Consider the following 112783-nt stretch of genomic DNA (forward strand, 5'->3'; position numbering starts at 1 on the left):
CATCGTCCTTGCGCATGATGTGCTGGATGAATTTGATGGTGGCGTTGAGGTTCATGGGTTCCGTGCTGCAGCGGGAATTTGGCTTTGTGGCTTCAGCGCTGGGCCTCGAGTCGCACGACGGTGCGGTTGCCGGTGGCGCTCGCATAGCGTTCAAGGGTGCGCAGGCTCGGCAGCGTTCGCCCGCTTTCCAGCCGCGCGATGGTGGATTGGGATGTGCCCATCCGTTCTGCGACCTCTGCTTGGCTTAATCCAGCTCGGATTCGAGCGGCGATCAACTCGCGTGCAATGGCAAACTCGGTTTCAAGCGCGTCGTTCTCGTCGCGGGTCTGCGAATCGGCGAGCAGGCGTTTTTTGAGGGTGGTCCGTCTCCGGCATTTTGAGATCTTCGGGAACGGCGGAGTTGGCGGAATCACAGAGATTAGTCCCCGGCTCTTTGACGGTGGCAGTTTGTTGATTTGAGTCCGAGCAAGCGTCAGCAAACAGATCAGTTTGCTGCTGGCACCGGGCGTCGTTCAGTACCTGCCTCCAGTCCTTCTGTTGCATGCTGTAGCGGTCATCCTCAAAGTCCTCGGGACGGCCCTTATCCGTGAATTGGACAAGCTCATCGTTGTCAAAATAATAACGATACTCGCCGAAGTCGCTCTTGCGGAAATAGAACAGGGGTTTGCCACCCTTTTAGAACCGGCAGCGCGTTGCGGACTCATGATAGTCAATCGCAGAGCGGTCGCATCAGCTACACTCTTCATGGGGCTTATTGGATTCCTGGCCTCTTGTGTATCGGATTCTCCCGGCTTTCCCTCAGACAATCAGAGCTAGCAGAACAATGACTCACGCATCAGTTCGCCGTTTGCCCTTGCGTTACCGTTTGTTACTTTCCTTTCTGCTGGTGGGCATTCTGCCGGCGACGGTGGTCACTGTCATTACCACCTGGAACGCGGCGGGAGCGCTGGAGGCTGGCGCGTTCAGTCGTTTGGAGTCGATCCGGGGGATCAAGCAGGCCCAGATTGAACGCTATTTTGAGGAGCGCAAGGGCGATATGGGCGTGCTGGTCGACCTGATCGGCACGCTGCGCAGCGAAGCCTTTCACCGCTTGACCGCCGTGCGCGAGATCAAGCGCGCCGCCGTGGAGCGCTACCTGACGGATGTGCTGAACCAGTCCCGCACCTTTGCCTCCGACGGCATGATCGTGGAGGCAATGCAAGGTTTCACCGGGGCTTTTGCGGAGCAAGGCCCGGCGGTGGCGGCTGTTCCCGGCGAGGTCGAGCGCCTGCGTGCCGCCTTGGCCGACTACTACCAGGGCCCCTTTGCGGAACGCTATGCGGAGCTGAACGGAACGCCGCCAGATTGGCAGGCGCTGCTCGATCCGCTGCCGGGTGCCGCTCTGGCCCTGCAAAATCTCTACATCGGCGATAACCCCAACCCCTTGGGCGAGAAACACCGCCTTGATGCCGCAAGCGACGGCTCGGCCTATAGCGCACTGCATCGGCGCTTTCATCCGTGGATTCGCAGTTATCTGGAGGCCTTCGGCTACTACGACATCTTTTTGGTCAATAGCGGCAGTGGCGAGATCGTGTATTCGGTGTTCAAGGAGCTGGACTACGCCACCTCGCTGATGGATGGCCCATACGCCGAGACCAACTTTGCCGATGCCTTCCGCCGCGCCGATGCGGCACCGCCCGGGGAGGTGGTGTTGGTCGATTTCGCGCGCTACACGCCATCCTACGAGGCCCCCGCGGGCTTTGTCGCCACGCCCATCTTCAATGGCGATCAGCGCCTTGGAGTGGCTATCTTTCAGTTCCCCATCGACCGGCTCAACGCCATCATGGGTGAACGCGCGGGCCTCGGCAAAACCGGGGAAACCTATCTGGTCGGGGAAGATGGGCTGATGCGCTCCGATGCCTTTATCGATGCCGACGGTCGCAGCGTCGATGCCTCCTTCCGTCATCCCGAGCAGGGAGAAGTCGATACAGAAGCGACGCGCGAGGCTTTCGGCGGTCAGGCCGACACCCGCGTTATAAAGGGCTATGACGGCCACCCGGTGCTGTCCGCCTATGCCCCGCTGAATGTGGCCGGACTGCATTGGGCCATTCTCGCCGAGATTGACGTGGCCGAAGCCTTCAGCCCGCAATTGGCCGGCGAGGACTTTTACCGCAAATACATCGACCAGTACGGCTACTACGACCTGCTGTTGGTCAATCCCGATGGTTACGTCTTCTACACCGTGGCCAAAGAGCCGGATTACGAGACCAACCTGAGCGACGGGGTTTATGCCCGCAGCAACCTCGGCGAGTTGTTCGGCCAAGTCTTGCAAAGCGGGGAATACGGCTTTGCTGACTATGCCCCTTATGCGCCTAGCAACGACCAGCCCGCAGGCTTTATTGCACAGCCGATCGTATACGATGGCCAGACCGAGCTGGTGGTGGCCCTGCAACTGCCGCTGGAGCCGATCAACCGCATCATGGCCATTCGCGACGGCATGGGCGAGACCGGCGAGTCCTATCTGGTCGGCCCCGATCATCGCATGCGCTCGGACTCTTTCCTCGATCCCACCGGCCGCAGCGTCGCCGCCTCTTTCGCCGGAACGGTCGACAAAAACGGCGTGCTGACCCAAGCGACCAAGGAAGCGCTGGCGGGCAAGAGCGGGACGCAAGTGATCGCCGATTACAACGACAATCCGGTCCTCTCAGCCTATGCCCCGCTCGAGGTGGAAGGGACACGCTGGGCGCTGGTGGCGGAAATCGACGAGACCGAGGCCATGGCCGCAGTCAATCGCCAGATCAAGGTGGTCGCCCTGGTGCTCGGCGCCGCCCTGCTGGCGATTCTGGCAGTGGCCCTGAGCATCACCCGCAGCATCACCCGCCCGCTCGGCGGCGAGCCGGAGCAGATGCTCGAGCTCAGTGAAGGCATCGCCAATGGCGATCTGTCCATGACCCTGGATGACCCGGATCGGCACACCGGCGTCTATGCGGCGATGGGGCGCATGGCGCACCGCTTGCGCGACATGGTTGAGCACATCCGCCAAACCAGTCAGGAGCTCTCCTCAGCGGCGGAACAGACCTCCGCCATCACCGAGCAAACCAGCCGCAGCGTCGACACCCAACAGAATCGCATCGATGAGCTTGCCACGGCGGTGAATGAAATGGCCGCCACGGTGGAGGAAGTCGCCCGCAACGCCGCCGGTGCGGCCGAGGCCGCGCGCGAGGCGGATGACGCCAACCGCCAGGGTAGCGAGGTGGTGCAGCGCAGTATTTCCGCCATCGAAGAGCTGGCCGGTCATGTGCGCCAGGCCGCCACCGTGATGGCGGACGTAGAGTCGAGCAGCACTGAGATCGGATCCGTGCTGGAGGTGATTCGCTCCATCGCCGAGCAGACCAATCTACTCGCGTTGAATGCCGCAATTGAAGCCGCTCGCGCTGGCGAGCAGGGCCGCGGCTTCGCCGTCGTGGCCGATGAGGTGCGCACCCTGGCCGCCCGCACCAGCGACTCCACCACCAACATCGAGCAGATGATTCACCAACTGCAAGACTCGACCCGGCGGGTCGTCGCCACCATGCAGAGCGGCAACGAGGCTTCCACCAAAGCCGTGGCGCATGCCGGCGAAGCGGGCAACGCGCTGCACAACATCGGCACCGCCACCTCGCGCATCAGCGAGATGAACATGCAAACTGCCAGCGCCGCAGAAGAGCAATCTGCGGTTGCCGAGGAGATCAACCGCAACATCACCGGAATTAGCGACGAGACCCATCAAACCGCCAATGGCGCACGCCAGACGGCCGAGGCCAGTGGGCAACTCGCCGAGATGGCAGCGCGGCTGAGCGAGCTGGTGGCCTTTTTTAAGACCTGAGGCGGGCCTGTCGCTTTTATACCCCCGAACTCAACTCAACAACATTCATCATAACGAAGGTCTGCCCGCTGGAGAATGTCACACCCGGGCGATTCTTGGACGCGGTTTGACAGTCGTTTTTCTGAATTCTGACGCGCGACCGAACGGTGTACAACTTCTCGCAGTGCTTTGACCTCGACGGGCTTTGGCAGGTAGTCATCCATGCCGGCGGCGAGGAAGCGGTCGCGATCGCCTTTCATCGCGTGAGCGGTGAGGGCGATGATGGGAATGGACGGGTCCAGGTTGCCGGCGACGTTCTCCCGGATTTGCCGGGTCGCCTCGACCCCATCCATGTCCGGCATCGAGACGTCCATGAACACCAGGTCGAATGGCTGACTTGCGAGGGCTTCCAGCGCCTGGCGACCATTGGACGCGGAACTGCTTGCATGGCCCATTTTGCCGAGCACCATGGTCAGAACCTTCGCATTGGTTGGTTCGTCATCCACCACGAGGATGCGCAGCGCCTTGGGCGGTCCCGCCGCGACTGGCCGGTCCGCAGGGTCCGCCTCGCTGGTGACCGGGTCCTCGGCGGCGATTCCCAGCGCGATATCGAATTGCACCGTCGTGCCCTGGCCTGGGGCGCTTTCGATGTCGATTTGCCCATCCATGAGGTTTACCAGTCGCTTGACGATGGCCAAGCCCAGGCCTGTACCTTTGAAGCGGCGGGTGCTGGAGCTGTCGACCTGGGTGAAGGGCGAGAACAGCTCGCCGATCCGGTCTGCGGGGATGCCAATGCCGGTGTCAGTGATGGCGAATCCCAGGCGCAAGTGCCGGGCATCCATTTGTTCCAGAACACGGACGTCCAGGCGCACGGCGCCATGTTCGGTGAATTTGATGGCGTTGCCGACCAGATTGAACAGCACCTGACGCAGCCGAATCGCATCGCCAATCACGGCGGCAGGGACGCCGGGGGCAATGTCCAAGTCCAGGGTCAGGCCTTTGGATGCCGCTTGCTGGGTGAAGGTGGCCTTGATCGATCTTAGCAGTGCGTCCAGCTCGAAGCCGTCGCGATCAATCGTGATCTTGCCCGCCTCGACTTTCGAGAGGTCGAGGATGTCGTTGATCACGGTGAGCAGGTTCTGCGAGGACTCCATGGCGATGTCGACGTACTCGTCCAGCTCCGGCCCCGGCTCGGCGCCTTTCATGAGCTGCAGCATGCCTTGAACCCCGTTCAGGGGCGTGCGGATTTCGTGGCTCATGGTGGCGAGGAACTCCGACTTTGATCGGTTCGCCCGCTCCGCGGCCTCTTTGGCGTGGATGATGTCCTCTTCCGCCTTCTTGCTGCGGCTAATGTCGCGATTCGATCCGCGGCGTCCCACGAGCCGACCGGCGTCATCGAGAACGGGCCGGCACACATGGCCGATCCAGCGTTCGCTGCCGCCGGGAAGGAGAATCCGGAATTCCAGCTCGCCCTGGCGATTCGACTCATACAGGGTCTTTTTATGCGCGTCCCAGGCCGAGCGGTCATCCGGGTGGATGATCTCTTCGAGCAGGAGCGGGCGTCGGAAGAACTCGGCCGATTCGCGCCCGGTCACATCGGCACAGGAGGGTGAGGAATAAAGGAAGGCGCCGCTGCGGTCCGTCCAGTATTCCCAGTCATGGGTGTTGTCCGCGACGACGCGGTACTTGTAGGCGTTCTCGATCAGCGTCCGTTCGGCTTCGAGATAGGTCTTGATCACCAGCCAGAGGACGATCAGATAGGCGGTGAGCCGCAGGAAATGCCAGTACCACCAGTGGCTGTCCCACAGCATGGATTCGGAAAAGAAAAAGCTCCCGAGGCTGAACAGCAGGGCGGTGGCCAGATAAGCGAGCCTGTCGCGGTCGCCGGTGTGCGCGAAATCGAGCCCGAAACGCCCGGCAGCAACCAGATAAAACAACCCCGCGAGCGCATTCACACCGATCGCCAAGGGCGTGAAGTCGCCATTGTCCACCATCAGCGGCAGCTGGCTTGGAAAGGCCAGCGCCCAGGTGCCGAGAGCGGTCATCAGGCCGATCATCGCCAGCGTCGCGCGGACTTTGCAGCGAACGGACGAGCCGCAGAGCGCCACCCAACTCAAGGCGAAACCGACCGCGCCGGCCAGATTCGCGAAGCTCTTAAGAAACACAAACGCCTGCCCGGGCGGGGCCATCGCATGCAAGCCATCGCCAATGGCAAGCGCGGCCAGGCCGAGCGCGACGCCGGTGGTGTTCCATTGTTTTGCTTGGCGATTGGCTTGGCCGCTGGCTTGGATGGGGTGAAGCAGGAGGTAAGCGAGGAGCAGGGCGGCCACCGCACCCACCGTCTCAACCATCGCATGGACTTCGACATTGGCCCAGCGCCAATCGGGACTGAGAAGTTCCGACAGGCCGACGGCCAGGGTCACGAACATCCCCGACGCCAAGGTGGTGAGCAGGATCGACTTGCGCCTTGGCGCGTTTGGGTTGTCCATCGTTGACGCTAGCTGTTCAAAGTCAACCGGTCGAGAAGCTTGCGCACGGGCGGAGATCAACGACTGCCATTGGGCAGCGATCGACTTCCTGCATTGCAGCCATTTCAGCTGATTGAGCGCGCGAGCGGTGTTTGGCCGGTCGCGCGCTCGTGGAGAACCCTGATGCCGGGATCAGGGCCGGGATCAGATCCGGAAGAGAGAGAATTCAACCTCAGACCACGCGAACCGTGATCGAATCGCCGCCGTCTGGATCATGCAAATGCACGGCGCAAGCGATGCAGGGGTCGAAGGAGTGGATGGTGCGCAGGATCTCCAGTGGCTGCGCCGGGTCGTACAGCTCGGTGTTGTCCGCGAGTGCTGCCTCGTAGGCGCCGGGGACGCCTTCAACATCGCGCGGGCCGGCGTTCCAAGTGGAGGGGACCACGGCCTGGTAGTTGCTGATGCGCCCGTTTTTGATCTCGATCCAATGGCCGAGGGCACCGCGCGGTGCTTCCATGAAGCCGGCACCGCGTGCTTCGGCTGGCCAGCTTGAGGGGTCCCAGAGTGCCTCGTTGAAGGTCTTGGTGTCACCGGCGCGAATGTTGGCGACCAGGGCGTCGTACCAGCCTTGCATGGCATCGGCGACGATCTGCGACTCTAGCGTGCGCGCGGCGGTGCGCCCGAGGGTGGAATAGAGCGCGGTCACGGGCAAGTCGAGCTGGCTCAGGGTGGAGTCGACCAGCTCCTTGGCCTGCGCGTGTGCCTGGGCGCTGGTGTCGGCATAGAGCAGCAGCATGCGCGCGAGTGGTCCGACCTCGACGGCATGGCCCTTCCAGCGCGGGGATTTGAGCCAGGAGTAGCCTTCCTCGACATTGAGTTGCTTGTAGGGGGGTTCGGGGCCGCCGCGCTTGTCGTATTCAAGGTTGGTCTCGCCCTGATAGGGGTGCAGACCCTGGTCGTTGCCGGCCTTGTAGTCGTACCAGGAGTGGGCGACGAATTCTTGAATCTCGCCTTCGGCGTCGAGATCGACCGGATGAATGGTGCTGAGATCGCGCCCGAGAATGGCCCCGCGCGGGAACAGAAAACCACTGGGGTCGTTGAGGTCGGTGGTCGGCAGATCGCCATAACAGAGGAAGTTGCCGAGCCCCTCGCCGCGCTCGCCCCAGTCCTTGTAGAAGCTGGCAATGGCCAGGGTGTCGGGCAGATACACCTGCGAGACGAAGGTGCGCATGTTGGTGATGATCTCGGCGACCTGGGAGAGTTTCTTGGAATTGATGGCCGAGTCCGAGTTGAGATCAATCGGTGAGGGCAGGCCGCCGACGACGAAGTTCGGATGCGGATTCTTGCCGCCGAAGATGGTATGCAGCTTGGCGACCTCGCGCTGCCAGGCCAGGGCCTCCAGGTAATGCGCCACGGCCATCAGATTGGCCTCGGGCGGCAGCTTGTAGCCCGGATGTCCCCAGTAGCCGTTGGCAAAGATACCCAGTTGGCCGGATTCGACAAAGGTCTTTACCCGCTGCTGCACCTCGGCAAAATAGCCGGGCGAGGACATGGGCCATGAGCTCAAGCTCTGCGCCAAGTCGGCCGTGGCCTTGGGGTCCGCACTGAGCGCGGAGACTACATCCACCCAGTCGAGCGCGTGCAGGTGATAGAAGTGCATCACATGGTCGTGGATGTACTGGGCGCCGATCATCAGGTTGCGCACCAGTTGCGCATTGGGCGGGATGGGGTAGTTGAGCGCATCCTCAACGGAGCGCACCGCCGCCAGACCATGCACCAGGGTGCAGACACCGCAGATGCGCTGCACATAGGCCCAGGCGTCGCGCGGATCGCGCCCGCGCAGAATGTTCTCAATGCCGCGCACCATGGTGCCGGAGGAATAGGCCGAGGCGATGCGCCCGCCGTCCAGTTCGGCCTCAATGCGCAGATGCCCCTCAATGCGGGTGATGGGATCGACAACAATGCGCTCGGTCATGAGGGGGCTCCTTCCTTAACAGGGGCGGCGGCGGTGGGTGGCGCATCTTCAACCAGATGCTCGGCGATCATTTCGGTCAGCCCGACCACCGGGATGTCCATGGTGTATTCCTCCAGGCCCTCTTCGAGCTGAGTGCGGCAGGTGGCGCACATGGTCACCAGCCGGTCGGGGCGGATCTCTTCGATCTGTGCCTTCTTGCGCCGGAAGGCGGCCATTTTCAGCTCCTCGGCACGCTCGTTGGAACTTACGCCGCCGCCGGCACCGCAGCACCACTGGTACTTGCCGTGCTCTTTCATGTCGACGAAGTCCTCGGCGACCAGATTCATCAGGCGGCGCTGTTCATCGATCACGCCGCTCTTGCGGGCGAGATTGCAGGGATCGTGCATCGACAGGCGGTCGGTCTCCATGCCCTCGGTGCGCAGCCGGCCGTCGGCGCGCAGTTGGTCGAGCACCTCAATGATATGGAACACCTTGAACGGATAGCGCTGACCGATCACATTCGGCCCCTCCCAGCGGATGCCGGTGTAGGCATGGCCGCACTCGGGGCTGATGACGTTTTTCACGCCGAGCTTGACCGCGGCATCCACCACCCGGCGCACGAGCACCGCGGCGATGTCCTTGGAGCCGATCTGCACCCCGGCATTGGTGGCCTCGAAGCAGTCCTTGCTCAGCGTCCAGGACACCCCGGCATGGGCGAAAATCTTGGCGATGGCCTCGAGGTACTCGGGGAAGTTGATGATCTCCATCGATGAGAGCAGCACCAGATAATCGGCGCCAGCCTGGTCGATCGGTACGGTGAGTCCACTGGCGGACTCGACATGCCCGATTTGCACGTCGAGCGTTTTCCACTGCAAGCCCATCGGGCTGCCGGTATTAACCGCGCGCACCGAGGCGGCGATCAGCCCCTCGGGCGAATGGCCGCTGGCCACCATGCCCTCACGGGTCTTGCGGACCATCGCCTGGATGTCATTGCCGACCGGGCACACCAAGGAGCAGCGCCCGCACATGGAGCAGGAGTCGTACAGCAGTGGCTCCCATTCCTCGAGCAGCGCATCGTCAATCGGCTGGCTGAAGCCAAGGCGCACCTTGAGCTTGCCCCACAGGGTAAATTCCTGCTCCCACAGCCGGCGCAGCGGCTCGAGCTTATGTATAGGGGTGTATTTCGGGTCGCCGGTTTCGACGAAAAACGGGCAGGACTGGGCGCAGAGCCCGCAATGCACGCAGCTTGAGAAAAAGGCCGCGGTGGGTGCGTCCATCTCCTCGCGTAATGCCTGCAAGCCGCGCTCAAGCGAGAAGGGCCCGAGAGCAGATTCGCCTTCTGAGGCGGCTGCGGTGTTGGCAGTGGCTGTGTTGTCTGTGCTCACGATTGCACCCCCTTGCGCCCGAAGGTCGCACCGTTGTACCAGCGCGCCACAAAGGCCGTGACCATGTGGGTGAGCTTGGTGAAAGGCGCGACGATCAAAAAGATTTCCACCGACAGGATATGCAGCCCGAGGATCAGCGGATAGGGGTTGATCATCCGGTGATAGGCCAGGTAGCCGGTCAGCAGCGGCAGAAATGTCAGGGCCCAGACCAGATAGTCCTGCGGCGTGGACAGGAAGCGCTTCACGGGATCGCGCAGCCGCTGCACCAGGGCGGCAAACAGCGCCAGCAGGGTGATCACGGCAATGGCGTCGATCATGGGGTTGGGGAGTGCTGGCCAGGCGATGCCGAAGGTTTTGCGGATCAGCTCCACATGCGGGATGAACAAAAACAGCGCCACGATGAAACCGACATGCCAGAGGATGCCGATAACGACATCGAAGGGCGCGCGCTCGAAGGTGCCGGGGTCGGGGGAGAAGCGGCGATAGACAGTTCTGAAACCGCCCAGCATGGCCGAGCCGCGCGGCTCGGCGAAATTTCGCGCCCGTCCCAGCATCAGGATTTCGACCAGGCGAATGCCAAAGCCGAGCATGAAGATGGCCACCGCGACCACGAACAGCGGGCCGCGCACCAGTAGCAGGAAGTCCATTGGTGTCATCATAGTTTCTGCTCCAGTTCGTCAGCGGTCACCTTGCGATGCGCGGTGCGCGCGTCCTTTTTCGCCCGTCCGCTGAGGTAGCCGCCGACGGCACCAGCCGCCACGCCGGCCAGACCTGCCACTGCGGCGGTGCCGCCAATGTTGCCGGTTGGCACCGACAGCGCCTTGTAGAAACCGCCGGCATCCCAGAAATCCGGCTCCGAGCAGCCCAGGCACGGATGCCCGGACTCGATCGGCCAGCTGGTGCCGCCGTTCCACTTCATGGTGGCGCAGGCGTTGTAGGCCATGGGCCCCTTGCAACCGAGACGGTACAGGCACCAGCCCTTCTTCGCGCCCTCGTCATCGAAGGTTTCGGCAAAGCGCCCTTTGTCGTAGAAGGGACGGCGATAACAGCGGTCGTGAATCGACTGACCGAAAAAGGCCAGCGGCCGACCGTATTCGTCCAACTCCGGCAGCTTGCCGAAGGTGAGATAGTGCGCCAGCACCCCGGTGATGACCATCGGCAGCGGCGGGCAGCCGGAGACATTGATCACCGGCTTGTCGCGCACCACCTTGGACACCGGCACCGCGCCGGTCGGGTTGGGGTCGGCCACCGGCAATCCGCCAAAAGCCGCGCAGGTGCCGACTGCGACCACAGCGGCAGCACCGGCGACGGTTTCCTCCAGCATCTGAAGATTGCTGATACCGGCGATGGTCGAGTAGCCAGGATTGGATCCCGGACCCGGCAGGGAGCCGTCAATCACCACCAGATATTCCCCCTGGTTGGCGTGCATGGCTTGCTCGCGGGCCAGTTCGGCGGCCTCGCCAGCGGCGGCCTGCAGGGTGTGGTGATAGTCGAGCGAAATGGTCTCCAGGATCAGATTCTCGAGTGTGGGCGCGAAGCTGCGGGTCAGCGACTCGGTGCAGCCAGTGCACTCCTGAAATGACAGCCAGATGACCGACGGGCGGCGCGCGCTCGCTAAGGCCTCGGCAATCGCTGTCGCGGCCGTCGGCGGCAAGGCCATCAATGAGGCGGTCGTCACGCAGAATTTCAAAAAGCCACGACGGGAGATGCCGTTACGTTCGAGCGTCTCGCCAAGGGTCATGCTGTGGTGCCCCCCCGGAGAATCAAGCGTTTTTTGCAGGTTAGGGGTTGGGCGGTCAGCCATGATGTTTACTCCCTGCTACGGACGGGTTGGAAAATGGGTTGCCCTCGGGATGGGACACTGCCGGGGATGCCGGATTGGCCGAAGGCATGGTCGCGAGCCTTGCCGCCAGCGCATCAAGGGAAGCCGGCAGCCCCTCGGGCGGGGCTTGCAACAGACGCGGCACCGTCGCGATCTCGATCTGCAGGCCGATGCGCTCGCCCTCGGTGTTGTAGTAATCGACCAGCCAGACGCCGCTATAGCGGGTCTCCTGAATCCGCGTCTCGCCGAGCGCGTCGATGCTCGCGCGGACCTCGCCGGAACCTAGCGCATCGAGCAGCTGCTCCTGGTCGCTGGGGCCGAAGGGCAGCGCGGCGAGGTCGATGCAGGTCGGCTCGCCGGTCTCGATCAAGCGCGCGAGCGCATGGCGGATTTCATGCAGTACGGCAGGTGCTGAGCCGAAGCGCTCCGGCTGAACTGCGCAAGCCGGCGCGGATGGCTGGGCGGACGCTGTTGGTCCGGAGGATGGACCCGGTGCCAAAGGGATCGGCGACTGACCAGGTGTCGAGTCAGCTATGCGATCAGTTGCCTGATCGGAGGCGCTGTCGGCTTCAGTATCGGAAAGAAAATTTACAACATCCATATAACGCCAATGGTAGCCCTTTCAGAGCGCAGCGCAGCCATATTGGAGGAAAATCGAGCGAATCTTTGACGAATGTCAATTAGCGGCGGCCGTCAGCCTGGAATTTGCGGCACCTTGCGATAGGCGAAGATTTGCCAAGCCTGAACATCAGGACGCCGGCCAGATCTTCCGCCTGGCCTGCGCCGGCCTGCGCCGACCTTCGCCGGCCAGTGCAGGCCGGTTCAGGCCGGTGTAGGGCGATTAGCGCCCCGCCGCAAATTTCGAGGCGATCTGGTACTGACGCTCGATCTCTCCTTCCGCACTTGAGTCTTCGGCCTCGACGAGCTCGCAATTATTGGCCATGCGCGCCTGCATCGCGGCCTTCCATGCGCGGTTGACCTTTTCCGTTATCAGCTCATCCGGTGTGAGCGCCGCGGCCGTGGCTGCGGCGACAAAATGATCCGCCTGCGCGAGCCAATCGGTCTCCTTGCCGCAGTCGGTATAGGTCTTGGTGGCCCAGGCCTTGGCGGCGCGATAAGCGTCCTCCAGCGCATCCGGGCTGGCGTCATCGCGCAAGCCGGTGGCGATCGCGCGCTTCACCCGATCATCCTGGCACAGATGAATCACGCTCTCGACAAACCCAAGTCCGAGGCGGCGTTGATCGTCGCCAGACAGAGATTCAAGCAGGGCACGCAGTTGTTGATCGTTCGCGATGGTGGTCATCGAATGGCTCCTGATCTGGTGATAAGGTCTGGTGATAAGGTCTGGTGATAAGGTCTGGTGATAAGGTCTGTTGACGGGCGCTGGTGACAAGCCAGCCTACAGCAATAACCAGCGCAATGTCCGATGCATTTTTACCCTTAGTTGATGGTCATACTGCTCAATGGGGTGTTTTTACTCTCCCCATGAAGGCATCCGCATCCCAGGCTTGTGTCCAGGAAATATAGTCGCTGACAGGCATTGGCCGCGCGAGTCCATAGCCTTGCCCATACTCGCAGCCGAGTCCGGCGAGGGTTTGTGCGATGGCATCGGTTTCCACGCCTTCTGCGACCACTTGACGGTTATTGGCATGCGCGAGCGCCAAGATGCTTCTGACCAGTGCCAGGCTGTCGGCGTCCGAGTTGAGGTGCTTGATAAAGCTCTGATCGATTTTCAATTTCCCGATAGGTAGAAAGTGAAAATGCGTCAATGAGGAATAACCGGTGCCAAAGTCATCAAGGGAGAAGCTGATGCCGAAAGCCTTGCATCGGCAGAGAATCTCATTCGTCCGCTCGAAATTCGTAATCGATGAAATTTCCAGAATTTCGATTTCCAAGTCCTGACCTCGAACACCGGAACTTTTTAATAGCGACTCAAGGAGCTCTGGAAAATCACGATCTTCAATGGTGCTCGGGTTGATGTTTAGGCTGAACGGCCCATCGATCCCATGCGCGCGGAAGGTCTCGTGATGCTTCAGTAGCGTTTCAGTGACCCACCTATCCAGTTGCCATTCCAGTGGGGTTCCGCTGATCGCTGCGATTACATCCAAGGGAGATACCGGGCCCGTCGGCGTGAACCAGCGCAGCAAGGCCTCAGCCCCCGCAAGCGTGCCATCGATCAAGCTGACTCTGGGCTGAAAATACAACGCGAACTGGTCGTCCGTGAGCGCGATCTCGATATCGCGTTGCAACTGATGCCGCGACCAGTTTGAGCGGTAGCGATCGGTGTCGAAGTACCGAACGCGCGACTTCCCGCGTTCTTTTGCTTCATACATCGCCTGATCGGCATGGCGTAGCAGGATGTCGGGTTCCGCGCTATCGCGTGGATACATTGTGACGCCAATGCTTGCGGTGACATCAAAGCTGCGCGTTCGCGTCTGGTAGGTTCCGTCGATGGTTTGTTTAACCTTTTCGATTGCCACGTCAACCTCGGCGTCGCCGACGCCGATGAGAACACCCGCAAATTCGTCACCACCAATTCGCGCGAAGGTGTCACCGGTTCGGCTGCAGGAGCGCAGTTGATGGGCGACGCCGACAAGCACCTCGTCACCGACATCGTGTCCATAGCGGTCATTGATGAGCTTGAAGTTGTCCAGATCAATGAACAACACAGCAAGGTTAGTCGCGTCTTGCTCGGCCAATCGGACCGCGGTATTCATGCGGTCTGAAAACAGCTTGCGATTGGGTAAATCCGTTAGCGCGTCATGATAGGCCAGGTGCTCGACTTGCTGCTGTGCCGTGATGATTTCCGTGATGTCCTGCGCGGTGCCGATGGACCGATCAGGCACGCCCTGGTCATCGTAATGCGTGACCCCTCTGGCTTCTATCCATTTGACTGAGCTCCCCGCTTTAATCCGGTAGCGAATGTTATATTCCTCTCCGGACTCGACAGATGATCGGTAGGTTGTATCGACAAGCTCGCGATCCTCATCATGAATGAGGCGCAAGAAGAGATCATAGTTGGGCTCTGAGGCGTTTCCGCTCAGTTCATAGATGGCGTAGATTTCTTCCGACCAATAAAGCAACCCTGCCTGGTGGTCAAGCTCCCAGAATCCGACGCCGGAGAGACGCTGGGTCTCCTGGCGCCGACGTTCGGCAATCATCAGCGCGTGTGAAAGATCAATAACGTGTTTTTCGGTCACGGGAGCTAGTAAAAGTGTTTAATGTGCTTGAGAAAAGAATCTTCGCCCAAGGCAAGTATAAGTCAACGGAAGAATATGGCCCGCCGCGATTGTTTGCAGGCGCTGGGCCGGCGGGGGTGCAAAATGCCCGAGCCGTTGGCCGCCTTTTGGCATAATCTTGAGCTGCAATATGATTGCACAGCCGGCTGCAAGGTGCGCTCCCTGCGGATTTTGTCGGTCGAAATCATCGGTCATAACACGAGGCAATCACGCAATGAACGACCAAGAACGCGAGATGATTGAGGGACTGTTCGCCCGTCTGCGCCAGGCCGAAACCCAAAGTGGCCCGCGCGATCCGCAGGCCGAAGCTCTGGTCAACCAACAGATGGCCGAGCAGCCTGCCGCGCCCTACCTGCTCGCGCAAGTCGTACTGGTGCAGGAAGAAGGCCTACGCCAACTCCAACAGCGCGTCGAGCAACTGGAAAAAGACCTGGCCGCGCAGCCCTCAGCCGCCCAAGCGGGTGGCTTTCTCGGTGGACTCTTTGGCGGCAGCGCACCCGCGGCCTCCGCACCACCGCCGCCGCCCAAGCCGTCGAGCCCGCCCAAATCCTCCGGCTGGAGCAATCCAGGAACAGCCTCGGCTCGACCCGGCGCCGCTTTTGCCAACGCCCCCGGCGGCGGCTTTCTCGCCGGTGCGATGCAGACGGCTATGGGCGTCGGCGCCGGCGTGCTGCTCGGCAATGCCCTCGGCGGGCTGTTCGCCAGCGATCATGCCGAAGCTGCAACCCCCGAGCCCGCTCCCGATCCACTCGCCGCAGATCCAGTTGCCAGTGACAGGGCACCAGCTGATTTTGCCGAAGCCCCGGCGGAGGCCGAACCGCCCGAAACCGATGGCGGCGGTCTTTTCGATGGGTTCTTCGATGGCGGCTTCGATGGTGGGGATGATTTCTGATTGATCCGACAACCGCAGGAGCGTGTTAGAGCTACCTGCCTGTATCCTTGTCAGTATCGCTTAGAAATAAAATCCCGATGATGTCCAGGGTTGAGACCGTGACTTGGCGGGATTTTGTTTTCAAAGCCGGTTTGGTCCGAGTCAGAAGGGGATGTCGTCGTCGAATGGTTCGTTGATTGGTGGGGCGCTAGGAGGGTTGCTGTTGGACGGAGCAGCATTTTCCGGACTTGAGTTTTGCGGTGCGGGCTGGGGATTGGCTGCTTGGTTTGGGTATGGGTTGTTCGACTGATAAGTCGGGCCGCCAGCTGCGGCCATACCTGCTCCAGCCGCGGCCATACCTGCTCCCCCGCCGGCGGCTTGGCTACTGTTGCTCCAGCTGTCGCCGTAAGACCCGCCGCCTTCGCCGCCGCTGCGGGTGTCGAGCATCTGCATGCTTCCGCCAAGGTCGACGATAACCTCTGTTGTATAGCGATCCTGCCCGTCCTGGCCCTGCCATTTGCGGGTGCGCAGTTTTCCCTCGATGTAGACCTTGGAGCCTTTGCGCAAGTATTGCTTGGCGACCTCAGCGGTGCGGCCGAAAATTGCGATGCGATGCCATTCGGTTCTTTCCTGGCGCTCGCCGGTGTTCTTGTCTTTCCAGCTCTCGCTGGTGGCGAGAGAAAAATTGGTGACCGGATCGCCGCTTGGCATGTAGCGGGTGTCAGGATCGTTACCAAGATTGCCAATAAGAATTACTTTGTTGACGCCACGTGAAGCCATTCCTCTCTCCGCGACAGTGGGTTTGCGTTGGTGTCATCTTGCCGAATTGGCGGGAGCTTTGTCCAGCCCTGCGCATGCAGGTGGACCTGAGGCGTTCGAGAATTTTCTCAACCGGGGCGCCTGGCTGGGCACGAAATGCACCGAGCCTTAGTCGACGTAGACTTGGGCTGTTGCTTTGGCACCGGCGGCATCGATGAGCAGAATGCGGGCGTAGCCGCGCCCGTCGGGTTGCCAGCGGCTGGAGCGGGCGAAGGCCTCGGCGGCGATGGGCTGGTCGTTGACGACCCAGCGAAAGGGTGGTTGACCGCCGCGGGCCTTGAGAACCAACGCGGGTGTTGCGCTGGGGCCATCGCCGGAGTGGAGATCAATGCGGGCTCCATCCGGGGGATAGGCAATTTGTACCGGGTGCGCAGCGGACTGGCCGCTGCCGCGGCTACCGACGCGCTTCAAGGGCGGGGGTAGGCGGTCGCTGCCGGAGGTGAGAACACCCTCAGGCGCGGCGGGCAGCGGAACCGGTGGGCCAATGCGGGCAAAGGTATCGACTAGAATGGGCACGCCAGTTCCCGCGCCTGTCAGTCCGCTGACTGGCACCCCGTCGGGGCGTCCGACCCAGACGCCGACAACATGGCGCCCGTCGAAACCAATGGCCCAGGCATCGCGATAGCCGAATGAGGTGCCGGTCTTGATCGCAATGGAGTCGGCGCCTGTGTGCATGGCATCGGCACCGGAGAGAATGGAGGTCAGATACCAGGCGGCGCGTGCATCGAGAACTGGCGGTTTGGGGCTGCTCGGCGAGTCGGGTGAGGCCTCGCCGGGCGCCAGCAACTCGCGCGGCGACACCGGCTGTCCGCCGCGGGCGATGGCGGCATAGAGCGCAACCAGATCGCGCAGGCGCAGGCCAATGCCGCCAAGCGCGATGGCGAGTCCGGCAGGGCGGTTGCCTGGGAGTTGGGGCGCGGCGCCGGCGCGCCTGAGCCGGGCGAGCATAGGTGCCGGGCCGACTTGCTGGAGCATGGTGACGGCGGGGACGTTGAGCGAGCGCTGCAGCGCCTCGCGCACCGTGACGGTGCCGGCAAAATCGCCGGAGAAATTGGCCGGCGCGTAATAATCAAAGCCGGTCGGGCGGTCCTCGATCAGGCTTTCCGGGTGGGCGATGCCAAGCTCAAATCCCAGGCCATAAATCAACGGTTTCAGCGTTGATCCAGGAGAACGCACGGCGTCTGTCATGTCGATAAAGCCGTCGCGCGCGACATCGGTATAGGCGGCCGAGCCGACCGATGCCAGCACCTCGCCGCTGCGGTGATCGAGGACCAGTATGGCGAGCGAGACCCGCCTGTCCATGGTGTCTGCGCGCTCTCGGGCGAGGGTTTCGAGTGCGCGCTGCAGGGGTGCCGACAGGGTCAGCTGCAGCACCTGGGCGTCGGGCAGGCGCTGTAGCCAGTGCTCGCTGCGGTGGGCGGCCAGGCGCGGCAGCGGGCGGCGCTGGCGCGGGATAGGGGTCGCCATGGCCTGCTTGGCAATCGCACTGTCGATGACTCCGCGCTCGGCAGCGCGGGCTAGGACACGATTGCGCGCCTCCTTGGTCGCAGTCGGGAAGCGATCAGGACGGCGCCGCTCAGGTGACTGTGGCAGGGCAACCAATAGGGCCGCCTCGGCCGCGTTAAGACGTCGCGGCTCCTTGCCAAACCAGGCCAGACTGGCGGAGCGCACGCCTTCCAGATTGCCGCCATAGCCGGCATGCTGCAGATACGCCTGCAGAATTTCTTCTTTGCTCGCCTGGCGCTCCAGTGCCAGGGCGCCCAGGACCTGGCGCCATTTGCCGGCGAGAGATCGCGTCGGTGTGCGCTCAAGCAGTCGCACCAACTGCATGCTGAGGGTGGAGCCACCGGAGACGATGCGGCCTTGGCTCAGCATCTGCGTCAGCGCGCGCGTCATCGCTGCCCAATCGATACCATGGTGGAGATAGAAGCGCCGGTCTTCCCACAGCAGCAGCATGTCGATCAGCAGAGGGTCGAGCTCGCTCAGGCGCAGCGGCAGTCGCCAGCGTCCATCGGCAACAGGAGCGGCGCGCAGCAACTGGCCGTCGCGATCAAGCACCAGCCGCGAGACGGGGGTGTTCAGCTCCGGCGGGGGTGTCAGGCGACTGCCAATGCCGAGCACGGCGAGAAAGCCGAGCGGCAGGACAATGGCCGCGGCGAGACCCCAGCGAAGGACGGTGCGATCGATCATTCGGGTGAAAAAACCGCGACTCAGCGGTGTCTGCTAAGGAAAGCGATAGTGGGGCCTTATCCGCTCCAGCGCGTGTCGCCCGCTTCTGGACAGGCGGACATCCCATGTTTTTGGGTTTTCAAAGACTGCAGAATACGCGAATATCCACAATCGTCCATCATCCATCCTTTATCTTCCACGAAAGGCAGCACTTATGGCCGAGTTCCTCGGGCTGGGCTGGCAGGGAATCTTCACCTTGGGGCTGGTTCTGGTCTGCTTCGGGCTGCTGGCGGGAACCCGCATCGCCCCGGATATCGTCACATCCGGCGTTCTGACACTGCTATTGGTGATGGGAATTCTGACCCCGACGGAGGCGCTGGCTGGTTTTTCCAATGCTGGCATGCTGACGGTGGCGGTACTCTATGTGGTGGTGACCGGACTGACCGAAACCGGTGCAGTGGGGTGGATCAGCCAGTCGCTGCTGGGCCGGCCGCGCAGCGACATGGGCGCGCAGCTGCGGCTGATGCTGCCGGTGGCGGGCCTGAGCGCCTTTCTGAATAATACCCCGGTGGTGGCCATTTTTATCCCAGCGGTGACCGACTGGGCCAAACGCAACCGTCTGCAATTATCCAAACTGCTGATTCCGCTCAGTTACGCCAGCATCGCCGGAGGTGCCTGCACGCTCATTGGCACTAGCACCAATCTGGTCGTCAATGGGCTTTATGTGGAGCGTACCGGCGGCCCCGGCTTTGGCCTGTTCGACCTGGTATGGATTGGACTGCCGCTGGTGGTGACGGTGTTGTCTTTTCTGGTGCTTACCGGGCGCTGGCTGCTGCCGACACGGGCGTCCGCGGCGGCGGTGTTCGCGGATGTCCGGCGCTATACGGTCGAGATGCTGGTTGAGCCGAACAGTGCACTGGTTGGCAAGAGTATCGAGCAGGCCGGATTGCGGCAGCTGCCTGGGCTGTTTCTGGTGGAGATTGAGCGTCAGGAGCGCATTATCCCGGCCGTCTCGTCCCAGGAACCCCTGTACGCGAGCGATCGGCTGGTGTTCGCCGGGGTGATCGATTCAGTGATGGATTTGCAGCGTATCCGTGGTTTGGTGCCAGCGACAGATCAGGTGTTTAAGCTCGACGGCGCCCGGCGCGACCGTTGTTTCGTCGAGGTGGTGTTGTCGAACAAATGCCCACTGATCGGACGGACGGTGCGCGAGGGACGCTTTCGTGCCCGCTACAATGCCGTCATCATCGCCTTGTCGCGCAATGGCGAAAGGGTGCGGGGAAAGATCGGCGATATTGCACTGCAGCCGGGCGATACGCTGCTACTGGAATCGCGCCCGGATTTTGTGTTTCAACAGCGCGATTCGCGCGATTTTCTGGTTGTCAGTCAGCTTGGCGACCAACATCCGCTCAGCCACGAGCGCGCGCCCGTGGCCATCGCCATTGTGGTGGCCATGGTGGCGGCGGCCGGTTTTGGCGTGCTGACGATGCTTGAGGCTGCCTTGCTGGCGGCCGGCGCCATGATTGTCAGCCGTTGCACACCGGGGCGGGTGGCGCGTCGCGCGCCAGATCTCCAAGTATTGACGGTGATCGCGACATCGTTCGGTATCGGGGCGGCGCTCGAGAAAACCGGCGGCGCGACGGTGCTGGCCAGCTCGTTGATTGGCCTGGCGCAAGGCAGCCCCTGGTTGTCCTTGGCGCTGCTGTTTCTCGCCACTGCGGTGCTGACGGCGATCGCGACCAATAATGTCGCGGCGGTCCTAGCCTTTCCGATCGCGCTCGACACCGCGGCCCAGATGGGCGTTGATCCGGCGGGCTTCATGGTGGTGGTGATGATCGCCGCGTCCGCCAGCTTCGCCACGCCGATCGGATATCAGACCAATCTCATGGTGTTTAGTGTCGGCGGCTACAAATTCTCGGACTTCGTACGCGTCGGCGTGCCCTTGACCGCGCTGGTCGGCGCGGTGACCGTGCTGCTGGTCCCCTTGATCTGGCGGTTTTGATCGAGCCGACTTTGATCAACCCAGTTTTGATCGACTCAGTCTTGATCGACCCGGTTGTGATCAACGGCAACCCGTTCGACGCGGGCTTGCTCAGCGCGAAATTGGTCGCTGACGGGGCGGCGTGGTGCTGGCCGGCCCGACGCGGCCTATCTATAAGGTCGAAATATCGGCCTCGCACTCCCACGATCCAACTATTTCCGCACTTAACCTGCGCCAGGTCAGTTTTTTTCTTAACACCCAAATTGCAAAAGGTTAATATTAGGGGGGTGAGCCGCAGAGCTCCAAGTCCGTCGCTCGATCGATCTGCCGTTCGGCTGACGATCTACTTACCATCGATCTATCATGGGAGGAAATTCCATGTCCCAGTCGCCAAGCACTGTCGCCCAAGGGGCCTCAACCGGATCTTCGTCCGGCAAGTCTAAGGGTGGCAGCTCCATGCTGCTCGGCCTGACACCGTTGCTCGTTCTTTTCGGTGCCGTTGTCCTGCTTTACAGTCTGACCAAAGGAGGCTTCTCTGAGGCCTTCCGCTATTGGGAATACTTTATTCCCATTATCGCTCTGTTCTCGCTCGGGTCCGGGTGGAGTCAGGCGTATCTGAACAATAACTCCAGCATGTGGTACCTGATCAGACAGATCATCCACTGGGGTGCACTGATTGGTTTGGTCTATGTTCTCAACACTCAGGGTATCCGTGAGCTGATGAATGATCAGCAGTACACTATCCTTTTGGTGTATCTGGTCGCGTTCGCAACCTTGATCGCAGCGATTCAGATGGATATCAAACTGGTATTCTTCGCGGTATTTCTGGTTTACTGTGCTTTCCTGATCGCTGTTCCTGAAAACAATCCCGCACTCATCAAACTGGGCGAGACCTTCGGCGTGGCCGATGCGCAAACCAAGCCCTTTATCATGACCGTCTGGGTCGCTGTCGCCGGTTTTGTCGGCACGCTGTTTTTCAGAGCATCAATGCGCGGTGCCATCTCAGCAAAGCGCGTTGCCAGCCGGGGCTAGCTAATCAGCCCAAATAACCGCGTCGCGACTGCTCGCGCGGCGCGGTTATTTTTTGGCTATTCGGAAAAGAATGCGGGGAAACCGTTCAGGGGTAGTCCGGTCGGAGGTGGAACGCTCAGTCGAACTCGCCTGCCCCGAGCTTGCGCAACAATCTTGGAAATTTGCGCGTCGTTCTGCGCACCCTGAACTCACTGGATAAGCTCGTACTCGAGAGACTGATTCCCCCGCCTGTCCGTAGCGAGCCCAACACTCACCTGCTCTCGGACAACTTGCCGCCATATCGACGGTTCACCCGCTGCACCTGCCACCCAGGCCAGGGGAAGTTCCTAACGCGACTGCCCGGGTTGGACCGGCATCGGGGCTAGACCGAACGCTGGCGACATCAGCCGGCATTTGCACCTTTCCCTTGTCCGCTTCCGACCCACAGCAGACATTGCACTTGGATTGGGTAGAAGCGCACGAGGCTAAGTGCGCGCTGCCCCCGGATTATTTACATGCCTGGTAAGAACCGTCCTGATGAAAGATAAAACTACAACGTTTTGGTCAACGGGCAATTTTCAGTGTTTTCATCTTCCAGCCGCTGGGCGGTCTGGCGAATCCAGGTGCGAATCCCTTTAATGGTCTTGTGCGAGGACAGTTGGCGATCAAGGAGCTTGCCGCGTAACCAGGTCGCCCCCAGCATGGTTGGAACGGCGGTTAGCGCGAATACTGCGTAATTCCATTCGAACTGTTTGTCAGAGACGAAGCTTTGAAACAGTGAAACACAGCCAAAAGCAAGGCTGATCAGGGTGAACAACCAGCCCAGATAAAACAGTGCTTCGAGCAGCACCAGCGGCAGGACCAAGGCGAGGATCATGAGTTCAACCACCGAGAGTTGAAGCATGGAAGCCAGCCAGAGTCACGCCCAAATGCGAGGTGTTAGGAGACGTCGATGACGCGCCGCGTCATAGAAGACGAACAATCCTGGGAGCGCAAAAAAAAAGAACGATGTCCCGATGACCGACTCGATGAGGGCACCCTCTGACACCATCACCGCCGAGGCCATTATCGCGATGAACAGCGCGGATTCGAAGAGGTTGAGGAAAAGATTTTGCCTGTGCCGCCCGGCTCGGGTTGCTGCCTTCGACATCCGCCGGTCTGATGAACCTCTGTTCACTGGCGTGCTTCGATCTCGGCGATAGCGGCCTTGGCCGCGGCTTCATGTTCGCCAAACACTGAATTCAGCACAGTGAGTTCACCCGGGCCGCCGACCTTGGCGAGTGCCTCGATGGACTCCGCGATTCGTTCCCGGGTCATGATTGCCATGCTAAGACGACTGCGGACGTCCTGACGGTCGTCACCGGCCGCAGCCAGCATCAGCGCGGCCTCGAGGGAGCGAGGTGTGTAGTATTCATCCAGTGCCTCGAGCGCATTTTCAGGCGTGACGGGCTCGGGCGCGGCGGAAACGTTTGCCATTAATGCATCCGCGTTGATTGCCCTCGTGTTCATCGCCTCGGCGGCTGCGGCGCGAACCCCCGGCAAAGGGTCCTTCTCAGCGCGTTCGCGGAGCGCAGCGGATTGATCATTGGACAACCGCAGGGCTTGAGCCGCGGCCATTCCGGCATCGAGTAAGGCACCGATCTTCTCCGCATTCGTCACACGACCGGATTTCCGGTTGCTCCAAGTAAAATCCTCGAGCTCCCAGCCGGCTTTAGTCGCGGTAATGACCGCGGAACGGGCCTCGGCATCGAGATGCGCGAGCAAGGTGGCCTGGTCGCCCTCGAGAAAAACGGCCTCGTCAAAGGCCGGATCACCGATGATGAGCGATTCTGCTCCTGTCATGCCAGCAATGACGTTCTGCCGGATGCCTGCACCGACAATTCGGCCAGCTGGCTGGTCGGGCGCGCGAATTTCAAAATCCGTGAAGTACCTGATATCGCCAGCGACTCTTTCGCTTGTCGTTTCCACGGCGATGTCAATGTCGTCGATACGACCGCGTAACTGGTGTTGACGCCCCTTTTGATGCACCTGGAGTCCCAGCTCCGAGGCCACCTCGGCCATCGCATCGCCGCTGGCATCGATTCTCCAATGCGTCACCCAAGAACCCAGCCCAATGGCGACGATTCCGGCGATGCTAAGCAGGACGATGCGTCGCTTGCTTGGCAAGTTCTTCTCGCCCGATTTCTGCTCACCCATGCTAACCTCCAATGGTCTTGGCGCCAGTGGTCAGGTCAATTGCGATGGAGATTCGGCGATTGCAATGCACCCGCTGGCTCGTAATGCCGTGAAGAGGCGACCTTAGCGCGCGATGGGTTCGAGGTCAAAGGCGACACTGGTGGTGTTGGATGTGCGTTTCCAGGCTGAAAGCGCGGACTCGCATGGGTAGGCGAATGTTTCCGAGTAACAGGTTATGGCAATTGCTCAAGTTGCTTGTCAGCGCGGTCGCTGGATCCGTCGCCCTGATGATGGTTGCTGCGCTCGGTCTGCTGGCACTTCTCGCCGGGGTGAAAGGTGTGACCCAGCCCACAACCGGCTATCTGCCGGTCGCCGGCACAGTCATCGACTATCGCGCGCACCTGTACCGAGGTAACCCAAACAGTTCGAGTCGCAACCAATGGAATCTGGAAATCACCGTGGCCTATACCTATACCATCGACGGCACCAGTTACCCGGGGCGCGACACCCTCTTTCCGGCGACCCTTGGGAGCAAATCCGAGGCCGAGCAACTCGCCGCGGACCTCGCCCGCCGTTTTGCGCAGGGCGCCCCCATCGAGTTGTTCTACAACCCGAGCAAACCGTCCGAGAGCGCCCTCGAGCATCGCTCCTGGCTTCTCGGCACTCCAGCTTTGGTGTTCGGAGCGCTTTTTCTTGGCGGCGCCCTGGGCTTGGGTGTGATCGGCGTTATCGAATTGCTTCGCAGGCTGCTCAAGGGCCCGCAAAGCGAACCCTGGAAAGCAGAGTTGGCGCTTTGGCAATGGCTCAAGAAAGCCGCCATCGGGCTCACCGCACTGATCTTCCTGGCTGGACTGGCTGCCGGCTGGTCTCTCTACCCGACTCAAGTCGCTTTTGTGGTGACCGTCTGCACTGGATTCGCGGTGATCCTGGGATTAGGTATCTGGCGCAATAAGGCAAGGCGCTCCAACCCGTTCGGTCCGTAAAACCGGTTTGCCATGCAGAGCAAGCAACACATTTTCCGGAATGCCAAGAGGAGGGGCGGCCACCGTGGAAGATCATCAGCTATCACCGCAAGCACGGCAGGCGCGCGATGAAATTCTTGACCTGTTGCTGCAGGGACAAAAAATTCACGCCATTCAGCGATATGTCCAGGCTTCCGGAAAAGGCCTGGCGGAGGCCAAGACCGTCATCGACCGGCTGAGCCAAGTGCTCGAAAAGCCCGGGCTTGATGAGGCTGAACAGGCGTTCTTGGCGGGATTTCGCGCCAGCCTGCATGGCGGTGAGCCCGTTTCGCGGGAACAGCCGGCGCCAAAAAGATCGCGGACACCCTCAGCGCGGGATTCTGATGCGGACACCCTTTTGCCGGCTCCGGCGCCGAAGGGACAGTCAACGCCGAGAAGCGTGAAGATAAGTAATCGGTTGTATGGCTTGGCGGGCTTGTTGTTGGCCCTGACAGGTCTTTTCTTCGTCGGAAAGAACTTTTTTCTTGCTTCAGGCCAGGACCAGTGGGTGCCAGTCCCAGCTGTCGTGATGCAGTCCTACACTTCGAAAAGCAGCTCCAAGGGGTCAGTGGATAAGACCTTCGTCAACTTCCACTTCAAGTACAGATACCAGGTTGACGGAACAATATACACTGGAAGTCGTTACTCTTTCTCGACGCTTGCAGGGGAGCAGAAAGCGGGCGTGGACCGCTTCAGACCTGGTGACAAGCTGACGGCTTACCATCACCCGACATGGCACCACTATGCCGTGGTTGAGCGCAAGTCGCCTTCCTTCTTCACCTGGGCGTCCGTGCCATTGTTGTTATTGATCGCCATCCCATCAGGCTGGATGCTGTGGACGGGAAAATCCAATGGCTAGCAGGCCATCACTGGAAAAATCCCGGCGCATAGGCGGGCGTTCCAAGGGAATGCGCCATAAGCACCGCGCCGTGACAATAGCGCAACGAGACAGCCTGCCCGAGTCCTTCGAGTCGTGGCTCGATCCAGACCGTGCGTTACCGGAACCTTCACGCTTCTGGCCAACGGATTTCGGTCGTCCCTGGTGGACGGGCCCCATCGTGTTGCTCACGGTGATCATCACCTACGCCCTTGTGCAGACAGACGTTTCGGATAAGGCGGATCTGGATTATCTCGCCGTGATGTTCGTCGCGGCCTGCCTCCCTCTATTCGCCGCCAGCGCGATCGCGCTGCGTCGCTGGATTCCGGCGACTCGCGCAAGATGGCTGAGGAAAAAAGGACGCTGGCGCGATGGGCTCCATCTTCTCAGCGACAGTCTGCTCTATGTTCGCGGGAACAGTGTCACCATCATCGAGCGCGGCCGGTTAAGTGCGTTGCGCACCAAGCAGGACGCTGATCAGATCAACAAGAGAGAGAAACGCGATGGGAAGCATCGCCTGCGACCGGCGATCGGATATAGGGATGATCGGGGAGAACAGGCATTCTTGGTGATTGATGAGAACCGAGAACTCTGGTGGTCATTGCTCGCCGCCCGCTGGGATGACTGGCGTCGCACTGGAAAGCCACCGCGGGCAGTTGAACCGACACAGGCGCGCAAGGTGTTAGCTAAGTGGTTGCCAAACATCATTTATTTACAACTTCTTTACATTGTCATGGTGCTCTTAGGCGTCATGCTGTTTTTGATCTTGGCGGACTTTGTCGATCCCAACACCGCATTCATCGTGAATGCTGGGCTTGGTGTTTCGATGATGATATTTGGTTTCATTGGCGCCGCAATTGCGCTTCAAAAGCCCTTGCGCCGCTGGTTCCCGAATCTTAATGTGGAAAACTACGGCAGCGGCTACGCGGGCTTGCTTGGTGCATTTACGATGGTGAGCGTTCTTTACGTCGGCAGCCAAGGCAATGCCTGGTGGCAAACCGCTTTTGCTGATCGAATACCTGATATCAATTTGGCTGAGGCGATTCAGTACAAGGGCGAAAACTTCATGCTCGGTCTGCGCGATGTCCGCGTCGCGCAAGGCAGCTTCGGCGTCGACTACGGCGCATATCAGCCTGAGGTCTACAACCATTCTAGCCGCAGATCTGAAACCGGTCGCTATCACTATGTGGCGCGACTCGTCTCGACCCGTTCCCCAGAAACCTGCGTGTACTTGGGCGCTGTCGAGAATGATCCACGCATTAAGACTAAGCGCCGAAGCAGCGCGGAGCGCCTCCTAACGCTGGCACCCTATTATCGCGAACCCCTTGATCTGGGCCCCCTTGATCTGGGTTCCCTTGATTTGGGCCGCACGGACACGGCAAGCGCATTCAAAAAGGCACTCGACGACCTGGAAGGCGGTGAAATCCGAAGGTGCCGTAATATGCTCCTCGAACCAATCGCGGATCCAGATGCGCTTGCCGGAGAAGAGTTGCGCAAGCTTTGGTGGGTCATCCTAGCTCTGCAGCTTTCCCCCTTGGTGCTGTTGTCGATCTGGACTTGGTTCAAATGGGAAAACCGCTGGCTCTAATCGATGCGTCCGCTTCTGGCCGAAACCGGCCGCAAACGTCGCGCGGAACTTTGTGTGACAGTTGTTCGTGTACCATTGTGGGACTTGACAACTAGCCTCGAATAATTTGCGACTACTGCAGCCTCAGGATTGGGTTTTTGTATTGCTCCGCCTGGAAGCTGGCTGCCCGCATTTCTCGATAGAGGCCAACACTACAATCCGAGTTTTCAAGTAAGTGCAGACTGACTCACTTCCAATAGCCGAATAGCCGAAGCGGACGCGGGCTGCTGACACTACCAGGGCCGAGCGCCTTAACCAACAGTAGATTCCGAATACCCCATTTTTTGTCCGTTCGTTTCTCCAGGGCCGAAACCATTTGCCGATCATTCCCCGCTTGATGATCCCTAGCATGGTTATCCCAGGTCCGGTCGTTTTCAGCCAGAATGTCAAACTGGCCTTGTCAGCCCTTGTGAGAAGACGCGTCACGCCGGTGTTTGAAAAAGGCCCGCAATAGCGTGCCGCAAGGCTCAGCAAGGATGGGGCCGGTGCATTCTGTGCGGTGATTGAAGCGCCCATCCGAGGGCAGCAGATCAAAGACGCTGCCACAGGCTCCGGCTTTGGGGTCTCTCGCGCCGAAAATCACAGAGTCCACCCGCGCGTGGATGATGGCGCCGGCGCACATCACGCAGGGCTCGAGGGTGACATAGAGTCGGGAGCCCGGTAGGCGATAGTTTCCAAGCTTTTGCCCAGCATCGCGCAGCGCCAGGATCTCGGCATGTGCGCTCGGGTCATTGTTTGCTATGGGCCGATTCCAACCCGTGCCGACTATCTCATTACCAACCACCAGCAGGGCACCGACTGGTACCTCGCCCGCATCCGCGGCGCGCTGGGCCAACATCAGTGCCTGGTGCATCCATTGCGCGTCTTCTTCGGGCGAGCCTCTCTCTACTCCCATTCGATGGTGCCGGGGGGCTTTCCGGTCACGTCGTAGACAACCCGGGAAATGCCATCGACCTCATTGACGATGCGATGGCTGACATGCGCAAGAAACGCGTAGGGCAGCTCGGCCCAACGGGCGGTCATGAAATCCAGGGTTTCCACCGCGCGCAAGGCAATGACGTGGGCGTATTGGCGGTTGTCGCCCACCACCCCGACCGAGCGCACCGGCAGAAAGACCGCGAAGGCCTGGGAGACCTGGTCGTAGAGTCCCTCACGACGCAGTTCCTCGATGAAAATCGCGTCGGCCAGGCGCAGCCGGTCGGCGTATTCCTTATGCACTTCTCCAAGGATTCGCACGCCGAGACCCGGGCCAGGGAAGGGGTGGCGATAGACCATGTCCGCTGGCAGGCCAAGCTCGAGGCCGAGCTTGCGCACCTCGTCCTTGAACAACTCGCGCAGCGGCTCGACCAGCTTAAGCTGCATGCGCTCGGGCAGTCCGCCGACATTGTGGTGCGACTTTATGACCTTTGCCTTGCCGGTGCGGGCACCGGCGGATTCGATCACATCGGGGTAGATGGTGCCTTGGGCCAGCCAGCGGACTTCGGGGAAGCGCGCGGCTTCCTGCTCGAAAACTTCAATGAAAGTATTGCCGATGATCTTGCGCTTGTGCTCCGGATCATCAATGCCAGCCAGGCGCGAGAGGAAGCGCTCCTCAGCGTCGATGCGTTCGACCCGCACGCCCATGTGGCGCGCGAAGGTGGCCATGACTTGATCGGCCTCGCCGGCGCGCAGCAGGCCGTTGTCAACAAAGACGCAAATTAGCCGTTCGCCGATGGCCTGGTGCAGCAGCGCAGCGACCACGGCCGAGTCCACGCCGCCGGACAGTCCGAGCAGGACGTGATCTTCGCCGACCTGGGCGTGGATGCGGGCGATGGCGTCCTCGGCGATGTTCGCCGGGGTCCAGCGGTCGCCGCAGCCGCAGATCTCGTGCAGAAAGCGGGTGAGAATGCGCTGGCCCTGGCGGGTATGGGTGACCTCGGGATGGAACTGCAGGCCGTAGAAGCCGCGTGCTTCGTCAGCGATGCCGGCGAGGGGGGCGTTGGAGGTCTCGGCGATGACCTGAAAGCCGTCCGGCAGAGTCTCGACGCGGTCGCCATGGCTCATCCAGACATCAAGCAGGGCGAAGCCCTCAGGCGAGTCATGATCCTCAATGGCGCGCAGCAGGCGGGAGTGCCCGCGCGCGCGGACCTGGGCATAGCCGTATTCACGCCGCTCGGCTGCGGCGACCCGCCCGCCGAGTTGCTCCGCCATGGCCTGCATGCCGTAGCAGATGCCGAGCACCGGAACGCCAAGCTCGAAGACAAGTGGGTGAGCCTGTGGGGCCTCGCCCTGATGCACCGATTCAGGACCGCCGGAGAGAATAATGCCGCTTGGCGCAAAATCGCGCAGCGCGGTGGTGTCGATATCATAAGGATGCAGTTCGCAGTAAACGCCCGCTTCGCGCACCCGCCGGGCGATCAGCTGGCTGTACTGGGAGCCAAAATCCAGAATCAGAACGCGGTCGGCCGTGATGGTTGCCGAAGTCGCGGGGGCGGCTGTGGCCATGCTTAGTTGTCGATCCGGTAGTTGGGGGCTTCTTTGGTGATCTGCACATCATGCACATGCGACTCGCGCATGCCGGCCGCGCTGACGCGGACGAACTGCGGCCTGGTGCGCATCTCATCGATGGTGCGGCAGCCGGTGTAGCCCATGCTGGAGGCGAGCCCGCCGATCAGTTGTGCGACCACGTTGATCAGGCTGCCTTTGTAGGGCACGCGGCCTTCGATGCCTTCTGGCACCAGTTTTTCCTTCTCGACGTTCTCCTGGAAGTACCTGTCACTCGAGCCCTCCTTGCTACCCATGGCGCCGAGCGAGCCCATGCCGCGGTAGGACTTGTAGGAGCGACCCTGGTAGATCTCGACCTCTCCCGGGGCCTCGTTGGTGCCGGCGAACAGGCTGCCGATCATCACGCTATGGGCGCCCGCGGCGATGACCTTAGCAACATCGCCGGAGTAGCGCAGGCCGCCATCGGCTATCACCGGGATATCGGTGCCTTCGAGCGCGCGGGTGACATTACTGACCGCGGTGATCTGCGGAACCCCAACGCCAGCGACGATGCGGGTGGTGCAGATGGAGCCCGGGCCGATGCCGACCTTCACCGCGTCCGCGCCGGCCTTGGCCAGTGCCAGGGCGGCATCGGCGGTGGCAATATTGCCACCGATGACCTGCACATCGGGGAACTGGCGCTTGACCCAGGCGACGCGATCGAGCACGCCCTGGGAGTGACCATGGGCGGTGTCGACAATTAACACATCCACGCCGGCTTCGACCAAGGCTGTGACGCGTTCTTCTGTTCCCCGGCCGACGCTGACGGCGGCTCCAACGCGCAGGCGCTCTTGCTGATCGCGCGAGGCCTTGGGGAAGTCCTTGGCTTTCTGGATGTCCTTTACGGTGATGAGTCCGCGCAGTTCGAAGGCGTCGTTGACCACCAGGACCTTCTCGATACGATGCTTGTGGAGCAGGCTCAGGACTTCCTCGCGCGGCGCGCCTTCCTGCACAGTGATCAGACGATCCTCGCCGGTCATGATTTCCGAGACCGGGGCCTCCATGCGGTTCTCGAAACGCAGATCGCGCCCGGTGACAATGCCGACTAACTTGCCGCCCTTTGTGACGGGCACGCCGCTGATGTTGTGCGCGCGGGTGATCTGCAGCACCTCGCCGACGCTGGTTTCCGGCGGGACAGTGATCGGGTCGCGGATAATGCCGCTTTCGTACTTCTTAACGCCCAGCACCTCGCGCGCCTGTCGCTCGATGCTCAGGTTCTTATGCACGATACCAATGCCGCCCTCGAGAGCCATGGCAATCGCCAGTCGCGCCTCGGTGACCGTGTCCATGGCGGCAGACAGCAGGGGGATTTTCAGCGCGATCTCGCGCGTGAGTCGGGTGCTGAGATCGACTTCGCTGGGGACCACCTCGGAATGGGCAGGGACCAACAGCACATCGTCGAAGGTCAGGGCCTCTTCGATCAGACGCATCAGAATGGACTCCGGTTTGGAAAGTGCCGATAAAGGAGCATCATAGGAATTCGCTGCCGAGGGGTAAACTCCTCTGGCAAGAAAAAGGTATGCTAGCGCTTGAGGACAAGAGCCGCATTGATATGTTGCCGCGGGTGTTTTATCGCTGGTGCGCAACCTGTCCAGGCCAACCCATTCCTCGCCATGGTGGGGCAATAGTCAACAATGAACACTTTTTGGTCATTATCTCGGCGCGCTTGGTCCCCGTGTCTGTCGTGCTTGCTGCCCGATTGGCGCGCTGGAAATCGCACCGCCGGGGCGCGTGTTGCTCTGGAGCGCAAGCCTTTGCGGCAAATTGCCTGGGGCCGCACCAGCCTGATGCTGATCGCGCTTAGCCTATTTCTGAGCGCCTGCGGACATGCGCCACGAACTCAAGAATCGGCGGACATCGCTGCCCCTAGCGCCAAGGTCAGCGATGGTGCGCAAGCGCAGCCGCAGGCGCAGGCGCGAGATATTGGCCCGGTACTGGCACGCCCGCAGGGCGACGGGTTATGGCCGTACGGTCAGCAAGGCGATACTCTTGCCGTGTTTCCACCTTTGCCTGCTGCCGAGCGTCTTGGCCGGGCAAGCGAGCATCGACCGGGTTCTGTTTACACCTATGTGCTCTACGGGCTCGGCGATGGGCGCAGGCCGCAGCAGACCCGCCCCTGGCGGCACACGGAGCTTGAGCTGCTGCGCCTGATCGACACCTATGTGATCGGGGCCCCGGAGGTCGCTAATCAGGATGCTGTCGCGGCGAGTCACGAATTTCTTGTCCCTGTTTATGCCGGGTTAGACCCGCTGCCGCTTGCCGAGCGCAGCGCACCCGACCTCGCCGATGGCGCGCGCGAAGCGCTGGCCGCGCGGCTCGATGCACGGCGCCAGGCCGCGCTGGCAAATCGCTTGAGATCGGCTTCCGGACCTTTTCTGGTTTCGCGCACCACTCCCGAACTCTTGCCCGGGAATGGCGAGGCGCCGCTGCTACTAACTGACCTCAGCAGCATCGGGCCGGAGAACCTCTATGCTGTGGTCGACGCCTATGACCGTCCGGTTTCGGCAGGCGTTGCCGGCACCAGCGCCGCATTGGAAGAGCTGCGCCAGCGGCTCGCGCGCATGGGCGCATCGCCGGGGCGCGGCAAAGATGACGCCTGGGTCCATTTGCTCGAATCTTCAGCCGGCGGTTCGCCACAGATGTCAAAGTCCATGCGCGGAAGCTGAGCGGACGCTTGTCTGCTTCGGGTGGTCCGGTCGTCGCTTGCGCCGCAACGCCGGATGCCTGAGCAGTCAACGCGTGGTTTATTACAACGGAGGATGCAATGTTTGGCCATCGCCTCGGCAGTCTGTTTCGGTTTCTGATAGGCACCCTGGTGCTGCAGGGTGCGACCGTGCTGGTCACCTATACCGCGCTGCAGACCGACATTGCGATGACCTGGCCGCTGTTCGTTGCAGTTGGCGCCAGCTCTGGGGTGTTGGTGACCCTATGGTTCGAGTCGATTGCCGGTAATGTCAGCGACAAGGTGCTGTCGCGCGCACAGCAGCGCCATTCGCGCGAGCGCGAGAAAATTCGTGTCGAGGCCGAGCGCCAGCGCGCCAAACTCACAGTCAAGCAGACCAAAATGAAGGGCAACGCCGGCATTAAGCTGCGCACCGGGATCGCTGTCGGCGGCATGGCGGGTGTTGGCGTTGCCATGATAGTGGCTCAGTTCATGACGGTCGGGCTCTTGACCATTGCGACTGCTGGCGGTGCGGCACTTGGCTACGGGGTGCGGGTGCGACAGGAACGCCGCCTGCGCAGCCGACTCGAAGATAATCAGAACCTGCTGCTGTCGGAACCGCAGGACGCGCTGCTGGCGCTGGAAGAGCAGCCCAGTAAGCGCTCGCGCCGCAAGAAACTGACCTGATCGATTGGTCTGATCGATTGTTTTGGTCGAGTGCTCTGGTCGACTGGCTGCCGCGTCTTGCAGCGGGCGCGAAAAGGCACCTTCCAGACTAAAGTATCTCAAGTCGGCGGATTCCCAGTCGTTACCCATGTCATGAATAAATGGCCGGTCTGGGCATGTCAGCCGCCGGCGGCTCTTTCGTGATGGCCGCTCCCAACGCAGACAAAGGTTGCGGGTTGGTCGCTAAATGATCGGCTAAAGCCGCGGAGTCGACAGTGTTTTCTTTCGATCCATCTGCCAGCTTGATGAACCCCCTGATGCAAGGCCAGGTCAACCCCGGCCGCGCTCGGGATTCCAGTGTTGAGGGTGCCCAAAGGCGCGACGAGGCCTATCGTGCGCAATCGGGCGGTCCCGCCGGGGCGGCCATGGCGAAGCTTCAGGAAAACCTGATGAACCGCCTGGTCGAGCAAATCCCCGGCGTTGAGGTCGCGGACCTACAAAAACGTGATCCGGCGGACTTCTCCCCGGAGGCCATTGCCGACCGGATCAGCTCCTTTGTGGGCAGAGGGTTGGAGAATGCGCGGACCCAGGGCCGCAGCGACAAGGAAGTGCAATCGCTGTTCGATAGCGCTGTGCGCGGCATGGAGCAGGGCCTGGCGGAAGCCAAGGATATCCTCTCGGGGCTGAAAATGCTCCAGGGCGGGGTGGCTGAGCAGGTTGACGAGACCGCCCAGCGCACGCGCGATGCCTTGGCGGAGCTTGACCCTAGCCGTCGGCGTGAGCAACTCGAGGTGAGTAGCGGAGGCAGCGCCGCGCTGTCCATGGCTGAGCGGTATTCGAGTGCGTCCTCGTTTGAGATGCAGGTGCGCACTCAGGATGGCGATCAGATCACCTTGAAATTTGGTCAGAGCAGCGAATTTTCTTCCAGCGCCGCCGCCTATGCGGATAGTAACGGCAATCGTGCTGCGGCCTTCTCGATGAGTCGCAGCGAGCAGGTCGGGTACTCCTTCAGCTTTGAGGGGGGGAACCTTAGCCAGGATGAAATGACCGCGATGAGCGATTTGGTGCGCGATGTGGGTCAGATGGCCGATGATTTCTTCGGCGGCGACATACAAAAGGCTTTTGATCAAGCCGGTGGCTTGAGCTTCGACGGTTCTCAGATTGCCGCCTTCGAGCTCAATATGAGCCAGTCGCAGCAATATACCGCGGCTAAAGCCTATCGCCAGACCCAGCAGATTGAGGCTCCGGCGGAAGAGCAGCGGCCCGGAATGCGCCTCGGCCAGTTGATGAACGAGATGCGTGATCGCTTCAGTCAGTCGGTGCTGGATTTCCTCGACAACCCAAACGAAGCCGGCACTGGCATCATGCGCGGACTGGTGGAGCAGGACACTCGCATGCGGGATGCGCCCGCTGAAAGCCAACAGCGGATGCAGGCAAATCTCAATGATCTGCTGAGCAACTTCTACCAGTCGCAGAACCAAGAGAAAACCGCGAATCCGGCTGATTCTGAGGCGACTTCGGCAGCTGCGGTTTAGCGACGCAAGTCCTCACCTCGCAGGCAGTAAAGCGCGGGGAGGGCTCCATCACATGGTCTTTTCTTCTTCGGCGGCACAGGGATGTGCCGTTTTCTTTTTCTGTTCTAATTCTGCTCTAAACGTCCCTGACCCGCATGGTCCAGACTCCCGACCAGCCCGCGGAATGTCCGTGTGATTCACACGGAAAAGCCGCTAGAGGCTGATCGGCTCGGGCTCAACTTGCCAGATGCGCTCGGCGTACTCCTGAATGGCGCGGTCTGATGAAAACTTGCCGATGCGCGCGACATTCAAAATCGACATGCGCGTCCAGCGTTCCTGCTCGCGATAGGCGTCGGCGACTTGCCGCTGGCAATCGACATAGGCGCGGAAGTCTGCCAGCACCATGAAGGGATCGTTGTAGATCAGGTTGTCCACCAGTGGTCGGAAGAGTGTGGCATCGCCATGCGAGAACAGGCCTGATCCGATCAGATCGACCAGCGATTTGATCTGCGCGTCGGTGCTGTAGATTTCATAGGGGTCATAGCCTGCGGCCTGACGTTGCTGGACTTGCTCCGCCGTCATGCCGAACAAGAAGAAATTCTCCTCTCCCACCTGCTCGCGGATCTCGACATTGGCGCCATCAAGGGTGCCAATGGTGAGGGCGCCGTTCATCGAGAATTTCATGTTGCCAGTGCCCGAGGCCTCCTTGCCGGCCAGGGAGATCTGCTCGGAAAGGTCCGCCGCCGGGTAAAGCCGTTGCCCGCGCTTGACGTTGAAGTCGGGCATGAAGATCACCCGCAGGGTGCCATTCACTGCCGGGTCATTGTTGATGACATCGCCGACCGCATTGATCAGCTTGATGATCAGCTTGGCCATGAAATAACCGGGTGCCGCTTTGCCGCCGAAAATAAAGGTGCGCGGCACGACATCGGTACCGCCCTCGTTTTTGATCTGCTCATAGAGCAGCAGGATGTGCAGCAGATTCAAATGCTGGCGCTTATATTCATGAATGCGCTTGGCCTGGATGTCGAACAGGCTGTTTGGGTTGGGCGCCACGCCGGTTTCCTGCCCCAGCCAGTTGGAGAGGTCCGTTTTGTTGGCTGTTTTGACATCGCGCCAGCGGGTTTGAATCGCACTGTCCTCGGCGTGTGGCTCGAGCGCGCTCAGGCACTCGAGATTGCGAACCCAACGATTATCGCCGCAGATCTCGGTGATCAGGTTGCTCAGGCGCGGATTGCTCAGCACCATGAAGCGCCGCGGGGTAACACCGTTGGTGATGTTATGGAAGCGTGCCGGGTGCATCTCATAGAAGTCCCGCATCACGGTGCTTTTGAGCAGTTCGCTGTGCAGCTCGGCGACGCCGTTGATGGCGCAACTCCCGACAGCGGCCAGGTGGGCCATGCGCACGCGACGGCCGTTGTTCTCGTCGATCAGCGACATGCGCCGCACGCGCTCGTCGTCCTCAAAGAACTTCAGCCGCACCTGATCGAGAAAATCCTGGTTGATCTGGTAAATGATCTCCATGTGCCGCGGTAGCAGTCGCTCGAACAGATCGATCGGCCAGGTCTCGAGTGCCTCAGGCAGCAAGGTGTGATTGGTGAAATGGCAGGCGTGGCGGGTGATCTCCCAGGCCTGTTTCCAGTCCATCAGATGCTCGTCGATGAGCAGGCGCATCAGCTCTGCAACCGCCAGGGACGGATGGGTGTCGTTGAGCTGGATGGCAAACTTTTTGTGAAAGTTCTCGAGCGTGTCGGCGTAGCCGAGCTCCAGGCGAATCATGTCGCGCAGGGAGCAGGAGACAAAAAAGAACTGCTGCTTCAGCCGAAGCTCCTTGCCGACTTCCGGGTCGTCGTTCGGGTAGAGCACCTTGGAGATGGTCTCGGCGCCGATTTTCTCGTGCACCGCGCCATAGTAATTGCCAGTGTTAAAGGCCTGGAAGTCGAAGGACTCAGGTGCTTCGCATTTCCACAGCCGCAGCAGGTTGACGTTATTGACACCATAGCCAGGGATGGGGGTGTCAAAGGCAACGCCGTTGACCATCAGCTCTGGTATCCAGCGCGTGCGGGTGATGCCGGAAGGATCAGTATGCTGCTCGGTATGGCCGCCGAAGCCGACGGGGAAGCAGATCTTGGGGCGGTGGATTTCCCAGGGGTTGCCGTTGCGCAGCCAGGTGTCACCCTTTTCGACCTGCCAGCCGTCGATGATCAGCTGATCAAAAATGCCGAACTCATAACGGATGCCATAGCCGATGGCCGGAATCTGCAAGGTGGCCATGGAATCCATGAAACAGGCCGCGAGACGCCCCAGCCCCCCATTGCCCAGGCCTGGTTCCTCTTCGGTCTCGAGCAGGGCGTCGAGGTCAAGGTCCAACTCCTCGCCCGCCTCGCGCGCGGCCTCGGTAATACCGAGTTTGACCATATTGAGCGCAAGCTGTGGGCCGATAAGGAATTCGGCTGACAGATAGGCGACGGTGCGTGAGTTCTTTTCCTTATATGTGCGGGCCGATTTGAGCCAGCGTTCGAGCATGCGGTCGCGAACCGTATAAGCCGCGGCCAGGAACAGATCATAGGGCGTGGCAACCTCGCGGAAGCGCCCCTGCACATAAAACAGATTGTCGCGGAAGGCTTGAACCAAGGTGTCCTTGGATAAACCCGTGCGGATGGGTTCCTGACCCTCGGCGGTGGTTCGAACGGATGCTTTGAGACTCATGGGATGCAGCCTGTGTGATGGTGCCGTAAAAAAATGCGCGTGGAGATCGGTGTTGCCCGATATCCAACGCGCATTCGCAGCCGGGGCCTGACGCGCAAGCTCAGATCAAAGAAGCCCAGATCAAAGAAGCTGAGCTCAAAACGGCCAGGTCCAGTTGTCGATCTCGGGCGTATCGATGCCGTACTTGTGTGCGTGATTGCGGCACTCGATCTGCTTGTCGCGCAACCGCTCGCGCACATGGGCACCTTTCACCTGCAATTCTGGCAGGCGGTTGATGGCATCGATGGCGAGCGTGAAGCGGTCGATCTCGTTGTTGATGGCGAGTTCCATCGGGGTGTTGATATTGCCCTTTTCCTTGTAGCCGCGCACATGAAAATTATGGTGATTGGTGCGGGCATAGGTCAGGCGATGGATCAGCCAGGGATAGCCGTGGAAGTTGAAGATCACATGGCGGTCCTTGGTGAAGAGCCCATCGAAGTCGCGATCCGACAGGCCATGCGGATGCTCGCGCTCGGGCAGCAGGCGCAGCAGGTCCACCACATTGATGAAGCGGGTTTTCAACTCCGGGAAGTTTTCCCGCAGCAGCGCAGTGGCGGCCAGTGCTTCCTTGGTGGGGATGTCGCCGCAGCCGACCATGACCAGATCGGGTTCCGCGCCCTCGTCATTGCTGGCCCAGTCCCAAATCCCCAGGCCCTTGGTGCAGTGGCGAATCGCCGCGTCCATGTCGAGAAACTGCAGGTGCTGCTGCTTGTCGGAGACAATAACGTTTACATAGTCACGGCTTTTCAGGCAGTGATTGGCGGTGGACAGCAGGGTGTTCACATCCGGGGGCAGATAGATGCGAATTACATCCGGGTCCTTGTTGACCACCACATCGAGAAAGCCCGGGTCCTGATGGGTAAAGCCATTGTGGTCCTGACGCCAGACGGTGGAGGTGATCAACAGATTGAGCGAGGAAATGGGCGCGCGCCAGGGAATGTCCTGGGTGATGGACAGCCATTTGGCATGCTGATTGAACATGGAGTCGATCACATGCACAAAGGCCTCGTAGGTTGAGAAGAACCCATGGCGGCCTGTCAGCAGATAGCCCTCCAGCCAGCCTTCGAGTGTGTGCTCGGAGAGCATTTCCATCACCCGGCCATCGGGGGACAGCTCGCCGCCGTCGTCATCCTCGGGCAGGTAGTCCTCCAGCCACAGCTTCTTGCTGACCTCATAGATGGCTTGGAGCTTGTTGGAGGTATTCTCATCCGGTCCGAAGACGCGGAAATTGGTCATGTTCTCGGCCATGATGTCGCGCAGGAAGACCCCAAGCGGATAGGTGTTGCCGGCGCGCTGCACCCCAGGTTTGGGCACATCCAGGCCATAGTTCTGGAAGTCCGGCATGCGCAGGCTGCGGCGCAGCAGGCCGCCGTTGGCATGGGGCGTGGCGCTCATGCGCAGGGTGCCGGTCGGGGCCAGTGCTTTTAGCTCGGGGATGAGCTTGCCTTCCTCATCGAACAACTCCTCGGGCTTGTAGCTGCGCAGCCAGGCTTCCAATTGCGCCAGGTGCTCCGGATTGCCGTGCATGCCGGACAGGGGCACCTGATGGGCGCGCCAGAAGCCTTCCACCTTGTGGCCGTCGACCTCTTTCGGCCCAGTCCAGCCCTTGGGCGAGCGCAGTATGATCATCGGCCAAATGGCGCGCTTCGTCTGATTGAGCAAGGGACCGCCATCGCGCGCCTGCTGCTGAATGGAGCGAATCTTGGCGTGACATTCATCGAGCGTGGCGGCCATGGCCTGGTGCATGGTCATGGGGTCATCGCCCTCGACGAAATGCGGCTCCCAGCCATAGCCGCGCATCAGTGCGGCCAGTTCCTCATGCGGGATACGCGAGAGCAGGGTAGGGTTGTTGATCTTATAACCGTTCAGATGCAGCACCGGCAGCACCGCTCCGTCGCGGATGGGATTGAGGAACTTACTCGAATGCCAGGATGTGGCCAGCGGGCCGGTCTCGGCCTCGCCGTCACCGACCACCACGGTGACTAGCAGGTCCGGGTTGTCGAAAGCGGCGCCAAAGGCATGGGAGATGGAATAGCCCAGCTCACCACCCTCGTGAATCGATCCGGGCGTCTCGGGCGTGCAGTGCGAGCCGATGCCGCCGGGGAAGGAGAACTGTTTGAAGAAGGACCGCAGCCCTTCCTCGTCTTCGCTCTTGTTCGGATAGATTTCCGAGTAAGTCCCTTCCAGATACACAGGCGCGAGCAAGCCCGGAGCGCCATGGCCCGGGCCGGCAAGGAAAATGGCTGACTGCTGGTGCTCGCGGATGAGGCGGTTCATGTGCACATAGACGAACGCCAGGCCGGGGCTCGCACCCCAGTGGCCGAGCAGACGCTGCTTGATGTGATCCTCGTTCAGCGGCTCGCGCAGAAGCGGGTTGTCGCGCAGGTAGATCATCCCGGCGGCGAGGTAGCAGCAGGCGCGCCAGTAGGCGTCCATGGCGGTGAGCTGCTCGCTTGATGGCGCCGCCGTGGTTGGCTTGGTGTGCGGTGCTGGCGTGATGCGGTCGCTAGTGATCTGCGGGGATGCCGTCATGATGTTCTCCTGCGAGTCGTGAAGCGAAGGCGTGGCCGCGGTGCATGCGCGACCCAGGCACGGTGCGAGTTGAGTAAGATCAAAACCGAAAACTCAGTTGGGCTCACTTTACATGTTCTTCGTGACGCGCCGATGAAGCCGGCGCCGATCCTGTTGGCACGCGCTCGGGCGACCAGTGCCTGATGGCGAAGGCCCAGAAATCTTCAAGCTGATCAATTTCGCCAGGCAATTGTGTCTGCCCGAGAAAGGCCCATGCGGGGCTCAGGCTGGCCAGCGGATCGGCGGTCTCGAGCGGCGTGTCCGATGCTGATTTCGACAGCTTGCGTCCCTGGCTGTCAAGTGCCAAAGGTAAGTGGGCGTATTCAATGGCGGGCAGGTCGAGCGCCTGCTGCAGTAGGCGCTGGCGCAGCGTGCAGAGCAGCAGATCGGCCCCGCGGACGACGTGATTGACGCCCTGCGCGGCATCGTCCACCACTACTGCGAGCTGATAGGCCGGGATGCCGTCAGCGCGATGGAGCACGAAGTCACCAAGCGCTGCGTTCACATCCAGCGAGACCCGCCCGCGGATGCGGTCGATGATTGAGACTTCGCCCGGCGGAACGCGGAATCTTTGGGTTCGCGCCTTGGCGCCAGGCTTGAGTCCGTCGCGGCAGGTGCCGGGATAGATCGGGCCATCCGAACCAACGCGGGCCGTGGCGGCGATCATTTTGCGCGAACAACTGCAAGAATAGGCCAGGCCGCGCTGCGTCAGGTCAGCCAGGGCATCGCGATAAAGTGGCAGGCGCTGGTGCTGGTAGTCGACCGATCCGTCCCAGTGCAGGCCAAGCCGCTCAAGCGTGCGCAGAATCGATGCCGCAGCCCCGGGGACCTCGCGGGTGCGATCGAGGTCTTCCATGCGCACCAGCCATTCGCCGCCGGCTGCGCGTGCGTCGAGAAAGCTGCCCAGTGCCGCAACCAAGGAGCCAAAGTGCAACGGGCCCGTGGGTGAGGGTGCGAAGCGTCCGCGATAAGCAGCCGGGTCGGCCAATGCAACGGGATGGTGTCAGCCGCGTTGCTTCTCGCGAATCTCGTCGAGCGTCTTGCAGTCGATGCACAGAGTGGCGGTGGGTCGCGCCTCTAACCGGCGGATGCCGATCTCCACGCCGCAGGCCTCACAGTAGCCATAGTCGTGGTCGTCGAGCCGCTCGAATGCCTCGTCGATTTTTTTGATCAGCTTGCGCTCGCGATCACGCGTGCGCAGCTCCAGGCTGAACTCTGACTCTTGCGTGGCGCGGTCGTTGGGGTCTGGAAAATTGGTCGCCTCATCCTGCATGTGATGGACGGTGCGATCGACCTCTTCCATCAGGCTGCGTTTCCAAGCGAGCAGGATATCGCGAAAATGCGCCTCCTGGTCCTGGTTCATGTACTCTTCGTCGCTGCCGGCCTGATAGGGCTCGAAGCCGAAGGCTTTGGCGCCTTCTTTTTGTGCGTCAACCATTGCGTTTCTCCCGAAACAATGGATCTCTAACCTTAGTGCTTAGTGCGATCCGTGCATATTTTGTTACACATGATGCCTGGTCTCTGCCGTCGCGGGCCCAGTGCGCTCGCGCCAGCAAACCCGCTTTTCTACCAGATGATGATGGTCTCGGCAATCATTGACGGGCGAAAATCTATCGCGCGGCCATACGATGGTGCAGTTTGACAGCATCGCCCGAGCGTCAGCCGGCGCTGCGACACGATACTCTAATAGTGATCTGGATCGTGAGCCAGAATCGGTTTTCGGTCGCGGACCGGATTCTCATGTTGTTCGGATAGCACAGACATGTGCGGAGGTGTGAGGTGAAGCAACCGCGGGCGCTGATTTTCGATGTGGATGGAACCCTGGCGGATACGGAACGAGACGGCCACCGGGTGGCGTTCAACGCCGCCTTTGCTGAGGTTGGCTTGGACTGGCAGTGGTCGGAGTCGCTCTATGGCGAGTTGCTGCAGGTCGCCGGCGGCAAGGAGCGCATCGCCCGTTATATCGATTTGCATTGTCCGGGATTCTCGCCGCCAGAGGGGCAGGTGCTGGGCGATTTCATTGCCGGTTTGCACCAGGCCAAGACGCGCCATTATGTGGCCCTGCTGGCACAGGGCGGTGTCCCGCTGCGAAGCGGCGTGCTGCGCCTGCTGCGCGAAGCGCGCGCCGCCGGCGTGCGTCTCGCCATCGCCACCACTACCACGCCAGAGAATGTGACCGCGTTGCTCGACAACGCGGGCGAGCCATGCCTGCGCGACTGGTTCGAGGTCATCGCCGCCGGTGATGTGGTGCCACGCAAGAAGCCGGCGCCGGATATTTTCACGCTGGCGCTCGAACAACTCGGGCTTAAACCTGAAGATTGCGCCGTGATCGAGGATTCAGACAACGGTGCGGCGTCGGCCTTAGCGGCGGGCCTAAAAAGCCTGGTCGTGACGCTGAGCCATTACACGCGGGAGCAGGACTTCGGCGCCGCAGCGCTGGTGGTCGATGAACTCGGGGAGCCGAATGCGCTGGGGCGGATCGCTGGGGGCGTGGCTGTTGACTCGCTAGGCGTCGAGGAACTCGCTGGCATCTGCGTCGATCTGGCGTTGATCCAGCGCTTGCACCAAGCGGTTTGGGGCGGCTCAAGCGCACGCGAGGGCAACTGAATTGTCTTTTAGACCAGGTGCGGCAAATTCAGACGGGGTGCCGCAAAAAAACGCCGACCTCGCCCCTCCGGATGGAGCGCGAGGTCGGCGTGGGAGCACGCGCGTGGCGTGCTGGCCGTGCCTAGCTGAGCTCGTCGGCGCCGACTTGCTGCATCAGGCCAAAGCTCTTCACAAAAGGCCCGGCCATGCGTGGGTCTTTGATCATTGCGGTATAGTCGCCCACCTTGAACTTGAGCTTACCGGTGGCGTAGGCGGTGCCGAGGCCCATCATGCCGATGCCTTTCTCGACCCACTTGAGCCAATCTTTCATATCGGCACGCATGTCCCAGTCCGGCTTCTCGCCATTCCAGTCCCCGGCGCTGGTGCAGATGCCATTTTCAACCACGAAGACACCGCGCGGATTCTCCTCATCCTTAAAGCCGCAGCTAATCGTGGAGCTGAAGTTGATGTCAGCCAGCTTCTGGCTGACCTCAGGATCGGCATTCCAGGCATCTTTGAGCTGATTCATCCAGTCGGCGGAAAAAAGTTGAGCCATATCGGTCAGACCTCCCTCAGTTTGAGCGTGTGGGTGTTGGTTTGGATTCTTATCTTGCGTCTTGCGCGCGAACAATCTTACGCGCGGACAAGTTTTCGCACCAATGCTCCCTTTCAGAGCCCGGGTGTTCAGCGCCCCTGGGGTTGTGCGCCAGAGTGCTGCGAGAGGCGCGAATTGCCCTGGAGCCATGGGATTCTAACAGGAAGTGATCAGGAACAAAGAGCCCTGTCGAATCGAGCCGCGACAGCCGCGGGCTATTTGGTGTCGGGCCAGTCGCGGCATAGGTCGGGGAGCAGGCGCGATCGCCAGAGGTAAGTGAGCCCGGCAAAATTGAGCAGGGCTGAGATGAGGACGGGTTGGGTCAGGCGCTGCTCGAGTGGGCCAGATGCAGCGAACAGGCTGCTGGCAAGCAGGCCGATATAAAGAAGAATAGACAGGCTGAGCAGCGCGCGGGCGCGGCGCCAGACGGCGGGCATCCAGGCCGGTCTTTTGCTGGCGTGGCGGCGGATGGCGCTGATGAAGACGGGCAGGGCGATGGCGTCGGCGAGCAGATACTTAGGAAGGATCAGCTCGCGCAGGACGGTGATCTCCTTGCCGGTGGTGGGCATGAAGGTAATGATCAACAGCAGCCCGTGGCGCAGCAGCAGCGCCATGATGAGCCACAGAGTCGCCGGGATGCGCAGGTTGAGCTCGGCATCGTAGCGCTCGGGCGGGTAGGGCAGTCGGTTGATCGCGGGCGGTGAGTGCATGGCACGACTCAGCTGGCCGACGGGCTCTCGAGCACCACCTGCATCACGTCGATGCGGCCATCGCGAAAACCTGCTTCACAGTAGGACAGGTAATAGCGCCACATACGAATGAAGGTATCGTCGTAGCCGAGTGCGCGCACCTGGTCGAGTTGCTCCATGAAGCGTTGGTGCCAGATGGCCAGGGTGCGGGCATAGTCCTGTCCGAACCAGCGCCGTGCGCCGATGGTGAAGCCCGCCTGCGTGGCAGCCGCATCGAAGCGCTCCGGCGTCGGCAGCATGCCACCAGGAAAGATGTATTTCTGGATGAAATCCGGGCTTGAGCGATAGCCGTCGAAGATGCGTTCGTCCATGGTGATGACCTGCAGCGCGGCGCGTCCGCCGGGGCGCAGCAGCTGTCGCAGCTTGTCCATGTAGACCGGCCAGTAGCGCTCGCCGACGGCCTCGAACATCTCGATGGATACAATGTGGTCGAACTGGCCGTCGAGGTCGCGGTAGTCGCGCAGGTGCAGGTCGACCTGTCCGGTGGCGCTCGGGGCGGTCAGGGTCTCACGTGCCCAGGCGAGTTGCTCGGAGGACAGGGTGATGCCGCTGATGCGATGGCCGGCGGCGACGGCCTCGCGCGCGAAGCCACCCCAGCCGCAGCCGATTTCCAGCAGGTGTGCGCCGGGCTCGGCGTCGAGCATCTCGAGCAAGGACTGGTACTTTTGCCTCTGCGCCTGCTCCAGGCCGATGTTCGTCGTCTCGGCAGACGCATCGTTGTGCTCCTCGACCCGTTGATCGACATGTCCATCGATCTCTCCATCGACCTGTTCACCGAACAGCCCGGCGGAGTAGGTCATGCTCGGGTCGAGCCATAGACGGTAGAAGGCGTTGCCCAGATCGTAGTGATGGGCGATGTTGCGTCGGCTGCCGCTGCGGGTGTTGGCATGGCGGCGATGATGCAGCAGCGCGCCGAGGCGCCCGAGCCAGCTGCCATACTCGATGCTAGCCAAGGACTGCTCGTTGACTGCGAGCAGATGAATCAGGCTAGTCAGGTCCGGGCTGTCCCAGTCGCCTGCCATATAGGCTTCGCCCAAGCCTAAATGGCCGCGCGCGGCGATGCGCTTGGCGAAGGACAGCGGCCGGTGCAAATGCATCTCGGCCTGAGGGCCGGGGGCTTGCCCCTCAATTCGGTGCAGACGCTCGCCGATGAAGAGCTTGAGCTGTCCGGCGTGAAACTGCCGCTTGAGCAGGTGGTCGATGAGACCGCTGAAGGGCCGGAATGTCAGACCCTTGCGCCAGGGAAGAGCCGCCTCGGCGGATTTCTCGCTTGCCATCAAGTAACCTCGTGTTCAGGGGCAGGTGGTGTTGGACACATGGGTGCTCCGCGCAGCCAGATTTTAAGCGCCTGCCAGTGAATGGCGGCAATGACCTTGATGGTCATCAGCGGCATGCGCTTCAAGGCACGCCGAAGACTTCGCTCGGTCAGCGGCTCGCCGGTGCCGCCCTGGCTGGCGACCAACTTTAGCCGTCCGTCGCTGTGGAATTGCCGAATCATAACCGACAGGTCGTCGTCGGGCTCGGACAGGCGGAAGCGATAATCGCCGCCCATGTCCATGAGCGGCGAGACGTGAAAGCATTTCTCCGCGCGCGCTCGCAGCGGCCAGGTGATCGGCTTGCCCTCCTCGGCGAGCAGATAGAAATGCTTCTCGCCGAAGGTGTTGCTGACTTCAGCGATGGCTGCGCGCAGGCTGCCGTCGCGGTGCTCGCAATACCAGACACTGAGCGGATTGAATCCGTAGCCGAGCACGCGCGGAAAGCACAGCAGCCGGATGCGCCCGCCGTCGAGCTCAATGCCGCGCGCCCGCAAGACCTGCTCGGCCCAGGGGCGCAATGGCGAGCCGTCGCTGGGGCCGTGGTCGGCGGGATTGAAGCGCACCAGCTGAAAGCGTCCGATGCGCGGGCCGCGCGGCAGTTGCTCGAGCGCGTCGATGTCGATCAGCAGGCTGAAGACCTTGTAGATGAACTTGTAATTGACCGGAAACAGGCGCCTGTGCATCACCCGGGTGAAATAAATCCGGTGTGGATTGCTGTCCTGGGGATCGGCGCCCTGCCGGGGTGAGTGCTGCTTGCTGGGGGTTGGCATGGATCTGTGATCCCAAGTCCTAACTGTGCTTGTCCAAAATGCTCTTGTACTACCTGCGCTCGGCTGCGCTGCTTGGCTGCCCGCTGGCCGATGAGTCTGTCAGCCAAGCGGTATCAATACCCATGCGCCCGGCCATGTCGACAGCGGCGCGCAACGCGTCCTCGTGGAAGCCGTAGCCGAAGTAACTGCCACAGAACCACAGACCACCCTGACCTTGCAGTTTGTGCAGTTCCTGCTGGGCATCCATGGCGCGCTGATCGAAGACGGGGTGGTGATAGACCATCTCGGCGATGCGCGTCTCTGGGCGGGGCGGTTCCGGCGGGTTGAGCGAGACCAGATAATCCGTGCTGGTCTCAAGCCCTTGCAGCCGATTCATCCAATAGGTGACGGATACCGCGGCTTGCCCATCCTGCGCGCGGGTGGCGAGGTAGTTCCACGACGACCAGACCGCGCGCCGCCGCGGCATCAGCCGGGTATCGGTGTGCAGCCAGGTCTGATTGGCCTGGTAGCGGAAGCAGCCCAGGAGCCGGGTCTCATCGGCGCTTGGTTGCTGGATCATCGCCAGCGCCTCGTCGGCATGGCAAGCGAATACGACCTGGTCGAAGCGACGCGCGGTGCCAGAGGCCAGTGTCACCTCGACGCCCTGGTCACCATCGCCATCCATTGCGCCCGCGCTGTCGCCGGACGCGCCGCCGGGCTTGTCCGTCGTGAGACGCCGCACTCGCACCGCCGGGTCGTGCAGGACGTTCTCGCGGCCGATGTCGGCGATGATTTTCTCCACATACGCATGACTGCCGCCGGTCACCGTGCGCCAGAGCGGCCGTTGCAGAATATTGATCAGTCCGTGATTTTTGAAAAAGCGCGCCAGACTCTCAATGGGAAAGTCCATCATGGTGCGTGTCGGGCAGGACCAGATAGCAGCGGCCATGGGCAGCAGGTAGTGATCACGAAAGACCGGACCAAGCCGTTCGCGCTTGAGAAACTCACCCACGCTGAGCTCGTCGAATCCACCGCGCTCCAGGCACCGGCGGCAGCGGCGGTTAAAGCGCACGATATCGGCCAGCATGCCGATGAAGCACGGGCTCAAAAGATTGCGCGGCTGTGCGAACAGTGTCTTCAGACTGTCGCCCGAGTATTCAATCTCTCCGCTGCCGCTGTCCAGGCCGCTGTCTGATTCAGCTCCCGCTCCTAGGCCCGATCCGGTGCCGGACTCGATCGATGACCTAATCGAGGCAGCAAAGGACATGTCGCCCTCGCGCGTGGCCACGCCGAGGCGCTCAAACAAACGCACCAGTAGCGGATAATTCGCCTCGTTGTAAACGATAAAGCCGGTATCGACCGGCAGTGGGCGGCCGTCGTCATCCACCACAATGGTGTGCGTATGCCCGCCGACGTAGTCGTTGCGCTCGATCAGCGTCACCTGATGGCGACCGGCAAGCAGCCAGGCACTGGCCAGTCCGGCAATGCCGCTGCCGATAACGGCGATCTGCTCTTGTTTTGCGGTGGGGGCTGATTGATCGGGCATGAAGTGAAGCGTCCTCAAAGCTGTCGGATGTTGTCTTGGCTTGCCTTGGGCGGCTCACGTATTCCAGACCCGTATTCCAAACCGGCGCTCGCCAGCCGCAGCTGATTGATGAAATCATAAACCCGCCGCGTGCTGAATCAAGTCCGGAACAAAGTCAGGACAAAAACGCGGTTTTCAATATCGCGGCGCCGCTGGCGGCCATCCCCCCACTGTGGTAACTGGTCAGGTACCTCAGGAGCAGCCGCATAGGCGACATGCTGGGCAAGTGATAGGAAGGGACTGCGCCCGCCCTCGATCATGTTGGCCATATCAACTCCTTCCACCCATAAGCGGCCAATCCGCTACACTCGCCCCATGAGTCGCGACACACGCATTCTTTGGCACGAACTGCTTGGCAAAGCCCTGGCCGATGTCCTCATCGGACTGCCCTATCACGTCAGCACCGAAGAAGAACTAGCGCTGCGCAGCCAACGTTTGGACGTGCTCATCATCGAGTAACTGCCAGTCGGGAGTTGTCAAAGCACCGAAAAGCCCGGAATCTATCGACTGATCAGCGGCACCCGGGACGTGCGCCTGGTCGTACTCAACGACCTGGCAGTCCACCCGCGCAACGCTCCCTGGGGCCTGTTCGCCACCAATGAAACACATCGGCGCACCGCACTGGCACAATATCGCCCGCGCAGCGAAGTGGGCACGCACCTGCGCAACCAGATGTCCTACCACATACTTGGAGAAGGCAACATGGCTTACACCTATGAAGACATGCAACGCGAGGCCCGCGAGTGGCTCAAGGGTTACCTGCCCCAACTCGATCCCGAGGAACCCTGGTTAAACAAACAACGCCGGGATCACTGATCCGCACGCACCAGCGTCCCGCGCTCGAAGCCAAACCTTACCCGACCCGACCCCAGTATATGCATAGCAAAAACCATGGAATTCACATGGACCACTGCCAAGCAGCGAATCAACCGAAACAAGCACGGCCTTGATTTCGCCGACGCCGAGCAGGTTTTTGCTGGCCCGACCTGAACCCATGAGGACGCGCGGGTCGATTACGACGAGCAGCGCTTCAATACGACGGGCTTGCTCGGCACAAACGCTGTCGTCATCACTCACACGGAAACGAAGGACACCATCCACATCATCTCCATGCGCAAGGCAGAGTCCGATGAAATCGAAGAATTCTTCTCCTACCTCTAAGCCCAGGTTGCGCGTCGGCCTCAAAGATGCGGCCCGCGAGGAGTTCGCCGCAGCGGTGCAGGAGCGCCTTGGTAAGCAGCGCGTCACCATCATGCTTGACGCCTCGGTCATCGCCTACTTCAAGGCCAAGGCGGGTGAGCGCGGGTATCAGACACTGATCAACCAGGCCCTGAACGAAGCCATGGCAAATGACCAGTTCGAAGCGACATAGCAGCTCGTCATTCGCGACAAGACAATAAACACGAAAAAAATTGAGCCGATTCTCGCCCTATGGACCCGCACATCAAAAAAAGATTCTTCTTGCAGCCGCCCACCGGCAAAGGCCAATGCCGCCTGAATGTCCTCACGCGTCACGTCGTATTCCGCCGCATTCTCCTAGCCGAGAGGAGACGGGGGTTTCTTGCTTGTTTCGAGGGTAAGGATTCAGCGAAAGCGGCTCCGCTTTTCTCTCACGCAAACTTTTGTTGGGTTTGCGCCCGTATTTTTTATCTTTTATATTGAATACGGGAATCTTACGTGAGGTTGCGAGTATGACCCAAACCACAACGATGACGGTGCGCCTTAACGCGACGCTCAGTGAGTTCGTCGCGGCGAACGTTAGCGATGATGGCGCCTACGAGAATGTTAGCGAGTATATGCGTGACCTGATCCGACGCGACATGGAGCGCAAGGAGAAAGCGGCATTCGAGCGGCTTAAGACCGAGCTAGTCCACGCATTCTCCGCGCCTGAAATGGCCTATAGGCACTTGTCAGCAGCGGATGTGATCGCGCGCAACACCCGCCGTGACCTGAAAGGCACCTGACCGATGCCCACCGTGCGCATCCAAGAGGCGGCATCCTGGCGATTGGATGAGATCTATCGCTACACGCGAGACAAATGGGGCGAGGCGCAGGCGAATCGCTACCTCCACGGGCTGTTCGAGGCATTCGAGAGCATTGATGCACATGGAGTAAATTCCAAGCCAGTCCCTGCGGACTTTGGGGTCGACGGATTTTTCTTTCGCCATGAGCGACACTTCGCTTACTGGAAGAGGCTGTCGAGCGGCGATGTTGGTATCGCAACCATTTTGCATCAGCGCATGCACCAGATTGCACATTTAAGAGAAGAATTCTTTGGGGGGCAAGAGTAGCGCCGAGACGGAAGAAAGCGGCATGATTTTATGGATCTGGGAGATTTTTCAGCCGGCACAGCCGCCGAAACAGATCTAAACTCAAGGCAGAAAAAATTTCTCATATCGTTCTGGAGTCCCCGAATGAGCACGCTCGAATCACTCAAGGAAACCGTCAAGCGCGAACTGCCCGTGTGGCTCGAATCCGACCCGGCTTTTCGCAAGGCCATTCTCGCGCTGACCAATCATCGCTACAGCCCACGCGCGGAAACCAGCGACTGGTTCCATCAGACGCTGGAGGAAATGCGCCGCGAGCGCGAGCGCCAGGATGCACTGTGGCGCAAAAATGACGAGCGCCTGGAGCGCGAACGCCTGGAGGCCGACCGCAAGTGGGAAGAACAAAACCGCAAGTGGGACGCCAACCAAGCCGAACTGGCTGCCCTGCGCTTGGAGCAAAGCAGCAAGTGGGAAGAACAAAACCGCAAATGGGAAGAACAAAACCGCAAGTGGGAAGAACAAAACCGCAAGTGGGATGCCAATCAGGCAGAACTCAAAGCCCTGCATCAAGAAAGCCTGGCGCTGGGCAAACGCATTGACCGCAGCATCGGCGCCCTGGGCGCGCGCTGGGGGCTGCGCTAAGAAAAAGCCTTTCGTGATGCGCTCGCCGGAATTCTCGAAAAGACCTTCGGCGTCGAGGTGCTCAATGTCTGCGAATACGACGACGATGGCGAGGTCTTCGGTCGCCCCGACCAGATTGAACTCGACGTCATCATCCGCAACGGCCTGCTGATTATGTGCGAACTCAAATCCTCAATCGACAAAGCCGGCATGTACAGTTTTGAGCGCAAGGCTCGATTCTACGAGCGGCGCCATGACCGTCAGGCAAACCGGCTGATCGTCATCTCCCCGATGATCGACAGCCGCGCCATGGATGTCGCCAAGCGTCTAGGGATTGAAACCTACGGCGAACCTGAGGAGGTCTCGAACCAAGCCTAGCGCGCTTGAAACCCAAACCAACCGCCAACCGCCCAGCCGGAAAATCCTACCCCTAGTCGCCACAGCCCCCGCCTAATCGCCCAACCACCCCCGCCAGTCCCGAATACCCTCTACAGCGCCCCGCGATTTGCTAAGCTCAAAGGCAGGAAGAAGCCTTAAGCGCCAGCGCCGCCGGAAGACCACCGGATGGCAGCCTGATGGCAGCCTGATGACAGAAAGCGCCGGCGCTGGCAGAGGCGAATTGGGAAAAAACTCGACCTTGGCCCAATCGAGAGGAAACCACCCAATGAAACGACACTTACCAGTCATCCTTGCGCGTACATGCCAGCGCGGCACGACCCTGCTGGAATTGTTAGTGACCTTGTCGATCGCAGTCATCCTGATGAGTATCGCGGTTCCAAGTTTCCAAAACCTGATCCGAACCAACCGGATCGCATCGGTAACTAACGAAATGGTGCGAGCATTGCATTTAGCCAGATCAGAAGCCGTCAACCGCGGCGTGAGCGTCAGTATTTGCAAATCCGACAACCCCGGCGCGCCCACTCCCGCCTGCGACGAAAACGCCGCTTGGGACGATGGCTGGCTAATCTTCGAAGATCCTGACCGGGATGCAAAGCTCGCTGATCCAGCCGACTTAATTCGCGTCGGTCAGTTAGCCATGAAAGATACCGATCTATCCATCACCAGCAACAATTACGCGAAATACGTGACTTACAGTCCAACAGGTACCCCGAAAGGAAATGGCAACCTGAGCAATACCTCAATCTGGATCTGCATGCCGCCGGATGAGCGTTCCATCATCATCAATATTACTGGTCGGATTCGCACCGAAACCGGCAACTGCTCATGAACAAGCTTTTACACCGATCTTTCCCGTCTTTACAGCGCGGCACAACGCTGCTCGAATTGCTGGTGACCATCTCTATCGCCGCGATCCTTATGAGCGTGGCGGTGCCGAGTTTTCAAAGCATGATGCGCACAAATCGCATTGCCTCGGTGACAAATGAGATGGTGCGGGCATTGATGTTGGCGCGGTCAGAGGCGGTCTCTCGTGGGTTAAACGTATCGCTTTGTAACACTGCTAATCCTAACGCCGATTCGCCCAGTTGTGCGGGAGGTACTTGGGCTACTGGATGGATTGTATTCATAGACCAAAGCCCTTCAGATGGAATAATTGCAAATCCTAATCAAGATGTCTTACGAGTCGGATCGTTCAATATCGATGGCGCAGAGATAACCAGCAGCGACTATCCAAGCTATTTAACCTATGTGCCAACAGGGCGTCTCAATGGTAACTTTAGCGGTCCAAAAGTATTCAATGTAACGGTCGATTCAGAACAAAAGGTCGTAGAAATTGAAAATACTGGTCGCGTGCGCTCGTATGATCCAGATTGAAACGCCTGGCAAAATGTACGCTGGAAAACACAAATTCACGGCCAGTTTGGTAAGTATTAAATGAAAAAACTGATTTTCAAGTTAAAAAAGGCTCCGGCCAATTTTCCATGCGGGTACTCATCTATAATCCGTAGTGAGATTACAAGGCAGCGTGGCTTTACCCTGATCGAAGCACTCGTAGCAGCAATCGTCTTATCAGTAGGCTTGCTTGGTCTCGCCGGACTTCAAGCAACTTCCCAAAAGTTAGCATATTCCGCAAACATTCGCAGTCAAGCAGTAAACCTCGGATTTGAAATCGGGGATGCGATTCGAGCGAATGCGGCGAATGCAAGCAGTTACAACGAAACATTGTCAGCCACATGCGCTCAAATCTATCCCCGTCCTGATACGGGTGACGCCGCCGCAGATGACCTTGACGAACTGGCTAACCGTATCGCGTGTTTGCTACCTGGGAACAGCGCTGGCGATTTGCCGCGTGCAGAAATAACAGTCAATAGTGACAACACAGCCGACATTAGCATCTTCTGGGATGAAAGTCGCGCTCGATTAGTCGATGATGATGGCCAAATCATTGCAGATGTTGCGGAAGATCAGCGGCAGGTTTATACGACACAAATACACTACTAAACCTCTGGTTTGTAGAACGCACTTTATGATGCCGAACAACCAGTTTTTAAAATAGACACAATGAATAATCGGTGTTTTATGAAAACCAATGTCAGGTTACGCTCTGCTCGTGGAGTGACAATGGTCGAGCTTTTAGTCGGCATGACCATCGGTCTTTTTCTGACCGGTGGGATCATTGCGCTCTTGCTTGGCACAAAGCAAAGTTATCGCTCTAATGAAGCGCTCTCAGAAGTGCAAGAAAACGGTCGTTTTGCAACAGAGCTATTAGCTCAACAGCTGCGGATGGCAGGTTCGCTTGGTTGCCAGCGATCCTTGATGTTGCAAAACACCGCAGCAACGCAAAATCCGTTGATGCATGATTTTGAGGCCAGGCCATTGCGTCTCTATAACACCTTAGCCCTAGTAAGCGATCCAGAACCGACGCCGCTAACACCAACCAGTTCCGAAGATGTTGGGTATTTGTGGCTGTACAATCTGAATGATCGACCTGCTGTTGAAGGCTTTGAAGGGGAAGGAACTTCCTTTGCGGCATCCTCCTCACATCCCACGAATCTTCCAATTTCAACGATTCTCTCTGGGCTCTCCGTATCAGAAGCAGAAACTGGCCAAGATATGGTGACAATTCGGGGGATCAATGGTCGAGGGGTTCCGGTTATAGGACAAGCCTCTCCATCAGTTGTTGGGAATACTGATGGCTCTCTTTATGTGCTAGGAATTGAAGGCGATGACGATGAATATGACGATGATGACGATTGCGTTTTTTTTCGCGCTACCTCCAATTCTGCTGCTATTTCCCTATGTATAGGCCAGATAGAAGTCGTCAGTACTTGCGAAAATGCAACAATTTTTCAAATTTCAGATGTTAATAGAAATACCCCCTGTGATGGAGTTCATGAAATAAAGTTTGAAGCCCTATCGCCTTCTAATGAAGACTTTTGGGAGCCTGGTAATTATGATTACCGCAATGGAGTAAATAATAATGTCGATCTCGGCGTCTTATATTCTCCTGAGACCAATCCTTGCCCAGCTCCAACTGGTAACGCGCGAAAAGCATTAATCACATCGGCACCTGCATCAATCTACTCACTTGATACTAGGATATATTATATCCGAAACAACTCGGAAAACCTGCCAGCTTTGTATATTAAAGAAGGGTTAAGGAATAGCGAACAGCTTATCTCCGGAGTTTTCAATCTTGCGATGTATTACGGTGACAATGTTAATGCTGAGGGCATGTCAACCCGAGAGCCGTCAATAGGTAGCTATGTTGAAGCTGATCAAGTGGCTGATTGGCGTGAAATCAATGCTGTGAAATTCTATATGTTGGCAGCAAATACAGCTCCCGAACTGAGCAATGCCGTAGATGAGCCCATGAAAATTACTTTCCCAGATATTGATACCGCCGGGAATCCATTTGATGCTACATCGCTGAGTACAGATTTTCAGCGGCGCTTCTTTCAGTCTTTTTCGACAACGGTTTATCTCCGCAACAAACTGCCCTTTGATCCCTGATGCGTCGATGAATATCGAGTCTATGTTTTTTCCGAAAGCGGCTTAACCCATATCAACTAACAACAGAAAGCCATAATTTTTACCAGGTGCTTAATGCTTATGATAACGCTAAACCAAAATCAAGCGGGCGTCGTTTTAGTTATTGGATTAATCTTCCTACTAGTGATGACGATCATAGGCGTAACAGCGGTGACAAATTCAACCTTCCAAGAGCGCATGGCAAGGAATACAAGCGAGCGTAGAACTGTTTTTCAAGCCGCTGAAAGCGCACTGATTGCTGGGGAAAATCAAGTTATGAGCGCTGCTAGCTGTAATGCAGTAAAGGCGCTTTTTGCTAGCGATGGAATACCAGATCCAGACTCTATGGATAGCGAGACCAGTGGCACTTTTCTTATAAATGGTATTCCTCGAAACAGCGCAGAAGATTTTGACGAACTTGGCAGACCTTGCAGTGACACATCCAGCGGCGTCGATTGCGCATTTTACCGCGTTACTGGAGTCGGAAAAGCTGATAATGGCGCTGTAGTGGTGCTTGAATCGACTGTGTTTAAAAACTGCGGGACAGAAATTTAGTAGTTTTTTGCTTTGCTTAACAAAAGAAAAATACTAAACCGAAAAAATCTCACTACAGATCAAATGCTTTTAACACAATGCGAGTGTTCAACATGAAAAAGAATTCTTTTTCGATCCTTCAGCGTAAAGCTAAAATTTCTCATTTTTGGGTTGCTGCCGGCATCACGATCTCAACCGGCGCAATGAGCAACGAGCCAACCCAAATTCCTCTGTTTCTGAGTGGCATGGCACCAGTTAAACCCAATATCGTGCTGTCAATTGACGACTCCGGTAGCATGGATTCTGAACTGCTTGTGCCGACTAATGATGGAGCGCTTTGGTGGCGTACTGACGACTTCGACAGTTTTGTGGGGCTGGATGCGAACGACGACGCCGAGTCAGGCATTCTGAACTTCAACAAGGTTGGCGGGGCAAATGGTGATTGGAAAAAATATATTTATCTTTTCCCTAACGGTACAGGGGATGGGAAGCGTGTATATGGCGACAGTAGTAATGATCACTATGCCATACCACCTATCGGACCGTTAGCCTTTGCTCGAAGTCCGGATTACAACGGCATGTATTATGACCCGGCCATAAACTACGAGCCTTGGCCTTCAGAAGGTGGGCATACCTTTAGCGATGCGCCAGCCGCTTCTGCGCCTTCTGATCCGGTAAAAGGGTCATCGACCTTTAATTTAACTGTCGTGCATCGGGATACAGATGGTAACGCAAAATTTCGCATACAAGAAGATCAAGTGATTCCCGCTGGTACTGTTCTGAATGATGATGGTGCTTGGCGGGAGCTGTCCACGGACGAAAAATGGGGTGAAGATAACGAAGAAGGAACCGACAGTTTTGGAATTGAATATTATCCTGCAACATATTATTTGAAAGAACCCACCTTAGCAGGTGGGGAATACCAAATTGAAAATAAAAGCGGTGTGGTGGTTACGAATACTTGTGACAACCCCCAAGCAGAACATTACACTTGGTATGAAAATCGGCCCAGCTCACTTGTCTCGATTGGAACTGACGCAGCGCGCGTTGATTCTCTCGCGTATGATGGTGGGTGTTTACAGCGGATTGAAATCCAATCAGCTGACGATGAGCCTTTTCCATCTGGGCGCAGCTATGACGATGAAATTCAAAATTTCGCGAATTGGTTCACTTACTATCGGAAACGCCATATCGCGACTCGCGCAGGTATTGGACTCGCTTTTGAGGAGCTAGAAGGTCTCCGTATCGGTGCTTTTACCATCAATAGCCGCTCCCTGCGAGGAGTTTGGGACTATGATACCTCGGCTGATCGGGAAGACTTTTTTGACTACATCTACGGTCGCGGAGGCAATAGTGGCGGCACACCAAACCGCTACGCGTTAAAATATGCGGGGGATCAATTTAACAGCAACAGCAACCTAATCACCCATGAGTGTCAACAAAACTTCACTCTTCTATTTACAGATGGTTTCTCGAATCCTGATAATACCAGTGTCGGAAACCAGGACGAAAATATGGGTGAACCCTATGAGGACAGCTACAGTAATACCATTGCCGATGTCGCAATGAAATACTATAAGAATCGTTTGCGCACAGGTCTTACTGCTGGACTCTCGCCAGTGGCCCCTGGCTGTCCGACCAATACCACCGACTACATCGGCCCGCTCGATTGCAACAAAAATCTCCACATGGTGACCTTTGGAATAACCCTTGGCGCGCAGGGCCATCTATTCGGAGTCACCCATGAGAGCGTTGAAGACGCTTACGATGATCCGCCTGTGTGGCAAAACCCGACGGAAATGCGTAACCCGGTACAAGTCGATGATCTCTACCACGCAGCGGTTAATTCCAAGGGGCAGATGTTAAATGCCCGCAATGCCCAAGAACTGGTCACCAAACTGGGCGAAGCGTTGCAGCTTATTGTCAAACGAACCGAAGGCACCGCATCGGCAGTCGCCGTTAGTACCGCGCGGCTTGATGCAGGCACACTTGCGTTCGCGGCTAGTTTTAGCAGCTCAAGCTGGGCCGGTAAGCTGGAAGCGCTGTCTGTAAGTCAAGACGGCCTATCGGAAACAGCTGTCTGGTCAACCGAGGACGAAGGAAAAATTCCATACGCGGACTCTCGGGTTATCTACACGACAGTTGATGGCACCGTGGAGGAGTTCGACTGGGATGAATTGAACAGCAGTCAAATTAGCACCTTGGAATCTTACGGCTATAACGAGAATATCGTCGATTGGCTTCGTGGTGATCAAACGAATGAAGAGGCGCAAGGCGGAACTCTGCGCGATCGCCCCCATCCGCTCGGAGATATCGTTAATTCCAACCCCTTTTATGATGAGAGCACTTCCACTCTTTATGTTGGAGCGAACGACGGCATGCTCCATGCGTTTGATGCCACAAAAGAAAATGGAGGCACGGAAAAATTCGCTTATATTCCAGAGGCAGTGCTTGAGAATCTTAGCGGAATTAGCAGTACAAACTACAGCCACCAATACTCAGTCGATGGTTCTGCAACAGTCACGACTGTTGATGGTCGTCGCATTTTGATAGGCACGCTTGGTGCGGGTGGTCGCGGAATTTTTGCCCTGGATGTTACTGATCCTGACAATTTCGATGCCAGCGATGTGCTTTGGGACCATACCGCGTCGGACACAGGTTTTAGCGAACTCGGCTACATGGTGGGGCAGATGAGTGCTGGCAGCATTATTGGGCAGTGGAATGGATCAACTGTGGTCGTCTTTGGCAATGGTGTCGCAAGCGGTCAAGGGGCTTGGCTATTCGCCGTAAACGCCAAAACAGGCGCCTTGGAAGCGAAATTGAATCTTGGAAGTGGCAGTGATAATGGGCTTGGCGGAGCGGCGCTGCTGCTTGATTCTGATCGCAATATCTATGCGGCCTATGCTGGAGACCAAAAAGGAAATCTTTGGAAAGTTGATTTCACCGGTTCAACCTTGCAAACAACCGCAAATGGAGATCCGTTGTTTTCCGCGGAAGATAGCGATGGAGATGCGCAACCAATTACTGCGGCACCGAATGTGGGTCGCCATCCAGAGTCGGGGTACATTGTTGCTTTTGGTACCGGGCAATATATCTACTCAAGTGATATCGGGGATGAATCGGTGCAAACGATATATGGAATTTGGGATTCAGCCACTCTCACTACAAGCGAGGATAGCATGGTATGGACGGGCGGGGAGGCTGATCCTGCGGATCGTGAAGATCTACTGGCTCAGTCGCTTCGCAATGAGGATGTCATTCATGGCGTAACATGGAGGACAGTTACTGAAAACGAGATGGACTGGTCTAGCAAGCGAGGATGGTATGTTGACCTCATCTCCCCTGAATACGGAGAGATTGGTGAGCGGGTTGTTTATCGCCCTGCGGTCAACTCTAGCACTGGTGTCGTTCGCTTTACCAGTGTAGTACCCGAAGTTTCGGTTGACGCTTGCAAACCTGGCGGTGCGGATCGCTGGTTCACAGATGTCGATATTGCTTCCGGGGGAATCTCAAGCTGGACTCGCTTCGATGTGACCGGAGCTGATGGGGAAGGCCCTGATGGAGTTTTTGATAACTCTGATATGAAAGATGGTGTGAGATATACCAGCCAGAAGATGGAAATGGGTGGTGCAACCGCGAGCGTGGGCGATGGAAACGACGAACTTGTGATCACGGGCGGCGCCGGTCAGCCAATTACCACTGGAATCGGAGGCCCACCTCGGCAAAGTTGGCGGCAACTTCGTTAAGCGAGACGTCAGTAGTATTGACTACTGAGGAAAAGGAGGAAAAGGGAGGAAAAGGGGCCTGGGTCGAATTGTTGTTCGCACTAATTCTAAACGAAACGCATCCTTCAATTTAACCCAGGCCTACTCAATTCTTGCAGGGCAACCAATAAACTGATACTCAAACAGGGTTTGTTCATGGTTAAGATTTCCATTCATCGCGGCTTCACGCTGATTGAACTCATGATCACGGTCGCAATCGTCGGCATACTCGCCGCCATCGCTTATCCTTCTTACCAGGAGCATGTGTTGAAATCTTGGCGTGCCAATGCGGCAAGTTGTCTACTTGAAATGGCGAATCGCATGGAGCGGCGGTATACCGGGAGTTCCAGCTATGCTGCTCCGACGGATGACGCCCTGACCACATCCGGCTGCGCCACTGAGGGCGATATGCCAGGTCGCTACGGTTTCGCTTATAACGGCACGCCGAACGCCACCACCTTTCAAATCGATGCTACTCCTGAAAGTGATGGGCCTCAAGTCAGCGACGACTGCGGAACTTTGACCATCAACCAATGGGGGCAAAAAGGAGCAGCGGGAGCCGATCCTAGTACAGATGAAGGAAAAGCCAAGATCGCGGAATGCTGGCGCCGCTAAATAATTGCGCAGTTTCGGGGAGTTTACGTAATGGCCTCTAGGTTCACTGGTCCCGATAAATCTCCACTGCGGCGATGGGTGAAACCAGCCAGGCAAGAAGCCATGTCCGCGCATCCCAAAAGATCTCGATCAAACCGCCGATTCGCCAGACGATGAGCCGGCGGTAGGTGCTCCTCTGGGCGAACCCAATCCGCATGGTCGCTTGTTTCACGAGACTTCTACCCGGCGGGAGTTCTCGCTGGGGACTTTTTGCATCATTACTGGTCGGTTCGGAGTGCCAGCGATAAGAATGACCAAGCCACCTGTGTCACATGACCGAACCGCAACCAAACCGCTGCGACCGGAGCCATGACGGCAGCGACAAGTTGCTATACTCCCATCCGGCTATGGTGCGCGATCTGCTCCGTGGATTCATTCCTGGCGACTGGCTCGCGCAGTTGGATCTGGGCACCCTGGAGCAGCAAAGCAGCAGCGATGTCAGCGACCATCTGCGCGATCGGGCCGATGACATCATCTGGCGCGTGCGCGGGGCCGTGAGTGGCTGCACATCGACGTGCTGCTCGAGTTCCAGTCGAGCATCGATCACTGGATGGCGGTGCGCATTCCGACCTACATCGGTCTGCTGTATCAGGATCTGATTCGCGCCGAGACGGTCAAAGTCGGTGATCAGCTGCCACCGGTCTTGCCGGTGGTGCTCTAAACGGCGCCTCACCCCACAAACCATCCTCAAGCTCTGGCGCATCGAAGAAGTCATTGCCACCACCCGGAAACAGTCCACCCGGAGCTTGGTGCTGCCCCCCGAGTTCATCGAGCAACACCGTCGCGCCGATGAACCCCATGACGCCGCCGAGGCGCGAATCCGCTTTGACGTTCAAACCGGACGCTTGCCGCAGCCATCGCTATCGCCAGATTTAAACCACCAGAGCCCACGACATGAGGATCAATAGATGACCCAAGCCAACCCGACGCTAGATGATGTCTGGCGGTTATTCCAGGAAACCACCGAAAAATTTCAGGAAACCGACCGACAGTTTAAGGAAACCGACCGACAGTTTAAGGAGACCGACCGACAGTTTAAGGAAACCGACCGCAAGTTTCAGGAAACGGATCGCCGCATGAAGGAACTGCAAAACCTGTTCGAAAGCCAATGGGGAAAACTGATGGAATCCCTGGTCGATGGCGATCTGGTCAATCTGCTGCAAGCTCTTGGCATCGCCATTACCGACACCACAACCCGCCTGAAAGGACGTCTGCCCGACGGGCGCAACTACGAATTCGACATCTTGGCTCATAATGGTAACGAGGTGGTGGTGGTAGAGGTCAAAACCACTCTTAAACCCCATCATGTGCGCAAATTCATTGAGCGCATGAATGCCTTCAAAACCTGGCTGCCGCGCTACGCCAACAATCTCCTCTATGGTGCCATGGCCTGGTTAACGGCGGATGCCGGTGCCGAAAACATGCTGCTTAACCAGGGTCTGTTCAGCATTCGGGCTACCGGAGATTCGGCACAAATCGTCAATTCGACTGATTTTACACCGCGTGCTTGGTAACATGAACCAGACGTTATGATTCCGTTAGCCGCAATTCATCAGGAGCTTGCCCATGTCAGCACTCGCCGAACAATTGTCCTTCGATGCCGAAGCCTACCTTGCTTGGGAACAAGACCAAGCCGACAAGCATGAATAATGTCGCGGCGAGACCTTTGCCATGGTTGGCGCGGGGAGTTTCAGGGACATATATGGTCCGCCCCGCGATGCAAGAGGAAAATCGCTGATTTGGTAGAAGGAAACGTTGCGGCCATATATCCGGCATCGTTGAGAGGGATCATCATCGAAGTCGATCCCCGTGCCCTAATGGAATGCGCGTACCTCGCCGTCCTCAATCAGTATATCAGTCTCAGCTTACGCTGGCTGCTGTCCCCGTCAGGTTTTCGGCGAGGCGGTCGTACCTTTCATGCCATTACAGTGAATTTCAGTCTTCGCAACTCGTGGTGTGGAACTCTGTTAATGCCCAATCAGGGCGGGTTAATCGGAGTGGTTCATGGCCAATCGGGCGTTACGCAGGAACGGCCGCAGGCTTCGCTAAGGCACCGCGCTCGGCATCGAAGGCCGTGCCGGTGGTCATCACCGCCCAAGCGATGCGCACGAGTTTGTTGGCCATCGCAACCACGGCGACATTGGCATGACGGCGCTGCTTGAGATCCCGCGCCCAATGACCGAGGGCGTCGTCCTTCTTCTCAACCCAGCGCCCATTGTTCAGATCAGGGGCACGCGCCCCGTTGATGATAAGTTTTCGCATATACACATCACCTCGCCTACTGATCCCGAGCAAGCGCGGTTTCCCGCCAGTGGAGTGCTGTCGCGGCACCAGCCCCAGCCAGGCGGCCAGCGCGCGGCCATTGTTGAACAGCCCCCAATTGTCGCCTAACGTGGCGATTAAGGCGGTGGCCACCAGCGGGCCGATGCCAGGGCGGCGGGCGGCTTCGCAGATCGCCTCGGCATCGACGGCATCGTTCTTGTTGGTTTTCACAAAGGGCTTCACATGCTGCGGTGCGATCAGCACCACCTCATGGCCGAACCCTTGGAAGGTGCGCGCCCAATGGTGGGCACCACTAAAGGCTTCCATCGCAATGCGACAGGTCGGCTGTTGGGCGATGAACGGACTCAAGGCCTTGCGGGCGAGCTTGCGGCTAAATACCACCTCGCCTTGGGCATCGACACCAAACACATGCACGCTATTCTTGGCCAGATCAATGCCAATAGTGGCGACCGGTTCTTTGCTAAACGTCTCTACGGATTTTTTCTTCGCTTTTTTCAAGGCTCTTCTCTGAAGTTTTCGGTTGACAATTAGATGGTTGTCGATAGCCCATTTTGCTCGATTCAGAGGGTTTTTAGGAGCGGGGCGGACCATCCCATTAGTATACGCAATTTCCAACACTGATCCCCCCTGAGTGCTGGCCCCGCCAACCAGCGCTGAGGTTCGCGCCTCGGGGGGGAGGGCAGCCAACCAGATCGCGCCATTGCCTCCCCAAGCCCTGGCAGATCGACTAAACTCCTGCCATGCATCGCGACCAACGCATCCCCTGGCACAAACTTTTAGGACAAGCCCTGGCGGACGCCCTGAGCGGGTTACCCTACCAGGTCAGCACCGAGGAAGAACTCGCGCTGCGCAGTCAGCGCCTGGATGTGCTCATCATTGAGCAGGGGCAATCCTCGCAGGCAACCAGCAGACCTGCTGAAGACTGCCCGGATGGACTGGAAGACCTGACCAAGCACAACCTGCTGAGCTTCAAAGCCGCCGACGAGCCCTTCAGCGCCTGGTCTGCCGAAGAATTGCTCAGTCATTCCGTTACCTACCGCAAAGTCGCCTCCCTGCGCGCCCTGCGCGAGCGTCAGTCAGACCCTGACCAACCGCTCGAAGAGCCCAAGGAGCACTACCGGCTGTTACCGGTCAAAGACTTCCGCTGCTACGCCATTGCCACGCGCTTTCCGCGCCAATTGGTCAAACAACTGCGACCTGGCAGTTGTCAAAAGACCGAGAAAGCGGGAATCTATCGCTTGCGCTTTGGCACCCGCGACATGCGCCTAGTCGTCATCAACCAGCTCGAGCCCCATCCGCGCAATGCGCCCTGGGGCCTGTTCGCCACCGATGAAGCCCACTGGCGCGCGGCCTATGCCAGCTATCGCTCGCATAGCGACATCGGCATTCACCTGCACAGTCTCATTGGTTATTTTCGCCTGGGAGAAGGACACATGGCCTACACGCAAGACGACATGCACCGCGATGCCCGCGAATGGCTCAAGAGCGCGCTGAGCGAGCTTGACCCTGAAGAAGTCCTGCAATGTTACGCCCCCGAGGATCGGCTTAAGGGGCTTGATGCGGAGGAGGTGCTCAATCGCTACGATCCGGAGGATCGGCTCAAGGGACTTGATTCCGCCACCATCGAAGCCTGGTTGGCCAAGCAGCGCCGAGATCACTAAGCGAATCTACATGCACTATGCGCCCGAGGAGAAGGTCGAGGTCTGCGCACGCTGGAACCCGACCGCGAACGTCAGATCAAATATCTGGACTTTGTCGACATCTATGCCAACCTTGACGAGAATGAACGCCAGCGCTACCAGCAAGACTATGCCGAGGAGATCGAGACCATGAGCGCGTTTGCCGATCGGTTTATTGAGCAGGGCATGCAGCAGGGCATGCAGCAGGGCGAAGCCAAGATTTTGATGATGCAGCTGGAAGAAAAATTCGGCTCGGAATACATCGCCGCCCACCGTGAGCGGATCGAGACCGCCGACCCTGAAAAACTGTTGCAGTGGTCAAGGCGGATCCTCACCGCCGAGACGCCCGAGACCATCTTCCACTGAGGGAATTCCGAGGGGGAAGTTTGGCGCCCGGCTCGAATTCATTTCGCACGTCAACCCCCTCAAGCCACGGCAGGCGCCGATGCCGGTCAAACCCTATTGGATGCCCCCTGTCGAGGTGAATCGGTTAGACTCGCCTCATGAGCGGCAAGCCCCAGATGGCCAACACCGGCACGCGGATAGGTGTTTTTTAGGCCGGTTTGTTTCGTGGCATTCCATCATGAACGAGACAAATCGCTGCGTTACATTTCCATCAGGATTGGATTTATTATTGCCGGATGAGAATTTATCTGGATAGCTGTTCTCTCCAACGCCCATTAGATGACCAGACACAACCAAGGATTCGGATAGAAACCGAAGCAGTGCTGGCGATATTTGCCGCTGTTCAATCCGGTGACTTGGTGTTGGTGAGCTCCGAGGCGCTTGAATATGAGCTAGCTCGCATTCCGGACGATCAACGGCGCAGCGAGGTTGCAGCAGTTTTGACTCTCGCAAAGGAACAGATCGAAGTCGACGCAGAGGGAGAGAGCCTCGCCGAATCTTTCGAAGCGATTGGAATCCGGCCCATGGATGCCGTCCATCTTGCGCTTGCATCAAACGCCGGCGTGGATTTTTTCGCAACCTGCGATGATCACTTGTTGCGCAAGGCGAAGGCGGTGAAAAAGTTCGGCTGCAAGCCTGTTTCGGTGCTTGCTTTGGTATTGGAGGTTTTCTCTTGACAACACAGTTTCAACCCATCGCTGAAGTGACCCAACGCGGAACGCGAATATTGATTCAGGAAATTGGTGTTGTTGACACCCTAAGGTTTCTCAATCAGTTTCGGGCAGGTTCTGGAAACTATACAGCGGATAGGCATGAGTTGTTTGAAGGTCTCACTGTGAAGGACATTGTCCGTGAGATCAAGGCTCAAAGAGAGCTCCGAGAGCTCCGGGGACAGTGTACTTAATTGCTTCCGGTCTGGAATTTAGACATTTGGTGCCAAGCTCGAATTTATTTCGCAAGTCAACCCACTCAAGCCACGGCACACGCCGATGCCGGTCAAACCCTATCGGGAGCCTCCCGCTGTCGAGGTGAATCGGTTAGACTCGCCTCATGAGCGGCAAGGCCCGGATGGCCAATAGCGGCACGCGGATAGGGAACCCCGATGAGCCACGACCAGAACTTCAAGAACCTCATCCTCGATTATCCACGCCGGGCGATTGAGTTTGCCGCCGCGAGCGAAGCGGCACGCCTGGGCGATGACGTGCGCATCCTGCCGCTGCGCGAGGAACAGCTGAAGGAACGTCTTGGCGAGCGCTTTCGCGAACTCGACGTGCCGCTGCTGCTGGAATGGCCCGACGGGCTCCGCCAGGCGCTGTTATTTGTGTTCGAGGAAGAAACCGAGCCCGGGCGCTTCTCCATCCATCGTCTCGGCCACTACTGTCTGGACCTCGCCGAGCTCTACCACACCGAGCGCGTGGTGCCGGTGGTGATCTTCCTGCACCCCGGGCAGTTCCGCGAGACACTCAGCCTGGGCAGCGATACGCGGGTTTATCTGCACTTCAGCTATCTGGCCTGTCCGCTCTTTGGGCTCAATGCACGGGATTATTTCGACAGCCCCAACCTGGTCGCTCGGCTGAACCTGCCCAACATGCACTATGCGCCCGAGGAGAAGGTCGAGGTCTACGCCCAAGCGGTGCGCGGTCTGCGCACGCTGGAACCCGACCGCGAGCGCCAGATCAAATATCTGGACTTTGTCGACATCTATGCCAACCTTGACGAGAATGAACGCCAGCGCTACCAGCAAGACTATGCCGAGGAGATCGAGACCATGAGCGCGTTTGCCGATCGGTTTATTGAGCAGGGCATGCAGCAGGGTGAAGCCACGATCTTGATGATGCTGCTAGAAGAAAAATTCGGCTCGGAATCCATCGCCGTCCACCGTAAGCGCATCGAGTCCGCCGAACCTGAAAAACTGTTGCAGTGGTCGAGGCGGATCCTCACCGCCGAGACGCCGGAGACCATTTTCCACTGACGTTCTGACCTGCCTTTATCACTCACACCATCGCCGCTTAGCGGTGGGATGAGCTGTAGCTGCGGGTGCTAGAAAACTCATGGTTCGCCGGCAGGCAGGTAACCGGCGAAACTCCCATGGCCACAACCGTTCTCGCGCCCATGCTAATCCCGGGGACATTTACTCAATTCCCTCCGGCCTGCGCCCCTCTCCCAACCAAAGCCGCCAAATCGGCTAAACTTCCCCCAGACAGGCGACACCCGAGCCACCAACACCGGAGCGAACAGCCCGGAGCCTTGATCAACCACAATGGCATCAAAGGGCAGCACAGGGTCAGTTTAGATTGATTATCTCAGCAGAACCTTCCAATCGTGCTGTAGCCCTAAAAGACTAGATGATTGATGTATTTCGTTATCAAACTGAAGACGGAAAAGAACCATTTACAGAGTGGCTCAATAGCCTTCGCGATAAACGTGCGCAGGCAAAATTGAGAGTCCGCCTCAAGCGGTTGGAAGTTGGCTTGTTTGGTGATTGTAGTCCGGTCGGAGAGGGGGTACTCGAACTGCGTGAGCATTCAGGATCTGGTCATCGGGTCTATTTTGGGCGCCTGGGGGATAACGTGGTTCTTTTGTTGCTGGGGGGGCGATAAGGAATCACAAGCGCGCGGCATTGAGCGGTCTAAGAGGTAGGCCCATCGCTGGCAGGTAACAGGCCCGCCGCTTATCCCCCAGGAAACCAGCAACCGCGCGGCCCGGCGCCTTGATACCTAACGCACCTTGCCTTGACCTGTTCGATGTTACCTAGCGCGTTACCTAAACCGCCCGGAAAAGAAAAAAGCCTTGCGCCAAATGGCTGCAAGGCTCTGATTTTAATGGAGCCGATGAGCGGATTTGAACCGCTGACCTACTGATTACGAATCATATATTGCCGCTTTCTTGCTGCTCTGTCCTGTTCAAATTTGTTTTCAGCACAGAAAGAAACCCCTTGAAAAATAATGATAGAAGGCTATCATTAACTCGTACCTGTTCTGCTGTGCCTAAGTTTGTTCGGCGCCGAGTAGGTACAGAGTAGGTACAAAGACAGCCAGCAGGGGGCAGCATGGCGACCAATGACAGTCTCAAAGACCGCATCCGCACACTAACAGATGGGCGGAAGACATCAGAGCAGTTCGGACGCGGGTTCGGTTCTCTGGTGTTCTGGAAGCGCGGGGGCAAGGTGCGGGTTTACTTCAGGTACACCAGCAGCACCGGGAGTCAGGAAGATTACCCGCTTGGGCTCTATGACGAAAAAGGGCAGGGCGGGATGCAAATCAGCGAGGCTAAGGCCCGCGCTTGGGAGTTGTCCAAGCTATATCAATCAGGCGTCAAGGACATCAAGACACACTTTGCCGAGCAGGATGCAGCCAGGGAAGCCGAGAAGACAGCCGCCAAGGAAGCACTGGAAGCGGCCAGACGGGAGCGGGAAGCGCGAGGCAAGTTCACCCTGGGGGCATTGTGCGGCGCCTATGTCGCGCATCTGGAAGCCCTCGGCAAGCCCTCGGCAAAAGATGCGGCGAACGCCTTCAAGAACCACGTTTCAGGGGCAAGCCCTGAGCTGGCAGCAACGCCTGCAATGGAAGTGCAGCCAGAGCAAATCGCAAGCCTGATTCGCTCCATCAGGGACAAGGGCAAGGATCGCATGGCTGGCATCGTGCGCAGCTATCTGAACGCGGCTTATCAGATGGCCATCGGCGCCAAGTTCGATACCTCGGCACCTGCCAGTTTTAACGGGTTCGAGATCACGCAGAACCCTGTGGCGCCCATCAAGGCGATTGCCGTCAAGCGAGGCGAGCGCGTCTTGAGCCAAGCCGAGCTGCGCGAATATTTCGGACACATGGGGGAGGGCATTGTCGATCAGGCGTTGCTGTTGGCCCTGCTGGCTGGTGGCCAGCGGATTCGACAACTCTTGCGCGCCCGGGTGGCTGATTGGGACCCAGAGAATCGGGTTCTCAGGCTTTGGGACTCCAAGGGTAAGCGCACCGAAGCGCGCGAGCATCTGCTACCTCTTGGTGAGCAGGGGGCCAAGATTGTCGACGCGCTTGTCGAGCGTGCCATGGAGAAAGCCACCAAGGCGGCACAAGGGGGAGAACCCGAGCCGAATCCCTCACTGTGGCTGTCGACGGCTGGCGCTGTTGTCTTTCACGCCACCCCCGGCAAGCGAGTTGTCGAGATTGCCAAGAGGATGAAGGGCGAATCCTTCGACCTGCGGGACCTTCGTCGCACCTGTGAAACTCGCCTAGCGGGACTCGGAATCACCCGCGAAGTCCGGGCGCAACTCTTAAGCCATGGGCTGTCAGGCGTGCAGGTAGCCCATTACGACCGGCACTCCTACTCAGACGAAAAGCGCGCGGCGCTTGACGCATGGGAAGCCTATTTGTTCAGCAAGACGGCTGACAACGTTATCCCAATGAAGCGAGCGGCAGCAGCATGATTGAAAGGTGCGGCCCTCGGTTTCTCCAGTTTTCTCCAGTTTTCTCCACATTGTTTCTCCACTTCCCGTCTCGCTAATCTGAGCGCGCTAGGACATTTTTGAACGGAGAAACCGATGCAAGACAATCTCGAGACTCAGTCCATTGAAGCCGCGAAGCCAGGCAATCTAGGCAAGCAACGCATGCGCCGAATGCGTCGGATTCCATTGACTGAACAGCGGCTATTCACGGTCACTGATTATGCCGACTTCGCGGGAGTCGGACGGACAACCATATACGAAGCCTGGAAGGCCGGGCGCGGCCCTGAGTGCATCCTGGTCAATCAAAGCAGACGAATCCCGAGGGATGCCCAATGGTGTTCAGATGGTACACCGATAAATCACGCACCAGAGTTGCAGTAAGGCAAAGCCGGCTGACTCCTTTCCCGATCACACTCGGAGGGCACGGCCAAGGACATACCATTACCCATAACTATCCCTGACGCTGCGGTAAGCCTCCAGCGCCATGACAAAATCGGGGATGCGCTGCAACCCAATCCAGAGCGTCTTCGGTCCCGGGAACCCATCGGATTTGCGGTTGAGAAAGCCGCCCAGGGAGGCGACCATGCGCACCATGGTATCGAGCGAGGGCGGCTGCTCGGGTGGCGCTTGTTTCTGGGTGACCAGATAGACCGCCTTCCATTCCTCCTCGGCAAAGACCGCATCGCAAGGCAACTCCGGGCACTCGCGCCCGAGCATGGTCAGGTACAGCACCCGCCACGCGATGATCATGTACAAAGCGAGCGCCGGCTCCAGGCGCTCGCGCGTCTCGAGCTGCAGCTCCTCGATGCGGCAGCCACTTTTTAAGATCCGGAAAAAAATTTCCACTTGCCACCTGCAAAGATACCAGGAGAGCGTCTCGATGGCCTCTTGGGCGCTCTGCACCGCCAGATTGGTCAGCAACAGCCAGTTGAGTGGCTCCTCGCCGGCGGGCGGATTGACCTCGGTGGCCAGCAAAGCCGTGACCGTGACATCGGGCAAGGTGCGATCCGGGCGCCAGGGTGCCTTCAGGGTCACGCGCACCACCTTGATCTCCTGCGTGACCTGGCGTGCTTTGGCCCCCTTGGTGGCGGGACGCTCGAAGGTGATCTCGGTGAGCACCGGGGCGGCGTCCAGGGCCTCATTGAGCTTTCTGCCATCGGCCAAGCAGCGGTCGCGATGCTGCACCCGTACCAGCCAATCGGCGCTGTTCTCGGGGATGGGCGCTTCAACAAACAGGTCGTAGATGTCGCCCTCGCGATCGGCAACATAGGTCAAGCGCGTGTCGCTCAGTTCCTCGGCCAGCGCATTGACGCGCGCGTAGCCATCGACCCAGCGCACGCTTTCTTTCTCCTCCAGTGGGCGGCGCGAGTCTTTGTCCTGGCCCAGGCTACCGGGCTCGCGCACAAAAGTGTGCAAATCCAGCAGCCCCAGCGCGAGGCGCTCGGGCGTGACCGCCAAGGTGGGATGGATGTACATCCCATAGCGGCTCTCAAAGTTCAGTGGCCCAAGACCGACAATGCCTTTTTTGGTTGTATAGTCCAGCTCGCTGGTATCTTGGATACACAGCACCCGCGGATGCTCGCGCAGACGTTCTTCGGTACAAGCAAAATGGGGTGCGAGGATCTGCTCGGCGGTGACCGTGGGATGATCGAAAAAGCGATAGGCGGCCCGGGTCTCATACCAACCGTTGCAAGCCCCGGGAATACTTTGTGTCGGCTTGGCGCCGAGGGTTTCAAGCACCTGTTGGGCGCGATGATTCAGGCGCTTGTCGCCCAGAGAGATGTCCTGCAGTTCAGAGGCCAGCGCGATCATGCCACCACCCCCAGGGCGGCGCGGAAGTCCGCCGCCAGCGGGTAGACATAGATCGCCTTGCGCGGCAGCGCGGCCCGATGGGTGCGGTCGCACTTGCCGCGCCCGGTGGTTTCGCCCAAGTCGTGCCAGTTGGCGGCACGGTAACAGGTCCCGGCAAAGCGTGGGGTCTCGACAAAGGTCTCCAGCAGCACCAGACGCTCGCCATAGCGGGCGGGAAAGTCGACACTGACTTGCCGCGCGGCCAAGGACAGCACCTTGGAGGCGAGGTGTTTGACCTGCACCCAGGGCAGGATGAGGAAGCGGGCGTTGTTGAGCACCCGTCCCAGGTGTGCTTGGCGCTGCGCGGGCGTCCAGCCAATCCAGCGGTCGCGGGCAGCGACTTTCCAGGCCGCCGCGCCAAAGCCGATGGCGCCGAGCAGACCGCCATCCCACTGGATCAGGTAGCGCAGCTGCGCACCAGGCAGGGGACTGTAGCCGAGGTAGTGGTAGCGCTCGATCAGGCCGTTCCATAATTGCGAGGCCCTTCGATCATCAACGCGCGCCAGGCGCAAGCCGCTGAGCGCGCGCAGCGGGACGGACACTGGGATCGGTTCGGGCCGGGACTCGGGGCGCGGGACGAAGCGCCGCCCATTGCCATTGCCGCAGGTCGGTGGCGGCAGCACAATGAGCCCGGCACGATGCAACCGCAGCAGTCCCACCCGGGCACTCATGAGCTTGGGGCGGCCTTGGATATCGGTCCACTCCAGCGCGCGGCACACCCGCCGAGCGATCTCCGCGCGCAGCGGCGGCTGCGCCAGCGCGATCTCCTGGCGAATGCGCGCTAAGTCGGTCTCGTTGAAAGGGCGCCCACATAAACGGCTTGGAATCGCTTGGTCCATGGTCTCCCGTCCCCTTGCTGAAGATGAAAGGGCATCTCAGCAGAACTCGGGAGCTGTGTCCAGCCCCGGACGACGCTGGGGCGGGGAGATATGGGTAATGGTATGGGCCAAGGACGGTCACCAACCAACCAGAGGCGAAACCAACCAACCGGAGAAAGAGCCCTTGAACACTAACCTTCACTTTCACCTGAATGCAGCGCTGAAATCATCGCCAGCCCTCGACCAAACCAAGCTATCGGAGGGAGACATCGAAGCACTGAGAACCGACAACATCACCCTGACCCGAGGAATTGGTGTCATTGGGCGCCTATTGTCTGATGTCGAAGAACAACTCGGCACGCATGACATCCACGATATTGGCTCTTTACTGTCGATGCTGACAGAGTTGTCGGACGTGGTTTCTCAAGCGGCTGCCAGAGAACTCAAGACAGCGAGCTAATCAGCCCACTCCACTGTCCGCGCCAAGTCTAGGGTAGCTCCCGAAAAGGCGGCTACACCTTCACCGCCCTGGCTTGGCCCCTCCCTCGAAGGTGCCCGCGTGAAGGTGCGTGACAATGCTGAAATGGAACCCCAGGGGCTTAACGCCCTGTCATCCGCTCGAGCATCCGGCGCTTCGAGATTACTCCGACCCTTGCCCTATCCTGGTTTGCGCGGCTTTGTGGTGCGACCTTCCTGTTCACGAAGTCCGGCTGGTTGTCGATTCTGCGACCGAGGTTGAACCCGGTATCTACCAACACCCCGAGCACCCTAGCCTCGAGTCCAAGTGTCGCACGCTTCATGCGGCGATTGACGCTGATGAGCTGCCGGTCTATCGCCTATGGGGGATGGTGCATAACTGCTGGGCAGAGAGAAATGATCCCGAAAATATTTCCAGGCTCGGCCGGCACCTGATGCTTGCAGACCTGAAAGCCTGGATTGACAAGCATCATCCAAACGAACCTTTGCCTTCCTGGCTGTTTGATTCCGAGAGTGAGGCTAGATCACAAGAACCGTCATCAGAAGATGATGACTGGTTTGATAACCCGGAAGTCCCTATAGCAGAGCAACGAAAACGGGCGATTCTTACTGGCATTGAGGCACTTAGGTTCAACCGGCTAGCCATTCCCTACGCAGGAAAGAGTAAAGTTAAAGACTGGCTGAGGGAGACCGAGTACAAGAAACTGTTTGAAGGGAGAACTACATTCGATGAATCATCAATTTTTGAGGAAGCATGGAAAAAAGGGTTAAAAACCAAGCCTGCGCTATGGAAAACGGAAAACCATGAGAAGCACAGCAGACACAACAAGTAATAGGCCGATCTGTCTCGATTGACCTCGGCATTTCTCTAGTTTTCTTCACATTGTTTCTCTAGTTCCAGCCTCGTTAGTCTGAGTCCTAATTCGTTCGTATCTGAGGACTCAGACATTGCAAGCCAATCAATCACCCACCCGTTACCTTGATGCACGCAGCATCAGCGGCACTCTATCTCGATACCTCCCCTCGAATAATTCAAGAAGAACGCACCCGTGCAAACACGGCGGGGGGTTGAACATGGGAGCCACCCCCGAAGCCTGGCGCGATCCTGCGCCCGATCTGATTCGCCCCCTCATCAAGACCGCCATTGTGGAGCTTGCCGTCACCGGATTCATTCCTGCGGCATTCGCGACCTGGCTGATTCAGCGCGGAGGGTTGCTACATGCTTGAGGATAACGAGCGCACCCGTGAAACCGCGCAACCGGCAGTTGCAACGCCGACCGAGTTGAAGGCAGCGATTGACCCGCGCGACTTCTATGCCAGGGAATTCCCTGGCGTGCATCTCAAAGCCAGCAGAGACGGATGGACTCAGAATATTCGATGTCCGTTCCACGATGACAAGAACCCCAGTTTCGGCGTGAATCTCGATACTGGGGCTTATCATTGTTTCACTTGCAGAAAAAGCGGCGGCTCTGTCATTGATTACCGAATGGATGCCAACAGCATCGAAATGCAAGAAGCCTGTCGATTGTTGGCCAGTGAATTCGGCGTGCAACGGGGTTCGCCTTTGCTGACACAAAAGCCCCCCGTCAATGGCCACCAGAGGCCCGAGGCGGCGCCAGCGCCAGCAACCGAGCCGGTGCTCAAGGTGGAGCCGATCACGCTGGAAGCCCGGAAAACCCGCCCTGCAGCGCACCTGGAACTTGGCAAACCGAAAGCATCATGGGTTTATCACGACCAACAAGGCCGGCCGATCTGCATCATTCACCGATTCGACCCGCCTGGAAAGGGCAAGGAATTTCGCCCTCAGATTTGGGATGGCAAGGATTGGCACTGGAAAGCGCCACCCGAGCCGCGCCCCCTGTATCGACTGCATAAGCTGACAGCCCCACCCGAGGCGCCTGTCGTTGTCTGTGAAGGCGAGAAAGCCGCCGATGCAGCCGCCAAGCTGTTACCCCAGGCTGTCAGCACCACCCCGATGAACGGCGCCCAATCCCCCAGGAAAAGCGACTGGACACCAGTTCGCGGCCGGTGAGCGTAATCACGATAATTGCGGGACCCATTTCCAAGCCATTTGAAGGACATGGAATGCGTGTGGGATCACGGGGGCCGTTACTGGCCGACAGCGGGAAGCCGGAATCGTGAACCACGCTCCCCCCCTGAGGGGGGAGAGACGCAGCGGGTTCAGTTGCCTCTAGCGCTCTGGCGAATGGCGCGAGCGAGGGTGTAGCGGGCATAGCGCTCGGCATCGGCTCCGCGACGCGGGGACGCGCGCTCGAGCAAGCGCTGGTAGACCGTGGTCGGTGCAAGGCCCGCCTCAAGAGCGCCGCAGACCCAGCCCCATTCGCGGGCGGATTCGGACGGATCCCCGGTGGATAAGCGCGCCCGTGGAGCGCAGTTGACGACTGGCGGCGGAGCCGGAGCCATCGTTGGCAAGGCCGGAGTTGGATCCCAGACGCGCTCCTGCGGGCTTGGTCGCCGAAGGACATTGACCCACTCCCCGCCACGCTTGGCATTCTTCATCCCGGCGAGCCGACCGAGGTGCTCACCGGAGACCGAGCCCGGATCGGCGCCAACGCGCGGGATCAGCCAACGCTGCACATCACAGCGCTGCGCCTCATCGAGCGCGCGGGTCAGCCGTAGCCACAGGTGGCAGCCCCCGAGCGTCGAAGTCTGCACCACCAGGGCCGCATAGTGCCGAGCGATGCGCTGCGCCATCGGCCGTGCGACATCATCGAGAAACACCATTGGCCAGGGATAGCCGCGGGCTGGACGGATATAAATATCGGCCTGTTGGACATTGCGCGCTCTGGCCAGCCCCAACGGAAGCTGATCCAAAGAGCGATCATGGAACCACAGCATCGTCGCCTTGGCGGTGCGCACCGCCAAATCGGCACGCACGATGCCAGCGTCGTGCCATGCCTCAAGCATCACGGCGGTGTGTCTTGCCGCTGTCATGGCCTGGTGCGGGCGCTCAGCGCTCAAGCGGCTCATCAGGCGCCCGCCCTGGCACTCGGGCGTTGGCGGGCGTTGCCCGCCGCTGAACCAAACACCTCAAGGTAGAGTTGTTCATCGAGCTGCGCGCGTTCGAGCCGAGCAGCCTGCGCCAGCAATTCTGCCGCCATGGTCGTAAGCACGCGATAATTGCCCAACGCATGCTCAGCGAGCGTCTTCATCAGCCCTGCGCTCATCAGACTCGCATTGCCGGCACTGTGTTGTAAATGCTCCAGGCAGGCGACCAGCGCCTCGCGACTGGCATACTCCATACTCAGGCGCGTACGGATACGACTGCCCAGCGGCAGCAACTCCTCACGGCGCAGCTTGGTCGCCAGGCGGCCATCGCCGGCCAGGATCACGCTCAACAACGTGCGCGAATCGAACTGCATGGAGGTCAGCAGACGCAGCTCATTGAGCACCGTCGGATGCATCTCCTGCGCCTCGTCGATGAGCAACACCGGGCGCAACAGCGTCGTCTCCAGATGCGCCAGCCAGCGCTCGCGCAGGATCTTGAAGCCACCCCAGCGGTTATGGGGCTTGAGGTCAACGGCGAACAGATCGCCCATCTCGCGGTAGAAGTCCGCCACCTTCGAGCTGGGATGCGTGAGCGCCCCAACGCTGATATCGGGCAGCTGGCGCAGACGCTCATCGAGCAGGCGCAGTACCGCACTCTTGCCGGTACCCGGATCACCTTGAATGAGCGCAAAACCGCCTTCGCGGATCAGGCTCTGCTCGATGCGCCAGCAAAACTGCTCCACCGGCGCGCTGCGATGCAGTGCCGCCGTCGGCAGCTCCGGGGAGAACGGATTGAACTTCAGTCCATAGAGGGCCAGCAGGGTCTTGTTCATCGACTGGATTCCAGGTCATCGTGTTTTGGCAGATAGGCCGGCGGCAGACCGGTGGCGGCATACTCGGCGAGCAAGTCGCGCAGCAACGGTGGCAGCGTCGTGGCGCGTTGTGATGGCGGTGGCGGTGCGCCGGCGGGCTCAAGGCGCCGACGCTGCCCGGAGGCATTGGCGGCTTTATCGAGGGGATAGAGGCGGCAGAGGATGGCGCCCGAGTGGGGATCAACCACGTCCACAGCACTCAGATCCCAGCGGGCATAAGCGATATGCAGTTGCTCAAGGTGACGCAAGCGCGCCGGCACCTCGAAGCGCTTGCCCGCCAGGCTGAGCGTCCCATCGCTGCGGCGCTGACGGCGTTGGACGCGACAACGAAAAGCGGCGCGGACCTGCTCGCTGTCCGGACAGGGGCGCCCCACGTTGGGCGCATCGAGAAGACGCGCAAGCGGCGTGGCGGCGGTCTCACTGTGGACCTTGCGGTGGTACTCCTGCTCCACCCACGCCTGAGTGAGGGTGTTGAGCCGCTGCAGGCTCAGCTCCTCCAGCCCCTTAAGCATCGCCATCAGGCGGCCTTCCAGCGTGGCCCAGAAGCGCTCCTGCTTGGCGTTCTGATACGGGCTGTACGGCAGGGTCGGCTCATGGAGGATGCCCAGGGCGTGCAATCCGGCGGTGAACTCCTCGGCCTGCATTGCCGCGCCGTTATCGCTCATCAAGGCGCGCGGCAGCCCGCGCTTGTGCAACGCCTGCCCCAGGCCATGGACCAAGGTCTCGGTGGTCTCATCGAGGTACCACTGCAGATGGCAGATCAGGCGGGAGTGATCGTCAATGACCGCCAGCAGCAGGGGCTTGACCCAGACGCCACCCCGGGTGAGGACTTTGCGCGAGCCATGATGAAAGTCCAGATGCCACAAGGCATGGACATACTGGGCTTCATAGCTGCGCACCTCGCAGGCCTCCAGGCGCCGCGCGGCCTGTTCAGCGCCCGGCGTCTTGCGCGCCGGGACACGCCGGCGGTGCAAGCCCGCGCGCTTCATGAAGCGGCGCACGGTGGCATAGGAGGGCAGCGGCCCCAGGGTCTGATCGCCCGCGCACAAGGCGGCGAGGTTGTCGTAATGCAGCTGCACCGTCCAACCGGGGTAGTCGCGGTACTGGGCTTGCACCGCATCCATCAGGCGCGGACTCAGCGCGCGCTGCTCCCCGGCATCGCTGCGCCGGCGCGGGCGCAGTGCCGCCACCGGGTCTTGGGCATCGCGTGCGAGGTAATACCAACGCTCCAAGGTGCCAAAGCTAAAACTGACCGCCCGCCCAGTCACCGGATGGCGCCATGACTTGGCCGCTAGCGCCTTCAGCCGCGCGCCCAGCGCGTTCGCCGGCGCAGGATCAGCCAATAAAGGACCAATAATGGCAAAGCGCAACCGCGCCCAACCATCGGGATCACCGAGGCCGTTGTCATCGGACATTCGTCTTCACCTCCCAGTTGTTTCACACATCACCGGGAGTCTAGAAGGCGCCGCCCAGCGGCGCGATGAGGTCTTCTGCGGGTTGGCGTTGCCCTACAGCGAGCCTGTCGCTGTCGTGCTCGGGGCGATCAATATCAGCAGTTGCACGACGCGCTCGGACAACGCTTTTGCGCTCAATTTTTCCAGCAGGGATCCTGGCAGGTGCTCGGTGGCGATCGGCGGCATCAACAGACCAGCCAAGGATCGAAAGCAGCGGGTTTGCACAAACTGCTCACGCCACCAGTGCTGCCACCGCCGCAGGGTTTGGACGGTGACACCGAGCGTCTTGATCAAGCGCTGGCGACGCGATGCGCTCAGCCCGCAATGCAGGGCGGAAATCAGCACGACGATGACCCCGAGATAGACCTTGCGGCCCAGAAACCGAACGGAAGGCGGGGTGCTGCGCCGCCGGCACCCGTCCGCGGCACAGCAGAAACTCAGACGGCTCTGGTAGCTCTCATCCAAGACGCCACGCACAACACCTCGGGGCTTACGCGGATAACGGGCGCTGTGCAACGCACCACCGCAGTCACAGCCGCCCGCGCGGACTTCCTCGGCAATCGACTCGTCGATCCGGGTGAGCAGGTGGTAAAAGTTCGTGTCGGCAAGAAAGGCGTGACACACTGGGACTGTCTCCTGGTTTTTGGCGAAATTCGGAGACAGCCCTCTCGGGCAACTTGCGTCAAGTTGTTTGAGGGGGTTTTTTGTTTTCCCTCACTGAATTTGCTCAGAATCGCGGCCGATTCCCGCAAATAGTCTGCTCAGGCTCACCGGCGTGTCCTGATCTGGCCAGACAATGACAAAGCCGGCGCACAATTCGCCCGCACGGTTGCCGAACTCGCGACCGAGGCCGGCGCGCTGTCCGTGGCTATTCTCGACCTGACATCACTGGCACCCGAGCTGCCCAAAAAATGGGATGCGGCGGACGCACTTGCCGATGGATGGACCCCTGAGAAATTCGCGGAAGCGGCGCGCTGGTCCGATTTTGCATGCCCCCCTCAAAAGTCAGAGGGAACCGAGGGAACCGAGGGAACCGGATTGAATAATAAGGACTGTTCCGGTTCCCCCTCGGAAAATGCAGAGGGAACCGAGGGTGTAGATGGCGCTCAAAAAGCGCTTATAGCCGGTGAATAGCGCAGTCAACCGCCAACGAGGCTGGTGACAAACCCCAGTCTCAGGTTGGTGTGGAAAGGCAGATCCAGGGGCCGAGGAGCGCACACCGGGAAGGAGCCCGGAGGGCGACTGGACGGTGTGCGCTCCTCGGCGCAGCGCCCGCGCGCGCGGCTTGGTGTTGCGGGAGGGTCGCGTCATCGCCCTCGTCGGGGGTGACAACCGCGGAAAAAGCAGGTAGAGGCTTGGGGCCGTTGAGACAGGCGCGACCGCGGCTTCGACCACCACAGTCTCTCCGCGACCGCGCCCCAACCGTGCATGGCACGGCCCGCCGGCAGTATCGGCCTGGCGGGAGAATACATCCACCCTCATCGGCGGGAGCCGCCGATGTGCGCCCATTGCGCCCCATGCCTCAGTGCCCGTCTGTTCCTCTGTGCCCGTTGCCGTCAGCAGGTCGTACTCTGCAGTCGCTGTGATCGCGGCAACCGCTATTGCGGCCCCACCTGCGCACAACGTGCCCGGCACGACGCCCAGCGTGCCGCCGCCCGACGCTACCAATCCAGCCGTCGCGGGCGCCATACCCATGCCGCCCGCCAAGCGCGCTACCGCCGTCGCCAGCGCGAAAAAGTGACGCATCAGGGTTCACCCCCGCGCCCATCCGATCAATGCTCCTGTGAGAACACCCCCACGCCGATTGCCGTGGCAGAGCCGGTCGCCGTTCTCAATCCCGCGGCGGTTGCCGATGATGCCCAGGTCCCCGAGGTGCCCTGTCATCGCTGCGGGTGTGAGTGCTCGCCTCTTCTGCGCCAAGGTTTTCTCCGCCGCCCGCAGTCAGGCGTTGCTGGCCGCGACCCCTGAAGCCAACAGGAGCCATCATGACCATCCCTTCCGAGCTCGAAGCCAAGATCCTGCGCTACTTCCTTGCTGAGCACTGGCGCGTCGGCACCATCGCCCAGCAGCTCGGCGTGCATCACGCCACCGTCGATCGGGTGCTGTCCCAGTCCGGACTGCCCAAAGTCGAGCGCGCCGCGCGTCCCTCGCTCATCGACCCCTATCTGCCCTTTGTCGTGGAGACGCTCAAGACCTATCCGCGTCTCACCGCCAGCCGGCTCTATGCCATGGTGCGCGAGCGCGGCTATCGCGGCGGGCCGGATCATTTCCGCCATTTGATTGCCCATGTGCGCCCACGCCCGCAGCCCGAGGCCTTTCTGCGCTTAAAGACCCTGCCCGGTGAGCAGGCCCAAGTCGACTGGGGCCACTTTGGCAAGCTCACCATTGGCCGGGCCACCCGCACCCTGATGGCCTTTGTGATGGTGCTGAGCTTCTCGCGGGCGGTGTTTCTGCGCTTCTTTCTCGATGCCCAGATGGCCAACTTCCTGCGCGGGCATGTCGGCGCCTTCGCGGCCTGGGGCGGCGTGCCGCGGGTGCTGCTGTATGACAACCTCAAAAGCGCGGTGCTTGAGCGCCAGGGCGAGGCAATACGCTTTCATCCAACGCTGTTGGAACTGGCCGGTCATTATCGCTTCGAGCCACGTCCGGTCGCGGTGGCGCGAGGGAATGAAAAAGGCCGCGTGGAGCGGGCGATTCGCTACATTCGCGACAGTTTCTTTGCTGCGCGCACCTTCAGTGATCTGGCGGATTTGAATGCCCAGGCTGATACCTGGTGTCAGGGCCAGGCGGCGGATCGGCCGTGCCCGGAGGACCGCGCGCAGTCAGTGCGCGCGGTTTTTGAACAAGAACGCCCGCATCTGCTGGCCTTGCCGCCGGTTCCCTTTCCTACCGAAGAGCAGGTGGCGGTGTCGGTCGGGAAGACGCCCTATGTGCGCTTTGACCGCAACGACTATTCCATTCCCCACACTCATGTGCGCCGCACGCTCACGGTGGTGGCGTCGCTCGGGCAGGTGCGGGTGCTCGATGGGGCCGCGGTGATCGCCACTCATGCGCGCTCCTTCGATGCCGGGGCGCAGGTGGAGGACCCGGCGCATGTGGCCGAGCTGGTGGCGCGCAAGCGCGCCGCGCGTCAGCACCGGGGGCAGGATCGGTTGATCCAGGCGGTACCGATCAGTCAGACCCTGCTGACCCAGGCCGCTGAACGCGGGGAGCCCTTGGGCAGCATGACGGCGGCTTTGCTGCGCCTGCTCGATTCCTATGGGGCGGCGGAGCTGACAGCGGCAATCGAGGAGGCGCTGGCGCGCGAGGTGCCGCATCCCAATGCGGTGCGCCTGGCGCTGGAGCGCCGCCGCGAGGCGCGCGGACAGCCGCCGCCGATTCCGGTCACCCTGCCGGCGGATGCGCGGGTGCGCGAGGTGGTGGTGCGCACCCCGGCGCTGGGGGATTACGACCAGTTGCATGATGAACCGCCACGGGAGGACTGAGCATGAGTGAACAGGATCCGCAGATGCTGAAACAACGCGCCCAGGCGCTGAAGCTCTATGGGGTGCTGGCGCATTGGGCGGAGGTGGTGGACGCGCCTTGGCTGGTGAGCGTGTTGCAGTGGGAGGAAGAGGCCCGGGCGCAGCGCTCGCTGGAGCGACGCATGAAGCAGGCGCACTTGGGGCGGTTCACACCACTGGCGGATTTCGATTGGAATTGGCCCAAGCGCTGTGATCGCGCGGCGATTGAGGAGTTGATGGGCCTTGGCTTTGTCGCCGAGGCGCTGAATGTGGTGCTGATCGGCCCCAACGGGGTGGGCAAGACGACGATTGCGCGCAATCTGGCGCGGCAGGCGGTGCTGGCCGGGCGCACGGTGCTGTGCACGTCGGCGGCGGCGATGCTCAATGCGCTGCTGGAAGCCGACGGGGAGCGGGCGCTGCGCGCGCGCCTGAATGCCTATGCCCGCGTGCAGCTGTTGCTGATCGATGAGATCGGGTATCTGTCGTATTCCAACCGCCACGCGGATTTGCTCTTTGAGGTGGTGTCACGCCGCTATGAGAGGCATCCGACCCTGGTGACAACGAACCGCCCCTTTGCCGAGTGGGGGGAGGTGTTTCCCAATGCCGCCTGTGTGGTGTCGCTGATCGATCGCTTGGTCCATCACGCGGAGATCATTCAGATCGATGGGGAGTCCTATCGGCTCAAGGAGGCGAAGGAGTCCGCGACGCGGCGGCGTGAGCAGCGCGCGGCACGGACCAAGCCGGCGTCAAAGACGCCTCCAGCACAGCCAGGAGAGGAGCATGTATCCACCCCCGATGATTCCCTATGATTGGTCGCCCGAGCAGGCGCTGGCGGTCGTTGACTGGTTGGAGATGCTCTGCGAGGGAATTTATGAGATCCATGGCCTCGCTATCGCCGAGGCCCGCGAACAGGCCTATCAGGAGCAACTGCGCGATGAACGTCAGCTGCCCTTGCCGTTGTTTCCTTCCTACAACGATGATCCGTTCTGAGTGACCTTCACCGGCCACCGGGCGCGGCTCGCTGTTCGGTGGCTCACCCTTCGCCTTCAGCGAGGGCGTCGCTTTGTCGGGCGGCTGGACTTCACCGTTTATCCGCAGGTTTGTTCAGCCGCTAACAGAGGGAACCGAACCGCAAGACCCACCCGTCAAACGCCCCGGATATGCAGTGCATGACAGTGCAACCGGCTTTGGCCCGTCCGGTCTGTACTGGCATGACATCAAGGGCGAGGGAGAGAAGATCGAAGAGATCGACACCTGGATCTGTTCTCCAATTCATGCGGACGCGATGACCGCGAGCGACAAAGACACGGATCATGGTCTGTTGCTGCGGTTCCAGAATGCGGCCGGAAGATGGCGCGAATGGTCGATGCCGATGGAGTTGCTCAAAGGAAGCGGCGAGGAACTGCGCGGCGAACTGTTGGATCTTGGCGTGCGAATCAACCCGCGACAACATCGCTTGCTGAACGACTATCTGATGCGTCAAACCCCGGAGCGTCGCGTTCTTGCCGCAACGCAAACCGGATGGCACAGCGCCGGCAAGGTGTTCGTGCTCCCGCATCGCATCATCGGCGCTAGTGACGTGCGATTCCAGTCCGGGCATGCCCAGCATGATGAGTTTGTCACTGCTGGGACGCTGGAAGGCTGGCGCGCGGAAATCTCGGCCCGCTGCATCGGGAACCCGATGCTAAACCTGGCTGTTTCTGGGGCGCTGGCTGGCCCACTGTTGGACAAGGTGAACCGAATCAGCGGCGGCATTCATTTGGTTGGAGACTCAAGCACCGGCAAAAGCACGGCGCTTTCTGTTGCGGCTTCAGTATGGGGAGGCCCGGATTTTATACGCACCTGGCGTGCGACCAGTAACGGCCTGGAGGGAGTTGCTGCGGCGCTCAATGACACGGCCCTGATCCTCGATGAAATCAGCGAAGCGGACCCGGCAGAGGTTGGCGCGATTATCTACTCCATTGGCAACGGCACCGGCAAGAGTCGCGCGGACCGCACCGGCGCGTCCAGACCTCCCAAGCGATGGCGCGTCATGCTGTTATCGAGCGGCGAGCGCACCATTACCGCGACCATGGCGGAAGGCGGAAGGCGGAGAAAAGCCGGACAACTTGTCCGCCTGTTGGACATCCCTTGTCGGCGAAGTTTTGGCCTGTTCGATGTTCTGCATGAACAACCGAACGGGCGCGCGTTGTCCGACAAGTTGCGCACCGAATCAGCGCATCATTTTGGTCATGCTGGCCCGGCGTTTGTGCAAGCCCTGATAGAAGATGATTCCGGCGACCTTGGCGAGCTGCTGGCGAACATTCAAAGCCGAGAGGAATTCGCGTCGGAGTCCGAGCTTGAGGGACGTGCGGCCAGCGCGCTCGCATTGGTGGCGGCGGCTGGAGAGCTGGCGACATACTTCGGAATCACCGGCTGGCAAGAAGGTGCAGCCATCAAAGCTGTGGCCACCGCCTACCAGGCATGGAAAGGCTACCAAGGCCAGGGGCAGACCGAATCCCTGCAGATTCTTGAAGCGGTTGGGAGCTTCATAGACAGGCACGGCGATTCCAGGTTCACCGATTTTTCGCACAACGAGAGTGTCAAGGTTTCTGCTGGACGCGCTGGATGGTTTCGCACTAAAGGTGATGCACGCATTTACATGTTCACACCGGACGGACTGAAAGAGGCTGGTGGCGGTTTCGACATTAACCGCATCCTGGACGCTCTGGATGAGGCCGGATGGATTGTTGAACGCGACAACACCGGAGGCAAGCGAAGCAAGAAAACCAAGGTGAATGGCGAGACAAAAAGTCTGTATTACATCGTTCCCCAAGAGGTGGAGGAATGAGTATCGCGGCACTTGCGCAACGCCTAAAGCGCGCCAAGGTTCCCCCGGTTCCCTCGCCAACCAACCCGGAGGGAACCAAAAAAACCGAACCCAATCAACGCGGTTCCCTTGGTTCCCTTGGTTCCCTCACCAAAAAGGATAAGGCGAACAAACCGCCCGGACAAACCGCACGGCTGTGGCTGGTGACCAGCGCGAGCGACGATGTCATCACTGTGAGCTACACGCCACCGGCAACGCTGGTCAAGGTGCGAGCAGACAACCCCGGCGCCAGCATTCGACCAGAGCAAGTACCCAAACAGGGTAGGGGGCTTGATCCGACCGACACGGCCACCGTCACCGCCTGGCTGGACGCGATAGGGGAGACCGACACCGAGGCTCGAGCGCAGTACCTTGCCATCTGTGCAAACGATCCGCACGCGCTGGAATGGACCCTTGTCGAGCTGGCCAGCATGACCAGCACCTCATCATTATCGCGCGGAGATGTCCTAACAAACCCTTGAACTACAAGGAGACTCCCTTGTTAAGGATCAACTCTAGAACTGTTTTGGTGCATGCCTGCGCGGTACGGGAGGAAATTCGCTGATTAAGATCGGTCCTTCAAAGCCTAAAAGCGCTAATAGTAGACTCCAAGTCCCGAATTTCCGGACTCGTTTTGAAGCAAGCACGTTCAGAATTTTCCCGAGCTGTCTTGTTCGCATCAACTTGGTATGGCTCCTTGACAGTCACGTACTGATAGGAGACGCACCTCATGTTTACCTGACCATTTTGATCAACATCACCGCTCCACCTATCACAAGGTCCTTTTTCCCGTTTGTCCTTATACCTAGTCTCCATCAAAGGCGGATAACGCTGGAAGGAAAGGCTTTTGCATCTATATTTTTCCGACTCAATCGTACTAGCCAACAAGTCGCGATCAGGCACGCCGGAGCATAATGCTTTGATCTCGAATGGATTCTTTCCTGTCCGTCGCGCAGCTTCAGCCGTAAACTTGTCGAGAGCTAGCTTGTCAGTGTTTCCTGGCTTCCAGAGTGAATTGAGAAAAGAGCATATCTTTCCATCACTGCTTTCTGTAAGGAACTGTTGACTATGTTTCTCGCCAACGGCCTTGAACCATTGGTCGCTTCCTGTGGTACCACAACCATGCAAGAACAGCGCTATTGAACAAGCCAAAAATGCGATTCGAGTTCCAAGCACGGTAGACAATTTTGACCTCCTGCGCGAGCCATAAATGGGCAAGGTGGGGGGATTGGCTATGAAGAATTTTTGTGAGGTGTCAGAGAGGAATCGATTTCAGCGAGGGACCCACGGCGGCTCGAGCCATCCCCCCCCCACCTGCTGGCATTACCTGCCAAGCCCTGAGTCGATCATCAAGGGGAATCCTCGAACAACCTCCCTCGATTGTCCTACCGAGCCACCCGGCAACCCCTCGAACCTGTCCAGTCAGTCAGGACCCCAGGCTAACCTCCCTGACATTCGAAGCCCTCTGGAATCTGACGTGTAGGATCAAATGACCTCGGGTTCTTGCTGTGGATCGAGCCTCATCAGTGCGTCCAGAGCTGCGGTGACACCATCAGCCCATGAGTCAGCTTCCAGGGTGCCCCACTGATGCGGACAGACAGGCTTAGGCGTGCGGTCGAACCGAGACGCACAGGTTGCCAGGAATCCGCGCTCATACTCAATGGCCAGCTGATTCTCCATGATCTTGTAGGAATCTTGGTTTTCGCGCCGAACAGGTACCGAGCAGGTACAAGCGGAACTAGGCACGGATCAGTATCGAGCAAAAAAACTTCTAAGTAACTGTTAATTATGGAGCCGATGAGCGGATTTGAACCGCTGACCTACTGATTACGAAACACGTGCTACCCCCTTTCTAGCCCCTTCTCGGTCAATCTTATCAGTTGCGATACTAGGAATTATAGTTCTGGTTTTATTGACTTTTCAACTGATTTTGTTAACCTGTTAGTCAGTCTGGGTAACGCAGCAAATCGTCATATATCGCGCAAAAATGTTACCCCGAGCGTTACCCAGGATTCCTGGGTAAATGAGCAACTGACAAGCCAACGAGAGCAACTGACGGGGGTAACGATGCCGACGCTCCGCCTGACGGATGCCGCCCTGAAACGACTGAAGCCGCCGGACGCTGGACGGATTGAGTACTGGGATTCTCATACCCGAGGCTTCGGGTTGAGAGTGTCTGTTTCGGGCGTCAAGAATTGGGTTTTAATCACGCGCGTGCTTCAAGGCGGCGAATGGAAGCAAAAGCGTGTGACCTTGGGTGCTTATCCGGCTCTGTCATTATCGGATGCGCGCGAAAAGGCGGCGGAAGCCAAGGCGAAGGCGAAAGCGGGCGAAGATCCGAGTGATCGGGTAAAAACAGAACGTCAGGCGCTCGTCGACAACAGTCGCAATACCTTCCTGCTTGTACGGACGGAATTTCTTGAAAAGTACCGGGGCCGTGGCAATAAACGGCCGGCTCCAAGCACCTTGGCTGAAATGACACGGGTGCTTGGATCAAGGGATTTTCAGGATTGGAATGAACGTCCGTTCGCGAGTATCACTCGTCGCGACATTCTTGATGCACTGGATCTCATTGTCGCGCGTGGTGCCGAAACATTGGCCAATCGCGCACTGGCGTATTTGAAACTGCTCTTTGCTTGGGCGGTTCAGCGCGAAATCATTGACGCCGATCCTTGTTCCACAATCAAAAAGCCAGGGGCGGAAGTCAGTCGTGATCGGGTATTGACCGCCAGCGAACTACGTCTGATCTGGAAAGCGACAGAAGCTTCGGACAGTCAATTTGGACAAATTATTCGCCTGCTGATGTTAACTGGTTGTCGCTTGCGCGAAGTTTCAGCGTTGCCATGGTCGGAAATCGATACCAAAAAAAGTATCTGGAATCTTCCAGGCAAGCGCACCAAGAACGGTCGCGACCATGTTGTCCCACTGACTCAGCCCATGCTGGAGATCCTGGACGCGCGCAAGGGCGCGCAAAAGGCGCTGGTCAGCAACGGTCAGCCGATGCCGAAACTGGTCTTTACGACCACTGGAATAACCCCGTTCAGCGGGTTTTCGCGGGGCAAGTCGCTCTTGGATACGCGTATCAAGCGTCTGTTGGCGGCCGAATCTGCGGACGACGGCGAAGCAGCGGAAGTACCGCCCTGGCGTCCGCATGACTTACGCCGATCCGTCGCCACCCACATGGCCGAAGAGCTTCGCATCCCGCCGCATGTCATCGAGGCCTGTCTGAACCACGTCAGCGGCACCAAAGCCGGGGTAGCGGGCGTCTACAACCGCGCCTTGCATCTGGATGAGCGCCGCGAGGCACTGCAACGCTGGTCCGATCATGTGCTCGAACTGACCGGCGCAAACGCCGAGGATGTCGCGCAAGCGGCCATGGATTGATCGGTGGTGCAAGGCAAGAGTGCCTGTGCGACCAGACGGCGCGCTAGTCCAAATCCCGCAGCTCCGCCATCAGCTCCCGCAGACTGATAGCTTCCAGCTGTTCGGAGAGCGGATAGCGGTCATCCCCGGCATGCACCAGGAAAGCGCGTTCGGGTCGGAGATCCTCGCAGGCCTGATGAAAGCCGCGTTCCACCCTGGCCGCGAGACCACGCTTGATCTCAATGGCCCAGCGCGTCCCATCATTGTGCTCCAACACCAGATCGATCTCTGCGCCGGCGCTGGTGCGGTAGAAGAACGCGGAGGTTCGCCAGGGCAGCACGCCGAGCAGATTCTCCATCACAAAACCTTCCCAGCTGCTGCCAACGACCGGATGCCCCGGGAGTTGTTCGAGGTTTTCGAGCCCGAGCAATGCATGAACGATCCCGCTGTCGCGCACATAGACCTTGGGGGATTTCACCAAGCGCTTGCCGAAATTGGCATGCAAGGGCGGCAGACGTCGCACCAGCAACAGATCGCACAATAAATCGATGTAGCGCGTGACTGACTGGGTGCTGACCTCCAGGGCGCGGGCCAACTCCGAGGCATTCAGTAAGGACCCTTGGCGATGGGCCAACATGGTCCACAAGCGTTCCAGGGTGGTCGCCGGGATGCGCGGCCCGAACATCGGCACATCGCGTTCCAGATAGGTGCGGATAAAGTCCTTGCGCCAGGCCAGACTCTCGCGGTCGTCCTCGGCCAGGTAGCTGTCGGGAAAGCCGCCGCGCAGCCAGAGTCGCTCACGCGCAGACCGCGCGTCTTCTATCTCCAGCGGCGAGAACGGCCCGAGCGGGAGATAGGCAATGCGCCCGGCCAGGGTCTCCCCCGACTGACGCAGCAGATCCAGCGAAGCTGAGCCCAAGATCAGAAAGCGCCCTTTGCCCTTGCCAACGCGTCGCCCTTTGTCGATGATCCCGCGCAGATCCTGAAACAGCGCCGGTATGCGGTGAATTTCATCAAGGATCACCAACCGATCATCGACGTTCTCAAGAAACAGCACCGGGTTCGCCAAGCGTTGGCGATCATCCGAGTTCTCAAGATCGAGATAGAGCGCTTGGCGAGCGTTGCCGATCTCCAGTGCCAGTGTGGTCTTGCCGACCTGCCGGGGGCCGATCAGAGCGACGGCGGCCTGACGTGCCAAGGCAGCGCCCACTTGGCCGGTGATCAGTCGTGGTAGCATCCTTGCAAATTATCCAACGATTGGAAAAAATGCAAGGATTTACGACAGCCGAGCAGTGAGCGTCGATGGACGCATGTGCGATCGCCGAGGGTCTCGTGCCAGCAGGAGGATCTTGTCCCAAAGCCAGGGCGCAGCCACCAACCGCTCAAGGGTTCCAGGCGCGAAAGAGCGCCAAAATCGGCACGTTTCACGGTCTCTTCCGAAGCTGTTCACGCGCTAGGGTAGTGGCTCCATGATCCAACGGAGGCTACCATGCAAGCACTTGAGAACCCAGTTCCCGCACCCTGCCCAATTTCGCCACGCCACCAGATTGAAAGCCAAGCCCAAGACCAGGCCGAAGACCGACTGATCACCGCCGAGGAGGTGCGTCGCATTGCCGGCGGCATCAGCGACATGACCCTATGGCGTTGGCTCAAGCGCGGAATCCTGCCGTCACCGCTGGTCATCGAGCGGCGCCGGTATTGGTGGAAAGAGGCGATTTTGGATGCACTGCAACGCGCCGGACGCAGCGATGCCCGGCCGGAATCCAGCGCGCCGCGGGTGTCGGGATGAGAGCGCTGTCCGGGGAAGGGAAGCCCCAGTCGGTCAGCCGATGACACCTCACGTAAGCTGCGGCGGAACAGAGCATGCCAAAGACCATCCATGACAAACTCGCGGCGATTGTCGCCGGTATCGAGCAAACCGGATCCGCTGAAACCACGCGCCTGACGGTGCTCAAGAAATGGTTCGAGCACGAAGGCCGGCTCACCGCCTTCGCGTTTTGGATGCTCGCGCGAATCATCAAGGAGGCGAAGGTCTCCTCCCCAGAGGCGCAAGACTTGCTGGAGGAAACCAAAACCCTCCAGGGTGACGCCGGCGAGAAAGGCCACCTTGATCGGACCGCGGCCGGGTCATTGCACAAGCGACTGTACGACTTTCAGTCGCAGATTCGCTATGTCCATTCCACTGCGGTGCGCATTGTGCGCGAGGCCTCGCTGATGCGGCTGGAAGAGGCGCTCGATATCCTGCTTGGATACGGGGGCGCGGACTGCCCGGCCGGCGGCTATCAACTCGCCGCCCGCTACTGTGAGCACTATGATTCCCGCCATGGCACGAACCTGAACGGGCCGGCCTTAGCGCGCGTGCAAGCCATCGCCGCGTTTGTCGCTCAACAGGAAGCACTGGAAACCGCTTCGCAAGAAGGCAACCAGCGATCACAGTCGGGGCCTTGGCTCCGTCCGCCTCGGTGAATCTTCGCGGCGCGCGCTGAGTGAAGTGACAACGCGTGCGGATCAGCGTGGCGATGCACCGCCAGTCTCGGATTCGAGCCGAGCTTGTCGCTCCCGAATCTCCTCCAGCCCGATGAACCGGTTGTATGCGTCAAACCCGAGCATCCGCTCGCGTACCGCAGTTGTCGTGCCCTGATGCAACAGCGCCCCGGCCCAGTCCTGCATCGCCTTGACCGCGCTGAACAATGAACCGCACGGATAGGCGACCAGACATTACCAATGTCCTGCAGCTCGGCCGCCGATAGGAAGGGACTGCGTCCGCCCTCGATCATGTTGGCCATGCTTGGCACCCCCATTGATCGCAGCGCCTGATTGACGGTGCGCATCGCATCAGGATCATCCACGGCTTCGACAAAGAGCATGTCGGCACCTGCCTGGGCATAGAGCCGCGCACGACGCAGGGCTTCCTCCAGCCCCAGAACCGAATAGGCATCGGTGCGGGCCATGATGACGAAATCCGGATCGCGGCGCGCCCACAGGGCGGCCTTCAGCTTCGGCAGATACTCCTCGACCGGCACGACCTGCTTACCCTGCATGTGACCGCAGCGCTTGGGGTAGGTCTGATCCTCAATGAACAGGCCGGCCGCGCCCGTGGCTTCGACCTCGCGCACCGTGCGGATGACATTGTTCAGATCGCCAAAGCCAGTATCGATATCGACAAAGACCGGGATGCTGAGCGCGGCGCAGATGTTGCGGTACTGATCGATCATCTCGCGCCCGGACAGCAGCCCAATATCCGGCATCCCGAGCAGGCTGCCGGAGAGTCCAAATCCAGCGGCGGCGATCGCCTGAAAACCGGCCTGCTCGAGCACCCGCGCCGAAAGCCCGTCATGGCAGGCGGGCAGTTGCAGAATCTTGGGATCAGCCACCAGGGCGCGAAAGCGTTGGGCGGGTGTCATCTGAGCGAGCCTTCCTAATGCGTAATGACGTTGGACATCGGTGGGGCGGACAGCCGCAGCATCCGGTTGCCGCCGAGTTGGAACTGATAATCCACCGTCAGGATCTCCATTATCCGGTCGCTGGCTTCAGCTTGGTCGATCCGGCAGATCCGATTGCCTTGTGTCATGCTCATCGCATCAGGGCCAAAGGATGAAACGGAAACACATCATGCGCAACAAGATTCTCTATCGCGTGCTGCTGGGCGCCGTCTTACTGCTGGTGCTCGCGGCTTGCAGCGATCAACCGACGCTCAGTCCCTTGTCGCCAGACGCGGTGATTCTCTCCTTCGGCGACAGCTTGACCGAAGGCGTGGGCGCCAACAAAGAACAAAGTTACCCGGCGGTGTTGGCGACCTTGACCGGGCGGCGGGTGATCAACGCCGGCATCTCTGGCGAGGAGAGCGATGCCGGCTTGGCGCGCTTACCGGAGCTGCTCGCCACCAGGCAGCCCGATCTGGTGATTCTCGGCCATGGCGGCAATGATTTTCTGCGCCAACGCGATACGGATCAAACCCAAGCCAATCTGGCCCAGATGATCGCACGCGCGCGCGAGCAGGGCAGCGAAGTGGTTCTGTTAGGCATCCCGCGCCCGGGCTTGCTGGTGCGTACCCATTCGCTCTATGACGAACTGGCTGATGAACTGGACGTCCCGCTCCAAGCCAATGCGATCGCGGAAATCCTCGCCGACAAGACGCTGAAGTCCGATCAGATACACCCCAACGCCCAAGGGTATCGCCAATTGGCCGAGGCGATCGAACGCCTGCTGCGGCAAGCTGGCGCCCTGCCGCCGGGCTGATTGGCGTCGTCGAGCTGGCGTGCGGCAACGGCGGACTGACGGCGCTGATTGGCTCAGGCAAAACCAAGACGCCGCAGTCGCCTGGCGCTCTTTAGCCGCGTTTGTTAATCCGCGTTCAATGGATATCCGTGATGGCGACCACGATAACCACCGAGCACAGCGCGATGGCAGGCCCGGGGACCTATGTGGTGTTGCTCAGAGCGCATGGCTCGGGCAGGGTGCTAATCGGCCGTCTCGGCACCTTGCCCCTCGATGGCGGGCTATTCGCCTATGTCGGCAGTGCCTTCGGACCCGGCGGCCTTGCCGCGCGTTGCCGCCATCACCAGCGGATCGCCGCCCGTGCGCATTGGCACTTGGACTACCTGCGCCCGCATTGCCGCCTGCTTGGCTTCTGGGTTGCCAATGGTCCGGAACGTCTCGAACATCCTTGGGCGCAAGCGCTTGGCCGGCTTCCCGGAGCCGCCTGGCCGCTCGAGCGCTTTGGTTCGAGCGACTGCCGCTGCCGCGCTCATCTGATCGGATTGCCGCGGATGCCGAGCGCTTCGCTGCTGCAAGAAACCCTCGGCCAAGGTTGGTGGGTGGATCCCGAGGAACTGGACGATGCGTCTGAATCGCCCTAGTCGCGGGCATGACCTTTGTGGGCGGTGCGAGAAACAGCCGCATCCGGCTTGAACCATCGCGTCCGCGACTTTGTATCCCGATGAGAGATTCAGCTCAGGCCCAGACTGCTCAGCACCGCCGCGATCAGAATGACCAAGACGATGACACCCAGGGCAAGCGCCAGAAACTGAAAGCCAATCGCTCCCACACCCAGCAACACCGCGCTGGCAGTGGCCCGCCTGTCCTCCCGGCGTATGAAGGCGATCACGCCACAGGCAATGGCCACAAAGCCGAAGCTGACCGTCAGCACATCGATCCACGCATCAAGCGATCGCGTGCGAGGTTCAGGCTTCTCTTGAAGCGCCTCGCCGGTCAATTTGGCCACCACGCGCGCCTTAATCTTAACCGCTTGCTCGGCAACAACTTCGTCTAGCGGCGGTGTCGGTTCCAGCGGGCCGAGCCAGAAATGCAACAGCGCCGAGCCCAGGGCAAGCAAACCGAAGACCACGCCGATCAGACTGATGGTGCGCGTCTTGATGGTTGGATGCGTCATTCTCGTGCGGCCTCCCAGGCCAAATCACCCGTGCGTTCCAAGCGACCCCAAAGCGCCTAAGGCAGCCGAGGCGGCGGTGACCATTCGGCCTCGCGCAGCGCCGCCAACGCCTTGCGAAAGGCTTCATTCTGCAACAGTTCCGCGAACACCATCTCGGCCAGCGCCCGCGAGAGCACCACATCGGTCAGATAATGCATGCCGCCGATCACCCGGGATTGACCAACAGCGGCAGCCAAGCGAAAGAATGCGTGACGCGACGCCGGCGCCAATTCCGCCAGGACCAGTGCAAACAGCCAGGAGCGCGTGGCATGCCCACTGGGATGAGAAAAGCCCGCCTCGGCCGGGACCAGCCGCTTGACCTGATCCGGATGGGCCAGATAGGGCCGCACGCGCTTGAAGTGGTCCTTCAGCGCATTCTTGACCGGATCGACCGTTTCCTCGAGTCGCTGGAAAAAGTCCGCGCTGCGCGGGTACGCCTCGGCAGTGAATTTGGGTCCCAACACCTCGGCGAAGGTGAAGACATCGAACCCCGCGCGGCGATTGATCGCGGCAAGCGTCTCGGGCGTGACCATGTCCTGCACAGCCAGGGTGTAGAGCAGATCACTGTGATCGAGCGGATCTCCAGCCTCGGGCGGCGACGGGTAGCGCTCGAGGAAGAAGCTCGGTTCAGGCAACGGCCAAGGCGTTGCCGCTGAGAGGTCGCTCGACATGAGCAACAGGCCGAGAACCAACAAAATCAGCGGCGACCGGTTCGAAATCGAGGTATTTCGCATCTCTGTCTCTCCCAAGCGCCACGCGAAGCGACGGGCACTGTAGCGGATTCTTCGCTATTTTGCCGGCTGTCGCGAAAGAGGGCCAAATCCCCCTAGCTTTCATGCGCGCTTTCAGCGATCCGAGTCCCTATCCTTTTCCCCATCGTCGCAGGCAGTGACGGCGTCTAGCCTCGCTGCGGCTTTTCGGAGAAATCGACCCGGGATTGTGATGGCAATTCAAGAACGTGACTGTAACGGGAAGGCCAAAGGGGTGACCCCCGCGCAACGGTTGCTGTTGTCCGCCATTCAGGCCAACCGCGATCCCGATAGCGGACTTGCTGAAGTATCGTTGTCCGCCTTGCAGGGGATGACGGACCTGAGCCGACGCGGGATTACGAAGGCGCTGTCGGGGTTGGACGGGCACGCTATCGAGCGGATTTCTGGCGGTCCTGGTCGCCAAAATCAGTATCGGATTCTCGATGAGGGTGCGGCGTGCCTGGCGCAGCCGGTCGCGATCAATGGCAGCGCGAGTCAAGCGTTCAACCCGGCAAGCCTGCCACCAACACCAACAATGTGGCCACCTGCGGCGCAGTCGACCGCCGTATCGCCGCAGCTTCAGCGCCAACCTGAGGGGTTTTCCGTGAACCCGTTGGCGAGTCAGCCCCTGGATGATCGCCGTCCTTTTGACCAGTCTCACGCGGTTGCTAAGCCGGCTTCCACGCAGCCAACGGCGCGTCAGCCCGAGCCGACACCCTTTGGTCAGTCAGTCGGTCTGCCCATCACCCCGGACAGCATATCGGCCTTGCTGACTCAGCCGGTCGTGTGGCAGCAAATCAAGCAACTGGCCGAGACCATTTTGGCCATTCAGCCGGATATGGATCGGGGTAGCCCGGCAACCCCTATCAACCCGTCACCGACGGTCTCGGAGATGGTCTCCGGATCGCCGCCGAATCAGCGACAGCTGGCATCCGTGCCAGTCGCGCAGTCCGCTGGCCAAGCTGAGAGTCCAGCGAATACGGTCTCGATGTCTGCGTCGCCGACGCAGCCGGCCAGCGAATCGCTGCCGACTCATCGTCAGGCGGCGTCTGCGTCAGTCGTGCCATCGGCAAACCCAGCCGGGAGTCCCGCTAGTCCGGTTACGGGGAATGCTTCGGCGGGGCAAAAGGTCGTTGCAAAGCAAGCAAGCCCGCATCAGGCAGAGCCCGACTCGCGTCGGCCACAGGCCACCCCGGCGATGAGCCCAACGAATCCAAGTGTGCGTCCTGCATCGCCACCCACGCCGGCCAGTACGGCGGACAGGATGAACAACTCACCCTCAAGGTCAGAGCCGACCGCACGACCCACGAGCCAGCGACCTCCGCAACCCGCGCCCGTCGGGCAAGGTGTCTCGGCAACCATCAACCCTAACCCTGGCGTTCCGGAATCCGCTTCCGCCAACCGCCCGACTGCGTCCACCTCTCCGCCTTTCTGAGCTGGAAAGCCAGCGACGTCGGTACCGGGCCAGCCACATCCAAGCGCCAGGGCGAGCACTTCGAGGCCAGCACGCCTGCGCAGCAGCATGTTCTGCGCACCTGCCGGGCGTTTGCCAGCCGCCTTGCGGATTCGGCCAGTCACGGTGACAGCTTGCTGCTGATCGGCGGCCCGGGGACCGGCAAAACCCATCTCGCCAGCGCGATTCTGGCGAAAGCCATCCGCGCCGGTCGCACGGGATGCTTTTTCTCGGTCGCGGCCGCCCTGCGGCTGGTGCGCGACACCTATTCCCCAAACGCGATGCGCTCGGAAATCGACTCGCTGGCACTGCTCACGGAGCCGGATTTGCTGGTGCTGGATGAGGTCGGTGTGGCGATCGGCCATGACGACAAGCGCCAAGCCATCCTGTTCGATATCCTTGGTACCCGCTATGCCGGCATGAAATCAACCGTTCTGATTGCCAACCTGACCATCACGGAGATCAGGGCCTATCTCGGCGAACGGCTGATGGATCGCTTATCCGACGCCGGCTCGGCTGTCCTGTCCTTTGACTGGTCGAGTTACCGGCAACGGCGCAAAGAAGCCGCTGATCCGGGGGCTCCCAATCTTTCGCTCCCCACATTTCTGACAGGAGCCAATGCTGGCCGATGAAAACATGGTTACTGATCCACGGTGGATCCCACGGGGCCTGGTGCTGGGAGGCTGTCATCCAGGAACTGGAGCGTCTCGGGGAGCATGCGCATGCTATCGATCTGCCCGGCGCCGGGGCGGATCACACCCCAAGGACCGAGGTCACCTTCGATGCCTGCGTCGGTGCCGTGAATGCCGCCATTGAGACCGCCGACTGGCGCAATCTGGTGCTGGTTGGTCACTCACTTGCGGGTATCCTGATGCCGAGCATTGCCGCCGCGCAACCGCAAAGAATCAGCAAGCTGGTCTTTATCGCCGCATTCGTTCTCGACCAGAGCGAGTGCGCATTCGACTTGATCGCGCTTGAACGCCAGCCCGAGTACCGACGCATGGCCGATGCCTCGCCCGATCAGTCCTTGTCTGTTCCCTATGCCCTCGCGCGCGAGCGCTTCTTCAGCGATCTCGACGAGGTCGCCGCCAAGCAAGCGTTCGCGCGACTGACACCGCAGCCATTCAAGCCCTACCTCCATCCGGCACTCGTTGGCGCCCGCGCCTTTGGCAGTCAGTCGCGCTATGTCCTGTGCACGCAGGACCGCAATCTCTCTCATGAACAATGCCTGGGATTCGCGAGCAAACTCGGTTGTCCGGTCGAAGAGATCGTGGCTGGGCATGATGTCATGCTGTCGCGGCCGGCCGAGTTGGCGCGTCTGCTGGTTGCCGGAGGCCAGCCTTGATGAATCTCGGGCCAGAATTTCGGGGATGACTTCGCTTTGATCAATCATCTTCCGGGACTGGACATTTAACAGTAAGGCTGCCAAAACCGCGCGCCTCCGCCATCGAGCCGATCCGTCAACGGCTATAATCCGCCATCAGGATTCGTGACTCCCTAACCACTGCAGAGGCCAACCCATGCCCTCCAGACTCACCATCCGCGCCATGACCCGTCCCGAACTGGACACCCTGGTGGACTGGGCCACCGCCGAGGGTTGGAACCCGGGGCTGCATGACGCTCAGATCTTCTGGGATACCGACCCCGAGGGCTTCGTCGCCGCAGAGCTCGATGGTGAGCTCATTGGCGGAGGTTCCATTATCGCCTATGCTCGACGTTTCGGTTTCATGGGCTTTTTCATCATTCGGTCGGATTACCGCTCGCAGGGTCTCGGACGGCAACTCTGGCAGGCTCGTCGCGATAGCCTAATCGCCCGGCTCGACCCACCCGCCGTGATCGGCATGGATGGTGTTTTCACCATGCAGGACTTCTACGCGCGTGGGGGCTTTGTCTTCAGTCACCGCGATCTGCGCTTTGAAGGAGTGGGCGTGGCGGCGAGCCCAGACCCGCGTCTGGTCGATTTGAGCGCGGTGAATTTCGCCGAGCTGCTGCGTTACGACGCCGCCCATTTCCCCGCGCCACGCGAAACCTTTCTACGGGCCTGGATCGCGCAGCCCGGCAGTCGCGCGCTCGGGGTTCTTGAGAACAACGCATTGCAGGGCTATGGCGTCATCCGTCCCTGTCGGCGGGGTTTTAAGATCGGTCCCTTGTTCGCCGCTGATGCCGAACGGGCCGAAGCCCTGTTTCTCGGTCTGAGCGACCATGCGCGCGGTGAGCCGCTCTTCCTGGATGTTCCCGAGAACAATGCCGAGGCGCTGGCACTTGCCGCGCGGCATGAGCTGCGCGAGGTCTTCGGTTGTGCCCGGATGTATTTGGGACCGGCGCCGCGGTTGCCCGGGGGCGAGGTGTTCGGCGTCACCACCTTCGAGTTGGGGTGAATGGACGCTTGGCATCCACGTGATCTGCGCGGCTATGGCCGGCATCGGCCACATCCCCAGTGGCCGGGTGGAGCCCGACTGGCGCTCCAATGCGTGCTGAATATCGAGGAAGGCGCCGAGCGCACCCTGCTCAACGGTGATGACGGCTCGGAGGATTATCTTACCGAGCTTCCTGGCGTTCAACGACGGTTGGGGCGTCGGCATTTCAGTGCCGAAAGTCTGTTCGACTATGGAGCGCGGGTGGGTGTCTGGCGGCTATTGCGACTGTTTCAAGACCGAGGTCTGCCGTTGACAGCCTTTGCCGCTGGTCGTGCCCTCGAACTCAACCCCGAGGTTGGCCGTGCGCTGGCGGACCAGGGCCATGAGGTCGCCGGTCATGGCTACCGTTGGATCGATTACGCGCAGATCGACCCGGATACCGAGCGCCATCACATCCAGCAGACGTGCCGGATTATCACATCCCTCACGGGACAGCCACCAGTGGGCTGGTATACCGGACGGGTCAGTCCCAACACCCGCCGGTTATTGGTCGAGCAGGGTGGCTTTCTGTACGACGCCGACGCCTATGATGACGAGCGCCCCTATTGGTTGAGTGAACACCGTCAAACGCTGTTGGTGATCCCCTACAACCTGCTGACCAATGACATCCGCTACCTGCTCTCACCCGGCTGCGCCACGGCCATGGATTTTTTTACCCTCCTGCGCGAGACCTTCGACCTGCTCTGGAACGAAGGCGAGGAATTCCCCGGCATGATGAGTCTGGGGCTGCATCCTCGCATCAGTGGTCATCCGGCGCGAGCATCCGCCGTCGCGCGGTTTCTGGATTATGCCGCCAGCCATGCCGGCGTCTGGATCTGTCGCCGCCGGGATATCGCCCAGCATTGGATCGAGCGGTTTGGTCAGTCTGAGGATGTCAGGCAAGTCGCATCAGTGCAAGGGGAGGTCGAGGCCCGCGAGCAGGAAGGTTCCTGATGACCCGCCGCTTCCCTGTCTGCATCCAGGCAAGCAAAACGTATCGCCCTGCGTCCCTGATGCCCTTCTCATGCCAATGCGTATTCTGAGTGCCAGTCGGTGCACCGATGTTCCTGCCTTTTATGGCCCCTGGTCAATATCGTCCAACTGAGTGGCTCGTTATGTCAGTCAGGATCCAGCACCCCATCGACATACCGCCAGGCGCCAGCTTCCCGCACAAAGCGGCTGCGCTCATGCAGTCGAAAGGCGCGGCCCTGGAGCTTATAGCGTGCGATAAATGCCACCCGGCCCTCGGCGTCCTGTGGACCACCGCCTTCGGTGGCGAGAATCTCCAGTCCAACCCATTTTGGCGCGGTGTCTGAGGCGATCTCGGCCGGTTGCGTCGTGGAATGCCAGGTGCTGCGCAGATAGTCAAACTCGCCCAGCGCATAGGCCGTGTAGCGCGAGCGCATCAGTGCCTCGGCTGTCGGCGCCTGGGCCGTCCCAGCCAGGTATGGGCCGCAGCACTCAGCATGGGTGCGGCCAGAACCACAGGGACACGGCAGGGGCTTCTTGCGGGCCATCGGATCAGCGCCTCGCGCCATAGAGCTTGGCATGGGTGTCTGGATCGAGGATCTCCCGGATATCGACGAAGGCACCGCTTGGGTGCTGTTTCAGTTGCGGCAACACCTCGATCACCCGCTCGGCCGCTTCTCGCGGCGAGGGCATGGCCTCGGTACCCCGCGCGGCGCGCAGGCGTTGCAGCGCGGGGAATGCCTCCGCGTCCGCCTCCTCGCACAGGTGATCCATCATCCGCGTATCGATAATTCCCGGTGCCAGGGCGCACAGGTGGGTATCGGGAAATTCATGCGCGGAGAGCTTCATCAGCATGTTCAACGCCGCCTTCGACAGCGCATAACCACCCCAGCCTTTGTTGCCGAGCACAGCCGCGCCCGAGGAGATTGCCACGATCTGCCCGATCGGCCGGCCCCAGTTTTGCAGCCAATCCAAAACCGTCTTGTTGGCCCATAGGTTGATTTCCATGATCTGCTTGAGATCCGCCAGGGGCGTGTCGCTCAGCGCGCGAATGTGCCCCAGCATCCCGGCGTTCAAGACCACCAGATCCAGTCGGTCGACAGCACCGAGCAGTGCTTCCAAGGCCACGGAGACCTGATCGGCCTGGGTAAGATCGCATCGCTTGTGGTTGAGTCCGGGCAGGTCGCAGGCTCGCCGGCTGCATCCAGAGACAGACCAGCCCTGATCGCACAGCGCCTCGGCCAAGCCTTGGCCAAGGCCAGAACTGGTTCCAGTGATGAGCGCGTGTTTCATGGCGGTGTCCTCACGCGACGATTGGAAAGGTTTGGTCATTTTACCCAGGATGGTTTCACTGATCCCGGGCTAACCCGCAAACAGCGGGAGCTTAGAAAGCGAAGGCCCTCGCTGGCGCTTCCTTGCGCCAGTCGAGTGAATTGCTCGGGTTTACCCCTCAGTCTTGAACAGCAGCGCCCCGGAGCCGAGTTGCCACTGGTGATCGTCCTCCAGTTCCTGGTCGATCAGCACCGCCCGGCAGGCGATCTCGTCAACCGAGAGCACCGAGACCGCGCTGTCATTGATCCAGTTGACCCCTTCGAGAAAACCGGCCAGTCGCGCCGGACAGTCCGCAGTGACTTCGATCATAGCCATTACAGCTGTCCCTCCTGGGCCAGCGACAAGGCCCCTTCACCGCCGACGATGATGTGATCGAGCAGAGTGATCTCGAACAAATCGAGGGCCTGACGGATACGCTGGGTTACGCGCAAATCCGCTGCGCTCGGGGTTGGGTCACCGCTTGGGTGATTATGAATCAGCAGGCACGCGGCGCAATTCAACGCCAAGCCACGCTGCGCAATCACCCGGGGATGCACGCTACAGCCATCAATGGTGCCTTGGAAAACCTCCTCCAGCGCGATCAAGCGATGCTTGTTGTCAAGAAAGGCCACGGCGAAGACTTCGTTCGGTTTCCCGGCGAAGCGCAGTCGCATGAAGTCCATCGTGGTGGCGACATCGGTGAAGGTGTCGTAGGTCACCTTTGGCTCCAGCACCTGCAACGCCAAGGCGACCAGACTGCTCTGCTCATCGGGCGTCAAATCGGCCGCCAGCATCGCAGTGAAGCGATTGGCTTGTCGGCGTTGTTGCGTCAACCGCGATCGGGATAGTGAGTGATGGGATTGAGACATGGCTGTTCCTCCAGCGAAACACGGGGAAACAGCGCCCTTGAGGGACGCAGTCCCCCCAAGGGATGTGAAAATGGACTGTCGGCTGACAGTCCGGTGAATAATGGAGTGGCGCTAAGCCGCCAGACGCGATTGCGGCAGTGACTGTTGCCAGACATCCGCCCAATCAACACCGCGGGCATGCGGCGGAATCGGGACAAGCGGCAAGCGAATGCGCACCTCGACCGACGGACTCAACCGTCGCTGAAGCGCCCGTGCCGCCTGTTCGCCGACACCCGAGCGATCCTTGTCCGCCCAGACCACCAGCCGGCGAAGGCCAGACGGAGGCTGGAAGCGCTCCAGCAGGGTGGCCGACAGAGCGGCCCAGACCGGCATGCCTGTCATGGCGCGCACCGCCAGTGCGGTCTCGATGCCCTCGGCCAAGCCAAGTGTCGAGCCCTTTTCCCAGTCGACCGGGCACAACCGAACCGCCGAACCAACGAGCGAGCGGTTCTGTCCGGACGCCATCAGCTTCTTGGGCGCTGGCACCGGTGCTTTGGCCAAACCGTCAGGTCGCAGGTAAGTCCGATGCAGCGTCATGGCCGATCCATCCGCAGCGGACACCAAGGCCAGCATGGCCGGGAATCGTCCCAAACAGACAGGGCGGCCATTCTCAGCGGCGCTCCAATAAGGCAGTTCCGGATGGAAACGGATCACCCGTGGATCAAAGTCAGCATCGCCAAGTCCGCGCAGGACCAGGTAACGCTGCATGACCTCTGATCCAGGATGGCCGGGCGGCAGGCTTTCATTCCACAAACGACGCAGCCGCGCCCGTGCTTGGTCGGGATGCTGCTCGCAAGCGCTCACGCGCACCCGTGGCCGAGCGATCAGGGTCGGCCTCCATGGCGACAATGTTTCGCCCGTCAGCCCCAAGACCCCAGCCACCCGGCTCAGTACCTCGGGAAAGGACCACCCAAACAGCCAGCGCAACAGCGCAAAGCCATCCGGATAAGGACCGCAGGTCGCGCAGATACCGCCGCCGGAGCGATCGACATCCGGAAACAACCGAAAGCCATCCCCCTGGCGTCCGCCATGAACAGGGCAGGGCACATGTCGCCCCGGTCGCTGCAAGGCCGCATCCAGCACAGGTCCAGCCAATTCGTTCAGAATCGTCTGCCACCCGACGCCTTGCACTGCCTGGCGAACAGTCGCCGATTCAATCGAACGCATCGAAGTTCTCCAGTAACACACGCCGGTGCTGGAAGATTCCAGACACCGGCGCAAGAGGCAGAAAGGACACCGCACGGCGAGCCATCAGGCTCGCTCAATGCACAACCGTCTCGGCATCCACCAACAGCTTGCAGATCGGGATCGCGCGTTCGCCGACCTCGACAAAGCGCAGCGGCTTGGAAATCACCCAGGCCGCGCGCAGCGCATCGAGCGCCCCGGCACTGGGACCGAAGTCCTTGATGGCGATCTCATTGGCATCCAGATCGACGCCGGGCAGTTCCACGCTCGCCACAGCGATCAAATCACCAGGCGAGCGGGCATTGACCAGCAACAGCGCCGGTCGGCGGGATTGGGCATAGCGCGACCACAGCAACCGGCAGTCGTAGGTATTGAAGCGAAGCTTCATGCAGGGCTCCTCGGAATTGGAAAGAAACAGCAACGGCAGCTGGCCGGGCAAGAAGCCCAAGCCAGCCGAGGCGGGAACAAGCAATCAGGCCAGAACAGCCTGATGCGTCATCGGGCTAGCGCGCCGCGCCAGCATCGCGCGGGTGCGCATCTCATCGAGCACCAAGCGGTACACCGCCTTGATGTCGCGATGGGTTGCGCGGTCGGCGGGTTCAGCGAGCAATGCAAACACCGACTGCTGGGCAGCCGTCAGTTGGCGCTCGCTCGCGGTATCGAGAAACTTCTCAACGTCATTCCAGAAATCACGGTTCATACTCATGGCGGTATCTCCCAAGGTGAGGGGGAGACACATCGCCCCTGTGGGGAGAGCATCTCCCCAAGGGGTTGAACAAAGGTCCGCACCAAGGCGGTGTCATCGGACGCGGTTGAAAAGCCCAATCGGGCTGGCGACGCATCGCGTCTTCGGTCGCCGTCACAGCAAGTCCTGGCATCAGGACTCACCGCAAAACCGCCTTTTCCACTGCCGTTGGTGACCATGGCCAACGACACCGGAAAAGGCCCGGCCGCCGCGAGGCGGCCGGATCGGTTGAAGTGGATAGGATTGAACCAAGCCACTCGGATGCACCGCAGCGCATCCGCACAGCCTGAACGAACGGGTGCCTTGAAGACACCACGAAAGGTCGCCCGCAACAGCGCCTTTTCAGACGCCGTCGCGGACAAGGGCAGGGCAGCGCGATCAGGCCGCCAGCAACAACCGCTCGGCCGCACCAAAGAGCGCCGTTCTCAGCGCCGTCACCTCATCGACGCGCAACGCCACCGGGAACAACCCCGAGACATCCACGCCGATGCCAAGCCCGACGGTTTCCAAACCGGCGGCGGAACAAAGCCGCAGAATCTCCCGCGTCTCATCCATGCGATTCGGCTTGCCGTCGGTCAGCAACAGCACAATGCGCCGCGTCTCAGGTCGGCCGAGCAAATCCGCCGCCGCGAACCACAACGCACCCGCCATCGGCGTGCTGCCCCGAGTCCCTTGCAAAAAGGCCCCGGCACAGGCACGCGGACGCTGCCCATGTCGAACCAGCACGCTGATGCGATCCTCCACGCCGGACAGGCCCGGAAAGGCGCTCACCGCGACCGACACCCCATGGATGCCGTCCAGTGCCAGGGCCAAGGCCAAAGCGGCGGACTGGGCGATCTGCCCACGCCGTTCAACCAACCCGTCGCGACGACGCACTGGCGAGTTCATCGACCCAGACAGGTCGATGAGCAGGTGAATCGCGGTATCGACCGCCACCCGCTCGCGTTTCCGTGCGAACAGCCGAGGATCGCCCACCGCCGCGCGATAGAGGCGCTTGGGCAGCAAGCGCGGCCCATGGCGAAACGCCTGCGGCCGATCCAGCCGTGAGGCCTGCACCAGTCCCTGTAAGCGTGCCCGCAACCGGCGCGACTCTTCCTGCACGACACCCAGCAACCGCAAACCACGCGCCGGATCGCCACCAAAAGGCTCCGCACGGGGCAGCAGACAAGGGCTGTCACCCTGGCCGGCGGCGTCCAGGAGCTCACGCACCTGCTGGAACAAATCGCCTGGCAGATCGTCATCGTTGGCGTTCAGCGCCTGGGAGACGGCTTGGGTCTTTCCGACGTCAGCCGGTGCGTCCGAGTTGAGCATTGGAAGATGCGTCGAGTCCGGCTTGGTTGAAGAAGCCGCACCGCCAGGACCAACCGATGTCGTCCCGTCAGTCCCCTGTTTCTGTCCTTGTCCCTGTCCCTGTCCAGAGGGATGATCCCCAGCCGCGTTTCCTGGGCTTGATTGGCCAGCTGTCGGGTTTGTTGAACCCTGAGCATCTGGTGCGTTGGCGTCCGGATGTGTTCCGGTTGAACCACCATCCGATGTCGGGATATTCGTCCCCGCAGTGCCAGGCGCGTTTTGGCCAGCATGGCCCGGCTGATCAGGCTGATCGGCCCCGAACCCGGATGACGGCGCCCGCGCCGACAGCTTCTCCTCCTCCAGCAAGGCGCGAATGCGTTGCGCCAAATCGACCGCATCCGCCGTGCTGGCCAGCTGACCGACCTCGGCCAACAAGCCCTGCAACCGATGCACGGTGCGCGCAGGAAATACCTGACGCAGCACCCGCTCCGCCTCACGTGCCGGAGCAGCCAGCGACTCGGTGGCCAGCATCCGATGCCGCAGATGTAACAGCAGATAGCTGGTCAAGACATGGGCTGGATGCGCATCTGGCATCGGCGGCGACAAAGCACCGCGTCCGCTCAGATGGTCGCACACCGCCTGCAAGGTCTCGCGCGTGCCCGGATAAGGCGCGGCGATGGCCCGCTCGATGCGGATATCCTCAAGAATGTTTAGCAGGCTGCGGGTCAAGGGATCTGAACCCGAACCCTGGCGATAGGCGTCAAAATCGGTAAAGCGCAGATGCGCCGCCTCGTGGGCCAGATAGCCCCAGGCAACGGGAATCAGCTCAGATTGCGGCGGCAAGGCCGGCACCTGAATGCTGTTGCCATCAGTGCAGGCCTCATCTCCGCCGACCGCGACCGGGACGCCAAACTTGCGTCCTAGGGCGGCGGCGACAATCGGCATGGCCTGATGCAAGGTCCGAAAGGCATGGCTCATGGTGATGCTCCAATAGGTGATGGGGCATCACGCCCCTGGGGGCGCAATGCCCCGAGGGGTGAAAAAAAGAAATCCGCCAATCAGCGTCGTCGATCCAGATTGAAGTGACGCTAAGACCGAATCAGAACCAAATCAGAACCAGAAGTCTTGGGCCGGTGCCGCCGGAACCGGCGGCTGTGGTGTCTCGATCGGACCCGGCACTTCCTGCTCCTCGAACAGGTCATCGAAGTCCATTGGGTCGTCGGGCAAAGCTTCCGCGTCCGTTGACGCTGAGTTCGCGTCATCTTCTTGCTGGACGGCATCGCCAACGTCCGCGTCTGACCGGGGCTCTGGCAGTTCCGCCATCAACGCATCCAGCGCCAACAGCCCTTCGCCATGGCGGGCCATCGCTTCGGCCTCGCCAACCAGACGCATCAGCGCCCAGCCCTCCAGGAACAATCCGCCCCGGATCGGCCCCGAGCCGGGCAGTCGCTTCAGCCACTGCCCGATAGAGCGCACGACCGGATCAATCCGTCCATCGACAAAGCTCAACGCATCGAGTTTGTCGTGAATGCGCCGGAAGGTGCCGAGAGCCCGTTGCGAGAGTTCCGGCTTGCCCAGAAAGGATTGCTCCAGCCCGCGCGCCATCTGTTCGACCTCGGCGAAAATGGTGTCACCGATCTCGGCGACATCCTCGTGCAAGGTATCGGTGGCGATCAGCGGCGCTGTTTCAATCCGCAGCGCCTGCACCCGAAAGCGGAACTGCCCGCGCACCACCTCCACCGGATCAACCGCCTGGCGGATGGCCGGCTCCCAGCCGGGATAAGCCGCGCACCAGGCATCGATATGGCGGTCGTAGTCGGCGAGGAAGGTCTCGGCTTCGGCGCGCGTCTCCAGGGTGATAGCCTCGGCCATCGCCTGCGCCTCGACCGCCAGCGCATTGGGCACCAGAAAGCCGCCCAGAAAGCGCGTGCCGACCGCCAACAGATTGCGCTCAATGCGCTTCTTGTTGCGGTGAAACACCCGCAAGGCATCCGGGTTGCAAATCTTCTTGCTGCCCAATGAAATCAGTTCATCGGGCGGCAAGTCGGTGCCCAAGCGCAGATCCTCGGCACGCAGTTTCTTGCGCCCGGACCAGATGTGAAAATCGACCAGAAAGAGCGTGGTCTGATCGGTCAGATGAAGGGTATCCTCCAGGGACCGGTTGTCGTTTTGGGTCTCGGTCATGTCAGTTGTCATGCAAGTCTCCCCGCGGACCGGCCAGGCCGATCCGCGTCGTGGATGGTTCAGAACCAGAGGTTCTCCTGCCCCGGCGCGATCCACGACAGATCGATGCGGGGTTGGTGGCTTGGCTCGGGAACGGGCTGGTGGTGCAACGCGGCGCGCTGGGTCGAGACGATCTCAAAGACGCGCCCACGCAGGACGGCCTGACCCAAAGGGACATAGCCTTTGCGTTCCTTCTCCCGTGCACGTTGCTCAATCAGCGCGCGTTGGTCCGCGCGATAGTGCTGCTGTTGGCCAATGTGGCCCGAACGCCCCCAGGCAATCTCCATCGCGCCATCGGCCAGGCGGCGATAGGCCCAGTCTTTGCTCGCCCCATCGCCGTGGTGATAGCGAAAGAGTTGCCAGGGCGAATCCGTCATCGTCATGCCTGCCCGCTCCACAGCGGCCCCAGCACATCGGCGGCGATGCGATGAATCGCCGTGCGTTCTTCCGCCGCCGCTCGCGCGGTCAGCGCCTGATCCAAGGCATAGGCCAGCGGATTCGGCGCCCCCTTGAAGGTCACCGTTAGCCGTGCCCAACGCACCAGAGTGCGAGTGGACAGCGTCAGGGTTAGCTCACCGCCTTGGGGATTAGCGCCGTCGCTCTCGCCGAGAAACAGCCGCCGCACCTCATTGGCCACCACGACCAGCTTGTGGGCGATCTCGGTGGGGAGGTCGGGCACCTCGCCATCCAAAACGGCGTGCTCAGTTTCCGGGTCCGGGTAGTTCACCTGCAGCACCCGGAAGCGATCCAGGAACGCCAGGTTCTGCCGCAGCACACCCTGATAGAGTCCGGTCTGATCCCCGCCGCCGGCACTGTTGCCGGTGGCGATCACCCGGAACTTCGGATGCGGGCGAATCACCTCACCGCCGTTCTGGGCAATCACCAGGGGCGCGCCCTCGACGATGTCGTTCAGCCCGGCCAGCTCGGCCGGGTCCATCAGATCGATTTCGTTCAGGATCAGCAGATGCCCCTCGCGCGCGGCGAGGGCCAAAGGACCATAGACGAAACGCGTCTCGCCCTGGAGCAACTGAAAGCCGCCGAGCAGATCGGCGAATTCCATGCGGCCATGGCAGGTCAACTCCTGCACTGGCCAATACAGCCGCGCAGCGACTTGGCGGATCAGCGAAGTCTTGCCCGCGCCGGTCGGGCCGGTCAGCAACAAGGCATCGCCGCCGGCATCGCGCAGAAACGCCAGCACGGCATTGAGCCCCTGGCGAAAGATGTAGGGCTGCCTGAGCGGAACCTTGGGATGGTCCGCTTCCGCGAAGCCTTCGATCTCCAGGCCTTTCGGGGCCTTGACGTTAAAGGTGGTCGCGACATCGAAGCGTTGGGGTGTGGGCATGGGTCTCTCCTGTGTGATCGGGGAGAGACGCGAATCCCCAAGAGGGAGCGATCTCCCCCTGGGGTGAGTGAACAGGCCAACGGGCCAGCAATAACGAAAGGTCGGGTCTTGTGAGGCGCTCCGACAGGCGCACAGGGAAAACCGATGCGGTCGTCCGAAACCGCGCACGCGGGGCTTTGGACGACCGCCTGCCCGAAGGCAGGACGGTCTGGAGGTTAAGTGAGAAACAACACGGGCATCAGAACCAGAAGCTGGTGGCCACGGCAAAACCGTGGTCATCGGTGGCCTGATGCGCAGGTTCGCGATTAGCCTTGGGCTTCAGCGGGATCACAGTGGTTGCGGGCGGTTCCTGCACCGTGACCCGCACGCGCTCGGACGGCTGACGGCGAAACGCCTCGATGGCGTCGCGACCCAACTCCGGCAGGCGCGCCTGCAACAGCGCCGGATAATCGACTGAGCCCTTGGCGCAGAAGCGCGTGACGCGCAACCCGGCGGACTCGGCAATCAGCGTCTGGCCCATCATGGCGACCAGGGTGGTCTGGATGTCATCCAGCGCTGCTTTTTTGCGCTTTAACTCAGCTTCGACCGTTTTGGCTTCCTGCTGGAGCGCGCGATAACGTCCCGCCAGCACCGCCCAGTCATCAGCCTGCGGCCCCTTGGGGATGAACAAATCCCGCTGCGGGTCTTTCTCCGGCTCGCGCTCCTCGACCAACGCCCGCCAGAAGGCTTTTCCCTGGGTGACGATGGATGTAATCAACGCCGGATCGCGAGTGATCTCGAAAACGATAGGGTCATTGTCCTCTTGGTAAAACACCAGGTACCCCTTGTCCGCTCCAGCGACATAGAGCTGATGCTGGACCTGGGGTTCATAGAGCCGAAAGGCGCTGGCCGCGCGGCCATGTTCCGCTACATCGCGCAAGGTGCGTTCCGAGGGCACCTTCAACTCCACCGGTTCGCCGGCGTCGGTGATGCCATCAAAGGAGGCGCGCAACAGCGGTTCCTCCTCGGATTCACCACAGACCGGCAAGACCAGCGTGTCGTAACGCTGCTCGAACCACTGCCGGGCGGCATCTTCCAGTCGGTTGCCCCGCTGCACCAGCGGGTTCTTGCTCAAGTCCGCAGTCTTGGCCAACCCCGTGCGTTCGGCCCACAGACGCCAGGGCGTCTTGTAGGGCGAGCGACCCAAAATAATGGCCGATTCCGAGGCGGTGATGCCCTGGGCGCGCCACTGGTGCCATTCCGGGGTGCGTTGGGCCAGATCAATCGTTTTCATGGAAAGCTCCGTCAAAAAGACCGAGGCATCCTGCCCCTCGGGGCAGACGCCCCGTGGGGTGAAGAAAATTGGCTGTACTCGCTAAACTCAGGCCGCCAGGCGTTGCTCGGCGGCATGTTTCGCCTGATCGAGAGCCTTGAGGGCCTGTGCCAAGTCAGACGCCTTGCAGCGCGCCCGCAAATACTGTTCGGCCTGCTTCCAGGCAGACTTCTCCGCCGCGCGGGCGACCACCTTGTCGATCCGGGCTTGCAGGCTGGGATCGAGGGTGAGGGGATCAGCGGTTGGTTCTGCGTCCGACGGTGATTCCGATCCGCTCGCTGACGCCTGTTCCGCGCATTCCGCAGCAACAACGGACAGCGCAGTCTCCGCTTTGTCGGGGACAGCCTTTGTCGTATCCAGCGACGCGGCGACCGGAATGGAGGTATCCGCCTCGATCACCTTGCCTTCCATCTCCTCGGCGGTATAAGAGGCTTCCTCGGGAAAAGCTGCGCGCAGAGAAGCCGCCTTGGCGCACTTCATCAACTGCCCGCGCGGGCGTTTGACCCACATCTCGGTCGGCAACTCTGAATAGGCCCCGCCCTGACGGGCATAGGCTTCCAGCCAGAACACCGGCTCGGTGAAGGGACAGCGCTGGCCGCCGACAAGCCGATAGACGGTCACCTCGCACCACTCGGGAAAGCTGACCGCATAGTCCAAGTCCTGCCAAGCGCCATTGCGTTTGACCTTCCCCGAGAAGGTGCGCTCGATCACCGGGCCGAAGCGCGGCGGATCTATCCCAGCCCACTGGCCGGTGCGCGCGGCCGTGGTCTGCACCTCGGCAATACCCGGCCAGACGGTCTCGATCTCTTGACCAAGTGCCTTCGACCACATCGGCACCACATGCACCGGACGCTTGATCACGTCCAGATTGCGCGCGGCGCAGTAATGGACCGCCAGCAGAATGCCCTCGGCGGTCTTGGCTGCCGGGAAAATGGAATCGGTCAGCACCTTCCAAGTGCTGGGAGTCAGATTCAGCGCCGGATCGACCGCCGGCATCGGGATGCGCGGCGCGTCGGCTTTTGGCACAGCGTGCATCGAACGGGTCATGATGCCCTCCTCAATGAATGGGGCACCAGGCCCCACGGGGTTACTGGTACCCCGTGGGTGGAAAGAGAAAGCACTCGGCTCAGCGCGCGAGCTGCTCGAGTTGTTGCGCCAGTCGCGTCAACCGCTCGGGCTGACCGGCCGGTGTTGACCCTAGCTCGGCGCGTTGGCGCAGCCGTTGGGCCATCAGCGATAGCTCGCGGCACGCCCAGCGTCGGGTGGCGCCGACGCGGATTGGTCTCGGATTCTCCGGCTCAAAACGGCAGGTCATCGTCGAAATCCGCCTTGGATGTCGGTGCTTTCTGACGACTGCCAGCGGAACCATTCTTGCCGCCAAGCATTTTCATCTTGTCAGCGACGATCTCGGTGGTGTAGCGGTCCTGGCCGGATTCATCCTGCCATTGACGGGTCTGCAAGCGGCCTTCGACATAGACCAGCGCACCCTTGTTCAGGTACTCGCCGGCCACTTCCGCCGTGCGCCCGAACAGCACCACGCGGTGCCACTCGGTGCGTTCCTGCGCTTCACCGGCCTTGTCTTTCCAGCGCTCGCTGGTGGCGAGGGTCAGATTGGCGACGGCACCCTGGCCGTTCTTGGCTTGACGGACCTCGGGATCGCGCCCGAGATGGCCGATCAGTTGGGCTTTGTTCAGCATGATCACTCTCCAGGTTGGGATGACAACGAACGCCGACGCTGATAGGTCGGCGACTCCAAGGGATGCGGTTCCGGCGGCGGCAGTGGCGCGACACGCGCGCCGAGTAGCCTGTCGCTCAGCTGCCAGAACAGCACCTTCCAGCGGCGGGGAATCCGCCACGGACGTGAGAACATGGGAAACTCCTGGCCGGTGACGGTCTGCAAGGCAGTCGCCTCAGCCGAATGGATGGGAAGAGGGAAACCCTGGGAAGGGGGATGGAACGGACGCGGTTGGTAACCCTCAAACGAGGGCCAGACTCATGGCGTCTTCGGTCTGAAACGCTGGCGGCGACAAGGGCCGACCGGCGAGAAAGTCATGCTGGGCAAAGCGTGCAAGCGATCTTGCAATCCTTTTGCGCCGTCACCTCTGAGTATTGCCGCATTGACGGCCGTGCGCAGCCGCGAAAGCTTGGGCAAAAGGCCGCTCTTTCTCACTGGTGTGCTTTCGGTGAAGAGCACAAAGCCCCTGACCTCAGCGCGGTGTCATCCGCGATCATGGCTTGCCGGAAGCCAACACGGTCCCCAATCACCAGGGAAGGGACGAGAATTCAAGGTGTCGGCTATGAGGAGGGCGCGAATGCGAACAGGAAACCGCTTACTGGTCTGGTTGGTGTTGTTACTGCCAGGTCTATTGATAGGAGGACAGGTCATGGCCACCGAGGAACCGGCTTATACCCTGGTGCGGGAGGGCTCTGGATTCGAGGTCCGTCGCTACGCGCCCCAATTGCTGGCCGAGACCGAGGTCAGTGGCGACTTCGACGAGGTCGGCGGCGAGGCCTTTCGGCGTCTAGCCGACTTTATCTTCGGCAACAATCAAGCCGCCGAGAAAATCGCCATGACCGCGCCCGTGAGTCAGACGCCCGTCGCGCCAGCGGGCGAGGGCGGCGGGACCCGCATCCCGATGACCGCGCCGGTCAAACAACAGGCCGATCAGAGCTCGACCGGCACCTACCGGATCAGCTTCGTGATGCCGAGTCGCTTCACCCTCGAAACCATTCCGCGCCCCACGGACCCGCGCATTGAACTGCGCCAAGAGCCGGAACGACTGATGGCCGTGCTCCGTTATTCGGGCGGCTGGGGTGAAAGCAGATATCGCGAGCATGAACGCAAGTTGCTTGAGGCCGTTCGCGCGGACGGTCTGACACCCACGGGCGCGCCCATCTATGCCCGTTACAACTCGCCATTCTCCTTGCCCTTTCTGCGGCGCAACGAGGTGATGGTCGAAATCAAGGAACCCTGAACGCGCCTCGGGGCGTTCAAAGGCCGCAGCCAGGCGATTGAGGGAGCTGGTCGGTCGCGCGATCGCGCAATGGACGGTCATCGGGACTATACTGGTTTTATCAACAGTCCTCCCGCTGCGCTGACCTGCATGTCACTGACCATACTTCCACCTGCTGCCGAGCGCGTTGAGCCCGGTCCCGCCGCTTGCCCGTGTACCCACTGGTGTCGGTTGCTGCCCAGCGGTTCAGCGGGCGCTTTGGTGGCGCCCATCGGCCGCCCCGCGGTCGGTTCGCCGCTGTCCCTGCGGCGATTCCGCTGGCCAGTGCAAGCGGGCTTTCCCTCGCCAGCCGAGGACGATCAGGACTCGGCGATTGATCTCAATACGCTGCTGGCCCCGCATCCCGAGGCCTGTTTCCTGTTGCGCGTGCGCGGTTGTTCAATGACCGATGCCGGTGTCGAGGATGGCGATCTGGTGCTGGTCGATCGATCACTTGAGCCCCGCCACGGGCGCATGGTCATTGCAGTGGTCGATGGTGAGTTCACGCTCAAGCGTCTGTATCGGCAAGACGGCCTGGTGCGCCTGGAAGCGGCCCATGTGCAATATCCCGCCATCGAACTCAAGGACGGTCAGGAACTGCAGGTCTGGGGCGTGGTCACGCGCGTGATCAAGACGGTCTGAGCATCAGGCGCTGGCATGTCCATCGCACTGGTCGACTGCAATAGCTTCTACGCCTCCTGCGAGCAGGTGTTCCAGTGAGCCTGAGCAGACTATTTGCGGGAATCGGCCGCGATTCTGAGCAAATTCAGTGAGGGAAAACAAAAAACCCCCTCAAACAACTTGACGCAAGTTGCCCGAGAGGGCTGTCTCCGAATTTCGCCAAAAACCAGGAGACAGTCCCAGTGTGTCACGCCTTTCTTGCCGACACGAACTTTTACCACCTGCTCACCCGGATCGACGAGTCGATTGCCGAGGAAGTCCGCGCGGGCGGCTGTGACTGCGGTGGTGCGTTGCACAGCGCCCGTTATCCGCGTAAGCCCCGAGGTGTTGTGCGTGGCGTCTTGGATGAGAGCTACCAGAGCCGTCTGAGTTTCTGCTGTGCCGCGGACGGGTGCCGGCGGCGCAGCACCCCGCCTTCCGTTCGGTTTCTGGGCCGCAAGGTCTATCTCGGGGTCATCGTCGTGCTGATTTCCGCCCTGCATTGCGGGCTGAGCGCATCGCGTCGCCAGCGCTTGATCAAGACGCTCGGTGTCACCGTCCAAACCCTGCGGCGGTGGCAGCACTGGTGGCGTGAGCAGTTTGTGCAAACCCGCTGCTTTCGATCCTTGGCTGGTCTGTTGATGCCGCCGATCGCCACCGAGCACCTGCCAGGATCCCTGCTGGAAAAATTGAGCGCAAAAGCGTTGTCCGAGCGCGTCGTGCAACTGCTGATATTGATCGCCCCGAGCACGACAGCGACAGGCTCGCTGTAGGGCAACGCCAACCCGCAGAAGACCTCATCGCGCCGCTGGGCGGCGCCTTCTAGACTCCCGGTGATGTGTGAAACAACTGGGAGGTGAAGACGAATGTCCGATGACAACGGCCTCGGTGATCCCGATGGTTGGGCGCGGTTGCGCTTTGCCATTATTGGTCCTTTATTGGCTGATCCTGCGCCGGCGAACGCGCTGGGCGCGCGGCTGAAGGCGCTAGCGGCCAAGTCATGGCGCCATCCGGTGACTGGGCGGGCGGTCAGTTTTAGCTTTGGCACCTTGGAGCGTTGGTATTACCTCGCACGCGATGCCCAAGACCCGGTGGCGGCACTGCGCCCGCGCCGGCGCAGCGATGCCGGGGAGCAGCGCGCGCTGAGTCCGCGCCTGATGGATGCGGTGCAAGCCCAGTACCGCGACTACCCCGGTTGGACGGTGCAGCTGCATTACGACAACCTCGCCGCCTTGTGCGCGGGCGATCAGACCCTGGGGCCGCTGCCCTCCTATGCCACCGTGCGCCGCTTCATGAAGCGCGCGGGCTTGCACCGCCGGCGTGTCCCGGCGCGCAAGACGCCGGGCGCTGAACAGGCCGCGCGGCGCCTGGAGGCCTGCGAGGTGCGCAGCTATGAAGCCCAGTATGTCCATGCCTTGTGGCATCTGGACTTTCATCATGGCTCGCGCAAAGTCCTCACCCGGGGTGGCGTCTGGGTCAAGCCCCTGCTGCTGGCGGTCATTGACGATCACTCCCGCCTGATCTGCCATCTGCAGTGGTACCTCGATGAGACCACCGAGA

Annotated in this window: 114 protein-coding genes and 2 pseudogenes (2 of these 116 only partly in view); 58 read left to right on the top strand and 58 right to left on the bottom strand. The window is 60.2% G+C overall.

The annotated features are described in order from the left end of the window. Both Thiosp_RS09250 and Thiosp_RS09255 read right to left on the bottom strand, forming a co-directional pair. Positions 1 to 55 carry the start of a hypothetical protein gene (locus Thiosp_RS09250; protein WP_201067849.1) on the bottom strand. It extends 158 nt beyond the left edge of the window, so only the first 55 of its 213 coding nucleotides appear in the window; its start codon is at positions 53 to 55; its stop codon lies off the left edge, out of view. Between the two features lie 37 nt (positions 56 to 92). Beyond that, positions 93 to 413 (bottom strand): helix-turn-helix transcriptional regulator, encoded by a 321-nt coding sequence (locus Thiosp_RS09255; protein ID WP_323697003.1) that lies wholly within the window; start codon positions 411 to 413, stop codon positions 93 to 95. A 410-nt stretch (positions 414 to 823) separates the two neighbouring features. Here Thiosp_RS09255 and Thiosp_RS09260 point away from each other — a divergent pair, with 410 nt between their 5' ends. Next, entirely contained in the window at positions 824 to 3844 is a 3021-nt protein-coding gene (locus Thiosp_RS09260; protein WP_201067848.1) for a methyl-accepting chemotaxis protein, read from the top strand. Positions 3845 to 3879: 35 nt separating this feature from the next. Here Thiosp_RS09260 and Thiosp_RS09265 read toward each other — a convergent pair whose 3' ends face one another. From Thiosp_RS09265 to Thiosp_RS09300, 8 genes are all read right to left on the bottom strand, one after another. Further along, positions 3880 to 6312 (bottom strand): PAS domain-containing hybrid sensor histidine kinase/response regulator, encoded by a 2433-nt coding sequence (locus Thiosp_RS09265; protein WP_201067847.1) that lies wholly within the window; start codon positions 6310 to 6312, stop codon positions 3880 to 3882. A gap of 211 nt (positions 6313 to 6523) precedes the next feature. After that, the gene (locus tag Thiosp_RS09270) at positions 6524 to 8266 is read right to left on the bottom strand and encodes a nickel-dependent hydrogenase large subunit (RefSeq protein WP_201067846.1); all 1743 of its coding nucleotides are present in this window, start codon (positions 8264 to 8266) and stop codon (positions 6524 to 6526) included. Continuing rightward, positions 8263 to 9522, bottom strand: coding sequence for a (Fe-S)-binding protein (locus tag Thiosp_RS09275; RefSeq protein ID WP_201068071.1), 1260 nt, complete (start codon positions 9520 to 9522; stop codon positions 8263 to 8265). The genes Thiosp_RS09270 and Thiosp_RS09275 overlap by 4 nt, the downstream gene beginning before the upstream one ends. 104 nt (positions 9523 to 9626) lie before the next feature. Next, positions 9627 to 10289 carry a hypothetical protein gene (locus tag Thiosp_RS09280; RefSeq protein ID WP_201067845.1) on the bottom strand — a complete coding sequence of 221 codons (663 nt, stop codon included), beginning with the start codon at positions 10287 to 10289 and terminating at the stop codon, positions 9627 to 9629. After that, positions 10286 to 11371 (bottom strand): hydrogenase small subunit, encoded by a 1086-nt coding sequence (locus Thiosp_RS09285; RefSeq protein WP_201068070.1) that lies wholly within the window; start codon positions 11369 to 11371, stop codon positions 10286 to 10288. The genes Thiosp_RS09280 and Thiosp_RS09285 overlap by 4 nt, the downstream gene beginning before the upstream one ends. Before the next feature lie 55 nt (positions 11372 to 11426). Next, a complete protein-coding gene (locus tag Thiosp_RS09290) occupies positions 11427 to 12053 on the bottom strand; it encodes a hydrogenase expression/formation C-terminal domain-containing protein (protein WP_201067844.1) in 627 nt (208 codons plus the stop codon). 240 nt (positions 12054 to 12293) lie between these two features. Beyond that, the gene (locus tag Thiosp_RS09295; RefSeq protein ID WP_201067843.1) at positions 12294 to 12755 is read right to left on the bottom strand and encodes a hypothetical protein; all 462 of its coding nucleotides are present in this window, start codon (positions 12753 to 12755) and stop codon (positions 12294 to 12296) included. A 157-nt stretch (positions 12756 to 12912) separates the two neighbouring features. Then, positions 12913 to 14652: a putative bifunctional diguanylate cyclase/phosphodiesterase gene (locus tag Thiosp_RS09300; protein ID WP_201067842.1), complete on the bottom strand. Its 1740-nt coding sequence runs from the start codon at positions 14650 to 14652 to the stop codon at positions 12913 to 12915. 253 nt (positions 14653 to 14905) lie between these two features. On the opposite strand from Thiosp_RS09300, the gene Thiosp_RS09305 reads away from it, so the two are divergent. Beyond that, positions 14906 to 15583, top strand: coding sequence for a DUF2076 domain-containing protein (locus tag Thiosp_RS09305; protein WP_201067841.1), 678 nt, complete (start codon positions 14906 to 14908; stop codon positions 15581 to 15583). 141 nt (positions 15584 to 15724) lie between these two features. On the opposite strand, the gene ssb is transcribed toward Thiosp_RS09305, so the two are convergent. Together ssb and pbpC are read right to left on the bottom strand one after the other, a co-directional pair. Next, positions 15725 to 16342: a single-stranded DNA-binding protein gene (ssb, locus tag Thiosp_RS09310; RefSeq protein ID WP_201067840.1), complete on the bottom strand. Its 618-nt coding sequence runs from the start codon at positions 16340 to 16342 to the stop codon at positions 15725 to 15727. Between the two features lie 147 nt (positions 16343 to 16489). Continuing rightward, positions 16490 to 18571: a penicillin-binding protein 1C gene (pbpC, locus tag Thiosp_RS09315; RefSeq protein ID WP_201067839.1), complete on the bottom strand. Its 2082-nt coding sequence runs from the start codon at positions 18569 to 18571 to the stop codon at positions 16490 to 16492. Between the two features lie 193 nt (positions 18572 to 18764). Between pbpC and Thiosp_RS09320 the strand changes: the two genes are divergently transcribed. Together Thiosp_RS09320 and Thiosp_RS09325 are read left to right on the top strand one after the other, a co-directional pair. Then, the gene (locus tag Thiosp_RS09320) at positions 18765 to 20552 is read left to right on the top strand and encodes an SLC13 family permease (RefSeq protein WP_201067838.1); all 1788 of its coding nucleotides are present in this window, start codon (positions 18765 to 18767) and stop codon (positions 20550 to 20552) included. Between the two features lie 357 nt (positions 20553 to 20909). Continuing rightward, positions 20910 to 21563 (top strand): hypothetical protein, encoded by a 654-nt coding sequence (locus tag Thiosp_RS09325; protein ID WP_201067837.1) that lies wholly within the window; start codon positions 20910 to 20912, stop codon positions 21561 to 21563. A 529-nt stretch (positions 21564 to 22092) separates the two neighbouring features. On the opposite strand, the gene Thiosp_RS09330 is transcribed toward Thiosp_RS09325, so the two are convergent. Both Thiosp_RS09330 and Thiosp_RS09335 read right to left on the bottom strand, forming a co-directional pair. Beyond that, a complete protein-coding gene (locus tag Thiosp_RS09330) occupies positions 22093 to 22446 on the bottom strand; it encodes a hypothetical protein (RefSeq protein ID WP_201067836.1) in 354 nt (117 codons plus the stop codon). Between the two features lie 269 nt (positions 22447 to 22715). Continuing rightward, positions 22716 to 23603, bottom strand: a complete 888-nt coding sequence (locus Thiosp_RS09335) for a hypothetical protein (RefSeq protein WP_323697004.1) — start codon at positions 23601 to 23603, stop codon at positions 22716 to 22718. Positions 23604 to 23959: 356 nt separating this feature from the next. Here Thiosp_RS09335 and Thiosp_RS09340 point away from each other — a divergent pair, with 356 nt between their 5' ends. The 3 genes from Thiosp_RS09340 to Thiosp_RS09350 all read left to right on the top strand — a co-directional run bounded on the left by Thiosp_RS09340 (position 23960) and on the right by Thiosp_RS09350 (position 27183). Further along, entirely contained in the window at positions 23960 to 24700 is a 741-nt protein-coding gene (locus Thiosp_RS09340; protein ID WP_323697005.1) for a DUF3592 domain-containing protein, read from the top strand. A gap of 64 nt (positions 24701 to 24764) precedes the next feature. Next, entirely contained in the window at positions 24765 to 25577 is an 813-nt protein-coding gene (locus Thiosp_RS09345; protein WP_201067833.1) for a DUF3592 domain-containing protein, read from the top strand. Between the two features lie 49 nt (positions 25578 to 25626). Beyond that, positions 25627 to 27183: a hypothetical protein gene (locus Thiosp_RS09350; protein ID WP_201067832.1), complete on the top strand. Its 1557-nt coding sequence runs from the start codon at positions 25627 to 25629 to the stop codon at positions 27181 to 27183. A 439-nt stretch (positions 27184 to 27622) separates the two neighbouring features. On the opposite strand, the gene tadA is transcribed toward Thiosp_RS09350, so the two are convergent. From tadA to guaB, 3 genes are read right to left on the bottom strand one after another with little or no spacing between them, the layout of a single operon-like run. Next, a complete protein-coding gene (gene tadA, locus Thiosp_RS09355) occupies positions 27623 to 28117 on the bottom strand; it encodes a tRNA adenosine(34) deaminase TadA (protein WP_201067831.1) in 495 nt (164 codons plus the stop codon). Continuing rightward, positions 28108 to 29706: a glutamine-hydrolyzing GMP synthase gene (guaA, locus tag Thiosp_RS09360; RefSeq protein WP_201067830.1), complete on the bottom strand. Its 1599-nt coding sequence runs from the start codon at positions 29704 to 29706 to the stop codon at positions 28108 to 28110. Before guaA ends, tadA begins: the two co-directional genes overlap by 10 nt. Before the next feature lie 2 nt (positions 29707 to 29708). Then, positions 29709 to 31175, bottom strand: coding sequence for an IMP dehydrogenase (gene guaB, locus Thiosp_RS09365; RefSeq protein WP_201067829.1), 1467 nt, complete (start codon positions 31173 to 31175; stop codon positions 29709 to 29711). Positions 31176 to 31499: 324 nt separating this feature from the next. On the opposite strand from guaB, the gene Thiosp_RS09370 reads away from it, so the two are divergent. From Thiosp_RS09370 to Thiosp_RS09380, 3 genes are all read left to right on the top strand, one after another. Then, positions 31500 to 32411 (top strand): hypothetical protein, encoded by a 912-nt coding sequence (locus Thiosp_RS09370; protein ID WP_201067828.1) that lies wholly within the window; start codon positions 31500 to 31502, stop codon positions 32409 to 32411. Between the two features lie 98 nt (positions 32412 to 32509). Beyond that, positions 32510 to 33094 carry a hypothetical protein gene (locus Thiosp_RS09375; RefSeq protein WP_201067827.1) on the top strand — a complete coding sequence of 195 codons (585 nt, stop codon included), beginning with the start codon at positions 32510 to 32512 and terminating at the stop codon, positions 33092 to 33094. Positions 33095 to 33348: 254 nt separating this feature from the next. Further along, entirely contained in the window at positions 33349 to 34608 is a 1260-nt protein-coding gene (locus Thiosp_RS09380) for a DUF5610 domain-containing protein (RefSeq protein ID WP_323697006.1), read from the top strand. A 192-nt stretch (positions 34609 to 34800) separates the two neighbouring features. Here Thiosp_RS09380 and Thiosp_RS09385 read toward each other — a convergent pair whose 3' ends face one another. The 4 genes from Thiosp_RS09385 to dksA form a co-directional block, all read right to left on the bottom strand. Next, positions 34801 to 37296 carry a glycogen/starch/alpha-glucan phosphorylase gene (locus Thiosp_RS09385; protein WP_201067825.1) on the bottom strand — a complete coding sequence of 832 codons (2496 nt, stop codon included), beginning with the start codon at positions 37294 to 37296 and terminating at the stop codon, positions 34801 to 34803. A gap of 135 nt (positions 37297 to 37431) precedes the next feature. Next, the gene (locus Thiosp_RS09390) at positions 37432 to 39867 is read right to left on the bottom strand and encodes a phosphoketolase family protein (protein WP_207188090.1); all 2436 of its coding nucleotides are present in this window, start codon (positions 39865 to 39867) and stop codon (positions 37432 to 37434) included. A 103-nt stretch (positions 39868 to 39970) separates the two neighbouring features. After that, a complete protein-coding gene (gene gluQRS / locus Thiosp_RS09395; protein ID WP_201067824.1) occupies positions 39971 to 40894 on the bottom strand; it encodes a tRNA glutamyl-Q(34) synthetase GluQRS in 924 nt (307 codons plus the stop codon). 15 nt (positions 40895 to 40909) lie between these two features. Beyond that, the gene (gene dksA, locus Thiosp_RS09400) at positions 40910 to 41344 is read right to left on the bottom strand and encodes an RNA polymerase-binding protein DksA (RefSeq protein ID WP_201067823.1); all 435 of its coding nucleotides are present in this window, start codon (positions 41342 to 41344) and stop codon (positions 40910 to 40912) included. A 341-nt stretch (positions 41345 to 41685) separates the two neighbouring features. Between dksA and Thiosp_RS09405 the strand changes: the two genes are divergently transcribed. Next, positions 41686 to 42513, top strand: a complete 828-nt coding sequence (locus Thiosp_RS09405) for an HAD-IA family hydrolase (RefSeq protein WP_201067822.1) — start codon at positions 41686 to 41688, stop codon at positions 42511 to 42513. Positions 42514 to 42634: 121 nt separating this feature from the next. Here Thiosp_RS09405 and Thiosp_RS09410 read toward each other — a convergent pair whose 3' ends face one another. The 6 genes from Thiosp_RS09410 to Thiosp_RS09435 all read right to left on the bottom strand — a co-directional run bounded on the left by Thiosp_RS09410 (position 42635) and on the right by Thiosp_RS09435 (position 47755). After that, positions 42635 to 43048, bottom strand: a complete 414-nt coding sequence (locus Thiosp_RS09410; protein ID WP_201067821.1) for an SCP2 sterol-binding domain-containing protein — start codon at positions 43046 to 43048, stop codon at positions 42635 to 42637. A 254-nt stretch (positions 43049 to 43302) separates the two neighbouring features. Beyond that, positions 43303 to 43797, bottom strand: a complete 495-nt coding sequence (locus Thiosp_RS09415) for a DUF2919 family protein (protein WP_201067820.1) — start codon at positions 43795 to 43797, stop codon at positions 43303 to 43305. A gap of 8 nt (positions 43798 to 43805) precedes the next feature. Beyond that, positions 43806 to 45113, bottom strand: a complete 1308-nt coding sequence (locus Thiosp_RS09420) for an SAM-dependent methyltransferase (RefSeq protein ID WP_201067819.1) — start codon at positions 45111 to 45113, stop codon at positions 43806 to 43808. Further along, positions 45113 to 45922, bottom strand: a complete 810-nt coding sequence (locus Thiosp_RS09425; protein ID WP_201067818.1) for a DUF1365 domain-containing protein — start codon at positions 45920 to 45922, stop codon at positions 45113 to 45115. The genes Thiosp_RS09420 and Thiosp_RS09425 overlap by 1 nt, the downstream gene beginning before the upstream one ends. Positions 45923 to 45971: 49 nt before the next feature. Further along, the gene (locus Thiosp_RS09430) at positions 45972 to 47447 is read right to left on the bottom strand and encodes an NAD(P)/FAD-dependent oxidoreductase (RefSeq protein ID WP_201067817.1); all 1476 of its coding nucleotides are present in this window, start codon (positions 47445 to 47447) and stop codon (positions 45972 to 45974) included. A gap of 137 nt (positions 47448 to 47584) precedes the next feature. Next, positions 47585 to 47755, bottom strand: coding sequence for a hypothetical protein (locus tag Thiosp_RS09435; protein WP_201067816.1), 171 nt, complete (start codon positions 47753 to 47755; stop codon positions 47585 to 47587). 46 nt (positions 47756 to 47801) lie between these two features. Here Thiosp_RS09435 and Thiosp_RS09440 point away from each other — a divergent pair, with 46 nt between their 5' ends. The 14 genes and pseudogenes from Thiosp_RS09440 (at position 47802) to Thiosp_RS09505 (ending at position 59217) form a co-directional block, all read left to right on the top strand. Next, a complete protein-coding gene (locus tag Thiosp_RS09440; protein WP_201067815.1) occupies positions 47802 to 47945 on the top strand; it encodes a hypothetical protein in 144 nt (47 codons plus the stop codon). Between the two features lie 69 nt (positions 47946 to 48014). After that, positions 48015 to 48302: a hypothetical protein gene (locus Thiosp_RS09445; RefSeq protein ID WP_201067814.1), complete on the top strand. Its 288-nt coding sequence runs from the start codon at positions 48015 to 48017 to the stop codon at positions 48300 to 48302. 228 nt (positions 48303 to 48530) lie between these two features. Next, a complete protein-coding gene (locus Thiosp_RS09450; RefSeq protein WP_242518703.1) occupies positions 48531 to 48647 on the top strand; it encodes a BrnT family toxin in 117 nt (38 codons plus the stop codon). After that, entirely contained in the window at positions 48616 to 48858 is a 243-nt protein-coding gene (locus Thiosp_RS09455) for a BrnA antitoxin family protein (protein WP_242518702.1), read from the top strand. Before Thiosp_RS09450 ends, Thiosp_RS09455 begins: the two co-directional genes overlap by 32 nt. Positions 48859 to 49177: 319 nt before the next feature. After that, positions 49178 to 49450, top strand: coding sequence for a ribbon-helix-helix domain-containing protein (locus Thiosp_RS09460; protein WP_201067812.1), 273 nt, complete (start codon positions 49178 to 49180; stop codon positions 49448 to 49450). 42 nt (positions 49451 to 49492) lie between these two features. Further along, the gene (locus tag Thiosp_RS09465; protein WP_323697007.1) at positions 49493 to 49777 is read left to right on the top strand and encodes a type II toxin-antitoxin system RelE/ParE family toxin; all 285 of its coding nucleotides are present in this window, start codon (positions 49493 to 49495) and stop codon (positions 49775 to 49777) included. Between the two features lie 123 nt (positions 49778 to 49900). Next, positions 49901 to 50752, top strand: a pseudogene (locus tag Thiosp_RS09470) (PD-(D/E)XK nuclease family protein). 286 nt (positions 50753 to 51038) lie between these two features. Beyond that, complete coding sequence (locus tag Thiosp_RS09475) at positions 51039 to 51602, top strand: GspH/FimT family pseudopilin (protein ID WP_207188096.1); 564 nt, start codon at positions 51039 to 51041, stop codon at positions 51600 to 51602. Then, on the top strand, positions 51599 to 52147 hold the full coding sequence (locus tag Thiosp_RS09480; RefSeq protein ID WP_201068068.1) for a GspH/FimT family pseudopilin: 549 nt from the start codon (positions 51599 to 51601) through the stop codon (positions 52145 to 52147). The genes Thiosp_RS09475 and Thiosp_RS09480 overlap by 4 nt, the downstream gene beginning before the upstream one ends. A 60-nt stretch (positions 52148 to 52207) precedes the next feature. Further along, positions 52208 to 52774, top strand: coding sequence for a type IV pilus modification protein PilV (gene pilV, locus Thiosp_RS09485; RefSeq protein ID WP_201067809.1), 567 nt, complete (start codon positions 52208 to 52210; stop codon positions 52772 to 52774). 120 nt (positions 52775 to 52894) lie between these two features. Further along, on the top strand, positions 52895 to 54286 hold the full coding sequence (locus tag Thiosp_RS09490) for a PilW family protein (protein ID WP_201067808.1): 1392 nt from the start codon (positions 52895 to 52897) through the stop codon (positions 54284 to 54286). 99 nt (positions 54287 to 54385) lie between these two features. Beyond that, positions 54386 to 54859 (top strand): pilus assembly PilX family protein, encoded by a 474-nt coding sequence (locus Thiosp_RS09495; protein ID WP_201067807.1) that lies wholly within the window; start codon positions 54386 to 54388, stop codon positions 54857 to 54859. A 92-nt stretch (positions 54860 to 54951) separates the two neighbouring features. Beyond that, positions 54952 to 58584, top strand: coding sequence for a pilus assembly protein (locus Thiosp_RS09500; RefSeq protein ID WP_201067806.1), 3633 nt, complete (start codon positions 54952 to 54954; stop codon positions 58582 to 58584). A 174-nt stretch (positions 58585 to 58758) separates the two neighbouring features. After that, positions 58759 to 59217 carry a type IV pilin protein gene (locus Thiosp_RS09505; protein ID WP_201067805.1) on the top strand — a complete coding sequence of 153 codons (459 nt, stop codon included), beginning with the start codon at positions 58759 to 58761 and terminating at the stop codon, positions 59215 to 59217. Positions 59218 to 59260: 43 nt separating this feature from the next. On the opposite strand, the gene Thiosp_RS09510 is transcribed toward Thiosp_RS09505, so the two are convergent. Next, positions 59261 to 59428, bottom strand: coding sequence for a hypothetical protein (locus tag Thiosp_RS09510; protein ID WP_323697008.1), 168 nt, complete (start codon positions 59426 to 59428; stop codon positions 59261 to 59263). Between the two features lie 175 nt (positions 59429 to 59603). Here Thiosp_RS09510 and Thiosp_RS09515 point away from each other — a divergent pair. Both Thiosp_RS09515 and Thiosp_RS09520 read left to right on the top strand, forming a co-directional pair. Further along, positions 59604 to 59684: pseudogene (locus tag Thiosp_RS09515) on the top strand (hypothetical protein); the annotation flags it as partial. Between the two features lie 86 nt (positions 59685 to 59770). Then, a complete protein-coding gene (locus Thiosp_RS09520; protein WP_323697147.1) occupies positions 59771 to 59917 on the top strand; it encodes a hypothetical protein in 147 nt (48 codons plus the stop codon). On the opposite strand, the gene Thiosp_RS09525 is transcribed toward Thiosp_RS09520, so the two are convergent. Then, positions 59871 to 60092: a hypothetical protein gene (locus Thiosp_RS09525; protein WP_323697009.1), complete on the bottom strand. Its 222-nt coding sequence runs from the start codon at positions 60090 to 60092 to the stop codon at positions 59871 to 59873. The two genes, Thiosp_RS09520 and Thiosp_RS09525, sit on opposite strands and share 47 nt — an antisense overlap. A 72-nt stretch (positions 60093 to 60164) precedes the next feature. Between Thiosp_RS09525 and Thiosp_RS09530 the strand changes: the two genes are divergently transcribed. After that, the gene (locus tag Thiosp_RS09530) at positions 60165 to 60770 is read left to right on the top strand and encodes a hypothetical protein (RefSeq protein ID WP_201067804.1); all 606 of its coding nucleotides are present in this window, start codon (positions 60165 to 60167) and stop codon (positions 60768 to 60770) included. 505 nt (positions 60771 to 61275) lie between these two features. On the opposite strand, the gene Thiosp_RS09535 is transcribed toward Thiosp_RS09530, so the two are convergent. Then, complete coding sequence (locus tag Thiosp_RS09535; protein WP_430738953.1) at positions 61276 to 62154, bottom strand: IS110 family transposase; 879 nt, start codon at positions 62152 to 62154, stop codon at positions 61276 to 61278. Between the two features lie 125 nt (positions 62155 to 62279). Here Thiosp_RS09535 and Thiosp_RS09540 point away from each other — a divergent pair, with 125 nt between their 5' ends. From Thiosp_RS09540 to Thiosp_RS09565, 6 genes are all read left to right on the top strand, one after another. Beyond that, the gene (locus Thiosp_RS09540) at positions 62280 to 63200 is read left to right on the top strand and encodes a hypothetical protein (protein ID WP_201067803.1); all 921 of its coding nucleotides are present in this window, start codon (positions 62280 to 62282) and stop codon (positions 63198 to 63200) included. Between the two features lie 168 nt (positions 63201 to 63368). After that, positions 63369 to 63584, top strand: coding sequence for a hypothetical protein (locus tag Thiosp_RS09545; RefSeq protein ID WP_323697010.1), 216 nt, complete (start codon positions 63369 to 63371; stop codon positions 63582 to 63584). A 275-nt stretch (positions 63585 to 63859) separates the two neighbouring features. After that, positions 63860 to 64300 carry a type II toxin-antitoxin system VapC family toxin gene (locus Thiosp_RS09550; RefSeq protein ID WP_201067802.1) on the top strand — a complete coding sequence of 147 codons (441 nt, stop codon included), beginning with the start codon at positions 63860 to 63862 and terminating at the stop codon, positions 64298 to 64300. A 425-nt stretch (positions 64301 to 64725) separates the two neighbouring features. After that, complete coding sequence (locus Thiosp_RS09555; protein WP_323697011.1) at positions 64726 to 65595, top strand: RpnC/YadD family protein; 870 nt, start codon at positions 64726 to 64728, stop codon at positions 65593 to 65595. 373 nt (positions 65596 to 65968) lie between these two features. Next, on the top strand, positions 65969 to 66223 hold the full coding sequence (locus tag Thiosp_RS09560; RefSeq protein WP_242518701.1) for a type II toxin-antitoxin system RelE/ParE family toxin: 255 nt from the start codon (positions 65969 to 65971) through the stop codon (positions 66221 to 66223). A 449-nt stretch (positions 66224 to 66672) separates the two neighbouring features. After that, positions 66673 to 68043 (top strand): site-specific integrase, encoded by a 1371-nt coding sequence (locus tag Thiosp_RS09565; RefSeq protein ID WP_201067800.1) that lies wholly within the window; start codon positions 66673 to 66675, stop codon positions 68041 to 68043. Positions 68044 to 68502: 459 nt separating this feature from the next. Here the strand turns inward: Thiosp_RS09565 and Thiosp_RS09570 are convergent, their stop codons facing one another. Next, the gene (locus tag Thiosp_RS09570) at positions 68503 to 69873 is read right to left on the bottom strand and encodes an IS4 family transposase (RefSeq protein WP_323696488.1); all 1371 of its coding nucleotides are present in this window, start codon (positions 69871 to 69873) and stop codon (positions 68503 to 68505) included. Continuing rightward, positions 69870 to 70751: a DUF4338 domain-containing protein gene (locus Thiosp_RS09575; protein WP_323696489.1), complete on the bottom strand. Its 882-nt coding sequence runs from the start codon at positions 70749 to 70751 to the stop codon at positions 69870 to 69872. The genes Thiosp_RS09570 and Thiosp_RS09575 overlap by 4 nt, the downstream gene beginning before the upstream one ends. 97 nt (positions 70752 to 70848) lie before the next feature. Between Thiosp_RS09575 and Thiosp_RS09580 the strand changes: the two genes are divergently transcribed. The 4 genes from Thiosp_RS09580 (at position 70849) to Thiosp_RS09595 (ending at position 73239) form a co-directional block, all read left to right on the top strand. Further along, positions 70849 to 71190: a hypothetical protein gene (locus tag Thiosp_RS09580; RefSeq protein WP_323697012.1), complete on the top strand. Its 342-nt coding sequence runs from the start codon at positions 70849 to 70851 to the stop codon at positions 71188 to 71190. Between the two features lie 115 nt (positions 71191 to 71305). Continuing rightward, on the top strand, positions 71306 to 72040 hold the full coding sequence (locus Thiosp_RS09585; protein WP_323697013.1) for a hypothetical protein: 735 nt from the start codon (positions 71306 to 71308) through the stop codon (positions 72038 to 72040). 241 nt (positions 72041 to 72281) lie between these two features. Continuing rightward, positions 72282 to 72434 (top strand): hypothetical protein, encoded by a 153-nt coding sequence (locus tag Thiosp_RS09590; RefSeq protein WP_323697014.1) that lies wholly within the window; start codon positions 72282 to 72284, stop codon positions 72432 to 72434. Positions 72435 to 72540: 106 nt separating this feature from the next. Next, positions 72541 to 73239, top strand: coding sequence for a CHC2 zinc finger domain-containing protein (locus tag Thiosp_RS09595; protein ID WP_323697015.1), 699 nt, complete (start codon positions 72541 to 72543; stop codon positions 73237 to 73239). Positions 73240 to 73388: 149 nt separating this feature from the next. Here the strand turns inward: Thiosp_RS09595 and Thiosp_RS09600 are convergent, their stop codons facing one another. The 4 genes from Thiosp_RS09600 to Thiosp_RS09615 all read right to left on the bottom strand — a co-directional run bounded on the left by Thiosp_RS09600 (position 73389) and on the right by Thiosp_RS09615 (position 77166). Then, positions 73389 to 74198, bottom strand: a complete 810-nt coding sequence (locus Thiosp_RS09600) for a DNA-primase RepB domain-containing protein (RefSeq protein WP_323696455.1) — start codon at positions 74196 to 74198, stop codon at positions 73389 to 73391. Beyond that, complete coding sequence (locus tag Thiosp_RS09605; protein ID WP_323696456.1) at positions 74198 to 75049, bottom strand: ExeA family protein; 852 nt, start codon at positions 75047 to 75049, stop codon at positions 74198 to 74200. Before Thiosp_RS09605 ends, Thiosp_RS09600 begins: the two co-directional genes overlap by 1 nt. Further along, positions 75046 to 76503, bottom strand: coding sequence for a DDE-type integrase/transposase/recombinase (locus Thiosp_RS09610; protein WP_323697016.1), 1458 nt, complete (start codon positions 76501 to 76503; stop codon positions 75046 to 75048). Before Thiosp_RS09610 ends, Thiosp_RS09605 begins: the two co-directional genes overlap by 4 nt. Before the next feature lie 93 nt (positions 76504 to 76596). Continuing rightward, positions 76597 to 77166, bottom strand: coding sequence for a hypothetical protein (locus Thiosp_RS09615; RefSeq protein WP_323696484.1), 570 nt, complete (start codon positions 77164 to 77166; stop codon positions 76597 to 76599). A gap of 240 nt (positions 77167 to 77406) precedes the next feature. Here Thiosp_RS09615 and Thiosp_RS09620 point away from each other — a divergent pair, with 240 nt between their 5' ends. The 8 genes from Thiosp_RS09620 (at position 77407) to Thiosp_RS09655 (ending at position 86277) form a co-directional block, all read left to right on the top strand. After that, positions 77407 to 77676, top strand: coding sequence for a hypothetical protein (locus tag Thiosp_RS09620; RefSeq protein ID WP_323697017.1), 270 nt, complete (start codon positions 77407 to 77409; stop codon positions 77674 to 77676). A gap of 294 nt (positions 77677 to 77970) precedes the next feature. Next, positions 77971 to 78510 (top strand): hypothetical protein, encoded by a 540-nt coding sequence (locus Thiosp_RS09625; protein WP_201062934.1) that lies wholly within the window; start codon positions 77971 to 77973, stop codon positions 78508 to 78510. 17 nt (positions 78511 to 78527) lie between these two features. Continuing rightward, positions 78528 to 80027, top strand: a complete 1500-nt coding sequence (gene istA, locus Thiosp_RS09630) for an IS21 family transposase (RefSeq protein WP_323696454.1) — start codon at positions 78528 to 78530, stop codon at positions 80025 to 80027. Positions 80028 to 80029: 2 nt separating this feature from the next. Next, positions 80030 to 80854: an IS21-like element helper ATPase IstB gene (gene istB / locus Thiosp_RS09635; protein WP_201062932.1), complete on the top strand. Its 825-nt coding sequence runs from the start codon at positions 80030 to 80032 to the stop codon at positions 80852 to 80854. Further along, positions 80826 to 81035: a hypothetical protein gene (locus Thiosp_RS09640; protein ID WP_201062931.1), complete on the top strand. Its 210-nt coding sequence runs from the start codon at positions 80826 to 80828 to the stop codon at positions 81033 to 81035. The genes istB and Thiosp_RS09640 overlap by 29 nt, the downstream gene beginning before the upstream one ends. A 175-nt stretch (positions 81036 to 81210) precedes the next feature. Then, positions 81211 to 82875, top strand: a complete 1665-nt coding sequence (locus Thiosp_RS09645; protein ID WP_323697018.1) for a DUF927 domain-containing protein — start codon at positions 81211 to 81213, stop codon at positions 82873 to 82875. Beyond that, positions 82872 to 83375, top strand: coding sequence for a hypothetical protein (locus tag Thiosp_RS09650; protein ID WP_201066175.1), 504 nt, complete (start codon positions 82872 to 82874; stop codon positions 83373 to 83375). Before Thiosp_RS09645 ends, Thiosp_RS09650 begins: the two co-directional genes overlap by 4 nt. A 1585-nt stretch (positions 83376 to 84960) precedes the next feature. Continuing rightward, positions 84961 to 86277 (top strand): tyrosine-type recombinase/integrase, encoded by a 1317-nt coding sequence (locus Thiosp_RS09655; protein WP_201066179.1) that lies wholly within the window; start codon positions 84961 to 84963, stop codon positions 86275 to 86277. A gap of 43 nt (positions 86278 to 86320) precedes the next feature. On the opposite strand, the gene Thiosp_RS09660 is transcribed toward Thiosp_RS09655, so the two are convergent. Then, on the bottom strand, positions 86321 to 87493 hold the full coding sequence (locus Thiosp_RS09660) for an ATP-binding protein (protein ID WP_201066181.1): 1173 nt from the start codon (positions 87491 to 87493) through the stop codon (positions 86321 to 86323). A gap of 252 nt (positions 87494 to 87745) precedes the next feature. On the opposite strand from Thiosp_RS09660, the gene Thiosp_RS09665 reads away from it, so the two are divergent. Beyond that, entirely contained in the window at positions 87746 to 88045 is a 300-nt protein-coding gene (locus Thiosp_RS09665) for a helix-turn-helix transcriptional regulator (RefSeq protein WP_201066183.1), read from the top strand. 74 nt (positions 88046 to 88119) lie between these two features. Further along, entirely contained in the window at positions 88120 to 88722 is a 603-nt protein-coding gene (locus Thiosp_RS09670; RefSeq protein ID WP_201066186.1) for a hypothetical protein, read from the top strand. On the opposite strand, the gene Thiosp_RS09675 is transcribed toward Thiosp_RS09670, so the two are convergent. Beyond that, positions 88641 to 89660, bottom strand: a complete 1020-nt coding sequence (locus Thiosp_RS09675; protein ID WP_201066188.1) for an isocitrate lyase/PEP mutase family protein — start codon at positions 89658 to 89660, stop codon at positions 88641 to 88643. The genes Thiosp_RS09670 and Thiosp_RS09675 overlap by 82 nt on opposite strands. Positions 89661 to 89674: 14 nt before the next feature. Beyond that, positions 89675 to 89827: a hypothetical protein gene (locus Thiosp_RS09680; RefSeq protein ID WP_201066190.1), complete on the bottom strand. Its 153-nt coding sequence runs from the start codon at positions 89825 to 89827 to the stop codon at positions 89675 to 89677. Between the two features lie 41 nt (positions 89828 to 89868). Here Thiosp_RS09680 and Thiosp_RS09685 point away from each other — a divergent pair, with 41 nt between their 5' ends. After that, complete coding sequence (locus Thiosp_RS09685; protein WP_201066191.1) at positions 89869 to 90495, top strand: arylesterase; 627 nt, start codon at positions 89869 to 89871, stop codon at positions 90493 to 90495. A gap of 131 nt (positions 90496 to 90626) precedes the next feature. Beyond that, positions 90627 to 91115: a GIY-YIG nuclease family protein gene (locus Thiosp_RS09690; RefSeq protein ID WP_242518499.1), complete on the top strand. Its 489-nt coding sequence runs from the start codon at positions 90627 to 90629 to the stop codon at positions 91113 to 91115. Positions 91116 to 91204: 89 nt separating this feature from the next. Here Thiosp_RS09690 and Thiosp_RS09695 read toward each other — a convergent pair whose 3' ends face one another. The 3 genes from Thiosp_RS09695 to Thiosp_RS09705 all read right to left on the bottom strand — a co-directional run bounded on the left by Thiosp_RS09695 (position 91205) and on the right by Thiosp_RS09705 (position 94014). Further along, complete coding sequence (locus Thiosp_RS09695; RefSeq protein ID WP_201066192.1) at positions 91205 to 91648, bottom strand: hypothetical protein; 444 nt, start codon at positions 91646 to 91648, stop codon at positions 91205 to 91207. Positions 91649 to 91704: 56 nt separating this feature from the next. Next, the gene (locus Thiosp_RS09700; protein WP_201066193.1) at positions 91705 to 92421 is read right to left on the bottom strand and encodes a phosphatase PAP2 family protein; all 717 of its coding nucleotides are present in this window, start codon (positions 92419 to 92421) and stop codon (positions 91705 to 91707) included. A 1170-nt stretch (positions 92422 to 93591) separates the two neighbouring features. Further along, positions 93592 to 94014 (bottom strand): hypothetical protein, encoded by a 423-nt coding sequence (locus Thiosp_RS09705; protein WP_242518500.1) that lies wholly within the window; start codon positions 94012 to 94014, stop codon positions 93592 to 93594. Positions 94015 to 94023: 9 nt separating this feature from the next. On the opposite strand from Thiosp_RS09705, the gene Thiosp_RS09710 reads away from it, so the two are divergent. The 4 genes from Thiosp_RS09710 to Thiosp_RS09725 all read left to right on the top strand — a co-directional run bounded on the left by Thiosp_RS09710 (position 94024) and on the right by Thiosp_RS09725 (position 97239). Next, a complete protein-coding gene (locus Thiosp_RS09710; protein WP_274607921.1) occupies positions 94024 to 94521 on the top strand; it encodes an ATP-binding protein in 498 nt (165 codons plus the stop codon). Next, on the top strand, positions 94518 to 95234 hold the full coding sequence (locus Thiosp_RS09715) for an alpha/beta fold hydrolase (protein WP_201066194.1): 717 nt from the start codon (positions 94518 to 94520) through the stop codon (positions 95232 to 95234). Before Thiosp_RS09710 ends, Thiosp_RS09715 begins: the two co-directional genes overlap by 4 nt. A 175-nt stretch (positions 95235 to 95409) precedes the next feature. Beyond that, on the top strand, positions 95410 to 96267 hold the full coding sequence (locus Thiosp_RS09720) for a GNAT family N-acetyltransferase (protein WP_242518502.1): 858 nt from the start codon (positions 95410 to 95412) through the stop codon (positions 96265 to 96267). Then, positions 96268 to 97239 carry a polysaccharide deacetylase family protein gene (locus tag Thiosp_RS09725; protein ID WP_201066195.1) on the top strand — a complete coding sequence of 324 codons (972 nt, stop codon included), beginning with the start codon at positions 96268 to 96270 and terminating at the stop codon, positions 97237 to 97239. It abuts the gene before it with no gap. A gap of 164 nt (positions 97240 to 97403) precedes the next feature. Here the strand turns inward: Thiosp_RS09725 and Thiosp_RS09730 are convergent, their stop codons facing one another. The 16 genes from Thiosp_RS09730 to Thiosp_RS09805 form a co-directional block, all read right to left on the bottom strand. Next, on the bottom strand, positions 97404 to 97802 hold the full coding sequence (locus Thiosp_RS09730) for a YchJ family protein (RefSeq protein WP_201066197.1): 399 nt from the start codon (positions 97800 to 97802) through the stop codon (positions 97404 to 97406). A gap of 4 nt (positions 97803 to 97806) precedes the next feature. Further along, complete coding sequence (locus tag Thiosp_RS09735) at positions 97807 to 98547, bottom strand: SDR family NAD(P)-dependent oxidoreductase (protein WP_201066199.1); 741 nt, start codon at positions 98545 to 98547, stop codon at positions 97807 to 97809. 150 nt (positions 98548 to 98697) lie between these two features. Beyond that, positions 98698 to 98901, bottom strand: a complete 204-nt coding sequence (locus Thiosp_RS09740; protein WP_201066200.1) for a hypothetical protein — start codon at positions 98899 to 98901, stop codon at positions 98698 to 98700. Then, the gene (locus Thiosp_RS09745; protein WP_201066201.1) at positions 98901 to 99434 is read right to left on the bottom strand and encodes a JAB domain-containing protein; all 534 of its coding nucleotides are present in this window, start codon (positions 99432 to 99434) and stop codon (positions 98901 to 98903) included. The genes Thiosp_RS09740 and Thiosp_RS09745 overlap by 1 nt, the downstream gene beginning before the upstream one ends. Positions 99435 to 99545: 111 nt before the next feature. Continuing rightward, positions 99546 to 100640, bottom strand: a complete 1095-nt coding sequence (locus Thiosp_RS09750) for a DUF7146 domain-containing protein (protein WP_201066202.1) — start codon at positions 100638 to 100640, stop codon at positions 99546 to 99548. Positions 100641 to 100734: 94 nt separating this feature from the next. Next, complete coding sequence (locus Thiosp_RS09755) at positions 100735 to 101046, bottom strand: hypothetical protein (protein ID WP_201066203.1); 312 nt, start codon at positions 101044 to 101046, stop codon at positions 100735 to 100737. A gap of 84 nt (positions 101047 to 101130) precedes the next feature. Then, on the bottom strand, positions 101131 to 101364 hold the full coding sequence (locus Thiosp_RS09760) for a hypothetical protein (RefSeq protein ID WP_201066204.1): 234 nt from the start codon (positions 101362 to 101364) through the stop codon (positions 101131 to 101133). A gap of 417 nt (positions 101365 to 101781) precedes the next feature. Further along, on the bottom strand, positions 101782 to 103671 hold the full coding sequence (locus tag Thiosp_RS09765) for a VWA domain-containing protein (RefSeq protein ID WP_201066205.1): 1890 nt from the start codon (positions 103669 to 103671) through the stop codon (positions 101782 to 101784). A gap of 132 nt (positions 103672 to 103803) precedes the next feature. After that, the gene (locus Thiosp_RS09770; protein WP_201066207.1) at positions 103804 to 104889 is read right to left on the bottom strand and encodes a DUF3150 domain-containing protein; all 1086 of its coding nucleotides are present in this window, start codon (positions 104887 to 104889) and stop codon (positions 103804 to 103806) included. Between the two features lie 47 nt (positions 104890 to 104936). Continuing rightward, positions 104937 to 105299, bottom strand: a complete 363-nt coding sequence (locus tag Thiosp_RS09775; protein ID WP_201066209.1) for a hypothetical protein — start codon at positions 105297 to 105299, stop codon at positions 104937 to 104939. Then, positions 105296 to 106258 (bottom strand): AAA family ATPase, encoded by a 963-nt coding sequence (locus tag Thiosp_RS09780; RefSeq protein WP_201066211.1) that lies wholly within the window; start codon positions 106256 to 106258, stop codon positions 105296 to 105298. The genes Thiosp_RS09775 and Thiosp_RS09780 overlap by 4 nt, the downstream gene beginning before the upstream one ends. A gap of 238 nt (positions 106259 to 106496) precedes the next feature. After that, entirely contained in the window at positions 106497 to 107531 is a 1035-nt protein-coding gene (locus tag Thiosp_RS09785; RefSeq protein ID WP_201066212.1) for a YqaJ viral recombinase family nuclease, read from the bottom strand. Positions 107532 to 107618: 87 nt separating this feature from the next. Beyond that, a complete protein-coding gene (locus Thiosp_RS09790) occupies positions 107619 to 108617 on the bottom strand; it encodes a recombinase RecT (RefSeq protein WP_201066213.1) in 999 nt (332 codons plus the stop codon). Positions 108618 to 108696: 79 nt separating this feature from the next. After that, on the bottom strand, positions 108697 to 108885 hold the full coding sequence (locus Thiosp_RS09795) for a hypothetical protein (protein WP_201066214.1): 189 nt from the start codon (positions 108883 to 108885) through the stop codon (positions 108697 to 108699). Beyond that, entirely contained in the window at positions 108869 to 109267 is a 399-nt protein-coding gene (locus Thiosp_RS09800; RefSeq protein ID WP_201066215.1) for a single-stranded DNA-binding protein, read from the bottom strand. Before Thiosp_RS09800 ends, Thiosp_RS09795 begins: the two co-directional genes overlap by 17 nt. Positions 109268 to 109269: 2 nt before the next feature. After that, complete coding sequence (locus Thiosp_RS09805) at positions 109270 to 109440, bottom strand: hypothetical protein (protein WP_190275744.1); 171 nt, start codon at positions 109438 to 109440, stop codon at positions 109270 to 109272. 514 nt (positions 109441 to 109954) lie between these two features. Between Thiosp_RS09805 and Thiosp_RS09810 the strand changes: the two genes are divergently transcribed. The 4 genes from Thiosp_RS09810 to Thiosp_RS09825 all read left to right on the top strand — a co-directional run. Further along, positions 109955 to 110545, top strand: coding sequence for an SOUL family heme-binding protein (locus Thiosp_RS09810; RefSeq protein ID WP_201066216.1), 591 nt, complete (start codon positions 109955 to 109957; stop codon positions 110543 to 110545). 129 nt (positions 110546 to 110674) lie between these two features. Further along, the gene (locus Thiosp_RS09815) at positions 110675 to 111205 is read left to right on the top strand and encodes a LexA family protein (protein WP_201066217.1); all 531 of its coding nucleotides are present in this window, start codon (positions 110675 to 110677) and stop codon (positions 111203 to 111205) included. A gap of 221 nt (positions 111206 to 111426) precedes the next feature. After that, positions 111427 to 111996 (top strand): hypothetical protein, encoded by a 570-nt coding sequence (locus tag Thiosp_RS09820; protein WP_323696484.1) that lies wholly within the window; start codon positions 111427 to 111429, stop codon positions 111994 to 111996. 93 nt (positions 111997 to 112089) lie between these two features. Then, a protein-coding gene (locus Thiosp_RS09825) for a DDE-type integrase/transposase/recombinase (RefSeq protein ID WP_323697016.1) crosses the window boundary here: on the top strand, positions 112090 to 112783 show its beginning. The gene runs 764 nt beyond the window's last position; only the first 694 of its 1458 coding nucleotides appear in the window; the start codon lies at positions 112090 to 112092; its stop codon lies off the right edge, out of view.

The sequence above is a fragment of the Thiorhodovibrio litoralis genome (assembly GCF_033954455.1).
Taxonomy (GTDB): domain Bacteria; phylum Pseudomonadota; class Gammaproteobacteria; order Chromatiales; family Chromatiaceae; genus Thiorhodovibrio; species Thiorhodovibrio litoralis.

Bases quoted from the DNA above. Each gene is read 5' to 3' on its own strand.
- Thiosp_RS09715 (WP_201066194.1), top strand. From the start codon at position 94,518: ATGAAAACATGGTTACTGATCCACGGTGGATCCCACGGGGCCTGGTGC.
- Thiosp_RS09455 (WP_242518702.1), top strand. From the start codon at position 48,616: ATGAAATCGAAGAATTCTTCTCCTACCTCTAAGCCCAGGTTGCGCGTC.
- Thiosp_RS09790 (WP_201066213.1), bottom strand. From the start codon at position 108,617: ATGACCCGTTCGATGCACGCTGTGCCAAAAGCCGACGCGCCGCGCATC.
- Thiosp_RS09770 (WP_201066207.1), bottom strand. From the start codon at position 104,889: ATGACAACTGACATGACCGAGACCCAAAACGACAACCGGTCCCTGGAG.
- Thiosp_RS09320 (WP_201067838.1), top strand. From the start codon at position 18,765: ATGGCCGAGTTCCTCGGGCTGGGCTGGCAGGGAATCTTCACCTTGGGG.
- Thiosp_RS09810 (WP_201066216.1), top strand. From the start codon at position 109,955: ATGGCCACCGAGGAACCGGCTTATACCCTGGTGCGGGAGGGCTCTGGA.
- Thiosp_RS09725 (WP_201066195.1), top strand. From the start codon at position 96,268: ATGGACGCTTGGCATCCACGTGATCTGCGCGGCTATGGCCGGCATCGG.
- Thiosp_RS09655 (WP_201066179.1), top strand. From the start codon at position 84,961: ATGCCGACGCTCCGCCTGACGGATGCCGCCCTGAAACGACTGAAGCCG.
- Thiosp_RS09500 (WP_201067806.1), top strand. From the start codon at position 54,952: ATGAAAAAGAATTCTTTTTCGATCCTTCAGCGTAAAGCTAAAATTTCT.
- guaB (WP_201067829.1), bottom strand. From the start codon at position 31,175: ATGCGTCTGATCGAAGAGGCCCTGACCTTCGACGATGTGCTGTTGGTC.
- Thiosp_RS09800 (WP_201066215.1), bottom strand. From the start codon at position 109,267: ATGCTGAACAAAGCCCAACTGATCGGCCATCTCGGGCGCGATCCCGAG.
- Thiosp_RS09740 (WP_201066200.1), bottom strand. From the start codon at position 98,901: ATGGCTATGATCGAAGTCACTGCGGACTGTCCGGCGCGACTGGCCGGT.
- Thiosp_RS09280 (WP_201067845.1), bottom strand. From the start codon at position 10,289: ATGATGACACCAATGGACTTCCTGCTACTGGTGCGCGGCCCGCTGTTC.
- Thiosp_RS09660 (WP_201066181.1), bottom strand. From the start codon at position 87,493: ATGCTACCACGACTGATCACCGGCCAAGTGGGCGCTGCCTTGGCACGT.
- Thiosp_RS09540 (WP_201067803.1), top strand. From the start codon at position 62,280: ATGCATCGCGACCAACGCATCCCCTGGCACAAACTTTTAGGACAAGCC.
- Thiosp_RS09555 (WP_323697011.1), top strand. From the start codon at position 64,726: ATGAGCCACGACCAGAACTTCAAGAACCTCATCCTCGATTATCCACGC.
- Thiosp_RS09795 (WP_201066214.1), bottom strand. From the start codon at position 108,885: ATGACCTGCCGTTTTGAGCCGGAGAATCCGAGACCAATCCGCGTCGGC.
- Thiosp_RS09745 (WP_201066201.1), bottom strand. From the start codon at position 99,434: ATGTCTCAATCCCATCACTCACTATCCCGATCGCGGTTGACGCAACAA.
- Thiosp_RS09685 (WP_201066191.1), top strand. From the start codon at position 89,869: ATGCGCAACAAGATTCTCTATCGCGTGCTGCTGGGCGCCGTCTTACTG.
- Thiosp_RS09625 (WP_201062934.1), top strand. From the start codon at position 77,971: ATGGCACGGCCCGCCGGCAGTATCGGCCTGGCGGGAGAATACATCCAC.
- Thiosp_RS09480 (WP_201068068.1), top strand. From the start codon at position 51,599: ATGAACAAGCTTTTACACCGATCTTTCCCGTCTTTACAGCGCGGCACA.
- Thiosp_RS09330 (WP_201067836.1), bottom strand. From the start codon at position 22,446: ATGCTTCAACTCTCGGTGGTTGAACTCATGATCCTCGCCTTGGTCCTG.
- pbpC (WP_201067839.1), bottom strand. From the start codon at position 18,571: ATGATCGATCGCACCGTCCTTCGCTGGGGTCTCGCCGCGGCCATTGTC.
- Thiosp_RS09275 (WP_201068071.1), bottom strand. From the start codon at position 9,522: ATGGACGCACCCACCGCGGCCTTTTTCTCAAGCTGCGTGCATTGCGGG.
- Thiosp_RS09650 (WP_201066175.1), top strand. From the start codon at position 82,872: ATGAGTATCGCGGCACTTGCGCAACGCCTAAAGCGCGCCAAGGTTCCC.
- Thiosp_RS09695 (WP_201066192.1), bottom strand. From the start codon at position 91,648: ATGACGCATCCAACCATCAAGACGCGCACCATCAGTCTGATCGGCGTG.
- Thiosp_RS09290 (WP_201067844.1), bottom strand. From the start codon at position 12,053: ATGGATGTTGTAAATTTTCTTTCCGATACTGAAGCCGACAGCGCCTCC.
- Thiosp_RS09375 (WP_201067827.1), top strand. From the start codon at position 32,510: ATGTTTGGCCATCGCCTCGGCAGTCTGTTTCGGTTTCTGATAGGCACC.
- istA (WP_323696454.1), top strand. From the start codon at position 78,528: ATGACCATCCCTTCCGAGCTCGAAGCCAAGATCCTGCGCTACTTCCTT.
- Thiosp_RS09665 (WP_201066183.1), top strand. From the start codon at position 87,746: ATGCAAGCACTTGAGAACCCAGTTCCCGCACCCTGCCCAATTTCGCCA.
- Thiosp_RS09350 (WP_201067832.1), top strand. From the start codon at position 25,627: ATGCGCCATAAGCACCGCGCCGTGACAATAGCGCAACGAGACAGCCTG.
- Thiosp_RS09730 (WP_201066197.1), bottom strand. From the start codon at position 97,802: ATGGCCCGCAAGAAGCCCCTGCCGTGTCCCTGTGGTTCTGGCCGCACC.
- Thiosp_RS09675 (WP_201066188.1), bottom strand. From the start codon at position 89,660: ATGACACCCGCCCAACGCTTTCGCGCCCTGGTGGCTGATCCCAAGATT.
- Thiosp_RS09785 (WP_201066212.1), bottom strand. From the start codon at position 107,531: ATGAAAACGATTGATCTGGCCCAACGCACCCCGGAATGGCACCAGTGG.
- ssb (WP_201067840.1), bottom strand. From the start codon at position 16,342: ATGGCTTCACGTGGCGTCAACAAAGTAATTCTTATTGGCAATCTTGGT.
- Thiosp_RS09390 (WP_207188090.1), bottom strand. From the start codon at position 39,867: ATGACGGCATCCCCGCAGATCACTAGCGACCGCATCACGCCAGCACCG.
- Thiosp_RS09435 (WP_201067816.1), bottom strand. From the start codon at position 47,755: ATGGCCAACATGATCGAGGGCGGGCGCAGTCCCTTCCTATCACTTGCC.
- Thiosp_RS09805 (WP_190275744.1), bottom strand. From the start codon at position 109,440: ATGTTCTCACGTCCGTGGCGGATTCCCCGCCGCTGGAAGGTGCTGTTC.
- Thiosp_RS09640 (WP_201062931.1), top strand. From the start codon at position 80,826: ATGTATCCACCCCCGATGATTCCCTATGATTGGTCGCCCGAGCAGGCG.
- Thiosp_RS09270 (WP_201067846.1), bottom strand. From the start codon at position 8,266: ATGACCGAGCGCATTGTTGTCGATCCCATCACCCGCATTGAGGGGCAT.
- Thiosp_RS09570 (WP_323696488.1), bottom strand. From the start codon at position 69,873: ATGATCGCGCTGGCCTCTGAACTGCAGGACATCTCTCTGGGCGACAAG.
- Thiosp_RS09295 (WP_201067843.1), bottom strand. From the start codon at position 12,755: ATGACCACCATCGCGAACGATCAACAACTGCGTGCCCTGCTTGAATCT.
- Thiosp_RS09780 (WP_201066211.1), bottom strand. From the start codon at position 106,258: ATGCCCACACCCCAACGCTTCGATGTCGCGACCACCTTTAACGTCAAG.
- Thiosp_RS09590 (WP_323697014.1), top strand. From the start codon at position 72,282: ATGGGAGCCACCCCCGAAGCCTGGCGCGATCCTGCGCCCGATCTGATT.
- Thiosp_RS09505 (WP_201067805.1), top strand. From the start codon at position 58,759: ATGGTTAAGATTTCCATTCATCGCGGCTTCACGCTGATTGAACTCATG.
- Thiosp_RS09680 (WP_201066190.1), bottom strand. From the start codon at position 89,827: ATGACACAAGGCAATCGGATCTGCCGGATCGACCAAGCTGAAGCCAGC.
- tadA (WP_201067831.1), bottom strand. From the start codon at position 28,117: ATGGGAGTAGAGAGAGGCTCGCCCGAAGAAGACGCGCAATGGATGCAC.
- Thiosp_RS09690 (WP_242518499.1), top strand. From the start codon at position 90,627: ATGGCGACCACGATAACCACCGAGCACAGCGCGATGGCAGGCCCGGGG.
- istB (WP_201062932.1), top strand. From the start codon at position 80,030: ATGAGTGAACAGGATCCGCAGATGCTGAAACAACGCGCCCAGGCGCTG.
- Thiosp_RS09425 (WP_201067818.1), bottom strand. From the start codon at position 45,922: ATGCCAACCCCCAGCAAGCAGCACTCACCCCGGCAGGGCGCCGATCCC.
- Thiosp_RS09755 (WP_201066203.1), bottom strand. From the start codon at position 101,046: ATGAAGCTTCGCTTCAATACCTACGACTGCCGGTTGCTGTGGTCGCGC.
- Thiosp_RS09610 (WP_323697016.1), bottom strand. From the start codon at position 76,503: ATGTCCGATGACAACGGCCTCGGTGATCCCGATGGTTGGGCGCGGTTG.
- Thiosp_RS09605 (WP_323696456.1), bottom strand. From the start codon at position 75,049: ATGAACAAGACCCTGCTGGCCCTCTATGGACTGAAGTTCAATCCGTTC.
- Thiosp_RS09560 (WP_242518701.1), top strand. From the start codon at position 65,969: ATGATTGATGTATTTCGTTATCAAACTGAAGACGGAAAAGAACCATTT.
- Thiosp_RS09575 (WP_323696489.1), bottom strand. From the start codon at position 70,751: ATGGACCAAGCGATTCCAAGCCGTTTATGTGGGCGCCCTTTCAACGAG.
- Thiosp_RS09565 (WP_201067800.1), top strand. From the start codon at position 66,673: ATGGCGACCAATGACAGTCTCAAAGACCGCATCCGCACACTAACAGAT.
- dksA (WP_201067823.1), bottom strand. From the start codon at position 41,344: ATGGTTGACGCACAAAAAGAAGGCGCCAAAGCCTTCGGCTTCGAGCCC.
- Thiosp_RS09550 (WP_201067802.1), top strand. From the start codon at position 63,860: ATGAGAATTTATCTGGATAGCTGTTCTCTCCAACGCCCATTAGATGAC.
- Thiosp_RS09750 (WP_201066202.1), bottom strand. From the start codon at position 100,640: ATGCGTTCGATTGAATCGGCGACTGTTCGCCAGGCAGTGCAAGGCGTC.
- Thiosp_RS09305 (WP_201067841.1), top strand. From the start codon at position 14,906: ATGAACGACCAAGAACGCGAGATGATTGAGGGACTGTTCGCCCGTCTG.
- Thiosp_RS09260 (WP_201067848.1), top strand. From the start codon at position 824: ATGACTCACGCATCAGTTCGCCGTTTGCCCTTGCGTTACCGTTTGTTA.
- Thiosp_RS09410 (WP_201067821.1), bottom strand. From the start codon at position 43,048: ATGGCTCAACTTTTTTCCGCCGACTGGATGAATCAGCTCAAAGATGCC.
- Thiosp_RS09440 (WP_201067815.1), top strand. From the start codon at position 47,802: ATGAGTCGCGACACACGCATTCTTTGGCACGAACTGCTTGGCAAAGCC.
- Thiosp_RS09495 (WP_201067807.1), top strand. From the start codon at position 54,386: ATGATAACGCTAAACCAAAATCAAGCGGGCGTCGTTTTAGTTATTGGA.
- Thiosp_RS09765 (WP_201066205.1), bottom strand. From the start codon at position 103,671: ATGAGCCATGCCTTTCGGACCTTGCATCAGGCCATGCCGATTGTCGCC.
- Thiosp_RS09700 (WP_201066193.1), bottom strand. From the start codon at position 92,421: ATGCGAAATACCTCGATTTCGAACCGGTCGCCGCTGATTTTGTTGGTT.
- Thiosp_RS09735 (WP_201066199.1), bottom strand. From the start codon at position 98,547: ATGAAACACGCGCTCATCACTGGAACCAGTTCTGGCCTTGGCCAAGGC.
- Thiosp_RS09530 (WP_201067804.1), top strand. From the start codon at position 60,165: ATGACCCAAGCCAACCCGACGCTAGATGATGTCTGGCGGTTATTCCAG.
- Thiosp_RS09415 (WP_201067820.1), bottom strand. From the start codon at position 43,797: ATGCACTCACCGCCCGCGATCAACCGACTGCCCTACCCGCCCGAGCGC.
- pilV (WP_201067809.1), top strand. From the start codon at position 52,208: ATGAAAAAACTGATTTTCAAGTTAAAAAAGGCTCCGGCCAATTTTCCA.
- Thiosp_RS09775 (WP_201066209.1), bottom strand. From the start codon at position 105,299: ATGACGATGACGGATTCGCCCTGGCAACTCTTTCGCTATCACCACGGC.
- Thiosp_RS09720 (WP_242518502.1), top strand. From the start codon at position 95,410: ATGCCCTCCAGACTCACCATCCGCGCCATGACCCGTCCCGAACTGGAC.
- Thiosp_RS09285 (WP_201068070.1), bottom strand. From the start codon at position 11,371: ATGACCCTTGGCGAGACGCTCGAACGTAACGGCATCTCCCGTCGTGGC.
- Thiosp_RS09265 (WP_201067847.1), bottom strand. From the start codon at position 6,312: ATGGACAACCCAAACGCGCCAAGGCGCAAGTCGATCCTGCTCACCACC.
- Thiosp_RS09335 (WP_323697004.1), bottom strand. From the start codon at position 23,603: ATGGCCGAGGTGGCCTCGGAGCTGGGACTCCAGGTGCATCAAAAGGGG.
- Thiosp_RS09670 (WP_201066186.1), top strand. From the start codon at position 88,120: ATGCCAAAGACCATCCATGACAAACTCGCGGCGATTGTCGCCGGTATC.
- Thiosp_RS09545 (WP_323697010.1), top strand. From the start codon at position 63,369: ATGAGCGCGTTTGCCGATCGGTTTATTGAGCAGGGCATGCAGCAGGGC.
- Thiosp_RS09580 (WP_323697012.1), top strand. From the start codon at position 70,849: ATGGTATGGGCCAAGGACGGTCACCAACCAACCAGAGGCGAAACCAAC.
- Thiosp_RS09325 (WP_201067837.1), top strand. From the start codon at position 20,910: ATGTCCCAGTCGCCAAGCACTGTCGCCCAAGGGGCCTCAACCGGATCT.
- Thiosp_RS09815 (WP_201066217.1), top strand. From the start codon at position 110,675: ATGTCACTGACCATACTTCCACCTGCTGCCGAGCGCGTTGAGCCCGGT.
- Thiosp_RS09490 (WP_201067808.1), top strand. From the start codon at position 52,895: ATGGTCGAGCTTTTAGTCGGCATGACCATCGGTCTTTTTCTGACCGGT.
- Thiosp_RS09385 (WP_201067825.1), bottom strand. From the start codon at position 37,296: ATGAGTCTCAAAGCATCCGTTCGAACCACCGCCGAGGGTCAGGAACCC.
- Thiosp_RS09460 (WP_201067812.1), top strand. From the start codon at position 49,178: ATGACCCAAACCACAACGATGACGGTGCGCCTTAACGCGACGCTCAGT.
- guaA (WP_201067830.1), bottom strand. From the start codon at position 29,706: ATGGCCACAGCCGCCCCCGCGACTTCGGCAACCATCACGGCCGACCGC.
- Thiosp_RS09420 (WP_201067819.1), bottom strand. From the start codon at position 45,113: ATGGCAAGCGAGAAATCCGCCGAGGCGGCTCTTCCCTGGCGCAAGGGT.
- Thiosp_RS09760 (WP_201066204.1), bottom strand. From the start codon at position 101,364: ATGAGTATGAACCGTGATTTCTGGAATGACGTTGAGAAGTTTCTCGAT.
- Thiosp_RS09600 (WP_323696455.1), bottom strand. From the start codon at position 74,198: ATGAGCCGCTTGAGCGCTGAGCGCCCGCACCAGGCCATGACAGCGGCA.
- Thiosp_RS09585 (WP_323697013.1), top strand. From the start codon at position 71,306: ATGCTGAAATGGAACCCCAGGGGCTTAACGCCCTGTCATCCGCTCGAG.
- Thiosp_RS09430 (WP_201067817.1), bottom strand. From the start codon at position 47,447: ATGCCCGATCAATCAGCCCCCACCGCAAAACAAGAGCAGATCGCCGTT.
- Thiosp_RS09475 (WP_207188096.1), top strand. From the start codon at position 51,039: ATGAAACGACACTTACCAGTCATCCTTGCGCGTACATGCCAGCGCGGC.